Source organism: Chengkuizengella axinellae (assembly GCF_030730905.1).
Lineage (GTDB): Bacteria > Bacillota > Bacilli > Paenibacillales > KCTC-33759 > Chengkuizengella > Chengkuizengella axinellae.
This window is the reverse complement of sequence record NZ_JAVAMP010000003.1, coordinates 114,337-229,679: the sequence shown is the minus strand read 5'-3', so window position 1 is coordinate 229,679 and position 115,343 is coordinate 114,337. Positions and strand designations below refer to the sequence as shown.

Sequence of the window (115,343 nt, the reverse complement as noted above, 5' to 3'; positions counted from 1 at the left end):
CCTGCTTTAAGATGAGATTTTAAAGAAGAAAGTGCCTCATCCCCAAAGGTCTGGAGTTGATCCATATCATTTGATAAATGTTGCGAAATACGGATTAAATCACTCAAATAATGAGATTCATTCATAAATTGTTCCTTGGAAATATCAGGACTTGTATTGATTTTCAAACTCTCAATCCACGTAAAAGTTTGTTCATCATTTAACCATTGCAAGGTGTTTTCATTGTATTCTAACAATAGTTCCTTAACGTTGATTTCTTCATTTAACAAGTAATGCAAAGGACCTCGACCTTCAAATGTAAATCGAACAACGGATGCTCTATCACCCATTTCTTCCTCGATCTCTTTCAACCCAAGCTCTATGGCATCTTTCAGTTCTTGCTCATTTATTAAATGACTAATATTTATTCTTTTATGAAACCATCGTACTGCATCCAAAGCATAAAATGTAAGCTGTGTTGATTTGGTTTCATCTACTTCGACAAGATAACAACCCCTCTCTCCTAACTCTCGAATGCTTCTTCCTTGTATATTCCCTGGGTAAACAATATGTGGATATTCATGTACGATTTGTCTAGTATGAATGTGACCTAATGCCCAATAATTCACATTTAACTTCAACATATCTTCTTTTCGAGAGGGGGCATAATTGTCATGCGATGGATTGCTGTCTAAATTTGTATGTAATAAAGCAATGTTATATTGATTTGAATCTATGATTTTAAATTTAGGGATCAAACTATTTTTTACTGATTTTGTTGGATAAGATATTCCATATATATGTGCAAGCTCATTTCCATTTGAATCATAAACAGGGATCATATCTGCTTGTTTAGAGGAAAAGAAGTGAACATGGGCAGGCCATTTCAGATCTGCTCTGTTGCCATCCTCTGGGTCATGATTGCCATGAATGATAAATACTTGAATGTTATATTGCCCCAACCTTAACATTTCTCTCTGGAAACGAATTTGTGCGCGTAATGACCGATCTGATAAGTCGTATATATCCCCACTCAAAACTACAAACTGGACTTCTTCTCTAATCGCTAAATCTACTAAAGAACGAAACGCTGTAAAAGTAGACTCTTTAATACAGGATGTAATTTCGGCAGATGGGATAGACATGTACCCTCGAAATGGACTGTCCAAATGTAAATCTGCCGCATGTATAAAACGAAATGACCTCAAATTAATCCTCCGCCTTTAGTACTGAACATTGTTTTGATAAATCATTTTTAACTGATTGATTACTCTGGATATAGAATATTCACTTTTTGCTTTCTCCCAAGCATTTCTTGCTAATTCAACTCTATAGTTTGGTGAGACGACCAACTCTTCCAAAGCATTTGTTAATGCTGGCACATCATCTACAGGTACTAATAATCCATTTTTCCCATGATCTATCTGTTCTGCAATTCCGCCAATATTTGTTCCTACTAATGCAAGCTGAGACAGCGCTGCTTCTGCAAAAACAGAACCAAAAGCTTCTGCTCTGGAGGGAAGAACAAAAATATCATAAAACGGAATAAATTCTTCTGGATGAAGCATATAACCGTAAAAAATAATTTCTTCGTAAACGTCTTTTTCTTTTGCTTTTTGCTCTAACTCTTCTCTTATGGGTCCATCGCCAATAATATGCAATACAAAGTTGTGACCTCTTTTTTTCAACTCCGCACAAGCCGATAGTAAAATATCTAACCCTTTTGCAGGAACTAAACGACATAATGATATGATTTGTGGTATGTGATTATCATGTGTAATGGGTCGAAAACGGTCAAAATCGTAACCATTATATATAACTTGAATACTTTCTTCATTTTCAACATATTTTGATAAATAAGCTTTAAATGATTTAGATACTGTAATAATGCCATCTAAATGAAATTCCAATTCACGATATATAGATGTTAAAAACGCATGAGATAAATCACTGGCTTTAATTTTATGATTTAATAAAAGTTCATTTTCATAACTTGAATGTATCGTTATAATTACAGGTGTATCAGGAAATAATTTCTTCATTACTAAACCTGCAATCGGATGGTGTGCATGTATGACATCATAGGTCTGTTGCAACCTTAATTTCGTCCACCAAGTATAATCTTTTATCGTCTGAATGTATTTTTCTACAATTTCATTTTCTTTATATTTTTCCCAATCAAATGTAGCAAATTCTATCTCTTCAGATCCCTTACATCGAATTCGCTTTGGCAAATAAAAAATCTCCATGTCCCAGCCTATTTTTTTGAAATTCTCTTGAATGTAAGGAACCATCGATGAAACTCCGCCAGGTTGTTCTGGAGGAAAAAACATCGCTTGCAATATTTTCATCAAATGATCCTCCCGTTATGTTTTCAGCAGTTTTCAAATAACAAAAATTTAAAAACTGACCTTCTTTATATTATATTGTAAAAAATGGAAACCGTTCTTACTGCATTCTCTTTCCTATCTCATTTTAACACAAATAAAGAATATATGTTCTTACATCATTTATTTTCACTTTACATTTTTTATAAAATCAACTAAAATAATTTAAAGGTTACTTAGAAAGCGTTTACATATGTGTCGTAACTAAGGAGGCTGATTCTTTATGTTATTCGAGTCGAAATACAGGAGACAGGCTTTAACCTCACTTCAAAAAGAAAACAAACAGATGCAGCAGTCAACCCTAAAAAACCTAAGTAAAAACAAATATGTATTAAAATTCAAAAAATGGTTCCAGTTCACAAAAACTCATAATAGAGAAATGAAATATTAAAGGTTACTTATCTTAAAATCAGATGGAGGCGATGCTCCACCTGTATGAAAGCCTACTATATTCATTCAAAGATTTTTTGTTGCAATGTCTATGGTTTTTTTCGCTAGCAGCAATGTAGGATCTATTAATTCTACACTCGTTTTTAAAAATGGAAAAATCAAAGGAATTTCAGTACAAGCACCAATAATCGAATTCATACCTTCCAACTCGTAACGCTCTATTATCTTGCCAATATCGTTTAAATATTTATTATTGGACATACACCCTTTTTTACATTCCAATATCAATTTGTTAATGTTTTTTTGCTCTGTTGATCGTTGAGGCAAAATTAACTTAATCCTATTGTTATGAAATGATCTTTGATACATTCTACTATCAATTGTTGTTTCTGTGGCAAGCAATAAAACCTTCTCCCCTTCTTTTTTCACCATATATCGATCCATATATTCAATCACTGTTTGTATCATGTTGTAAAAAGGAATGTGAATGGCTGAGCTAATTTCATGAATCCAGTAATGAGCTGAATGGCATGGCATGACAATAAAATCAGCACCAGCATTTTGCAAAGTGACAGCAGATTGGATGAGTTCTGGTAAAGGACTTTCTCCATTTGGACGTAAAGCTTCCATTCTAGAAGGGATTTTTGGATTATTATATATAATAATTTGTAAATGATCTTGATCTTTTTGAACTGGAGTATTCATCACTATTTTTTTATATAAATCAATGGTAGCTAGTGGTCCCATTCCTCCCAATATCCCTATCGTTTTGCTCATTATAACGATTCTCGCTTATGATTAAACCCTGCTAAGGTTTTTGCATAGGTTAGCGGTGTTGAAAGAATAAACGGAAGGACTGCACGTTCCCCTTTTGACCTATTTATCTTCTTTTCTGCGGCATAATCTATTTGCAATTCCAAAATCCAGATTTTGAGGTCTCCATCCAAAATAATATCCATTGCAACATCACCAAGATGATAATTTGAATTTGAATTTTCCATTCGTGATAGCACTTTTTTTCCTACTTTAAAAATTTCATTTAATTTGGCAGCTGCTTCATTCTTTGTTAAGTTATATCTTTCCAGTAATGCTTGCTCTCCTGTTTCCATGACCTTACGATTTTTAGAATTTGTTATAATACTTCCCTTTTTTGCGATTTTAGCTTCTACCCCAGATAATTTCCATTGAGTAGATTCATCTTTTTGGAAATAAGCTCGAAAATCCACCTTACGTTTTCCAGACTTAAAATAAATCGTCTGCTGTAAAATATATGTTTTATTTTCTATCATATTTTGTCTAATAAGAAAATCTAATTCTTTAATCGATTGAATTTCCCAACGTTCGTTTTCTCTTGTTTCTAATATATGTTTATTAGTTGCTTTAGTTACTTTCAGAATACCTTTACCACCCGCCAAACTAATAGGTTTAATATAAATAGAACCATAATCATTTAACATCTTTAATACATTACTGATTCCCGTATCAGATCGAGTGTCGGGTAAATATTGTTTTATATCGGAGTCTTTACTCATTTCCTTCCAGAATTTAAGTTTATTAGATCGATACGGATAATTAAAAATTTTATCCCCGATTTTCTCTTTAAGAAATTGATATTTTTCCAAACTTACATAGGACCGGTTGTACACTGCATCCGGGTAAGGAAAAACACCCTTCTCAAAAGTTTTTGTGTCAGGATTATAGTAATAGCCTGTTATGGTTAGATTTTCTTGATCCATTGTGTTACTAGTAAAAAGATAAATTACCCCCTTGATTTGATCATAATTAGTGAAACGAGATAATTTTGTTTGATTATGACTTAAGTTTTCATAAGACCTTTCTAAAATCATGTGCCCAATTACTGGCCCTAAACGTAATATATTATGACTCAGTTGATATTCATACGTTAAATCTGGTATAGAGAATTGGTTTGATATTTGTTGTGGAATGGATATGGTTCCATTCTTTAATCTATTATTTATTTTAATCGTTATTTTTGAATGATGTTGTCCAAAGTGCAAATACATCCATCTATTTCCGAAATTACTTTTTTTAAATGTAGATAAATTCATATATGCTTTACCCATTGTCTGATGAGGATTCATTATAATAGTATATTTATCATCTTTCGATAATACTCTTATGCTGCTCATTTATAGCTCTCCTCTCATTTAGTATCATTACTTTCACCAAAACCTGCTAACGCCTTTGCATAAAAAAAAGGAGTTTGGAGGATATATGGGAATATTTTACTTTCAGATATATGCCCTCCTCTTTTTACTTCTGCACCATAGTTCATTTGCACTTCTAGAATCCAGATCTTAAGATCAGAGTCCACAACTAAATCTATCGCTGCATCACCAAGGTGATAATTACGGTTTGAATTTTCTATTTCGTTTAAAATTTTTGCTCCGATTTGCAAAATCTTATTTTTAATTTGAATAATTTCATCTTGTGTTAATTGAAAGTGTTTTTTAAAAGCATGATCCCCCATCTCTACCATCATTCGATGAGTCATATTTGTAATTATGCTTCCTTTTTTTGCGATTCTGGCTTCCATACCTGACAGATTCCACTTTAAGGATTCATCTTTTTGTATATATGCTCGAAAGTCAATCCTGTTCAATCCGGATTTAAATTCCACTGTCTGTTGTATAATATAAGACTTATCTTGAATCATATGTTTTGTAACCATTGAATTTAATTTTTCTATAGATCTAGTTTCAAATCGCTCATTTTTTCTTGTCATTAAAATATATCGCTCATTTTCTTTTATGATTTGAAATATGCCTTTGCCTCGATTTAAATTAATTGGTTTAAGATAAACAGAACCATACTCTTTTAACATTTGTAACACACTATCAATTCCCATATAAGGTTGAGTAAAAGGCAGATGTTGTTTTATATTTGGATCCGCACTCATTTTTTTCCAAAACTTTCGTTTGTTATCAGCTCGATATGGATAATTAAAAATTCTATCCCCTATTTTTTCTCTCAGGTGTTTATAATTTTCAAATTTAACATTTGATCGAGTATAAATGGCATCTGGATATGGGAAAACCCCCTCCATAAACCTTTTTCTTACCGGGTCATAATAATAACCTGGAAGGTTGAAACTTTCTTTATCCATATTCGTGCTAGTAAAAAGAAAAACAACTCCTTTAAATTGATCATAGTGTACAAAACGTGGCACCCTATTTTGAGGAGAAGCAAAGGTTCTTTTTAAAACCATATAACCAATAACAGGTCCTAAACGTAATTCATTCTGATTTATTTGATAGTCATAGGGTACTCTAGGAATGATAATTTGCTCTGAAATTTGCTGTGGAATGGAGATGTGTCCATCTTTCAAATGATTATTTATGTTAATCATCAGCTTGGAACGATGTTGTCCGTAACAAAATTGGATCGAATGATGTTTTATGTTCAATTTGTTCATTGTAAATGAATTCATATAAACTTCATCCATCTTCTGACGAGAATTGATTTGAATGGAATACGTATAACCCATGTTACAAACCTCCTGTATTAATTAAGGGAAGAATACACATTGACACCTTCCATATTCTATACTATGGTGTGCTACAAATTCTTGATTGGACGAATGTAATTATTATAAATGCACATTTTATTTGAGATTATTTTATCAACTTTTACAACCTATTTATCATGAAAACCAGCTAAAGACTTCGCATATGTGAAAGGAGTTGGAAAAATTTGAGGGATTACCCTGCGATCGTCTTTGTCACCACTTAATTTTCTTTCAGCACCATAGTTAATTTGTACTTCTAAAACCCATATATTAAGGTTTACGTCTACTACTAAATCAATCGCTACATCACCAAGATGATAATTAGGATGATCTGTTTCCATCTTATTTAAAAATGCCCTTCCAATTTTTAAAATTTCATTTTTTTTCAATGAGACTTTTTCACTTGTAATTTTAAATCTTTTAAGAAGGGCTTCATCTCCCCCCTCGACTTTCTCACGACCATGGTAATTCGTGATTATGCTATCTCTTTTTGCTATCCTAGCTTCTAATCCGGTTAAATTCCATCTGCCAAATCCATTTTTTTGTAAATAAGCACGAAAATCAACTTTGCAGTTCTCTGAATTAAATTCAATAGCTTGTTGTAGAATATAAGCATTATTTTCTATCTTTTGTTTATCAATGATAGATTTTAACTTTTTATGTGAACTCGTTTCCGCACGTATATTTTCACCTGTGATTAATATAAACCTACCCTCCTCTTTTTTCATATAGATTATACCTTTCCCGCCATATAAATCGGTTGGTTTCATATAGATAGCGCTATACTTATCTAACATTTTTATCACACTAACAATCCCAGTATAGGATTGGGTTACAGGTAAATGCTTTTGCAGGTTCTTGTCAGAACGCATCTCGTTCCAAAATTTCAATTTACTACCTGTTTTGTAAGGATAGTTAAACACTCGATTTCCTATTTCTTCTTTTAATATATTATATTTATTTAAACTGATATGGGATCGATTAAAAATCACATCTGGATAAGGGAAGAAGCCTTTAACGAAGCTATTTGTTTTTGGATTATAATAGTATCCTGAAATCACACTATTTTTATGATCCATTTGACTATACGTAAACAAAAAAATTAAACCTTTTATTTTGTTGTAATTTGAAAACCTTTGTATTTGCGAATGTGGATTTTTATAATATTTTTTTAAAATCATACAGCCGATAATAGGACCTAATCTTAATTTATTTTGACTATATTGATATTCATAGGGTAAATCTGGAATTATAATTTGGTCTGAAATCTGCTGTGGAATAGATATGATTCCATCCTTCAATACATCATTTATTTTTATCATCAATTTCGAATAAAACTGTCCATAATGAAAATCTAACCAATTATTTTTTAATTTCATATTTCTCAACGTTGTCTGATTCATATAAACTCCATCCCTCTTCTGATCGGGATCGATGTATATTATATATTTAGAATACATACTATGCGCCTCCTAGTAGTGACATAGGAAAGAATAATATATCATCCCTCTTTCGTAATCTATAATATGATCATTAACATATTGTTGCTTGGACGAATGTAATTGATAAAATAGCACATTTATAGAAGTCAACTTCCATTGAGCTCATCTATGAATTTTATTTGACTATAATTTGAAATTTATGGTAAAGACATTAGGGATTATGTATAATTAGACCATCAAATAAAAAAGGTGACATTATTTATGTTTAATAAAATTATGCTAGCTATCGATGGTTCAGAGCATGCTCAACGTGCCGCAGACAAAGCGATTGATTTAGTGAAAGAGCTTTCAAATGCATCCGTTACTATTTTGCATGTAGTCTCTAAGGCACCCTCACGAGCAAAATTACTTCAGTCCAATTTTGATGTGAAATCTATTTTAAAGGAAGAAGCACATCATATTCTCCATTCAGTAGAGGAAAAGTTTAAAGGAAAAGGAGTAGATTATCAATTTGAGGTCGCTTTGGGTGATGCTTCTCATGAAATTGTTGAATATGCTGAAAAGAAGAATTATGATCTCATCATCATCGGAAGTCGTGGTTTAAATGCACTAGGAGAAATGTTATTAGGTAGTGTTAGTCATCAAGTTGCACATGATGCTCATTGTCCAGTGATGATTGTAAAATAATTTGGACAACCACAAGATGAAATTTGCTTCATGAGAATAAAAAAACAACCATAATCCAATGATATGGTTGTTTTTTAAGTTTCAAAGTTATTATTTATTTTTAATGGCCTGATGTTACACCAAGTCCAATCTGTTCAATTAGCGCCTTACTCTCTTCATTTAATCCTTCAATCGAAACCTTTTTGTCTAATTGCTGATATTTTATAATCACTTTTGAGATCGCTGTTACTGCTGAATGATCCCAAACATGAGACTGACTAAAGTCAATCACAATGTGATCTGGATCATTGTTCACATCAAACAAATCAATAAAGTGAGTCATCGTTCCAAAAAACAACTGTCCACTCACTGTATATCTTTTTGTATTGCCTTGGACGGCTTCTCTAGTTTTGATCTTGCTCATACGCCAGCCGAAGTTCAGTGCACTTAAAATGACCCCTGCAATAACTCCTTTGGCAAGATCATGAGTAGCTACAACAATAGCCACAGTTGCTACCATCACTACTGCGTCACTGCGAGGAATTTTATTTAATTCCCTCAATGACTGCCAATCAAATGTACCAATGGAAACCATGATCATGACACCTACCAATGCTGCCATTGGGATCATTGCAACTACATCACCAAGTACCAAAATTAAAAACAATAAGAAAACACCTGCTACCAATGCGGACAATCTACCTCTTCCTCCAGATTTAACATTGATGACAGACTGACCAATCATTGCGCAACCAGCCATACCACCAAAAAAACCTGTGATAAAGTTAGCCATACCTTGCCCTCTAATTTCTTTATTTTTATCACTTTTTGTTTCCGTCATTTCATCAACTATCGTTGCAGTTAATAATGATTCCAAGACTCCAACAAGCGCTAATGTAAAAGAATAAGGAAGAATAATCATTAATGTTTCTATGTTAAATGGAATTTGAGGAATTAGGAAAAATGGCAGTGCAGATGTAATTTCCCCCATATCACCGACTGTTCTCATTTCTAATCCACTGAATATGACTACAATGGACATCGCAATAATTGCCACTAACGCGGATGGTATAGCTTTTGTAAATCTCGGCAAAATATAAATAATAGCTAAAGTACCTGCTACAATAGCGTACATTTGCCATGATTCTCCATCAAAATGTGTAAGTTGAGCCATAAATATTAATATCGCCAAAGCATTCACAAAACCAATGACTACTGATTGGGGAATAAAGGTAATAAAACGACCTAACTTAAACACTCCCATTAGAAATTGAATGATTCCGGTTAATACCGTTGCCGCTAATAAATACTGTAGTCCATGTTCTGCAACTAAAGTAACCATTAATAAAGCCATAGCACCTGTTGCAGCTGAAATCATACCAGGTCTTCCACCTACGAATGCAATAACTACTGCAATACAAAATGATGCATATAATCCTACCATCGGATCAACACCAGCAATAATAGAAAAGGCAATCGCCTCAGGTATTAATGCTAAAGCTACTGTTATGCCCGATAAAACGTCTCCTCGGACATTGCCAAACCAAGAGTCTCTCCATGTTTGTTGTAAGTTCAAATATCTCCCTCTTTTCTGCTTATATTTGTTAGTTTCTGACTTTCGCCAAACGAATGTCACCCGATTTTCACAAGTACAAATTATACACACATTTCTTATAATGATCTATTCTATGAAACTACCATGTAAGCGGATTATTCCCTCATTTTGTTCATATAACTTTCATATTCTCTTAAATGCTTACTTGTTTGAAAAAATAGAGTCATTATTTATAAGAACTATTTAAAATAAGGGAAATTGATGGTCGTAATACAACAATGTATTATGTAAATCAAAAAATAGAGGAAATTGTTAGTCTTATTCAGTTGATTTTTAAGATTTCTACGTAAAATCAACGAAATAAGACCTTCATTTTCCTCCATTTGGTAAATTCCGTATAATTGTGTAAAAAGAAATGGAGTCAATAAGGCTAATTTTTACCCTTATTTTCTTTTTAACTCTAAATTAATCAATATTAAACTGAATACACGATCGGATCTTTAGATCCTGCTTCTTCAAATCCTTTTAAACGTAATCGACAGCTATCACATGTACCGCAAGCTTCTTCTTCTCCATTATAACAAGAAGTTGTTAAATGATAAGGAACATCGATATTTAAACCCTCTTTTATAATCTCCGCTTTACTCCAATGAATAAGTGGAGTTTCAATTTTAACCGTTTCACCTTCTACACCAATTTTTGTTCCTAAAGAAATGACCTCTTCCATTTTGCCTATGAATTCAGGTCTGCAATCAGGATATCCGCTATAATCCAGTGCATTTACGCCTATAAATATTGCATCAGCTTTTAAAACCTCGGCATACGAGGTTGCTATAGATAAAAACAGTAAATTCCGTCCTGGAACATAAGTAATAGGGATATCAGAAGGTTCCTCATTTTCTGCATTTGATGACACAACATCAGGTACTTCTAAATTATCATCTGTTAATGCACTTCCTCCAAATTCTCTTAAAAACGATAGGGATATGATTTTCTGTCTGTCTTTTACACCATAATAATCTGCTACTTCTATGGATTTCTCTATTTCAATGCGGTGTCTTTGTCCATAATCAAAAGTGATGGGATACAAGTCATATCCCTGATCCTTTGCAATTCCCATACAAGTCGTGCTGTCTAAACCACCACTTAAAATAATAACCGCTTTTTTCTTCATTATTACACCTCGTCATTTTCATCAATTCTTTTCACCGTTGAATCCTAAACTCCTCTGGCTGCAGGATCCCATATGATTTTATGCAATTGCAAATTAAGTTTAATATGAGAACATTGATGTTCCAACATCATCTCCACCAATTTTTGTGGAGGCATCGTTTCCCAAACGGGACTGAACAGTGGTAATGCTTCTGTTTCATTCGTTTCCAGTAATTGCTTGGCTGTAAAAAAATCCTTCTCGTTTCCAATCACAAATTTTAATTCGTCTTGCTTACGAAGAAACTCAAGATTTTCTATAATCATTTTATCCATTTCCCCAGAATCAGGCAGTTTATAATCCATCACATATCTTACTTTTGGGGATGATATCTGATTAATAAATGGTTTTAAGTCAATTGCTCCATTTGTTTCAATATGAATATCTTTAATATGCTCAATTTCCACTAATTGTTCTATCAGTTTTAATGAATGATCTCCGTATAACAACGGCTCTCCACCTGTCAAACATATATGTTGTGAGGAATAGGAGCGTACTTCACTTACAATTTCTTCAATACTCATCACTTTCTCAGCCTTCTCAGGTGGATAGCTGTAAGGAGTATCACACCAAGTACATCTTAAATTACAACCAAAAAGACGGACAAATATGGTAGGAAAACCTGCTCCAGTTCCCTCTCCTTCGACCGTCTCAAAAATTTCAACCATTGGAAGTTTAATATCCTTCATGCTCATTCCTCCATCAGTGCTCGTGTTACAGATGCAAAGCTGGTTGGTGTTTCCCAAAGACGAATTTCTTCTAAGACCACTTTAGGTGACCATCCTTCACTAAGCAGTGCTTCTTTAATTTGATCATAAATCCATACGACCATATTTTCCGCTGTTGTATTCATAAGCGGCAGCACTTCATTTAAATATTTATGATCTAATTTATCTATTACTTTTTCTTTCGTTATTTTTTTAATATCTGTAAAATCTATGACAATACCTCTTTCATCTGTCTCACCTAACATGATGACCTGAAGTCGATATGTATGCCCGTGCAGACTTTGACACTTTCCTTCATAACAATGTAAATGATGAGCGCTATCAAAAGTAAACTCTTTAGAAACCAGTACTTTTTTAGTATGGTATTTTAAATGCTCTTTTTGAATGTCTGCTCCCAATTGCTGTACCTTTTTAGGTATCTCGTAACTCATGACTTTCATCCCTTATCATAAAAATTCAAACATATTATATCATAACATGATTTTAACAACCTGTAACTTTTTTATCATTTAATTCTTTTTAGAGAAAAATCTACTCGCTCTTCTTATTCTTTTTTGATCTATGATGAAAAGTATAATATAAAAAACAAATAAACTAAAAGAGATGTACATGGATAACTCAAAAGCATTTTTATACTTTTCAATGGACCAAGAGTTATCTCCAATAAAACCATAAGCTAATCTATTGGACATACCAATGCCACCGTCACTCCAATACATTGGATCTATAACTGTTGAATAGTTGTCCCATAATGCAAAACATACAATGATGGAGAATATGAATAGAGGCAATAAAGACGGCGCGTACTTATTTAGCTTCTTATCATCAGATGAAGATAATTTAACCAAAGCTGCGAAGATTCCTATGAAGCCAAAAATAAAAAACAATAATGTCGTTACTATCTCAAAATCAGAAAAATAAAATGCCAAGAGAACCAAAGGTAATAATATAACATAAATAAAAGAAAATTTCTTATCATAGAGTACACTAGTGCATAGAGATAAAATGATCATTACAACTAGAATCCATTCAATCATATATGTAATTTCTCCTTAAATAAAAGAAATTGTTGGTTTTTTTTAGAGTATCATATGAAATTAATGATGAATACCGGTAATAATTTCATCTTTAATTAATAAAATTTGAAAAAACTCACCTATGAGTGGACATAAGTGAGCTTCTGGGATTAATGTTTATTCTTAATGAATCTGGTCATTTTCCAGTCTAATTTCATCAACCGGTTTATTTTGATACATCATAGTGATGTTAAAGCTATAGTATTCGCAAACCTTTTCAATTTCCCTCATCAATGAAGCAGCGATTTGTTCCCTGTCTTCTGGAGCACCTGGATCATTTACATCAATTGAACCAACCACTTCTGGCTCACTAATGTCAATGGTCGCTCTTCCGAATGGCAACTCCCCTTGATGAATTGACTTGTATATGTCATACGTTAATATTTCATCATCATCTCTTGCCAATACAATGTTAAAATCACCATTGCTTGAATCCAATACATAATCATCCTCTTGAAGCAGTTCCTCATGTGTTAATTCAATCGTCTCCAGAAGTTGATCACGATAAGTCATGTCAATCACAAATGTATCCATTTCATCCTCGTCAAAATCAGAAACAATCAATTCTGTCACTATATTGATCTGCATTTCATCTGGATCAATCAACCAGTTTACTTCGCCTTCTACATCTGTTCCAAATATACTCATAAACGCTTCAGCGACCCATTCATGACGTTCGTTATAAATATGGTATTCTACTTCATTTTTTCTTTCTCCTACAATCATCAATTCATATTCTTGTGAATCCTCAATCTCTTCTTCTTGAAAGTTCATGGTTGGATCTTGCTCATTTCCATATTCATACTCTTCATCTACATCCATGAACTCTTCAATTTCGCCAACATTACCTTCTGTTGCTATGACATGATCATAACCGCTATAAGTAACAATGACATCACACTCATTTACATTAAGAGCGTCAATTAAGGATTGGATATAACCTTTCACATAATTCATTACTCTATTTTTTTCAAATCGATCCAATGATTGTTCTTCTAGCTGAATTGCTCCTGCAATTCGCTCTCCTTCACGAAATACTATCGAACATGTTCCAACATACTTGTTATGCAGCAAGATATCACTAACTTCTCCACTAGCTGTTCTCATGTCAGGTCTAATCATCACATCGACCATACGAATCGCCTCCAACTAAAATATACATCATAACAATCATAGATTATCCAATTTATTCACGTACTATCCCTATTTTATTAGATGTTTATCCTTTTTAGTCATTATGAGAATATTATGGAACTCGTTCACTCCGCAGCAATTTTATATTATAATAAAGAGAATCTTGGTTTCAGGGGTAGTTTTATAACTCTCATTGAAAGTTAGATGACCTTATCAGGGAGATTATGCTGTAATCTTCCCCTTGAAGAAGAGGGAGTCTACAGCATATTCATCGTGGTAACTTTACGAAACTAAAATAGAGGTGTTTTATGAAGAAATTAATTATTTATTCATCTATTGCAATAGCTTTAATAGTAGCATTTGTTATTGTAAATCAACTATCTGAAAGCCAGGCGAATGCAAAGTACGAAGAAGATGCGGAAAGACTGTACCAAACTGCTGCTAAAAATTTAGACTCAGAAACAAAAAAACAATTAAAAGATGAGAATTATCAAAACATCATTCTACCTGATGAATTTGAACAAAAAAAGGATAGTGGCGAAGGATTCTTTGTATATTTCTTTTCACCTACATGTCCACATTGCCAATATACTACACCTTTATTAAACCCTATAGCTGAAGAGGTTGGTGTAGAGTTATTCCAGTACAATGTGTTGGAGTTTGAACAAGGCTGGGATTACATTGATTCTACACCAACTGTAGTTTATTTTGAAAATGGGCAACAAAAAGATTTAATCCATGGCGGAATTGCTGATGATGTAGTTGCAAATATGTATACACAGTTTTTAACTGAATACAAATAAAGCTAAGTCTCCCTTCCAATGAAACTAATGTGAGGGAGACTTTATTTATTCTTTGAACAAAAGCCCGGATTGTTTTCAAATCCTTATAAAAAAACCGTCCGAATAAAAATTCAGACAGTCCTTTAATATAAACTTATGTATGCAGTTTAACTTCAATCCATGTCCTCTTCATCATGCTTGGAAGGTGGATTCTGAATAAGATCATTTACCTCCTCAGCCAAAACAGCATCTATGATTCTGATATCCAAATCGTAAAATGGAAATGGATGATCTTTATATCGCTTCAGTTTGTTTAAATAAACTGTACTATCATAAATTAACTTATCTAAATCGATCCCAAGATCATCAGCAAGATTTCTATTCGCTTCCAGCTTTTCTAATGCGAGAGTAAACAACTTAACTCCACCGGTAATATTATTGTTGCTGAAATGATGCAAAGCTACAGCAACTTGTAATAGTCCTTGATATATTGGAGACCTGCCTTCATTTAACCACAGTTCTTCTAAAACTTCATGACATTCAAAATAATCACGATCAATATTAAAATAGTATACATACTCAACATATAAAGAATCGTAAATACTCACTATTAAGGATGATCTCCTTTCGCTAAGGACAGAGCTTGTTGAATTTCTTCAGAAAGCAGCCACATGCTTTGGTAATCCTCTTCTTCCCAAATCTCATTGAAACGCAGTTGATAAGATGCAGCTTCTTTCACTCTTCTATAGAAAAATAAGACTTGTATATCACTTAGCACTTTATAAACAAGATCTGATTTAGTAGCAAAATCTTTTTGTGCATCCACAATTTCATCCCGAATGCTGGACATTTCTTCATCTAGTTTAAAAGCAGCTTCAGCCGCTTTTTTCAGTCTTGATAGAACCTCTCTCGGAAGTTTTTCTTTATACTTATAATTTAGAGAATGCTCTATCGTAGCCCAGAAGTTCATAGCCAGCGTTCGAATCTGAATTTCTGCTAAAACCCGTTTTACACCTAAAGCTGTTTGTACAGGATATTCTACAATAACATGATAACTTCGATATCCGCTAGGTTTATTATTATTTACATAGTCTTTTTCGTAGACAACTTCCATATCTTGTCGTTCACGAATCAACTCTACAACCCTCTCAATATCTTCTACAAATTGACACATAATGCGAATACCAGCAATATCCTCAATTCCCGTTTCTAAGTGATCCATAGAAACATTCAGCTTTTTAGCTTTTTCTAAAATGCTAGAAACTTTTTTCACTCTGCCTGTAACAAATTCTATTGGTGAAAACTCATCTAATTGTTTCAATTCTGTTCGTAAAGATTTAAATTTAACTTTTAGTTCATCCACAGATTGTTCATAAGGGTATAAAAACTTTCTCCAATCTCTTCCATCCATATGATACCTCCATTTATCCCATATTAACAGTCTGAACAATAAAGAGAATCTAATTTTCAGTAGGTTTTCACAACTGAAAATTAGACTAGTACAGGAAGTACTGATGCATCGTTAGTCACAGGAAGTGACTTTTTTTAGACTAGTGCCGGATGCACTGATCCTGCTATTACCACATGGACATGGTAGTTTAAGCAGGGATGTAATTCTTATTCGCAGGCTGTTATCTCCCTCTTAAAGAAGAGGAGGTTTTCATCATGTATATCTTGATAAATATTTATTATTATTTATGTTCTGCGCCTACTGCTTCAGATATATGCTTGTATCCATCTCTTTTCAATAAATTTAATAAACCGGCATTTATTTCACGAACAACAGAAGGCCCTTTGTATATTAAAGACGTGTAAATTTCAACCAAACTTGCACCCGCTCGTATTTTCTCATACGCATCTTCTGCTGTGAAGATACCTCCAGATCCAATGATTGGAATTTTACCCTCAGATATTTTATAAATTTTACGAATAATTTCAGTAGAAGGATGTAGTAAATTTTTTCCACTTAATCCCCCAGTTTCTTTTGCATGAGGGTGAGATAAACCTTCACGAGACACCGTAGTATTTGTTGCGATCACACCAGAAATATGATGATTCACAATACTTTTAATTGTCATTTCAAGTTCTTGGTCACTTAAATCTGGAGCAATTTTTACTAAAACTGGCTTTGAATCTTTCCCATATTTTTCGTGTTGTGCTTTCATCTCATCCATCACAGCTTGTAACAATTGATTTAATTCATCACCATGCTGCAGTTCTCTTAAGTTTGGGGTATTTGGGGAACTGATATTTACAACGAAAAAATCTCCATAGGTATACAAACGCTTAATACAGGCTTGATAATCCCTTACAGCATCTTCATTTGGTGTTATTTTGTTTTTCCCAATATTCACCGCAATAGGTACTTTTTTAGTATACACTTTTTGTAAGTGATGTGCCATTGAATCTGCACCTTCATTATTGAAACCCATTCGATTAATCAAAGCTTCGTCTTGCGGCAATCTAAATAATCTTGGCTGTTCATTTCCAGGTTGTGCTTTAGGGGTTACTGTACCTACCTCCATAAAGCCAAAACCTATAGATGAAAACCCTTGAACTGCTATTGCATTTTTATCTAAACCTGCAGCTAGTCCAACTGGATTTGAGAATTTTATATTCCATAACCTTTGAGAAAGTTCTTCCTTTTCAGGAACGCCATATAAAGCATTTAATATAGAAAGAGCACCAGGAATTTTATTTGCCATCCTCATTCCGTCCATCGTCACATGATGCGCTTTTTCTGGATCCATTTTAAAAAATACAGGCTTGACTATTTTTTGATACAACATAATTTCCCTCCACCCTTTATGTGATCTTGAATATACTATAAAGTGAACCTTTCTTTCAATGGGAATTTCATATTCGAAACATATTGTGAATTATTTCACAATTTATTTATTCAATAAAAAACCCCTTCTTTTGAAGAGGTTTTTATTCATTAATTATTAAATGGATCGTCAGCAATTTGAATGGAATCTGTTGGACAACCATCCGCTGCATCTTGCATATCATCATGAAGGTCTTCTGGAATTTCTTTTACACCTTTGTTGTTGTCTTCTTCATAAATTACTTCTGCTAAACCCTCATCATCATAATCATAAATATCAGGCGCAGTCGCACCGCAAGCTCCACATGCTATACATGTTTCTTTATCGACATAAGTAAATTTTGCCATGATTTCATCTCCCTTTATATAAAAAGTCCAAGATATTGCTTTCCATTACAAATATAATATAATTTTATGGAAAGTTCAATTCATTTCCCATAAATTATTGTGCCCTTATTATAATAATTCATAATAACGTTAATAAAGAAAAGTTTCTAGTTCATATTTATTCATCATCCTGCTCATGATCTGAAGCATCTAAAAAATCAGTTTGTAGTGAAGTACCTCGATGTTTATGATCTCGAATGGCAGAAGATGGATCCTGTCCCAACATACCCGCAGTCAACAAAGAATCTTCCCCATATTTATTTCGAATTTGATCCATTGTTTTGATAAGTTCTTCTTTAGTAGGTGCAGTATCATATTCAAACAAATCTAATTGTTGTGGAGATTCTTCCTTAGAGGATAAGTTTTGCAAAGTAATACCCAGCAATCGAACAGGAGCACTTTCTTTCCAATGATTTTGGAAAAGTCGAAAAGCTTCTTTAAACACAGTTTCTAATTGATCTGTTGATTGCGCAAGTGTACTGGAGCGTGTAATGGTTTTCATCTTAGGATCACGTATCGTGATTTGAACCGTGTTGGAAATAAGCTCTTTTTTTCGCAGCCTTCTAGTTACTTGGTCTGCTAAATTTAAAAATACACGTTTAATGTCTTCTTCCTTAGTATAGTCAAATGGGAGTGTTGTTGTATGCCCCACTGATTTATTTTGCCCTCGTTCTGGATTTACAGGCGACTCATCCAATCCATTTGCTGCTTTGATTAAAAGAGGACCTTGAATGCCAAAGGTCCTAGACAATTTATCTTTATTTGATACAGCTAATTGTCCTATCGTATATATGTTTATTTTTTCAAGTTTTTTTGCAGTTTTTTCGCCAATTCCATATAATTCTACGCATGGTTTACCCCATAATATTTGAGGAACATCTCTTAATCTCAGGACTGTTATTCCATTTGGCTTCTTCATATCTGATGCCATTTTGGCTAACAATTTATTAGGTGCAATACCTATAGAACAAGGAAGGCCTAATTCAGATTGAATTCTCTTTTGCAAGGTATTTGCAATTTCTAGAGGTGTTCCAAACTTTTTTGAGCCTGTAATATCTACAAAACATTCATCTATGGACATAACCTGGACCAAAGGTGAATAGTTCCGAGCCATATCCATAAACTGAAGAGAATACGTTCGATATAAATTGAAATTGGGACGAATCAAAATTAACTCAGGACAAATCCTTAGTGCTTCTCGTACATTCATCCCTGTTTTTATGCCTCTTTTACGGGCTGGATAAGAAGAAGTAACAATAATTCCTTTTCTCATTTCAGTACTACCTGAAACAGCAATCGGCTTTCCTTTATACAAATCAGGTTCCTCTGCTTCATGCACCGAACAATAAAAAGCATTCATATCCACATGGAGGATCACCCTCCCTTGTTTAGGATAATAATTATTTACCTTCTTCATAATCCGCTTTTACGGTTGTATAAATGCCTCCGCGTACACCAAATTCTCCAATTACTTCAAGTTTTCTTGGCTGAATCATTTTTACAAAGTCTTTTAACATTGTATTTGTTACATCTTCATGAAAATGACCTTCATCACGAAAGCTCCAAATATATAACTTCAAAGATTTTAATTCTACAATGGATGGTCCAGGGACATATTTAAATGTAATCGTAGCAAAGTCAGGTTGACCTGTTACTGGACATAATGCTGTGAATTCTGGACATTTAATTTCTACCACATACTCTCGATCAGGATGCGGGTTAGGTACTGGGTCTAAAGTTCTTGATGGTTTTGTTGACATCTTTATAATCCTCCACTATGTTATTTAAATTTATTTAAGTTTTATTAACATTACAATTTTACATAATACGTCCCAAAAAGTGAAGTCCTACCTTTAAAGAAGATAAATTATCAATTTTAGAGTGCATTTTTTGGGGAAAACAAAGAAAAAAAGTGTTATAATTATGTAATTATGAACGTAAAACAGAGGAGGACTCCGATGACAAACGTAGTTAAACTTTTTGATACTACTCTTCGTGATGGTACTCAAGGAGAAGGAATCAGCTTATCTGTAGAGGATAAAATTAAAATTGCCGGAAAGTTAGACACGTTAGGTGTTCACTATATAGAAGGCGGATGGCCAGGTAGCAATCACAAGGATATTGAGTTTTTCAACAGGGTCAAAGAACTAGATTTAAAAAACGCAAAGGTTACAGCTTTTGGAAGTACACGCCGTAAAGGAATCAAAGCAGAAGAAGATATCAATTTAAATCGTATTTTGGAAACGCAAGTTTCTGTTGCTACTATATTCGGTAAATCTTGGGATTTTCATGTGCATAAAGCAATTCAAACTACATTAGAAGAAAATCTAGAGATGATATATGATTCTATTAAGTATTTAAAAAGCAAAGGTCTTGAAGTCATTTATGATGCAGAGCATTTCTTTGATGGATATAAAAACAATCCTGAATATGCGCTTGCTACAATTCAAAAAGCAGAAGATGCAGGGGCAGATTGGATCGTTTTATGCGATACAAACGGTGGTTCAATGCCAAGTGAGATTTTTGAAATCGTTAGAAAAGTATGTACTGCGGTATCTACTTCTGTAGGGATTCATACACATAACGATTGTGAGTTGGCTGTTGCTAATTCCTTAGCTGCTGTAAAAGCAGGTGCTAGACAGGTTCAAGGAACAATGAATGGTTTGGGGGAACGATGTGGCAATGCCAATCTAATTTCAATCATTCCTAACTTGCAATTAAAACTAAACTATCAATGTATTACAGATGAACAATTGTCGCAGCTCACTAATGTATCTCGATATGTCAGTGAAATTGCCAATATAAATATGCCCGTGAATCAACCTTATGTGGGTGCCGCAGCTTTTGCACATAAAGGGGGAATTCATGTTTCTGCCATTATGAAACACCCAAAAACATATGAGCATATCGTTCCTGAGCTTGTAGGCAATAAACAAAGAGTATTGGTATCTGAATTAGCTGGTCAAAGCAACGTTATCTTTAAAGCAGAAGAATTGAATCTTGATTTTGACAAAGAGTCTGCACAAGCGAAAAAAATCATTGATGATATAAAAACATTGGAGCATCAAGGATATCAATTTGAAGGTGCTGACGCATCATTGGAATTATTGTTACGCAAAGCTTTTGGAGAGTTAGAGGAAATTTTTACATTAGAATCATTTAAAATATTAGTAGCTAAATCTAAAGATCGTCCTGTGGCATCAGAGGCAATTGTAAAACTGAATGTACACGGAGAACTCGTTTATATGGCAGCAGAAGGAACAGGTCCTGTAAATGCATTAGACAATGCACTCAGAAGAGCACTTGAGAAATTTTATCCTGAAATAAAAAACATGCACTTATCTGATTACAAGGTAAGAGTTATTGATGAAAAAGACGCTACAGCAGCAAAAGTGCGTGTGCTTATTGAATCATCTGATTTTGAGAATACTTGGAGTACAGTTGGGGTTTCTGAAAATATTATAGAAGCTAGCTGGCAAGCTTTAGTCGACAGCATCCGTTATGGTTTAATTGGAAAAAATAGAACAACTTCTGAAGAAAACAACCAACAAAAAAAATTAGGACTGATCAACCATTAAATTACTTACAAAGGTGATTCAAATACTATCAGGTTAGCTTCAAATTTACATGGATCTATACACTTTATACAAATAGAGAAGTGAAACGTTAATGTTGAGAAGCTGAAGAGAGTATTAGTACTTTCTTCAGCTTCTTTTTATTCGAATTATATAGATTCTAATTTCATGTAAGATCTTAATGATTTAAACAGTTCTTTTGGTTGAAACAACTCCTCAATATGAAAGATTCCTTGTGGATATTTGTTCATATACAGTTCCTTTGCGACAAATCCAGCTACTTTTCCTGTAATGAAGGATTCCTTATGTCCATGTAGAGAAGTTTCTATAATTGCTTTCTTACTATTTATATACCCTTCTGCTTTCACTTTAATGACCCAAATATCACCACCAAAACTCAGCTTTTCGAACAGAGCAAGTGTAATTTGATGTAAAAAACGTATCTTAAGTAAACGGAAGACCCCCACTTTTTTAAACAATGCTATAAGATTTGTCAAGACAATGGAATCAAAGCAAAGTCTAGTAGATACTGATCCAATGCCTAACGTATGTGGTAATACATGTTGATCTGTAAAGTTAAAACGAAAAGCTTTTCTATGTCCTAAATGATTAGGGAATTCAGTTTTTAATCCATTTTCAAAACTTCTCACCTGTTTTTCCACTCCATTTTCAATTACAGGGAATTCAGAATCCAAGTTATTGATCATCCATTTAATCCCTGCTTTCCCATGCTGATCTCCCACACCCATCATAATGTAAATATCAGCGGAGTTCACTTCATCCATTTGCTCAATAGTATGCTTGACTAGCATATTCGTCAGTCCTGGCGCTAATCCAACACTTAAAACTGCACTAGATTGCAATGGACTTCTTTCTAACTTAATGTTTCTTACTTTTGTTAAAAATTCATAAGAAGCTGTGATGTCCACATAATGAATATGATGTTGAAAGCACCTTTCCATAAATTGCGTGTTTTGTTGATCTAAGCACATAACAACTACTAATGTTTCTTTCAACATATGATCTGATAAAAAATTTTCATTCACATTAACTTGAAGTGGCTGCACATTTCCTTTACTCAAATCGCAAAACTCTTTAGCTTTCCTATAACTTCTTCCGGCTGCAAAAACCTTTCCAGGGAAAAGCTCCCCAAGATCCTTGCTAATAATCTGACCCACTTGTCCATATCCGCCTATTACTATAATTTTATCTTTCACAATTCAAACCTCCGAAAATTAATTTATTTAGTTACTAAACTATATGTTTTAAAAAAATCTTTGTCCTAAGTAGTGAATAAATGCAATACATAAATATATGAAATACTTGTAATTAAAATAATCCCAATGTACCCTCCATTCCATCGTAATCCTATCGTAGTTCCCTTTTCCTTGACAGTCCCGCTTACTAACATATTAAAAGAAGTAACAGGACTTAATAATACTGCCATGGACCAACCGACCATCAGTAATAACGCAAAAATTTCTTTTTTCATAAGGAAAACCGTAGGATCAAACTGAGTGACTAGCACCATAACCATAATTAAAGGGTGTATCCCAATAAATGTTGTAATGATGATAGATAGCAATATGATGAAAACAAATAATAGAAATGAAAGGTCAAATAAAGAGGACATCCATAATTCCATTTGTTTCGCAAATCCACTGCCAATTAATGATTCTGCTAAAAACCCAACACTCAAAAACAAAATAATTTCATTATTCATGCTTGGTACTGATTTTTTTTGAAACTTTTTAAAGTATGACTTCAACTTTAATCCCTCCTCTCCCTTTGATCCAATTTCAGCAAAGTAATTTAGATTCTAAACTAAATAATCAAAAAAATTTCATATCTCACCCCCGCTTTAAGTTGCAAAATTTTTATATTATATCAAACATCGGTATACCTCAAACTAGTATAGATACTAAACTAAAATTTCAAAAAAATTTATCACTTTCTTATGCTATAAGACTCCCTCTTCTTCAAGGGGGAAATAAACAGCATAATTTCACCTGATAAGGTCATCTAACTTTCAGCGGGAGATATAAAAACTCCCTCTGAAAGCAAGGTTTTCTTTATTATTCTTTTTTTAATAGCTCAGTCAACTTCTGAATGCATTTCTCAAATATTTGAATTTCATCTTGGTTTAATTGATCACTAAGTTCTTTATAAAAATTTTGATGTAATTCGCGATGCGCTTGGAATGCAATTATTCCTTTTTCAGTCAAAGAAATCATTACTGCCCTAGAATCCTCTGGATGAGGGGTCCTTTGAACAAGCTGTTTGGATTCAAGCTTTTTCACAATTTGTGATACAGCGCCTTTTGTCACACTAAGTCTAGCAGCCAACTCACTCATAAGAATGCCACTTTCACAGCTAATCGCATCTATAGTATGAATTTCACTTGGTGTTAACGGACCAGCCTCACCAAATACACGAGGATGTCGTTCAAGTTGTTTAAATTGCATAAATAAACGTCCTAAATGACGACTTCCCATTTCTATATTTCTGTTTGATGGTTCCATGTTTTTTCTATTCATAAAATTAGTTTAGTATATAAACTAATTTGTTGTCAACATTTTTATAACGTATGTTGATGACTTATGCGGGAACATTAATAAGTGTCCATAATAAACATCCATGACAAGGAGGCATCAAATGTTTAAAACAAAAAAAAAGAAACTACAGATTTTTTTCGAGAGTGATATAGATTCTTTCCCTATTCATAAAAAAAGTGCTAAGACTGATAGAAAACACGCTGAACGTAACAAAGGAAATTTGCTTTTATATATGACATTATCTTCTGTTCCCATTGTTTTAGTTTTAGGTAATTCTATGATTATTCCTGTTCTTCCTGATATGCAGCGTATTATGAACATAAGTCAATTTCAAACTAGTCTAACTATCACCTTATTTTCTATATCTGCTGGATTATTCATCCCTGTATTAGGTTACTTATCTGATCGTTTTAATAGAAAATCAATCATCATTCCTTCTTTGATTGTATACGGGTTAGGAGGTGTTTTAGCAGGTTTTGCAGCTGTGTGGCATTCCTTTGGTTTAATTTTAATTGCACGTATTATTCAAGGTTTAGGGGCAGCAGGAACCGCTCCTATCGCTATGGCATTAGTGGGTGATTTATTTAAAGGAGGAATGGAAAGCAAAGCTTTAGGACTGATTGAAGCTGCCAATGGTACTGGTAAAGTCCTTAGTCCGATCATTGGATCATTACTAGCATTTATTATATGGTATGCGGCCTTTTTTGCTTTTCCTGTTTTTTGTCTCATTTCTTTATTAGCGGTCATATTTTTCATAAAAGAACCGAAAAAGAAAAAGAAACCTATGAAATTAAAACCTTACTTAAAAAAAATTGTTGTCATACTAAAAAAGAAAGGCCGTTGGTTAGTCACATCTTTCTTTGTTGGTTCCTTAGCTTTATTCATTTTATTTGGAGTTCTGTTTTATTTATCAGATTTATTAGAGAATAAACCGTATTCTATAGATGGGGTGTTAAAAGGATTTATTTTAGCAATCCCTTTATTAGGAATGGTTTTCACTTCGTATATTACTGGAAGTAAAATTAAAAAAAATGGAGTTGTCATACGATGGTTATTGAATATTGGACTTATGATCTCTGTAATTTCACTATCATTTACCATCTTCTATTATAAAAATATTTACTTGTTTATTACCCTCATTACATTAAGCAGTATTGGTACTGGTCTAGTTTTACCTTGTATCAACACATTAATCACAGGCTCTGTTTCTAGAAAAGAACGTGGCATGATAACCTCGTTATACAGCAGCTTACGATTTTTTGGCGTTGCATTCGGTCCACCTTTATTTAGTTGGTTAATGAGTGTATCTCACCAGCTTGTATTTATCACAGTAACTAGTCTATCCTCAATTACTTTGATTCTTGTGTTCTTTTTAATTAGACCAGAGAAAACGATCAGTTGAAGTTTATTTACTTAAATAAGCATATAAATCACCTAAAGTAAAAATATTTTTTTTCAAAATTTTCTCTAAAAAATTTGTCCACAATTGAGCTGTCATTAATGAATCCTCTAAAGCATGATGTCTATTTGAAATGGGAATATCGTAAATATTCAACAATGTATCTAAATCGTAATTTTGAACTTCAGGATGCAGCCACTTCCCAATGATCATCGTATCCAGGACTCGATGTGAGAGTCTGATTCTTGAGGTTTTCCAAAGTGCAGAATTTAAAAATTGTTTATCATGACCTGTTCCATGAGCTAGAAGTACTCTTTTATTCACAAAACCTAAAAAATTATGCAGTGCTTCGATAAGCTCCGCACCTTTTAATGCCATTTCATTTGTTATCCCAGTTAATTTAACAATATTTTCAGGGATCTCTCTTTTTGGATTCGTGACGGTGTAGAACTTTTTTTTCTTTATCACTTCTGTTCCTTCCACTAATACTGCACCTATAGAAATGATCTCATCACCTTGATTCGGGGAAAAACCAGTAGTTTCCAAGTCAAAAACAACGACTTCCAATTGGTTTAAAGGCATTTCAGAAATCGCTTTTTTGCGTTGATTTTTCATGACAGAACGAATAAATGCCATCTGCTGCGCATTTTGATTGTTGAACATTGAAGACACAGCTGGTGTAATCCCACCTTTTTTATATAAGCTCCACATTCTGCCTAATCCAGGTTTATTCTCCTTCATATTTCTATCCCCCAGTTATCTTGATGAATCAATTTTCTTCTTTATATATTTCTGTAATTTATTTGCGATCTTCAAACTGCTTTTTAATTCCTCACGCTGTTCTTTTGTCAATTGTTTCGCTTTCAAAATACCATTGGAGGTATACATTCCATTTTCCTTTTTATATAACGTTCTATATCTTAACTTAAAGATGTTCGAGAATGCTTTTTCATATTCAGCTGCATAACGCTCAGGAATTAGATTCATAAGCTTTAGTTTATGGATACGTTCTAAAGTGGAAGTTTCAAATAATCCAGCTTCAATAGATAATAACCGAATCCCATTCACCATTGGAATATAAGCACCATATTTAATATCTAGACCTCCCGCTTCTTCCCCATATTGTTCTTTAATTAAATGCCCAAATACACCAAGCAAGATTTTATGACGTAAGGTATTGTGCAGCATTTTTTCTAAAATACGTGGTGATAAAGAAGCTACTTCGCTGAAATAACGTGTTTTAATTTTGTTAATTAATATACCTTGCCCGTAAACACTTCTGCTATCTGCTAAAATCAACAAATATCTTACATGTTCCCAATGAGGATCCTCAAACCATTCATTCATTTTAAAATACCAATCATCAAGCGGTTTATTCCATAGAGGGTTTGTACTAATCACATTCCCTTCACACGGTGGATAACCTGCTCTCTCAAGCCCATGTTCAATAGTAATTGCTAGTTCTTTAAAATAGGACTTTACTTTCTCTTTGTGCTCATTGTTTGGATTTTCATATACGATTCCATTGTCTTGATCACTCCAAAGTGTTTGCTCTTGTCTTCCCCCGCTTCCAAATAAAATAAAATCATATGAAACAGGAGGAGGACCAAAGCCTCTGCCCCTTAATGTTGTTTCAGACAAGGTTATGGTCCTCTGGATAAATAAATCATGAATCTGGTTGATCTCTTTAATCTGCTCAATAGAGGTGTGGAGATCCTGAATCATTTCATTGAATTTATCTCTTTCTTCACCTAACTGTTTAAAGCTTTCAGCATTAGATATTTTTTTATTAAATTCATCCAATGAAAAATTCATGTCTCCATCCCCCTGGTTTCTTACAATTACATATTATTAATCAAGTCAGTGCTTCATCTTTTCTTACTATTTCAACAAATTATTTCGTTTGTTTTTAGTTGTTTGTTTGTTTGATTTGCTCTGGGTAACCATAGCTGCCATGTTCACTTAAGTCTAAACCGATAATTTCTTGCTCTTCAGTAACACGTAATCCCATAACAGCTTTCATAATTGCTAGGATGATGAAAGAAGCTACGAAAGCGAATAGTCCAGATGTTACAACACCCATCACTTGAACTCCTAATTGCTCAAATCCACCACCATAGAATAAACCAGGTTTACCCCAATCTAATGTTTGAACAGCAAGTGTTTCTGTAGCAAATAATCCTGTGGAAATGGTTCCCCATACTCCAGCTACACCATGCACTGATAATGCAAAGATTGGATCATCAATTTTTAACTTTTCAAAGAACTTCATGCTTCCAAAGACTAATAAACCAGCAATGATACCAATGACTACTGCTGCCCATGGATCTACGAACGCACAAGACGCAGTAATGGCAACTAAACCTGCTAATGCTCCATTTAACATTGTTGGAACATCTGCTTTTCCAGTAATAGCCCATGCAATTAATAATGCAGCTATTGCACCAGCACCCGCAGCTAATTGAGTATTTAAAGCAACGTATCCGAAGAACGCTTTTCCAACTTCTAAAGTACTACCAGCATTAAAACCGAACCAACCTACCCATAGGATTAAAACACCTAATGCAGTAAATACTTGGTTATGTCCATGAATTTCATTTGCAGAACCGTCTTTATTAAATTTACCAATTCTTGGTTTTAAAAGAATCGTTGCTGCTAAAGCTGCCATAGCACCTGTTAAATGAACTACCGTTGATCCTGCAAAATCTTGTTTTCCGTGCTCGGATAACCATCCGCCACCCCAGATCCAGTGAGCGACAACAGGATATACTAAAGCAATAAATAATACAGAGAAAATTAAGTATGCTGCAAGCTTACCTCTTTCAGCAAAACCTCCCCAAGCAATTGTTAAAGCAATACCTGCAAAAGCAAGTTGGAACATAAAGTCAATTGTTTGAGGGTATGCATCGCCATCAACTGCTTCAGGATTTGGATTTAAGAAGAAATCTCCCCATCCAATAAATGCATTTCCATCTCCGCCATATATCAAACCATAACCCACTGCCCAAAATACTAGTGTTGCAATTCCGAATGTAAAGATCGTTTTACCTGCAACATGTCCCGCATTTTTCATTCTTGTTGAACCTGCTTCTAACAGGATAAATCCACCCTGCATAAAAATGACTAAGATCGTTGCTAACATTAGCCAGATTGAATTCAAACCGATCGTTGTTAAATCCATTAATCATCACTCCTCATTTTTGATGTAAGTATTGTTAACATCTTCTGATAACCTTAATGTCATTATAGAGGCATAACAGATTTTTGACAATACTTTTTTTTATTTTTTTAATCTAATTGCGAAAGTTAATTGCATTGCACTTTATAATAGTTCGTGTTTTTTAGTTATTTTTTTATATACCTAACACATTGAGTTAGGTATATTTTCCATTCATCAGTCATGTGAAATAACTTTTTATTTTCTTCTCTCCACATACTTAGAGCATAACGTTTGACTGTATCGTTTCTATTTATTATCATAAAGATATACACAAAAAGTGAATCTTATCATATTGTGATGGGATGTTGCAGCTTAGTATTTGTTTAAAACAATATCATTATAAAACTTTAATTAAACAACCCGTAATTTGATTATTTAATTTCATCATTTATATATGAAATGCGCTACAATACCTCAGGTAAAATTAGGAAATAATCATAAGATTCACTTTAAAAAGAAGTTTTTTATATGTGAGGTGATATAACATGGGGATATGAAACTTTATAAAATCGGAGAATTGTCCAATATAGCTGGTGTTAGTTCACGAACAATAGATTATTATACAAAAATTGGTCTTTTACATCCCATTAAAAGATTAGAAAAAAGCAATTATCGATTATATAATGATGAAACTTTAGATCGTTTGAAACGTATTGAAGAGTTAAAGAAAGAAAAGTATACATTAGAAGAAATAAAGGAAAAACTTGATCAACTTGATAAAATCACTGAAGACAAGTTGATCAAGGAAAAACTAACTTTACTACAAGATCACCTAAAACTGGTTGAGAAAGATGTAAAAGAATTAAGCCCTGTAATAGAAAATTTAAAACCAAATCAAGCAAAAAGTATATATCAGCATCTTACACCACAAACTGCAGCATGTATGGAAGCATTATTATTTCTTCTAAACAAAGGTCCATTAATGTAAAGTTATGTCAAAAAAACTACCACAGATATGTGGTAAAATTATACACCCACTGTTCATAGCGCGTGTTAAGACTAATTTTCTTTTTTGGGAATGTACTTATTCTTTACTTTAGGGATACGTATTTACAACAATGGAGGGAAGCTTAAATTATGTTTTTTTCATTAACTTATTGGTATATGGACGTACTCATTTTAATTGCATTTGGAGTTACGATTTGGGCTCAATTTAGAGTAAAAGGAACTTTTAAAAAGTGGAGCAAAGTAGCAAATTCCTCTGGTTTAACTGGATACGAAGCTGCAAGGAAAATGTTGGATGCAAACGGGTTATACGATGTACCTGTTGAAGCTGTAAGAGGTGTTTTGTCAGATCACTATGATCCAATCAAACGAGTTGTTCGACTTTCAGAACCTGTTTATCATGAAAGATCCATCTCTGCAGTATCAGTAGCTTGTCACGAAGTAGGTCACGCGATACAGCATAGTGTTAATTATCCAATGCTTGTACTCCGTCATAAAATGTTCCCAGCAGTAAACTTTACCTCTGGGGCTGCACCATTTTTATTAATTGGTGGATTTTTGTTTGAAGCTACAGGATTAATTTTAGCAGGTGTAATATTCTTTTCATTAGCTGTTGCCTTTCAATTAGTCACATTGCCTGTAGAATTTAATGCTAGTAATAGAGCAAGAGAAATTATGGTCTCTGAAGGTTACATTGGTAACCAAGAAGAGCGCGGCGTTGCAAAAGTGTTAAATGCAGCAGCTTTAACTTATGTCGCAGCTGCGGCAATGGCCGTATTGGAATTGCTTAAGTATATTTTAATTTTAGTTAACAGCAGAGATGAATAATAAATTATAAAAAAGATTATAAAAAACCGCTCAATTTGAGCGGTCTTTTTTATGAGATAATCAATAATGTACTTTTCGAGAATTTAGATGGAGCTTTTAAAATTTTCTATAATAAACCGTTTAAAAAAGTCCGCAACAAGAGGAAGTTTCTCACCCTTTCGGTGAATAATTCCAATGGAACGATTCACCACTGGATCAGTAACTTTAATTTTAGCAGGTTGCAAGGAAGTTAAACAGCTTTTTAAAGCCATGTCAGGTAACAAGCTTACACCCATTCCTGCTGCAACTAGTCCTCTAATCGTATCCGTTTCCTCTCCTTCAAATCCAATGGTAGGTGTAAATCCAGCCTTCTCACAAGCATCCCATACTATCGTACGCAACGAATATTCTTCATTAAACAGAACAAAAGACTCATCCTTTAATTTACTTAAACTAATCTCTTTTTCATTCGATAAGGCATGGTCTTGTGGAAGTATCGCAAATAACTCCTCAATTAATAATATCTCTCCTGTAACAAATTCATCATGTTCTGGAAAAGGAGAAATTAATGCTAAATCAATATCTCCTATTTTTAAGGATTTAATTAATGTATTGTATTTTCCTTGCTTAAATCTAAATTTTACATTTGGATGACTTTTTTTGAATTTTGATACTAAAAGAGGGACAAAATCCACACCTAAACTATGTGGAAATCCTAACCTTATCTCACCTAGCTCAGGATCCATAAATTCATGGACCTCTTGTACAGCTTTATCAAACTGACTGATGATGGATTCAATTCTCCTTAAAAAAAGTTTTCCTGCGGGAGTTAACTGTAAATTTCGTCCTTTTGGAATGAAAAGCTTAACACCTAACTCTTCTTCCAATTGATGTATTTGCCGACTGACAGCAGATTGAGCAACGTGAAGTTCTTCAGCAGCTTTTGTTACATGTTGTTTTTTTGCGACTTTTACAAAATATATTAATTGTCTTAATTCCAATGTAATCTCTCCAAAATATAATTCAATTATAGTTAGTTTAATTAATAAAATTTAATAATTTTTTACTGAGATTTTCTCCTAATCATCAAGGAAAAAATAATAAATCCTGCGAATAATCCTCCTAAATGAGCAGAAATATTGATCCCTGGGCTTATAAAAGAATAAATAATCCCTATCGTTAAAATGACAATGATCGTTGTTCTTGATTGAGGATCTATTCTATGACCAAGGTACAGAACCATAAATAAATATGCACCTAACAACCCATAAATGGCTCCTGAAGCCCCTACTGAATTAACCTTAGAACCATATACAGCAATACTGATGATATTCCCAAAAACACCGCTAGCTAAATAAATAATAATATATTTAACCTTACCCAGCATTCTTTCTAGTGGAGGACCAAATAAAAACAAGGAAAAAGCATTGAACAAAAAGTGATCAAACCCACCATGAAGGAACATTGAAGTAAATATTCGCCATATTTCAAACCCCTCTGCACTATAACTTAAAGATCCTAACAAATATAATACTAAACCATAAGAATAATATAAAGATAGGAATACAGTAATTAGATAAACGATAAAGTTTAACCCTAATATAGTTACCGTTATGGGATAAAATTTCAAATATTGTCGAAAGCTTTCATATCGCAAAAAAATCATTTTTTTGCTCCTTTTATATATTTTTTAAAGAATCGTGTATTGAATTGATTTAATATTGTAATTCATTGGACAAACCTAATTTAGAATGTTTATAATTAAGAAGATGTATACTATACATATTATAAGGAGGAATTGATTGTGACGCAAGAACGTACAGGAGTTGCAACAGTAAAAGGCAATCCACTTACCTTGATTGGACCAGAATTAAAGGTTGGAGATAAAGCACCAGATTTCAAAGTAAATAAAGATTTATTTACAGAGGTTTCACTTTCAGACTTTGCAGGGAAGGTGAAATTAATTAGTGTTGTGCCATCCCTTGATACAGGAGTATGTGATGCTCAAACACGCCGTTTTAATGAGGAAGCTGCTAACTTAGGGGAGAACGTAGCTATCTTAACAATCAGTGCTGATCTTCCGATGGCGCAAGCTCGTTGGTGTGGTGCTGCAGGTGTTGATAAAGTAGATACTTTGTCAGACTATAAGACTAATTCATTTGGTCAAGCATTTGGTGTTCTAATCAAGGAGATTCGTTTAGACATGAGATCTATCTTTGTAGTTGATGAAAACGATACGATTCAATATGTAGAGTATTTAAAAGAAATGACTGATCATCCAGATTATGAAACAGCAATTGAAGCAGTAAAGAAACTAGTTTAAATTTATAAACTAAGTACACTAGATAATACTGTAATTTAAATAGCTATTGTTGATGAGTTTATTTTTCAAAATAGGGGAAATATTTTTGGTCTTATTTGTAGTGTTTTAGTCCAGGTTGCATAAAAACAGAGAAATAAGACCCTCATTTCCCCTTATTTTCATACAAAAAAAAGCTAGAAGTTAATCACCTCTAGCTGTGCGCTCTATTCTTTATATTCCGCAAATTTCTGGTCAATTAGTTTGAAAATTTCTAATATCGTACGATAGTTCGAACCTAAATCCCCGATACTTCCTCTAGATGCTGAATAAATATCTATTGCTGTTTTGATAGGATTTATATCATATAAAGTAATTGTAACGTCTTGCACCCTACCTGTTACTGTTCTTTTTTCTATAATTATTTCTCCAACACTTTTTACTTCATGGACAATTTTATATTTTTCCTTATTTAAAACATAAATAAGTTCTTCCCATAATTTATCTTTTGGTTGTTTAAAAATTCTAGTTTCAAGCCCCGGATATTTAGCCTTATCCCCAGATTGTTCGAAACTTCTAAACAAACCTATTAAATTCCTTTTGAGCATCTATTTCTTCCTCCGTTCCTTGTTTCTATTATCTTATCAAAATTCAGAACGAAGAAAAAGCTTTAAATTATATAGCAAATATGTGATTTCCTATCTTAATCACTTGTTCACGACTCCAGATCCAGTCGCTAGTAGCTGTTTCAGGATTAAAATAGTAGATAGCTTCATTCGTTGGATCCGAGCCATTAATCGCATCATATACAGCTTGATAAGCTTCTGCATCTGGGCTCAGCCACATTTGCCCGTCATCTACGGCAGTAAATGCACCTGACTCAAAAATAACTTCTGAAACAGTATCAGGAAAATCAGAGTGCTCTACACGATTTAAAATAACTGCAGCAACAGCAACCTTCCCTTCGTATGACTCCCCTCTAGCCTCGCCATATACAGCTTGCGCCATATATTGAATATCTTGCGAGCTAAATGATGTATCTAATTCAGGACCGCTTACTTGTGTACTATCAGCACTTTCCTCTGTTGCTTTTAACAGCATTTCTTTTGTTTTTACTCCAGTTATACCATCAACAAGCTCTAATCCAAATTCTTTCTGAAAATAAATAACTGAGTTTTTCAACTCCCAATCATAAATCCCATCAATTTCACCTTTATAAAAGCCAATATAACTTAAACGTTCTTGTAACTCAATCACATCTTCACCTTTGGCTCCTAAATCCATTACTTGTTCAGAAAAAGCACTTGAATAAGATGATAATAATGGACTGAACAAAAGAGTAAAACTTAGACATACTACGAAGCTAATTCTACGAATGTTATACATATATAGTACCTCCAATTGGTTTTGTTTTATTCAGCAACATAGAGAAAGTGATTAAACTATATATGATTCAGTATTATATTTTTTGTTATTTATGGGATTTAATTACAACCATTCCCTAAAAAAAACCCGCTTATGCCGTTCGATTCTTGTGTTTCATGAACCCGCTCTCGCAGGTGGGTTTCCTCAACAATATTTTTGAAGTCCCCAGGATTGGGGCATGACAGCCATACTATTTATTGGAGTCCCGTGAAACAGTCATTGGTTCAAAACAACTTAGAATCAAAACGTACATCGCAGGATTTTGTTGTATCCTTATTATATCATTTCAAAAGAGAATGTAAACCTAAAGGAATCAATTACTAGTTCATGGATGAACTTGTTCATATATCATTCAAACTAATTACTCACTGGCATCCTCTAAATTTTGTATTTTTTTAAAAAGTACATTGAAATAAAAATAAGAACAAAATGCCATTAAACTTCCAGTGAAAATAAAAATAAGAAATGTGAAATATTCAAAGCTTATGTAAAAAATGAGAAAATTTGTCACTGCTACTCCCAAAGAATTGAAAGGTTTTCCAATTGTTAAGAGAAATGCGTTTTTAATTAGTATTCTAAATTTCAAATGAAGGTGAACCATTAATGAAAAATAATTAAAAATTGAAATAATCGTCAAGACTAGAAGAATTAGAATAACTACTGCTAAATATTGCGATAAATTCTCCATTTGATCATAAAAATTAATATTCACAATCATCACTGTAATTAAAATATTATATAAAATACCACCTAACATACTTTGTACATAATTTTCTTTAAATCCTTTAAAATAAGTTTTAAATAGTGGGGTATCTTCATCACCCGTTAGCCATTTTCGTACCACAACAAACATAGCTGCCGTAGCAGGAAATAATGTGAATGGAGAAACAATGCCTATAATAATCAGATTCAAAATAATTTGACTCAATTCTTCCATAAGAAATGAAATTAGTACTAAGAACATAACAGGAATAGAACAAATCAACCAGAGAATATTAATAACTGCAAACCTCATGATCCATTCAGATATTCTATATAAACCACCCATAACACCATTAAATTCCATAATATGACCCCCCTCACATAAAATCAATTAACCTTACTGATTGAAAAGTAATAAAAGTAAAGATATGATAGCTGCTGGACAATTAGTTTAATCAAAAAATCCGTAAATTGTTAATAAGGCTATTGAGAAAGATCTCAACAGCCATTATAAAGAAAATTTTGCATTCTTGTAGATCGTATTAACTATTAAACATGTTTTCCTGCTTTTTGATATTGCTTCTTATCGCCTTTTTCATTAAATCGTGCAGAACGTGAGCTTTTAGAATTTGAATTGCTGTTTTTATACCCACTGCCACCTTTGTAACTATTCCCTTTGTAACTATTGCTTTTATATCCACCTTTAGATCCGCTGCCACTGTTAGATCCTGACGTACGTCTTCTAAACGGTTGTCTTTTTTTCTTACCACGTATTGGTTCTTCAGGAGTTAATTGAATTCTTACTTCCTGTTTATCATCACCTGTAAGCAATTTAAATGCTGCAGCCAATATATCTACGGAATCATACTCCTCCAATAACTGTATTGAAATCCCTTTATATTGAGCAAACTCATTTGATTGAAGTACATTTAGTAATCTCTCAGCCATTACCTTCTGTTTACCTTCTAAAGCTTCTGAAATACTTGGAAGTGGCTTTTTAAAGATTTTATGTCTTGTAACCTTTTCAATAAAGTGAAGATGATCCGTTTCTCTAGGTGTAACAAAAGTCCAAGCTGACCCTTCCTTACCTGCTCGACCCGTACGACCAATTCTGTGAACATAACTTTCAGGATCCTGTGGCAAATCAAAATTAATAACATGTGTAACACCGGAGACGTCTAATCCACGAGCTGCTACATCTGTGGCTACTAATACATCGATGCTTCCATCTCTAAATTTTCTCATCACTTGATCGCGTTGGTTTTGTGATAGATCTCCATGTAAACCTTCAGCTGGATATCCTCTCTTTTTGAGAGCTTCAGATAATTCATCAACACGACGTTTTGTACGGCCAAATACAATTGCTAAATCAGGTGACTCCATATCAAGCAATCTACCTAGTGCATCGAACTTTTGTCTTTCATGAAGCTCTATATAATATTGCGAGATATTTGGTGAGCTTACTTTTTTGGGAGCAACTGAGATGTGTTTTGGATCTTGTAAAAACTGTTGCGCCAATTTTTTAATGTTTGGTGGCATTGTTGCAGAAAACAGCATCGTTTGACGTTGTTCAGGCACCAATTTTAATATAGACTGTATATCCTCCATAAAACCCATATCCAACATTTCATCTGCTTCATCTAAAATAACCGTATGGACATCACTTAATTTAATCGTCTTACGTCGAATATGGTCTAACAACCTTCCAGGTGTACCGATAATGATTTGTGGTTTTTTCTTTAAAGCACGAATCTGTTTTACGATATCCTGTCCACCATAAATGGGTAACGAACGAATACCTTTAAATTTAGATAACTTATTGATTTCTTCAGCAACTTGTATAGCAAGCTCTCTGGTTGGAGCCATAATTAATGATACAATTTTCTGCTCTTCTTTTTGAATTTTTTGAATTAATGGGATGGAAAATGCAGCTGTTTTCCCAGTTCCAGTTTGCGCTTGGCCAATTAAATCGGTCCCACTTAAAGCCTCAGGTATGGTACTGGCTTGAATCGGTGTTGCTTCCTCAAACCCTAAATCTTGAATAGCTTGAATGACTGATCGTTCAAGCTGGAAATCATTAAATGTTGTCAAAACTAGTTCAAACTCCTTTGTAATAAAATAACAAATAACTTAAGCAAATAAAGTGTCCCAAAAATTGATAATAACATCAACAATTTATGAGAAACAAATCAAACTACTTGTAGTTTTGTTTTTGGTTCATTTTTTTAATCAATTGGATAGCAAATAACTTTTCTACCCTAAAAAAAAAGCATTTCCTTTAAGCAAAGAAACACTTGCCTCATCTATAGATATGTACAATCATATCACAATTGTATAAAACATTACAAATGAACAACCAAGATACATTTATATAAATAGAACATCTCCAAAAATTATATCTTTAAGTCCTTTCAGTTTCTTGGGTTTAAATAATTATAGATGTAAAAATCTGACTTTTTAGAAACATAAATAATTTCAAAATATGATATGTGGATATTATTGGTATTTTTGTCGAATACCATTAAAAAAAATGTAAAGAAACGAAAAATTTTCTCTGTTCGATTACCCTGAAATATCATATAATAATACTATTACATCAATGAATTGGGGGAACGTAATGGAATTAATATTCGCACTTTTATTCACATTATTGGGAAACGCAAACGAAGCAAATAATCAGTCAGTAGAACAATTATTGGAGAATGCCGTACAATTTAGAAATTCTGTTGTAGCAGAAGACACAGTCACTTATCCTATGGATGAGAACATAGGTACAGATGAATGGATTAAAAGGGACCCTCAGCCTGAAGGTATTCCTGCTGTTAAAGGTGTCTATTCAACAGCATACACTGCAAACGGTGGAGACAAATTCGACACTATTTTAAAGTTAATTGATGAAACTGAACTCAATTCTATTGTTGTAGATATTAAAGATGATTATGGATATGTTACATATAAAGCAGAAAATCCAGAAATCGAAAAATATGGGAACACAAAACCATTCATAAAAGACGTGTCAGAACTTATGAATACCTTAGAAGCTCATGATGTATATCCAATTGCAAGAATTGTTATTTTTAAAGACTCAGTCCTTGCTAAACAGCGTCCAGATTTATCTTTTGTGAATTCAAATGGGACCGTCTGGGTCAATGGACGTGGTGACAGTTTTGTTAATCCATATGTAAAGGAAGTATGGGAATACAATGTTGAAGTTGCTAAAGAAGCTGCCAAATTAGGTTTTAAAGAAATCCAATTTGATTATGTTCGTTTTCCTGAAGGTTTTGAAAAAAGAGCAGATATACTAACATATGAGCAGCAAGCGGATATTTCTCGAACAGATATCGTCGCAGATTTTGTAAAATATGCTCGTGAACAATTAAATCCACTAGGTGTTCGCGTTTCTGTTGACATCTTTGGTTACGCTGCATCTGTTCCAGCCGCTGAGGGAATTGGACAGGATTTTAATAAAATCTCACAATATGTGGATGTCATTAGTCCTATGGTTTACCCAAGTCACTATTCAACAGGTTGGTTTGGTTCTACTGTTCCTGATGCTGCTCCTTATACTACCATTTATGGTTCTATGATGGATACACATAAAAAGTTAGAAGCCATTCAGGAAAATAAACCTATCATTCGTCCTTGGATTCAAGATTTTACTGCATCGTGGGTTCCAGGGTATATCACTTACGGTAAAAAAGAGGTTGAAGAACAGATTAGAGCCCTAATTGATACAGGTATAGATGAATTTCTGCTTTGGAATGCAGGTAATCGATTTACACCAGATGTTAATTATGATTTACAATGATAACCAATTTTATTCAAATAAAAATGATTTATAAACCATCCTTTTGGATGGTTTTTTTTATTAAATGAATATAGTCATCCCTTCATTGGAATTATATTCAAGAGAATTCATTCTGATATCATCGGAATAAAACTTTAGATTTCAATTTCAAGGAGGCAGCAATGACAAAAAAACGATCAGTCGTATTATGTATTATTATCATAGCATCAATGTTATTGTTTTCGTGTGCTACACCTGAGGAAAACAACGAAGTTACTGAAGAAAATGAAGGAACTGAATCAATTGATTTGTTATCATTCATTCAAGAAAGTGGGGTTATTAAGGTGGGGACAGAAGGTACTTACCCGCCCTTTACGTTTCATGATGAAAAGGATCAATTAACAGGATTTGATGTAGAAATTGCTCGTGAAGTAGCTGCTCGTTTAAATGTAGAGGCAGAGTTTATGGAAACACAATGGGATGGTATGATGGCGGGGTTAGACGCAAAACGGTTCGATATGATTGTCAATCAGGTGGGAATAACTCCTGACCGACAAGAAAAATATGACTTTTCTATCCCATATATTACGTCATCTGCTGTGATTGTAACCGGAGCAGATAATGAAAATGTGAATAGTGTTGAAGATATTAAAGGCCTGACATCTGCTCAATCTTTAACGAGCAATTATGAAAGTATAGCACTGCAATATGGTGCTGAAATTGAACCCGTAGAAGGATTTGCACAGGCTATTTCGCTTATTCAATCAAAACGAGTAGACATCACCATCAATGATCGATTGACCGTTTTGGATTATGTTAAACAAAAAGGAGAAGAAAACATCAAAGTTCTTCCTACACCTGAGGAGAAATCTTCTAATGGTATTTTATTTAGAAAAGGAAATGAAACATTAGTTGAAGCCATTAACCAAGCAATCGAAGATATGATGGAGGATGGCACTTATTTAGAAATCTCAATGGAATGGTTTGGCGAAGATGTATCAAAGTAATTCTTCCTTTATAGATGAAAAAATGATTAGATTTTTCGATATTGCACAGAGCTCCCTACTCCCGTTATTGGAGGGAGCTTTGTATTACACAATCCCTTTAACATTCATATCATTTTGTATTGGATTAATATTAGCCGTCCTATCAGCTATAGCTAGAATTTCAACCATTAAAATTTTTCAAAAAATTTCGAGAGTATATGTTTCTATTATTAGAGGTACACCTTTACTTGTACAATTGTTTATTATTTTTTATGGTTTACCAAATATCGGAATCATTCTTGACCCATTCCCTTCTGCTATTATTGGTTTTTCTTTAAATGTAGGAGCATATGGTTCCGAAATTATTCGTGCAGCTATATTATCCATTCCCAAAGGTCAATGGGAAGCGAGTTTTTCTATAGGAATGTCATATAGACAAGCCTTAAAAAGAATCATTTTACCTCAGGCTTCCAGAGTCTCTGTACCTCCTCTATCCAATACATTTATTAGTTTGGTTAAAGATACCTCCTTAGCTTCACTAGTACTTGTAACGGAAATGTTTCGAAAAGCACAGCAAATAGCAGCTAGAGAAAATGAGTTTTTGTTATTATACGCTGAAGCTGGACTCATATATTGGGTCATTTGTTTTCTATTGTCTATTATTCAGATGAAAATTGAAAATAGATTAGAGCGTTATATTGCTAAGTAAAAATAGCTTTTTATCAAGGAGTTAAAATAATGGTTAGAGTAACAAATTTGATTAAACAATTTGGAGAATTAGAAGTACTAAAAGGAATGGAACTGAACATTGAAAAAGGTAAAATTGTAGTTTTAATCGGACCATCAGGATCAGGTAAAACAACCTTTCTAAGATGTTTAAACGTTTTAGAAACGCCTACCTCTGGAATTGTAGAAATAGATCAAAAAGTATTAGATTTTTCAAACTCTGTTTCAAAAAAAGCAGTGATACAATTTCGCTCTTTAACAGGAATGGTATTTCAAAATTATAATTTGTTTCCACACATGACTGCTTTAGGAAATGTTATGGAAGGTCCTGTCACTGTCAAAAAAATCCCAAAACAGCTAGCACAAAAAAAAGCAGAGGAATTACTTCAAAAAGTAGGACTTGCTAATAAAATGAATGACTACCCTTTTCAATTATCTGGGGGGCAACAGCAAAGAGTTGGGATTGCTAGGGCCTTAGCCATGGAACCGAAAGTCATGTTGTTTGATGAGCCTACTTCTGCACTAGATCCAGAACTCGTAGGGGAAGTTCTGAAAGTGATGGAGGATTTAGCTAAAGATGGGATGACTATGATTGTAGTGACTCATGAAATGCGTTTTGCCAAAGATGTAGCTGATGAAGTAATCTTTATGGATGGAGGCCACATTGTGGAACAAGGCCCTCCAGAGCAAATATTCAATCGCCCTCAAGAAGCACGTACGAGGCAGTTTTTGAGAGTGTTGGAATAGAGAAGAGACCTTTGACATAAAAGGTCAAGGTCTCTTCTTAAGTGAATTTTATTTTTTACTGAACACTTATGTCCTCTGCTCCATCAAATACATTACCGAAAATATCTTCAATCTCTTCCCAATCAATTGAAATTTGCAACTCTTCACTCGAATCTAAGCTTTCCTCATCAATTCGTACATATATCATATTGCTATTTTCTTTATTTCCAGACTCTGTACTAGATGTTGGCCCCTCGATAGAAGCATAGGCATCCAGCACTTGTTCCCCAGGCACATCAAAATAAACTTTATTAATGGAACTTACATCCATTACTTCCGTAAACTCAATTGAAATATGATCAACTATACTATTCTCATCTACGTCCATTGCAAATACTTTATATTGCCCATCCTCGGTTGCTATTTCTGGAGAAATCCCATCGATAACATTAACATTTTCAAATGGGTAAGGAGGCATTCCATATCTGCCTATAGTATCATTCTCTGGATCAAAATCATCATTAAATGAAATTTTAATTAATTCTGTAGTTGTTCCTTCAAGATTGCTGTCTAAAGTTAGTATGACTAGTATTCCAATATTGTTATATTCAATTTCAATATGATCAATATTTTTATTAATTCCGTCTTCAGTTACTTGAAAATCACCTAAATAAATATCAATTAATTCTTGATCAAATTGCAAGGTGATTTCATTTCGACTAATTGCTTTTACTCCATCTTCAGTTAAATTTACATATGGGATTAGATTTATAAATTCTATAAATTCATTATAACTTTCATTCGAATTTTCCATAAAATCTTTAACTTCATCTATTATTAAGTTATATACTTTGCCATGATCTATTATGGATGAGAGCGAAATGTTAACTTTTTTATTATTTTCAGAATCGATATTTACCTCTTCAACGGGTATGTTCTCACCCTTTTCATTACTTACAATATAATGATTGATATCAGTTTCTTTTATTGGCTCGCTAAAATAAACATTAAATTTCCTTGGATCATTTGTAAATTCAATATCAACTACTTCCGGTGATATTCCATCTAATGCCACTGCGTTAAATGGATGCGGTGCAACGTTATATTCATTTGTTGTGTTCTTAAGAAATAAATCATTTTCATCATGAAACGAAACAATAACATTATGTGTTTCAGTTCCAGATAAAGGTACAGAAAGAACTAGAGTTATCAAAGAACCTACATCATTATCTTCAATATCTAGATCATCTATCAACACAAGTTCTCCATCTTCTTTCACTTTAAAATCATTTTGTGAAGCCCCAGCCAAATTTTGATCAAATTGAATTTGAATTTCACTTCTACTAATTGCTTTAACACCATCTCCAACTAAATTCGCAGGTAAGAAATCTCCACTCTCATTAAATGACCATGACCCACTATAAACTTCATTTGAAGCCCCTGAGTAATCTTTAACACCATCAATGACCAACTCATACTCCCCATCTACAAAATGGTTCCCAAATAAGAGCAGCACTTCTCTTCCATCAATTTCATTTATTAAAACTTCAGATACTGGTAAGAGGACAGGCATACCCTCATTATCTAAAGTTAAACTAAAATCATTGTTTGTGGCTTCTTTTATTGTTTCATTAAAAGTAACAAGTAAGGATTTTGAATCTTTAATCTCAACCTTAGTTACTTCAGGTAAACCCGATTCAAAATCAACAAATTTAGAATTTACAACATCCCCTGCTGTCACCCCAGCAAATTCATTACCTGATAAATCCTCTAATAACATCGACTCTATTGTAATGATTGGATGAGATCTTAAATCATTAATCACGCTAGGTATCTCATTCTCTACTTGAAGTATGATAAATTCTCCATCGCCAGCATCACCAAGTTCATTAGGACTCGTTATTGATCTATAATCAAAAGTAGTATATGCATCAATTACATTAAATCCACCAACTCGAAAACCCTTATAATAAACAGAACTAACATCTATTTCCTCACTGAATTGAATCACAATATGATCGATTAATTGGTCTTCTTCAGGATTGGTATTTAGTGAAAATACAGTTTCAACGGGCCCCTTCTCAGGATGTACAAACTTACTTTTATCTATTTCTGGAGCAATTCCATCCTCAGCTGATAAAGTAAATCCTTCCAGAGCTTCTGTTCCTTCATATGAAACCAAAACATTTTCTGCTGTTGTCCCTGATAATTCTTCTTCTAAATTTAGAGTTACGATCGTGCAGCTATTTAAATGATAAACTTCATGATTCAATATATTTTTATCCAATTCGTCTTCCGTGATAGTAAAATCTTCTTTTACTGCTTGAAGATCCACTTCATTGAATTTAATACTAATCATGTTTTTACTATTCGCAATTACCTCTACATCTGATGTTTCTTCAGAAACATCAGATGTATTTGGGTTATTTGAGACTCCACCTCCACCAGAGTTATTATTATTTTCACTACAAGTATAGTCACCAATTTGTTCTGGGTTTTCTTCATCTTCAGGATTATCTTGAGGGTCAGAATCGTCATCATCTGAAGTACCCCCACCTGAAGGACTCCCTCCACTAAACCCTCCAGAAGGTTTCTCCTCTTCCTCTTCTTCTAAGGCTTCCTCACTTGCTTCATTTTCTTCGCTTTCATTTTCATCATTAGATTTATTTTCTTCCTTAACCTTTTCATCAGTATAATATGCACTATCTACAAGAAAAGCACGATCAGCAGATACAGTATAATTATCCTGCGATTCAATCAGTCCCCAGCTTAAAGCAGTAGCTACATATTGTAGTGCCCAATCACTCACTTCCCCAGTTTCCACTATGCTATCTTGTGAAATAGTTGCCCCTGTTTTATAAGCAAATCCTAATACAAACATCTTTATAAATTGTTCATATGTAACTTGATCATTAGGTGCAAATTTGTGATCACCGATTCCATTCACAATTTCTGCTCTGTATACTGCTTCTACATACGGATAAGACCAATGATTTTCATCCACATCAGTAAAAGAAGTAGTTTCCGGGTTATTCGATATATCCAACTCAAATACTAACGCAATGATCTTAACAGCCTGTGCGCGCGTCATATTGTCTTCTAAATGAGACAATCCATCCTCATATCCTGAAAAAATCCCTTTTTCTTTCAATTCTTCGAATCTTTCTTCAGATGTCATCTCTTCTGCTGATGTTATGGATGAAAACATAGATACTATCATTGCCATAATCAATAATAAAGATAATTTCTTTTTCATACTTTGTCTCCTTTAAAGAACTTCCTATATTATATATACAATCTATCAAGATATTTACTATTCTATCATCATTTTCATTTCGTTAATATTTAAATTTTTTCCAAATAAGATGTGGGAAAATGAGTACAAAAAGAACTATCGATCATGATCAATCGATAGCTCTGACATATGCTTTAAACAAATTATTCAAAATACATTATTTAAGCATCCTCCGCACTGATTACTTCAATATTGTCAGAGGACTTAATACCTTCAAACAGATTCCCTTCAGTATCTTCAATTTCATTTGCATCAATTGTGATTTCAGGAGTTTCATCTAAATCATATTTATTCTTTTCTTTTACTCTCAATACTACGTAACGGCTGTCTTCAACTACTCCACCACGAGAGTTATGAGAATTGATCTTAGTATAATCTCTTACGGTATAAGCATCTTTGACTTCATAATGATCAACAGTAAACTGATTTTTATAAACGGAACCTGCATCTATTTTTTCTGTAAACACAATCACAATATGATCGATTTGATCAGAATCTCCACCTTCACTAATTGCAAAAATATGCTCCACTTCATCATCACCTATCATTTTCATCTCCACTTCTGGAGAAATACCATCTATGGCAGATTTAGATGAAAATTCTTGAGGCGATACACCAAATACATTATATGTACCTGGATCATGAATATCCTCTATATCAAATGTTACTTTAACATCAAGGTTTCCTGTGTATGCTATTTCATTTTCAAGTGTAAACGTAATGATTGTACCATCCTCGTTATATTCAACATCCAATCCATCAATTATCATTTCTCCTGTTTTTAAATTACCTTTATCATTGATATATGTACCACGTATGAGAAAATCATCTGTATCGATTTCTATAAGTTCTTGGTCAAACTGAATGGCTACTTCATTTCTACTTATAGCTTCAATTCCATCATTGTGCACAAAAGGTGGATAGTCCCCTAGTTCGTGAATAAGTACTTCTATTTGAAATGCATCGAATGTATTATCATTTACATCCTCAATATCAGATACAAGAAGCTTTGTAGCTCCCAAATGAATCTCGTCTGTCTCATCTTCACTTAACTCAATTTTTACAATTTTGTCATTCTCATAAAAATCAAAATCACCATTAAGTTTTGTAATTGAACCACCATTTTTGAGTCGATAATGATCTGAGTCAAGTGCCGTTTCATTCACTTCTTCATTATAAACAACGTATAGATAATAATCATCATCTCCGTCATCATGAAATTCCACTCTATTAATACCTGCAAATGTTAGATCGTCAATATCCAATTCAATAGCATATTTATCCATTTCATTTTCATACAATGTATCGTCTACAAGATCACTGATTTCTAAGATGATTGTTTTTCCCTCTAAACTTTCATCTAACTCTAAGGTGACAGATTCATAATCTCCAGAAGGTATTAAATCAATATCAACATCAATTTCATCATCATTTTCATCTAAAATGACAAAGCTACCTTCTTTAAAGCTTTTTATTCTTTCACTAAACGCAATTTTTATTTCTGTACCAGATACAATTTCAACATCTGTAACTGTAGGCTCTTCACGATCAGACTCTATTTTCACAATATAAGTTTCTTCATCAAAAACGTTACCCCAATTATCTACTATTTCTATATCGTTCTCTTTATCCTTTATCGTAAATTCAACCTTTCCAGAAGGTAGTGCATGAGCTTCATCAAAAACAACATACACCGTGGTTACTTTGTCATCTTTATCTATTTCATTTTCACTTGTAAATTCAGAACTTCTGTAAATATCATCAGCTTCCCATGAGGAATAAGTATGATAGAAGTGGTCCGGAGTTAAACCCTTCACAGGTTTATTAAATTCTACTTCTACCACCATTGCAGTTGCATCTATAATTTTTGCTATAGGTTCATCATACTCATCTTCATAATCATAAGAATCTTTATAACTAATATTTGTATATCCAGCATAATCTTCAACACCAGAAATGGTTATTTCATATTCTTCTCCATCATCTAACTCTGTATAAAGAATAACCTCAACTTCACGTTCATTATTTCCATTAATATTTACTTCCTTTTTCGATAATTTTTTAGAGCCTGTTTTTACAGTAAAGTTATCTTTGTCTGCTTCTTTTATTGGTTCATTAAATGTAACGACAAAAGATTTTGGACCTGTAAATTCAATTTTTTCAATCTCTGGTAAATCTCCATCAAATGGCTCAAAATCATGCTCATCATCTTCAAGTATATATCCTCGTTCGCTCATTACACCATCAATTTCTATTTCATATTCTTCTTGATTATCCATATCTGATACGATTAAAATCACAGTATTTCTATTCTTTTGCAATTCTGCACGATCAACGTCTACTGAACCAGATATATCATAATTTTTTTTGTTTTCTGCTGAATCTTTGTCGACATCCATATTAAATTTCAGTACAACTTCTCTTAAATTATCTGCTTGAATGGATTTCACTTTCAGTTTACTGCCAGATCCAGTATATTTTTTTACTTTTGCAAAAGTTGAATATGCTGATTCAACTAAAAAATCACGTTTGGCTAATTTTTGATAGTTGTTTTGCTTTTCAATTAAATCCCAATCTAAAGCAGCAGTTACGTATGGCTGTGCCCAAGCACTTAAATGTTTACTATTAGTAGTATCATCCATATCAATTTGTTTATTTGTAACATACTCGTATCCTACTGCAAGCATTTTTGCAAATTCTTCAATGGATACCGAATCTTTAGGAGCAAACTCTTTCCTTCCAATCCCATTAATAATATCTGCAGCTGCGACCGCTTCGATATATTCATAAGACCAAAGGTCTTTCCCTACATCAGTAAATGTTGGTTTATTTGGTATATCTGATAAATCGAGATCAAAAATTAAAGCAATGATTTTTGCAGCTTGCTCTCGTGTCATCTTGTCTTCCAAATGAGGAAGACCGTCACTATATCCACTAAATATTCCTCTATCTTTCAAATATTCAAACTTTTCTTCTGTTGTATTGTCAGCTGAAATTACAACAGAAGTAAACATCGAAAAAAGCATAACTAAAGCAATCAATAAAGAAAAGCTTTTTTTAAACAATTTCTTGCCTCCTCTCAATGTATATCGAAATCGAAAATTGTTCTTTTATTAAATAAACCCTTACCCCCTTCACACTTTCTATAGATAAAACGTGCAGTTTATGCACATTTATAACATCTTATGTTGAATCAGCTTGTATCAGAATGTAGAAAGTTAATAAAGAGAATTTTGCTTTCAACTCTAAGCTAATATGAGGAGGAAAGTTGTACTACTTTCCTCCTCGTAAAAAAACACCAGCCTAAGTTTGGCTGATGTTTTTTTAATTTATATACTGTTTTATAACTTTGCTGCTTCAGTCAGTTATATTGGTTTCGATTACATACCCAGACCCTTTAGTTAAACGTTTCTTTTCAACAATACAACTTTCTAAGACTTCTGGCATCTTTACAAAGTGTACTGCTACAGAAGATTCTGCATAATCAAAAGCTTTCTCATCTGATTCAGCAATAACAACTAAGTATATGATCTGATCTTTTAATTGGATTTCCAACTTATATAAAAACATAAAATACCTTCTTTCGTTTTATTGAGACAAACGCAAGGCTAATTCGAAAAGATCATGATTAAATTCTTTTTTCGTTGCTACTACGGTATCGATATCTGTTGCCACTAATTCATTTTTAATTATTCCACATGCTTTTCCAGAGTCTCCTGCCATTAACTGTCTAACAGCAAAATCTCCCAAACGACTGGCTAGAATTCGATCGTTGTGTGTTGGTGTTCCACCTCTTTGAATATGTCCTAATACCGTCACTCTTGGTTCCATGCCACAATATTCACCTATTTTTTTCGAGACATCTTCACCTTTACCTACACCTTCTGCCAATACTATGATGCTGTGCCTTTTTCCATGTGCAAAGTTGTCCTTCATACGTCTGGCAACTTTCTCTAATTCAAATGGAATTTCAGGAACTAAAATGGTCTCAGCTCCACTTGCTAATCCAGCATATAAAGCTATATCTCCTGAGTGACGTCCCATAACTTCAACAAGTGAAGAACGTTGGTGGGAAGTCATCGTATCCCTTAACTTATTAATTGCATCAACAACGATACTTACTGCAGTATCAAATCCAATAGTGAAATCAGTAAATGGAATATCATTGTCAATTGTTCCTGGCAATCCCATCGTTTTAATTCCTAGATGACTTAGTTTTTGTGCTCCCTGATAAGATCCATCTCCACCAATAACAACTAATCCATCTATTCCTCTTTTTCTTAAATTTTCCGCTCCAAGTTTTTGACCTTCTAATGTTTTGAATTCTAAACATCTAGCTGTTTGTAAAATGGTGCCTCCACGATGAATGATATCTCCAACACTTCTCAAATCCATTTTTCTAATATCATCATTTATTAAACCAGCGTACCCTTTTTGTACACCATAAACTTCCAAACCATTGTATATAGCACTTCGAACAACGGCGCGAACCGCTGCATTCATTCCTTGAGAATCTCCACCACTTGTTAATACTGCTATTGATTTTACTGCTGTCATGTTTCTTCCTCCTTGTGCATTCCTTACTTTAATTTTCTAATCCACACACTGTTCATCCAAAAAAACAAACGTGTAAACGGACTTTTTTTCATTAATTTTTTTGAAATCAATTTCACTTCTGTTTGGTTCTTTACTTTAGGATCAGATAAATATAAAGCTAATAACCCTTCAATGATCATTTGATGAAAGGATGGGTTAGGTAAATGATGAAGATCTCGATTTGCTTGTTCAAAAATAAATTCAATCCTTCTGAACGTCATTTCATTATTTTCATAATAACTGCAAAAGTTCAAGTCCCCGCCTTGTTCGTCCTCTTCTTGATCAATCAAATAATCTAATAATATATGTAAACCACATATATGTGGAAAATAACTTTTTCGAATATTTCCAACCGTTTCAACGCTTAAATTTTCGTCTGTTGCGGCAAGAAACAACATAAAGACTCCTAAGGTAGAACCCGTTGCGGCGGCAAATTCATTCCAATGCAGCTCTGGATAAGACTCACTATAAGTTTCCCACCAAGTTAATAATTGATTCTCTCTTAAATCATGTTTGATATGTTTGTAAACTTGCAAATCACAATAATAGGAAACTAATTCCTTTACATACGGCTTTACCAAATCGTATTTTGGCAATAAACATATACACGATTGGCAAGTTTTCACTAATTGGTGCAAATAGTCACCATCGTCCTGATCTGTCCTTTTCGCATAATAATTTTGTAATGAAGCAGATGGATCTACTGCATCTAACATCGATTGATGCAAAAGACGAAAATCATCTGCATCCATAGAGACACTACGATCACAAAGATTGTCCAAATAATCACTAATCGTTTGAAAAGCTACGATTAAAGGTATCAATACATGTCGTTGCGGCAAGTTAGCCACTGCATAAACTGATCCCCCTTGACAGTGAAACTGCTTAGTTGTCATACTGTCAATCGCTTGTTTTCTTAACTCATCGTTTGGAATCTGATCCGCAATTTTTCTCCAATCGTTTAGCTGTGCCTTCACTTCAGGTAAGACATAACGATATACCCTATACATTAAACTTAAAGGATAATTAGGAACTATCGCTTGTTTGGTTTTTAATTGGTTCAAGGCTTACCTCCAAATAAATATATCTGAAATTCATTTCCTATTATTATAATACAAAATGAGAATCGATGCGATTGATTCTCATGAAATTCATAGATCGTACTTAATTATGAAACAATTTAATGATAAAAACCTACAGCATGGGAACATGATAAAAACATTGTCATTCTACATCCATGTGTCAGAATAACAACTTGTAATTAAAAGACAATAAAAGGTACTATAAAAAGATAGTACTTTTCCTATTATGAAATTTATTTAGAATAATAAATATACAATGACAAGCTTTATGAACGTTTTTTTTAAAATACAGTAATTAGTGGAGGTGTAGATCTTGACACAATCTTCAGTTCTTGAAGTTAAAAATGTGACTAAAAAGATAAATAACAAAACCATTATTGATCAAATATCCTTTAGTGTAAATAGAGGAGAAATATATGGGTTTTTGGGTCCAAACGGTGCTGGAAAAACCACAACGATTCGTATGATCGTAGGACTCATGTCACTAGGCGAAGGTGATATTATAATTAATGGTACAAGCATCTCAAAAAACTTTGAAAAGGCAATGCACTCCGTTGGAGCCATTGTTGAAAATCCTGAGATGTATAAGTTTTTATCAGGTTATCAAAATTTAGTTCATTATGCTCGTATGATACCAGGCATTTCAAAAGCGCGTATTTTAGAAGTTACAAAGCTCATTGGTTTAGAAGATCGGATTCATGATAAGGTAAAAAGATATTCATTAGGGATGCGTCAACGATTAGGCATAGCACAAGCTTTACTCCATAAACCATCTTTACTAATTTTAGATGAACCAACAAATGGTTTAGATCCAGCAGGAATTAGGGAATTAAGAGATTATTTGAGACAACTGGCAAATGAAGGCATTTCTACACTAGTGTCCAGTCATTTGCTCTCAGAAATGGAGTTAATGTGTGATCGTGTAGCTATTATTAAAGAAGGAAAAATTATTGATGTAAAATCATTAAAAGATTCTTCTGAACATAGAGAGCTGCAAAATAAAGTTATCTTTGAGGTCAATCAGCCTAAAAAAGGTTTCGATATCATTAAAGAAAAGTTTGAATATAAAGAAATGAAATTATTGGAAAATGGTTTTGTTTTATTATTAAAACGTGAGGAGATTCCGAAAGTTAATCAATCACTTGTGAAAGAAGAAATTTTAATTTACAGCATAAATTCAACCTCTAAATCTCTAGAGGATCAATTTTTAGAATTGACAAACTAATCCTATAAGGAGGTTAATCTTAATGCTTAATCTTGTACAGAACGAAAATATGAAACTATATTTAAGAATCCGAACCTGGATTATGGTAGGTTTATTAGTACTTATCCAGATCATCTTTGCATTTTTCTTAGAAAATACAGTGTTTAGTTGGTTGGCCTTTGCAGACGTTAGCAGTTATCTTACTTCTATTATTGCTATATACGCTATCGTTACCGCTTCAAGCATCGTTGCTTCTGAATTTTCATCAGGAACAATTAAGATGTTATTAATAAGACCTGTCAGCAGAACTAAGATCTTAATGTCTAAATATATATCCGTATTATTATATATTTCATTTTTATTAATTTTAAATCTACTCACTTCCTTTATTATTGGATTTATTTTTTTCGGCTCAGCTTCAGCCTCAAATGATATTACTTTAGGAACAGTCTTACAAAATTATGGATTTACCAGCATTGAATTACTAATGACAGCAACTTTCGCTTTTATGATTTCATCTTTATTTAGAAGCAGTGTATTATCAATCATTTTATCATTCATCATTCACTTTTTTAGTTCCACAGTAGTATTGGTTTTAAGTCAATTTAATTATACTTATGGAAAATTTTTTCTTTATTCTAACACTGATTTAAGACAATATTTCTATGGGAATCAAACTAATTTTGAAGGAATGACACTTACTTTTTCTATCTTTATCTTGATAGTATATTTTGTTCTATTTCATTTCGTATCGTTGTATGCATTTAAAAAGCGAGATGTTGTCGTGTAAACAAAATTAAATTGGTTTTAAAAAACAAAAAAACAGCCCTGATGAAACATTCAGAGCTGTTTTTTCGCTATGACATTGTATTATAAGCATGGCTTCGACTTATGTTCTCTTTACGAGTTACATTGGCTTTTCATTCTTCCATACTTTTATTAAGCAGGCAATATATGTTCACTTAAAGCAACTAGCGGAATAAAACGCCTTCCCCGAAGCTCCTAACACTTATAGCTTAACAACGTTAGCTGCTTGAGGTCCACGGTCACCTTCAGTAATTTCGAATTCAACTTCTTGACCTTCATCTAAAGTTTTGAAACCATCACCTTGAATTGCTGAGAAATGTACAAATACATCGTCTCCATCTTCAACTTGAATGAACCCATAACCTTTTTCTGCGTTAAACCATTTAACTGAACCTTTCAAATTGCATAACCTCCATAAAGCGTAAAAAGTGTTTCGTCGTATTGACGATTAAGTCAATTATACAGATAATATATCCAGTTTTCAAGATATATTTCACCTTAAACCCTTTTCTTCAGCCTTAAAAAATAGGGTGAATTTGGAATAAAAGGTAAGTTAGATTTCACCTTTTCAATTTTTATCCCTTCCATTTTCTCCAGTTTTTTCATAACCATTTCAAGGTGTGGATACTGGTCAAAAGTTAGTGTAACAAGTGGATATATTCTTATTTCACCATCAGGTTTACAAACACGAATGAATTCCTGTATTGAGTGTAAATGAAATTGAAAGTCAAATTGTTCATGATATAGAAATAAAAAATGACTGCATAATACCATTGAAAATGTATTATCTTCAAAAGGAAGCAAAGGCAGGGTTCCCTTCACATATTTAGAAGGACGATCTATAGTATCATAATCATTTTTAAATATCTCAAAACTATCTTCCCTTAACTTTTGATGATGCTCTACACTTAAGTAATAACTCCAGTCAAAGATATGCTCAATGTTTGATAGTTTTTCTGGAATACTGCTTAACTCTTTTTCTCCGTAAATAGAAATATCTTTATATGTAAGTTCATATAGTGGGTCAACAGAAATACAATGATATCCTCTGCGATTTGCTTCTGCAGTAAATGATGATGCTCCTGAAGCTACATCCAATATGCTTCCTTGATTTAATGTTTCTGATTGCAGTGAAAACATTTTTAAGTATTCCTCAAACGATCTAGAAGTCATTGCAACACCAATTTGTTCATAACGGGGCTGATTATTCTTATTCATTACTTATCTCTCCTCAACTTAACTCATCTAATCTAAACTTTCTAATTACCTGCGCATTAGAACAGCATGATCATAATTTAGCACATATGCATTTGAAAAACAATCATGATATAATAAGGCTCTAGCTTATTTAGAATGGAGATATACCTATGATTAAAAAATATCAAATTTATAAAAAAGATAAATGGAATATGATGAATGTTGAAGTGAACGGAAGACATATTATTTTGCGGGAAATCTCAGATCAATGGGGAGAGGATACTCATGACTTTTTAAGCAGACCTGCTTTAATGGATTGGGTTAATAAACGATTTTCTGCAGAGCAATTTGAAGGTACAGAGTCAGAGAGATTAGAAATCATTGAGAAATTCCAGCAGATATAAAAGTGGTAAAGGGCTGATTCTCAGCCCCTCCTTATCAAACTAACCGATTCAGCTTCCTTCCCTTGATGAGTTTGAAAAAGTGTATTACATGATAAATTGCGTGTGTATTTTAAAGAAGATTCCTTTAATATTTCTTCTTTTTTATCCTCATCTACCTGTTCTACTCGCAAATATTGTTTATGAGTTTGAAAAATAAATAGCTCTTCATACGCTATCTCACGTTCTCCATTAAGTGTGACGTTAATGTAATCTGAATCAAAATAATATTGAGTACCAATAAGGTAAAGTTCATCTTTAATTATAACTTGTTCTAATAACAACATGGGACCTTTGTTCGTTCGAAAACTACGTTCTAATTCTACTATTTTTGAAAGTGAAGCTACACCACCAATAGAAAGCTGACCAGTATTGATACTATAAGTCCATTGTCTATCCGATAAAGGGTTACTGCTTTCTGGTTCAAGTAATATCTCTACATTAGAATAAGGATATTCCTCCACCAATTCTTGATAAATTTGAAGCTTTGAGTAGCCTCTAAAACCTATATACGAAGTAACTAATGTGATAACAAGAATGATTGCAATTAATTCAAGTTGTTTCCGCTGATCTTGATGCAAAAACAGCAAGGATGGAAGTAACAAAAGAAAAGGAACGATGATAAGAATATCATTTCCTGTTAATATATTTATCCCAATCTCCCGTGATTCAATAATAGGGTAAAACAATGGCAAACCATTATCGAGAAAATCCATTAAAAAATGCCCTATCATTAAAGATAAAAATAGACTGCTCCAAAGTAAACTAAATTTGATTTCATTCAAAAACAATCGGGCTGCAAAGGCAAGTCCTAAACTTAATATTGGTGCCACAAAAAGAGAATGCATAAACTCATAAAGGATTACATTATTGATCAAAGGAATAGATACAACTACTGGAATGTCAGATATGACTGCTGCCAATATACCAAATAATAAAACAAACCAGACTTTATGACTTGTGACTTTCTTACGGAGAAAAAGGTATGAAACCGAGGCGCCTACTGCACCATGGTAACCGACCTCACTTATTACAGTTAAAATAAACCAAGTTAAATATTCCACTCCAACATCACTCCCGAGGGCCTTCATACAGTTCTTCGTAAATTAATTGATTATCACTTGAAAATCCTTTAATCATAAAGGGTTCCTCAATTGATGTAGAAGAATAAACAAATGAATAGCCTTTATAATTAAAGTACTGTAAGTTTTCATTCGAATCATTCAATGTTACTGTTTCTATTTTCCCATTTGCAATCATGCCGATGAACAATTTGTCTTCGTTGTTATCCAAATTGTTTTGAATGTTAATTCCATAAAATTCAGCACCCAAATCATTTAGATTAGCCAGACTACCATAAAAATTAACTTCTTTGCCTATAAATCTAAAATAATATATATTGTCAGCAGTATCAGTAACAAAATGTAGCGTATAATCATCACCTAAATGGTGTGATTCGATTGAGTCTTTTATAAATGGATAGGGATGACTGACTCTTTGATCCATTGTGGTATATACATTGTCAGGCATGTTGTACTTTAAAATTATGGATATCATCAAAAGCAAAACTGATACCGCAATTAGAGTTGTAATTTTATTCATACTTCATTCCCCCAAATTCTTTTTAAAGTTCTTAATTATCTTGTCTGTTTCTCTTTTGATTAGTTTCAGCATAATAAATATTTTTTAAAAAAAGAGTAGGGTAAAGTTTAAATTTTTCTTAAAGAAAACTCGCCGATTGGCAAGCCTTTATGCAAAGACAGAGGGGGAATTGTCAATTCATGAATGAATTGATGCCGGTGTTCACCAGTGTAAAAAAAAGATCGGGAAATTCCCGATCTTCAAACTTGCTTTCAGAGGGGGGAGTCTAACAGCATGAGAAAGTGATAAAATTTAATTTTTCATTCATTTTCATGTTCAGCATTAGACGTATACCTCTATAGGTGATGATTCCTAATCATGGAGTAGACAATCTCCATCTAATTTGCCGATGTTAAGCTTTGGTTAGCTCATCATGTTCTTTTTCGAGTGGCAAACGAACTTCAAATATTGTATGAATCACGCTGCTTTCGACAGTAATGGATCCATCATGCTGCTCTACTATATTTTTGGCTATAAACAATCCAAGTCCTGTGCTCCCTTCTTGTTCCGTTCGTGCTTTGTCTCCAGAATAAAACATATCGAAAATATGTGGCAGTTCTTCGGGAGGAATTCGATCTCCATAATTTACAATTTGAATGACTACTTTTTCAGACTCAACATAACCGTTTATATCAACAAACTGACCATCTCGTCCATATCTGCATGCATTCATTAATAGATTTTCAAACACACGAGCCAGTAACTCTCCATCTCCCAATATATGTAACTGAGATGTGATAGTTATTCTTGCAGTCAGTTGGTTCTTTTCAAGAGCTGGGTACATTTCTTCATTTAATTGATTTAGCAAGCCACTTAAGTTGATTGATTGTTTATTTAGCTTTAACATCCCATAGTTCATTCGAGTAATTTCAAATAATTCATCAATTAATTTTTCAAGACGTTGTGATTTAGTTAAAGCAATCGTTAAAAAATGCTTCGTTTGTTCCTCTGTCATCTGCTCATCTTTGAGAATTAAATCTAAATAACCTAAGACTGAAGTTAGGGGTGTACGTAAATCATGTGCTAAATTTATTACTAGTTGATCCTTGCTGCTTTCTGAAAATTCTCCCTTTTCTATAGCTTCTTTCAATTTTTCACTTGCTAAATTTATATCTTGTGCAATAGCTTTAAATTCATCATTCGTTTGTATTCGTACACGGTGCTGAAAGTCCCCCTGTGCTAGATAACGTATGCCTGTTGAAATTTCTTGGAAATAGGTTGAATACGACTTAGTAAGTAAAAAGAAAATCAAGATAGAAAGAATAATAAAGAAGAATAAAAATGGAGTAATGATTCCAATTTCATCGAGGATATCACGTAATAAAGTCAATGAACCCGAGAAAGGCATAAAAGAGCGGTAAATAAATTGAAGACTAATATAAAAAAAATAGGATATGACACTAGAGAGAAACATACTTAATCCGAGTAAAGCAACCATTTTCATACGAAAACTTTGCAATAATTTAACCATTGAATGCATATCCTACTCCCCAAATTGTTTTAATTAATTTGTCTTTCCTTTTATCATCTGCTAGCTTCTTTCTCAGGGTACGAATATGGACCATGACAGTATTCGCACCATCAAAGTAAACTTCTCCCCACACTTGCTGAAAAATATTTTCCACACTGAACACTTTATTGGGATGTCTGGCTAATAAATATAAAATGTCAAATTCTTTTGGTGTTAGTTCGATACTTTCATTAAACAACGTAACCTTTCTATAATCAGCAGAAATAACTAAACCACCAAATTCTATAATAGAGTTGTCTTTTGTGGTTTTAGTGGGTTGATTCAAGCTTTTATAACGTCTTAGCTGAGCATTAACCCTAGCAACCAACTCAATGGGAGTAAACGGTTTTGTCATGTAATCATCTGCTCCAATCACTAAGCCTTGTACCTTGTCGAAGTCGGAATCCTTTGCACTTAAGAAGATAATAGGCATATTATGATGCTCACGTATGTGACGGGTTACTTCATATCCATCCATCTTAGGCATCATAATGTCAAGTATAATGAGATCGATGTGTTGAGCTTCGACGACTTGAACGGCTTCTTGTCCATCAGAAGCTTTGATTATACTGTAACCTTCTTTTTCCATATGGATAGCGATTAAATCAGCAATTTCTTTTTCATCTTCCGCGATTAAAATCGTGATATTGTTCAACTTTCTCACTCCTGAAAATTAAAGTGATGTTTTTGCATGTATAGATATTGTTTTCATATATTTTATATTACATCAAAAAGTGAAAAGAACGAAATGGATAATAAAAACACACTCTAGTGATGAAATCTTGTTCCAAATAAATGGAAGATATTTGAAACATTGTAGAATTGAATCAGACAGGGAATAGCTGATCTTAGTTACAATGATAACTAATATGTTAAGCAATAAATTAATAAATCTCCTGTATTTTTATAATTATACAAACATTGACGATCATTACCATCAAATTTGGTAAATGATCGTTTTTTATTTGGATAAACTATTTTAACAGACAAAGAAAACAAAGAATAACGACTTAAAGTAATTATAGAAATAACTACTCAAGGAGTGTTTTATAATGGAACTCTTTACTGCTGATTTTTGGACGGTACTGTTAAGTATCATTATTATTGATTTAGTACTTGCGGGTGATAATGCTATTGTTATCGGACTAGCTGCAAGAAATGTCCCAAAAGAACATCAAAAAAAGGTCATATTATGGGGTACCGCAGGAGCTATTATTGTAAGAGCCATTGGAACGTTATTAGTTGTTTGGTTGTTAAAAATACCTGGACTCCTGTTGATTGGTGGACTTCTCCTCATTTGGATTGCTTATAAATTATTAGTACAAAAAAAATCACATGACAACATAAAATCAAGTACAAGTTTATGGTCTGCAATTCAAACTATTGTCATTGCTGATGCAGTGATGGGATTAGATAATGTATTAGCTATTGCAGGGGCATCACATGGTAGTTTTTTTATGGTCATCATGGGGTTAATGATCAGTGTTCCTTTTGTTGTTTGGGGAAGCACAATCATCTTAAAATTTATTGAACGATACCCAGTAATTATATATATCGGTTCAGGTGTTCTTGCCTTTACTGCAGGTAAAATGATTACGGATGAAACTTGGTTTAAAGCCTTTTTTGACGAAAATGTATGGATCAAATGGGCTTTCATCGCAGTGATTGTTGTGGGTGTGATTATGGCTGGAAGGATGAAAAATCGAGCTAGAAGAGAACTGGCCACATGAAGAAACCTTAAATTTAACTATTTTGCTAATAAAATCTGCAAATTGAGAGCAGGTTTTTTTATAACTTAAAACATCTGTACTTCAATTAACAATATAAACTTTAATCCTTCCCTACCATAGTCTTTCCTAAGGTCCAATAACTTCATAAAGGAGCTTTGGTCAATTTAATAGGCACTTTTATCATTTTCCATAAAATAGACCTTTGTTCATGTCAAAAGATTCTCCTGAATAATACCTTATATAGAATGGTCCTATATAATTATATTAAAGGAGTTGTATTTAAAATGGGATTAATTAAAAACCCTTTTATTGTGTGCCAACAATTTATGGAAGATACTGATATTATTACGATTAATGATGACATGAGAAATGAATTTATTGAAGTCCTTACTGTAACGGTATGTGTAAAAGATCCAAAAAGTACTCGAATAAAGTTAGATTCAACAGTAGAACTTGTTAGAGATTTAAGAGGTGTTGCAAACAATGAAGTTGAATCTCAAATTGATTATCGACTAACAAAAAATGGAACACCTTTAGCAACTCAATCTGATATTGTAACCCTGTTAAGAGCTGATACAAATAGAATTAACACTATTGATGGATTAACATGGTGTGATGAGAATCCTTCTGCAGGAGATAACGTTTATACTATTGAGATTAATCGTGTAGATGGTGGAGATACACCGGAAGATCTTGTAAATTTCGTAGAAGTACAAACTAGAGCGTTAAATGCTACTGTGTTTCCTAAATAAAAACGTGAAAAAAATAATCACGTACTCCATAATCCATACTCCGCCGTACTTCATCATACGGCGGTATTGGACTTCAACCAACAGCCTACTTTTCACGACAAGGTTATAAAGTTCGGTTCAAATATAAACAGATCTCGTCAAGTAATAATACAATCATTCCTTCTATCTATCTGCCTTTTGATAAATCGTCTCATATTTTCGTTCGTATAAACCCAAAATGAAGATGCTTTCTTTCCTGTTAGTCTTTTTCTATTCTTTTTTTGTTATAATAATACTGATTTTAATAATATAATCCTTTACAAAAGATTTATAAGCTTAAAAAGAAAGGCGGTTTTACGTATGGAAAATACAGAATCCTTGGTCATATTTATGATCGTTTCCTTTGCTCTAGCATTAGTATTAATCCTAAAAAAAGATTCTATTTCCCAACCTTTTCGCAAATATTTAGCTATCTTTGCTTTGTTTATGGTCTTATGTTCATTTGTTTTATTAATCATTTCATTCTTTGGATAAACATATTATGATTCTGAGAAGGCCATACTAAGCAAAACTTTGGAAACAACCGTTCATTTCCAAAAGGTTGCTGAGGTGGATAAAATTGAGACATTTGACCTTCTTACTAATGATTGTTATCTTAACATTAGTACCATTATTTTCATCTATTAATTTTGCAGAGAAAAAAAATCTTATGAATGAAGAGTTGAGGAGGAATCCCATGAGTGAAGTATTAAAAAGAATTGATGTACCTGAAGATAGTAAGTGGAATTTAGAGGACATTTTTAAAGATCAAAAAGCTTGGGATCAAGAATATAAAGATGTACAAAAGAAAGTTGAAGATATTAAAAAATTTCAAGGTAAACTTACAGACGCTGAAAACATAAAAAAATGCTTTGCTTTAGAGGATGACATTTCCCTACATACTGAAAGACTTTATGTTTATGCCAATATGAAACATCATGAAGATACAACTGAACCAACTTATCAGTCCTTATCAGATAAAGCTCAAAAATTAAGTGTAGAGATTAACAGTGCGCTGTCCTTTATTACCCCGGAAATATTAAGCTTATCTGATGAGCAGCTTAAAGCATTCATTGATAACCCTGATTTAAGTGATTATAAACGTACTTTAGAGGAAATGCTGCGTCAAAAAGCTCACATTCTTACTCTAGCTGAAGAGGCAATACTAGCACAAGTAGGAAGCTTATCACAAGCACCTCAAACTATATTTGGCATGTTGAACAATGCGGATATGACCTTCCCTAAAATTAAAAATGATAAAGGGGAGGAAGTTGAACTTACCCATGGAAATTACATTCAATTTCTTGAAAGTGATAATCAAGAAGTCCGTAAAAATGCTTTTAAAGCGATGTATGAAACATACAGTAATCATAAAAATACAATTGGTGCAACTTTAAATGCCAATATTAATAAAAATAACTTTTATTCGAAAACAAGAAAATATCCATCCATTTTAGAAATGGCACTTTATGGTGATAACATGCCAAAAGAAGTATATACAAATCTCATCGACACTATTCACGAACATCTACCTTTAATGCATCGATATATGGAGCTGCGAAAAAAACTGCTAAAGGTTGATGAGCTTCACATGTATGATTTATTTTCACCGTTGGTAGATGAATTTAGAATGGAAATCTCCTTTGAAGATGCTAAGAAAACTGTTGCAGAGAGCCTAAAGCCATTAGGTGAAGATTATTTGGCTATTTTAGATGATGGATTCAATAATGGTTGGATTGATGTTTATGAAAACAAAGGAAAAAGAAGTGGTGCATACAGCTGGGGTGCTTACGGTACTCACCCTTATGTGTTATTAAATCATAAAGACAACTTAAACAGCATGTTTACACTAACACATGAAATGGGTCATGCCATTCATTCTTATTTATCAGACGAGACCCAAAAATATCGTGATGCACAATATACAATCTTCTTAGCAGAGGTTGCATCTACTTTAAATGAAGCCTTACTGATGGATCATTTATTGAAAAATACAAAAGATGAAAAGGAAAAGTTGTATTTACTTACCTATTATGCAGACCAATTTAGAACAACCGTGTTTAGACAAACCATGTTTGCTGAATTTGAAAAGATTATTCACGAAAAAGTAGAAGCAGGCGAATCACTTACACCACAAGATTTAAGTGAAATTTATTATGAACTTAATGTAAAATACCATGGTGATGGTATGACTGTTGATAAAGATATTGAAATGGAATGGGCACGTATTCCTCACTTTTATTCCAGTTTTTATGTATTTAAATATGCAACTGGATTTTCAGCGGCTACAAGCTTTTCCAAACAAATTTTAGAAGAAGGCCAATCTGCTGTTGATCGATATAAAGGTTTCTTAAAAAGCGGAGGAAGCGATTATTCCATCAACATACTGAAACGAGCGGGGGTGGATATGTCTTCTCCTGAGCCAATTCGTCAAGCGATGAGTGTGTTTGAAGAAGTGATTTCAGAGATGGAAAAGCTAACTCAATAAAAATGGCTAAAATATAATATAAAACTATAGGTGTCCCCTTGAGTATTTGGCCTTCCATTTACTTCAAGGGGATTTTGTATATTTTTCACTTATTCACTTTGCTTTTGAAGTGCTGCCTCATGTGCTACAATTATAGTGAAACTTTCAATCTTACAACATAATTATGGGGGAGAAATATGTTTGAAGTAAGCATAGATTCATTTAAAGATCTTTTAAGTTGGGATTCATGGGAGAGTCAACTTATTGAATTGTCTCAACGTTCGCTCATGATATTACTTATTATTGGACTGACTTGGTTAGCCTTAAAGGTAAGAAAAGCAATTATAACTCGTGTATTTGACCTTAATATCTCACGAATGCAAGAAAAACAAAAAGATACGTTAGAAACATTATTACTTTCGTTAACAAAATATATCATTTTCATCATTTCTATTTTAATGATTTTAAGCAATGCTGGTTTAGATGTCGCACCTATAATAGCTGGAGCTGGAGTATTGGGATTAGCCGTTGGTTTTGGGGCACAAACTTTAGTAAAAGATTTAATTACAGGATTCTTCATCATATTTGAAGATCAATTCTCAGTTGGTGATTATGTATCCATAAATAATGGCGAAATTAATGGAACTGTTGTAGATGTAGGACTTCGTGCTACCAAGATAAGAACTTGGGGACAGCATTCTGTTGTTATTCAAAACTCTGAAATCAGAACAAGTCAAAACTATAATCGAGAAAGAATGCGGGCGATCATAAACATCACTGTACCTTATGAAGTAGATCCGTCAGAAATTGAACAAGCTATCAACGAGGTATCCATTGAACTTGTTTCAAATCAAAAACAACTGTTTTTGTTGGATGATAAAGGGGAAGTCATGGAAGCCCCTCAGTTATATGGAATTACAGATGTAGAAAATAATGCATTAGGTGCAAAATATACTGTCATCAGCATGGTCAGAGATGAGCACTATTGGACAGCGGCTAAAGAAATCAGAAAAGGACTATTAAAACAATTGAATAAAAACGGAATTCAAATTTCATATCCACGCCGTATTGAAAGACAAGAATTTGATGCTGATGGCTTCAACAATGTTTAAACTACAATAAAATAATCATCTAACCCCATTCTCTTTAAGGATGGGGTTAGATGATTATTACGATAGGTTTGGTTAATGAAAAGTGTTGTTCACACTTGATTATAGCGAACTCTTGTTCTATAATCTGAATAATGGACGATAAAGTACGGACTAGAATACACTAGAGGTGAAGATTATAATGCCTAAGCAAAAAGTTAGTAAAATCGTAACACCTAATATTCCAAGTGCATTAACAACTTTGGACTTAAATCATGAAATTGAGGAAGGACAATATTACAGTATAAATATTGTCGAAAACAACTTAATAAAAAACATATCTGGAGATAAGGTTTCTTTTGAAAAATGTGTATTTAAAAATGTATCTTTTGAAAATGTATCCTTCAGAAATATCGAACTAACTGATGTTTGTTTTGAAAAATGCGAACTTATCAATGTTGATTTTAGTCACGCTATTATTCACAGAGTTATGATAAAAGAGTGTAAATTACTTGGTATAGACCTTTCAGCATCTTCTTTTCGTAACGTCATTTTTGACCACTGCCTTACAGATTATAGCTCCTTTAATTTCTCGAACTTTAAACAAGTACAATTCAAAAATTGCTCTCTTTGCAATGCAGACTTTTATGAGTCTGTATTTAAAAACCTTACATTCACCAATTGCAATATCAATCAAGCAAATTTAGGAAAAACAAACTTAAAAGAAATCGATTTAAGCAGTTGTTTTTTTGAAGATCTAACTGTTTCCACCCAAGAATTGCAAGGATGTATCATATCTCCAGAACAAGCTATTGCATTTGTAAAAGCACTGGGGTTAACTGTAAAAGAAGAAGATAAGATTTAAAATCATCTCTAGATAGAACAAAAACTCCTATCGAAGTCTCTCGGAGAAGTCGTCGAATCTTTCATTAGAGGTTGTTATTGTTGAAACTTTGAATTTGTAAAAAAACTTATAAATTCTTAAGTTATAAAAGAGCCAGCAATGAAAACAAATCCATTGCCGACTCTTTTTAAGTTCGGTATCACTGTCAGTAAATATGGAGTTATATTATTTCAAAAGTCCTTCTTTGAATAACTCAAACTCTTTTAGGAGTAAAGCATAATCCATTTCTGCATTCACTAAATCTAATTTTGCATCTAATAAATTGGTTCGGCTTTTCTCTAAATCGGTCGCTGTGATTAGACCTTCATTGTAACGTACTTCTTGCATATCATATAACTGCTGTTGAGTTTCAATATTCTCTTCTAGCATATCTAATTGTAAATGTGCAAGTTCAATTTGATCAGCATAACCATATGCAGCTAACTCAATCTTATCCATTTGGTCAAACAAATCTGCCTGGGCTTTTTCTTTTTCTTGTTCATAATATTCTTGTAAATCTTCTTCAGCATTTCTTCGATCACTGCTTGCTTGACTTTCTAATTGACTCTTCTGATCCATTAAATATTGCTTTTCAACTTCTTTTTCGTCAATTATAGTTTGTTCTGCACCATTTGCTATTAATTCATCTATTTCTGCTTGCAAAGCTGTAATTTGAGTTTCTAGACTGTCAATCTGCCCAGAATAACTACCTGCACCTGATAAATCCTCAGACTCCTCAATAATTTCTTCATAGGTATCCATTACAAATCGATAATAAATAAGTGATTCATGCTCAAGTGTCATATCATAAGCTACATCTTCTGCATCATATTCCGATGCTGACAACCTAGAAATCTCTCCAATATCATTGATGTTTATTGTTGTATTTAGTTCATTATCAAGTTGTTGATTTAATTGATATTTCATTTGATTCAATCTTTGTTCAGAGGATTGTAGCGCGAATTCTGCATTTGAAACACTCATCTCAGCTTGTATCAAATCTTGTTCTGAAGCTAAACCTTCATCATATTTCACACCTACAATATCCAATTCTTTTTTCGTTATTTCCAAATTTTCTTCTTGTAATTGCAATGATTCTTCAGCTTTTAAATACTCATATATAGCTGCATAGGCACTATATTCTGCAGACCATAACTTTGATTTTTCATTATACTCTTGCTGTACTTCTTGCAGCTCCTCCAATTCATCCGTAAATTCATCCAAATAGTTTCTTGCTGCATTTGATAATTCAATTTCATCTTCTGAAGATTGTATACTAGAATCATTACTTAGGATTTCATTCACAGCCTCATCAAGAGAATAGTTCACTTTTTCACTAGCAATTACAGTCATCGTTGGTATCATAACGACTAAACACAATGAAATTATCTTTTTTTTCATAAATAACACAGCTCCTTATCCTGTTATCGTTGTTGTAGTTCCCATTTGCTGCTGTGAATCTATATCATCTTCCTCATCTTCTTCATCTTCACTGATTCTGAATAACTTCCTCATTTTTTGACCAGCATCATCAATAATGGTATACATTACTGGAACAAATAAAAGAGTGAAAAACATAGAGACTAATAATCCAAAGATGACAACAACTCCAATCGGTTGTTGCATTTCAGTTCCTTCTCCAATCCCTATTGCCATTGGCACCATCCCTAGTACAGTTGTTAAAGTCGTCATTAAGATCGGTCTTAACCTACTTTTACCTGCTAGAACTATGGAATGATTTCGACTTTCTCCGCTTCTCTTCAATTGGTTAATATAATCAACTAAAACGATGGCATTATTTACAACAATTCCTGCAAGCACAATCACACCTATCATAGCAGAAAAACTAAGATCTGTACCTGTAATAAGCAATCCAAATATTACACCTACAGTTGTAGTTGGCAATGAAAACATAATAATAAATGGATATATAAAGGACTCAAATTGTACTGCCATCACTGTGTATACCAGGAATATCGCTAATGCAACAGTCAGTAATAAAGGTATGATTGTTTCGTCAAACTCTTCCTGCGTTCCTCCAACAGAGATATCAGCACCTGATGGAACAGAAATAGATTCAACAGCTTCTTCCACTTCTGCTGTGACTTCAGCCAAATTAGCTCCATCCACTATATCTGCTGTTACAGATAGTTCATTTTTTTGATCTACTCTCGTTATAGCAGTAGGACCTATGGTTGAGTCTATCGATGCAACGGATAATAAAGGCACATAATTTCCAGATTGTGTTGATAATTGAAAAGAAGATAGTGCAGCAATGCTTTCCGTTTGATAATCTGGAAGGCCAATAGAAATATTGTACTCATATCCACCTTCTCTGAGCTGTGTTACTCTAGTCTCATTGAAGTTGTCGGATATTTGGCTAATGATTTGATTTTGACTCAATCCATACATTTGAGCTAATTCATCATCTACAGTGATTGTTAGCTGAGGTTCTCCACTTGTTTGAGGAACTTCAACATTTTCTAAATTTAAATTAGACGATAATACTATTTCCACTTCTTCAGCTAAATTAGTTAATGATTTTTGATCAGAACCAGATAAAGTAATATTGATATCACCAGTAGATGTGCTAACTCCCCTCCTAGATCGTTGTGCAGAAGAGTCGCTTGCTCCAGGGATTTCTTTCATTTTCTCCTGTATTTCACTTTGAAGCGCCGCATTTGTAAGCTCCCTTTCGTCCTGATCAATTAAATCTAAATTAACTGTAATTCTTGAAGATCTAATGCTGAGCTCTTGCAATTCTATATCATCTTCATATTCTTTTAACATCTCTTCTACTTGAACTGCATACTCTTCGACAATTGAAATATCTGTATCCTCTTCAAAACCGGCAGAAATTGTAATGGAATCTTCTTCAGAGGTCGGAAAAGTAGTCATATTCAAACTAGTTATAAAAAATATACTGCTTACCGTTAATACGATAGTAAATATAGCGACAATCCATCTGAATTTCAGACTCCATTTTAGTAACTTTGAATACTGATGACTTAAAAAGCTCATCCAACGAGGTTCATTCATTAGTTTATTATGATCTTTTGATTTTAAAAGTTTTGATGCAACCATCGGCACTAAAGTCATTGCAACAATTAGAGCAGCTATTAAAGAAAAAGCAACCATAATAGCTAGTGGTAAGAATAAATCTGTTATCGTCCCGCTATCGATGAACATCATTGGAATGAACACTACTAATGTCGTAGTTGTGGAGGCAATTACTGCCGATATTAATTCTCCCCCACCTTTAATTGCAGCTTGTTTAGGTCCTAATCCTTCTTTTCGATATTTTACTATATTTTCCAAAATAACAATGGAGCTGTCTACCATCATCCCAAGACCTAAAGCTAATCCAGACAAAGTAATAATATTAAAGGTCTGATTAGTATATCGAACAAAAATAAATGTTGTAATAATTGCTATAGGAATGGAAACAGCAATGACTGCTGTTGCACGTATGCTTTTTAAGAATATCAGCAATACTATAATGGCAAAAAAAGCACCTGCCACTAAACTAATCAACACACTATTGATAGATGTTCTAATAAACTCAGATTCATCTGAAACAACTATGAGTTCGAAGTCCTCACCTATCTCTTCTTGCAGTTTCTCAACTTCTTCTTGCACTGCATCAGAGATTTCAATCGTATTGCTGTTAGACTGCTTTGAAACACTCAACAATACAGCTGGTGAACCATTCACTTTTGTTATGGAAGTCCTTTCAGTTAACACTTCCTCTACTACCGCGATATCTTTTACCTTAATAGAGTTACCATTTGAAAGTGGAATAAGCGTATTGCTTATATCTTCAATGGACTCATATTCACCATCAACACGTACTGAAACACTCACATCACCTTGAGGAACACTAGCAACTGTTGACGCATTATTTTTATTTCGAATCGCACTTTCAACATCTGATGATGAAATTCCATATAGTTCTAATTGAAGCGGATCAAGAGTTACCTTAATTTCCTTTTGCTCGCCTCCTTCGATGTCTACAGAAGCGACCCCTTCAATTCTTTGAAAATTAACCAAAATATCATTTGCTTCTTGTTCCAGTTCAACCAAGTCATCTCCCAGTAAACCTAATGTCATAATAGGTGCACTATTTGGATCATACTTTCTAACATTTGGATCACCAGCTTCATCAGGCAATCCCCTAATGGCTGCTACGGTGCTTTGTAATTCAGTGTATGCTTCATCTAGATCTACATCAGATTCATATTCTATCCGAATTGAGGTTGATCCTGTGCTTGTAGTTGAAGTCATCGTTTTTATTCCTGATAAGGATGCAATTTGATTTTCTAAAGGTTCTGTAACTAATGACTCCATCTCCTGAGGGGCTACCCCTGTATAATTGACACTTACGCTTAGCATAGGCATTTCCATTTCAGGGTATAAATCAACTGGGATATCTCGCATAGAAACCACACCCATGATCAAAACACATATCACAATCATGATGACACTAACGGGTCTTTTAACAGATGTTTTTAAAAGATTCATAATTAATTCCCTCCAACATCTGAATCGCCATTTCCTTCAGGTGCTTGACCACTAGAGTTTGCATCGGGATTCATTTCTTCAGGTCGAGGTCGCTCTCCATTACCAGCAGCATTTGGATCCATTCCTTCTGGTCGAGGTCGCTCTCCATTACCAGCAGCATCCGGATCCATTCCTTCTGGTCGAGGTCGCTCCCCATTACCAGCAGCATCCGGATCCATTCCTTCTGGTCGAGGTCGCTCCCCATTACCAGCAGCGTTTGGATCCATTCCCTCAGGCGGGGTTCTTTCACCATTACCGTCTGGATTTGGCATCATTCCTTCTGGTGGTTCTTCACCAGGCAATAAAACAGGCATTCCATCAGAAACTTGCGCTTGCCCGTCAACAATCAATTGTTCACCTTCTACAAGCTCTACTTTTATCGCTGTATAATCTGATTGTAAGTTGATTATTTCAACTTCTCGTTTCATTGCAGTTTTCATGTCAGAATTCGCATCTACTACGAATATATAATTGCTATCCTCTTTCAGAAAAACCGCATTAGTTGGAACGATATACTCGTTTTCTACTAATGTAGTTGACAGAATAATTTGTGCTATATCGCCATTTTGAATTGTATTTTCTGATTCATTATCTAAATGTATTTCCACATCAAAAAAACCGTCTGGGTTTCTAACTGAAGACACATAAGTAACCGTTGCTTTTACTGGTTTGTATTGTGATGTTGTAGTTACCTCTACTTCTGACCCAACAGGTAATAAAGACTTCTGTTCAGCTGTAATTTTAGATGTGATCATCATTTCAGATACATCTGTAATTGTCATTATCGAAGCCTGTGTAGAAACTTGATCACCTGCGTTTATATTCAAAGCTGTGATTTCTCCAGCAATAGGTGCGTAAATGACAGCATCATTGAAATTTTCTGTTGCTTGATCTAACTTCAATTGTGCCTGAGAAACAGAAATTTTAGCAGAATCAACAGAATTTTGCGCTTGCTGTAACGAAAGCTCAGCTGATTCAACATCATTTTCACTATTTAAAGTGTCTTTTTCATAAGCTAACTTAGCTTGTTCCTCTTGATCCTGAGCCTTTTCTAAATCATCTAAAGGCACAGCACCTTCTTCATATAAACGTTCCATACTTGCAACGTTTTCCTGTGCATCCTCCCATACAGATTTTAAATTTTCTGAATCCAGTTCATTAATCGTTCCTGATTGTGCATCCTCTAATTTTTGCTTTGCTTGATCATAAGAGAGCAGAGCATTATCCAATTGTTGATTAGCACTTGCTAAACTGTTTTGTTCCTGCAGCAAAGCATCTTCTAAGTTGGAAGAATCCAACTCAGCTATGACCTGTCCTTTTTCCACACTATCACCTTTGCTGACCAATAAATTAACGATCTCGCCGTTCATGTCTGAGATGACCTCAACTTCAGATGACTGGACTACAGTCCCTAATAAACGTTGAGTTACATCTAGACTTCCTTTTTCAATATCCTGAAGTTCAACGGTTGCGATTTGAGCAGATCTTTGGCCCATTCCACCTGGTGGCATTTGACCTCCGCCCATGCCACCCATTCCGCCCATACCCATGCCACCAGCGCCTTGAGCAGCACTAGGTGAACCGCCATTAGGCATATCCGAAGGCTGTCCTTCTGTTGATTCTTCACTTGAACATCCAACTACAAAAGCCAGCGCAATAATCGTAATGATCACTTTTTTCCATTTCATTTACATACTCTCCTCCTCGGTGAACAAGTCTTTATATATAAGAAATATCATATACAAGTTATGTGTCCATGAGATGTCAGGAACTGTATATATAACAGAAGTAAATCTCCCTTTTTGCAACACTAAATCTACTGTATTCTTTGCAAAAAAAATAGGCACTGGAAATATATCCAGTACCTATTTTCGAACGCCCTATATTATCTTAATTATCTAGGTAAAAATCCTTCTTTAAACAATTCATACTCTACTTTTAATAATGCATAATCAATCTCAGCATTTAATAAATCCATCTTCGCATTTAATACACCTACACGACTTTTTTCTAAATCTGTAGCTGTAATGAACCCTTCATCAAAACGGACTTGCATCATTTTATATAATTCTTCTTGAGTTTTTATATTATCTTCTAAAGTGTTTAATTTCATATGAGAGACTTCAAACTCATCAGCAAAACGATAAGCATTTAATTCTAATAAATCCATTTGATCAAATAAATCCATTTGTGCTTTTTCTTTTTCTTGTCCATAATAATCTTGAATGTCATCTTCTGCTTTTCTTTTATCTTTATTCGCTTGGGTTTCCAGATCATTTAGAGTTTCTATATAATATAATTTCTCAGCTTCTTTTTTAGCTATTTCAGTTTCATCCGGTTCTGGAACATTCTTTAACTCTTCAATTTCTGCTTCCACAACTTTAATTTGAGCCTCTATACCACTGATCTGACCAGCATAACTCCCATAACCTTTAAGATCCTCAGACTCTTCAATGATCTCCTCATATGTCTCCATCACAAAGCGATAGAATGTAAGAGATTCATGCCCAAGTTTCATTTCATCTGCTACTTTTTCAGCTTTATATTCAGAGGACTTAAGGCGCTTAATATCTCCTATATCTTCAATTTCTAAAGAAGTTAACAGATCCAGATCAAGCATTTGATTCAATTCATATTCTAGTGATTTTAAACTTTGTTTAGCAGTTTCTAAAGAAAGTTTTGCATTTGAAACACTCATCTCAGCTTGAATAAAATCTTGTTTAGATGCCAAACCTTCATCATATTTGATTCCTACTATACTTGCATCACCTTTTGTGACTTCTAAATTTTCTTCCTGCAATTTTACGGCTTCTTCTAATTTTAAATAATTATAGAGCAAGGAATAAGCCTTAAACTCTACTCCCCACTGAGTTGCTTGTTCAGTATACTCCTGTTGAACATCCTGCAGTTCTTCCAGTTCTTCTGAGAAAGTGCCCATAAATGCATTTGCAGCACTAGTAAGTTTAAACTCATCTAATTCAAATTTTTCTAAACTCGTGTCTTTTAAAAGTATCTCATCTACCGCTTCATTAACTGATAGTTTCACTCTTTCAGCTGCCAAAACGGTCATTGTTGGAATTGCTAACGCTAAACATGCGACTAATATTCGTTTTTTCATTCGTTTCACCTCTCCTTAACTACTAACTACTGTTGGATCTTTTGGTTCAGTATTTTTATTTTTTCTGCTAAATATGCTAGTAAATTTACGGCTTACATCATCAACGATGGTATATATAACTGGTATCAATAATAATGTAAATGCCATTGAAAACAATAAACCGAATATGACTACAACCCCGATTGGCTGCTGTGTTTCACTACCTTCACCAATCCCCATTGCGATTGGCAGCATCCCAAGTGCTGTAGTAAAACTTGTCATAAGAATTGGCCTTAAACGACTTTTACCTGCTTCAATAATCGCTTCATTCCGTTCAGTACCTTTACGTTTTAATTGATTCACATAATCAATTAATACAATTGCATTGTTAACTACAATCCCAGCAAGGACAATTAATCCAATTAATGCTGGAAAGCTTAACTCTGTCCCAGTTACTAATAATCCAAATATAACACCCACAACAGTCGTTGGCAATGAAAACATCACAATAAATGGATATGAAAATGATTCAAATTGTACTGCCATCACTGTATAAACTAAGAATATAGCTAATGCTAATATAAGCAATAAATCAACGGCCGATTCGTTAAAGTCCATTTGAATTCCGCCTGTAGTTACCTCATATCCTTTAGGTACTGGAATTTGAGATAATACTTGATCTACTTCAGCTGTAGCTTGACGTACATCAGCACCTTCTACCATATCAGCTGTAACAGAATATTCTTGCTTCTGATCTACACGTTGAATTGAGACAGGTCCTAATGTTTGCTCCACTGTTGCTACTGATATTAATGGCACATGTCCACCAGTAGGAGTTGTTAATAAGAATGCGTTCAATGATTCAATTGTTTCTCTCTCTGATTCTGGAAGCTGAACAACTACATCGAACTCATCTCCGTTTTCACGGAATTTAGTAGCTGTTGAGCCCTTAAATGTTTCATTTAATTGGGCCATGATTTGACCTTGACTTAAGTTATACTGCCCTGCCAACTCATCGTCCACTGTAACTGTAAGCTGTGGCTGACCGCTTAATCCAGGTACCTCAACATTTTCTAATGCAGGAATACCTGATAATAGAAGGTCTACTTGATCCGTTAATGTTTCAAGTACATCCTGCTCTGGACCAGATATCGTTACAGTAATATCTGAATCTGTTCCCCCAACAGTACTAGTTTGTTGGACAGCCTTCACTTCGATACCTACAATTGAAGCATCTAAGTCATCTTGTATAGCTTTGGAAATATCCTCATTGTTTATTTCTCTATCACCTTCATCATACAATAATAAAAATGTAGTGATATTTGTAGCACTTATTTCCGTATATTGCATTTCAATATTATCTTCATACTTCCTCAATATACCATCAATTTGATTCCCATAATCTTGAACTACATCAAATTCAACACCATCATCAAAATTAGCAGATAATTGAATTTGATTTTGACCAGATGTTGGGAACGTTGTTATATTGAGCAGTGAAATTGAAAACAAACTTCCGATAATAATGACAAATGTTAATAAAACAACAATCCATCTACGTCTCAAGCTCCATCTTAGCAGCTTATTATAAACGTTATTTATGAACTGCAGCCATCTAGCTTCTTTTGCTAATTTCTCATGAACATTCGTTTTAAGGAACCCAGCTGCCAGCATTGGTACTAAGGTTAGTGAAACAAGCAATGCGGCAAGCAATGCAAAGGCCACAACCATTGCTAAAGGCAAGAATATTTGTGACAAAATACCAGCATCTATAATCATCATTGGTACAAAGACAACAACTGTCGTAGTTGTAGATGCTATTACCGCTGATATTAATTCGCTACCACCCTTAATGGCTGCTTCTTTTGCATCCATCCCATTTTGCCTGTATTTTACGATATTTTCTAGTATAACAATGGAGCTATCTACCATCATTCCAATCCCTAAAGCTAAACCAGATAAAGTAATAATGTTTAGGGTTTGATCAAAACGATCTACTAATATAAACGTAGAAATAATAGCAAACGGAATAGATAAGGCTATAACTGCGGTTGCTCTAATACTTCTTAAGAAGAACAATAGTACGAGGATGGCAAAAAATCCACCAGCCAATAAACTGAGTACAACACCGCTGATTGAATCTCTAATAAATGTAGAGGTATCAAATACAACTTCTAATTCTACCCCTTCGCCTAAATCCTTCTGAATGTTTGCAATTTCTTCATGTATTAAATCCGTAATTGCTATTGTATTTGTTCCAGATTGTTTAGAAATAGATAGTATAACTGCGGGTTCTGAATTTATATTAGATTGTGATTGAACATCACTAACTGTATCCTCTAAATCACCTACATCTTCCACTGTTATAGTTGTTCCATCTTGCAGTGAAATGGCTGTATTTCTAATTTCATCTAGAGTATCATATTCACCATCCACTCTAACTTGTACTTCAGTATCACCCTGCAATACTTCTCCAACTGTTGAAGCCGTGTTTTTATTTCTTATTGCATTCACTACGTCTGTTGCTGTTAGATTATATTGCTCAAGCAGAATTGGATTCAATGTAACTTGAATTTCACGATCTGTTCCACCTGTAATATCAACGGATGCTACACCTTCAAGCTTTTCAAAGTTTGCTGATATATCATCTGCAATACTTTCCAAAGTAGTCGTATCCTTACCTGTTAACCCTAAATAAATAATAGGCTGACTGTTGATATCAAATTTTAGAACATTAGGAGTATCTACATCATCTGGTAAATTCGCTTTATTTATTTTTTCCTGCAAATCTGTAACGGCTTGATCAAGTTCAATATCTGTACCAAACTCAATTAGAATAAATGAAACTCCTGAACTTGACTGTGAATTAATGGATTCAACTCCATTTAAAGAAGCAATTTGCTCCTCTAATGGTCTTGTAACAAGCTTCTCCATTTCTTGTGGAGATACCCCACTATATGAAGCTTGAACTGTGACTACATTGACTTCAACCTCAGGAAAAAGATCAATTGGTATATTTCTTAAAGATATCGTCCCAATAATTAAAACACAGATGACCAGCATAATTACACTAACTGGACGCTGTACCGCTGTTTTTATAAGATGCATTAATTGCCACCTCCAGCGGCTGCATTATCATCAGATTTTTCTTGCTCAGAGTTAGTTTCTTCGTCTACTTTTTCATCCGGCTGAGTCTCGTCTTCTGATGTTTGTTGCTCACTTGGAAGCAATATCAGCATTCCGTCAGAAACTAGCTTATGACCATTGATAATAAGATCATCCCCAGCTTCAAGATCACCTTTAACTGCTGTTAAATTAGATTGCATATTTAGGATCTCAACTTCTTTTTTTACTGCTTTACCTTCATTTGCTAAAAATACGTATGCTTCATTTCCTTTTTGAATGATGGCATGTGTAGGAACTAACACTTCATCTTCCACTAATGTGCTGCTGAACACTAATTGTACAACTTCACCTGTAGTTAATTGATCATCTGTTTCAGTAAATCGCAGCTCTGCATCAAATAAACCAATATCATTTCTTGTAGGTGAAATATATATCACTTCTGCTTTATATCCATCCTTCACAGATGAATGCACTTCAACTTCTGTTCCAAGGGGAACCAGTCTTTTTTGCTCAGCTGTAATTTGTGTAGTAATGATAAATTCTGATACATTTGTAATTGTCAGTAAAGGCTGCTGAGTAGATGCATTTTCTCCTACTTCTATATCCAGGCCTTTAATTACACCAGAAATAGGTGCATACACTGTTGTATCATTTACATTTCGTTGAGCTTGAGACAACCTTAATTGAGCCTGATCCAAAGAGGTTTGGCTCTGTTGAACTCCAACTTGTGCTTTCTCTAAGTCTAATTGTAATTGTTCAAGATTGCTTCCTGTATTCAACTGAGCTTTTTCAAGTGAGATTTGAGCTTGTGTTTCTTGCTGCTGTGCACGTTCTAAATCCTGCAACGAAACAGCGCCCTCTTCATATAAACGCTCTAGTCTTTCACGATTTGTTTGTGCATCTTCAAGTGCTATTGTTAAATTTTCCAAATCTAAATCAGTTGAAGAAGTACCTTCTTCACTAGTTTGTGCGTCTTTTAGTCTTTGTTCTGCCTGCTCTCTAGTAAGAATTGCATTATTCAATTGCTGCCTTGCACTCTCAACCGTTTTTTGCTCTAACTGCAAACTATCCATTTGATTTTCCCCATCCAAGATAGCTAAAACTTGACCCGCTTCTACTTGGTCTCCATTTTCAACTTGGAGATCTACTAATTCTCCTGTGAGATCAGGAAAAACCTGAATTTCGGATGCAGCTTCGATATTTCCTATTAATTTTTTACTTTCTTGTATATCCCCATTTTTGATGGTTTCAATCTCAACTGCTACTTTTGGTAAATTCGCCATTTCTTGAGAGGAACCACTTTGTGGACCACCTGCTGCTGAACAACCAGCAACCACCAATAATGCTAATAAAATCACAATGCTTTTTTTCATTTTTCTATACATTCCCTTCGTGAACAAAAGATTATGCAATGAATCTCCACTCCCACTGCAAATTATTTCTAAGCTTAGTCATTATGATAAATATATTAACTAGGCTATGTAGAATTGACTAACCCTTAAACATTTTAGTATAGAAATATGAACTGTATATGAACTACTATGAATTAAATCATAGTTCACAAAATCTGTGATTGTCGTTTTTTGTTAATATGAAGGAGCAGAACATGAAGGATGGACATACTTTGTAGTTGATGAAGATGACAATCCTTTGATCGTTTACAAAAAAGATGCTGATGGTGAGGTTGGTTTTCTACTGATAAATAATTGAATCAATTGTTGAATTTTTTTAAAAAAATGCCACCAACCTAGGTTGGTGGCTTGAATATTGTTTAAAAAGAAAGACTAAGACTTCTATCTGAGTCTCTCAGAGATTTTATATACTTTTTTTTGGAATGTAAGTGCAATATGGTTCACTCTCAAGGTAATCCCCTGTAAGAGCATAAGCTCTTGATCTAGAACCTCCACACACAAAACGGTATTCACAAACTCCGCATTTTCCTTTATACAAATTTGGATTTCGTAATTGCTTGAATATCTCTGATTCACGATAAATGTTTGATAATGGTGTCTCTCTAACATTTCCGGCTTTGACAGGTAATAATCCACTCGGATACACATCTCCAACATGAGAAATAAAAACAAATCCATTTCCGTCATTTACACCTTTTGGTGCACGACCTAATCCATCTATTGTACCTGTCTGACCATTTCTTAGTGATTGAGCATAGTTGATCTTATCCGCATGATTATTTTTTTCATCCCGTTTATTTTGAATTACAACTCTGCGATAATGCTGTGCTGCTGTTGTTTTAATATCAAATGACACTTTTTTACTCAATTCATATAACCACTGAAAAACTTCTTCATGCTGATCAGGAGTAATCATATCAGATATTTTTCCTCGTCCTGTTGGAACTAAGAAAAAAACGCTCCACAAAACACAATTTAAATCCTCTACTAATTGAGCCATCTCCTCCAATACTTCAATATTATAGTTAGAAACTACGGTGTTGATTTGAAGAGGAAGGTTTAATTCGTTAATGTATTTAATTGCTTTCATTGTTAAATCAAATGAACCACTCGTTCCTCTGAAATGATCATGAATTAAATCTGTAGGTCCATCTAAGCTAAATGCCCAACGAGACAATCCAACTTCCTTCGCTTTTTTGATCGCTTCTTGTGTTACATTTGGAGTTGCGCTTGGGGTCATGGACACTCTAACCCCTTTTTGAACAGCGTATTCTGCTATATCATATACATCTTCACGTTCTAATGGATCTCCTCCTGTAAAAACTAATAATGGATTGTCCATATCATAAATTTGATCGATTAGATTCTTACCCTCTTCAAATGAAAGTTCTCTAGGATCTCTCTTATACTGTGCTTCTGCTCGACAATGTAAACAATTTAATTCACAAGCCCTAGTTAATTCCCAAATGACGATAAATGGATTTAAATGATAATCACGATTGAACATATATATCCCTCCTTATGGATTCACTACAGGAATAAACCCTTTTTGTTTTAGCATTGTTGCAATATCATTTACACTTCTTTCATCGGAAATATCAAATTGATAATTAGTGTTCTCCATCGACTCTTGTTTAACATACCCTCCTACAGCTGTAGAAGAAGCTGCAGACATATTAGTAACGCCAAATGAAATTAATTGATCTCTTAATGTCGGGTTTTCTCTTGTCGATATGTTCATAGGACTCTTAGGCAAGAACAAACGAGTAGCTAACATGATTTGAATTAAATTTTCATCTGTTACATTTACTGCGGGTTCAAATTCACCTATATGAGGTCTTATTCTAGGAAAGGATATACCAATTTGTGTTTTAGGATATTTTGTTTGTAAGTATTTTACATGCATTGCTGTAAAAAAAGCTTCTTTTCTCCATTCTCCCAATCCTAATAGAGCACCAATATTCACATTAGATACTCCAGCTTTACAAGCTCTTTCAGCTGTATCTAATCGATATAAATAGTTTCTTTTGGGACCTTTAATATGAACTTTCTTGTATATTTCCTCATCATATACTTCTTGATAAACAGTAAGTCCATCTACACCATTAACCCTTAGTTCTTCATATTGATGTGATTCTAAAGGCTGGATTTCTATTGAAACAGATTCAAATTTATCTTTTAATATTTCAATGACTTTTTTAAAAAAAGAATACGAAACATGAGCTTTAGATTCTCCTGTTAAAACAACCACATGTTGAATCCCTTTTTCCTTTAAAACATTTGCTTCTAACTCAATTTCAGGAATGGATAATCTTTTCCTCTCAAATGTATGAATCACACTAAAGCTGCAGTAATCACAGTGATTCACACAATGATCAGATATATAAAGCGGAGCATAAAGCACTATTTTTTTGTTAAAATGTTCTGCAGTAGTTTCTCCAGCTCTTTTTGCTAATACATCTAAGAATGGTATTGCTGCAGGTGATAATAAAGTTAAAAAATCAGCATCATTTACATATTTCTTCTGTAAAATCCTTTCTATTTCAGCTGAAGAAATAGACGAAAAAATAGATTCAAAAGGAGTATACTCTAATTCCTTTAAAGTCTCATAAAACCCCATCAAAAACCCTCCCAATTCATAAAAAAAACAATACATAAATTATTTAATGACAAAAAAAGCTCATTATAGAGCTTCACTATTAATAAAAATATAATTCAAACGCATTGGTTGTACTATGAAGTTTGTCACATGACAATATATAAATTCAGAAAAAAACTCGCCCTTTTTGGCGAGTTTTAATTTAATAACTTATTTTATTTAATCTTTTTCTTCTAATTGACGATCCATATATCCTTCTAATATTTCAGTTACTGCGAATACGGTATGAGCTAAATCTGTATTTTCAACTGCATGCTTGCATTCATCCTTGTAAGCCATATCTTCATCATAATGTTTAAAATGAAAATCTATAATTTCTTGACTAACCCCTAAAGCTTTTTGCCTTTCAATGATAATATCACGATCCACATAAATATAAATACGACTGACTTTCTCTCCAAAAAGCTTTTTTAAGGTTCTAGCTCCAGATGAATTTAATATGAGATAAATGAAATCGTTGTTTTTAAACTCTTGTTCAATATCATATCCTTTTATTCCATAAAAATTCCCATCAATTTCAGTCACTTCAACAAATTCTTTGTTGTTTATGCCTTCTTCAAATTGCTCACGTGAAATAAAATGATAATCCTGACCATCTACTTCACTCGGACGTTTTGCTCTTGAGGTATAGGAGATTACTTTCTTTATCCCCAATGTCGTACCAACCATATCTGCCACAGTTTTTCTTCCAGAACCATCTGGACCTGTGAAAACAAAAATCATTTCTTTTTCCTTCAATTGATACATAAAATCCCTCCTTTTAATATAACACCCACAAAAGTGAGGAGAACTGCACTCGCACTCCGTCCTCAAAATAGAAACATCTCTTTTATTAGGGACTACATCCATCCCTTTTGCGGAGCCCTAAGCCATATGATCATGGAAATTTCCAATACATAAATTAATCAACAGTGTCAATACATCTATGTAATCGAAAGCAATATATGAAATAAAATGAAATTAAAGAACCTTAATTATTTAATAATCTCTTGATACGTAGATTGATCTGTAGTTTTCACTAATTTAACTAACAATTCTTTTGCTGCTTCGTAATCATCCACATGCAGTATGGAGGATGAAGTATGTATATATCTTGAACACAAACCGATGACAGCTGAAGGGACACCGATACCATGAAGATGAACATTTTGCGTGTCTGTACCACCTGCAGATACAAAATATTGATAAGGAATATGATTGGATTCCGCTGTATCCAATATAAAATCCTTCATTCCTTGAAGAGTAACCATTCCTTTATCTAATATACGTAATAATACACCTTTACCAAGCTGACCGAATTCATTCTTGTCTCCTGTTGTATCATTGGCAGGGCTTGCATCAAGTGCATAAAAAATATCAGGTTTCACCAAATTCGCAGCTGTAATAGCTCCTCTAGCGCCAACTTCTTCTTGTACTGTCGCACCTGTAAATAGAATATTAGGCAGTTGTTCTTTATTTATTTCTTTAAGCAATTCAATCGCCAAGCCAACACCATAACGATTATCCCATGCTTTAGCTAATATCTTTTTAGGATTGGACATCACTGTAAAAGGGCAAATCGGAACAATTTGCAATCCTGGACGTATCCCCATGTTTTCTGCATCCTGACGATCATCAGCTCCAACATCAATAAACATTTGACTCATATCAGCCGGTTTAATTCGCTGTGCTTCACTTAAAAGATGTGGTGGTGTTGAACCGATGACACCAATCACAGGACCATTTTGAGTGATAATTTGTACACGTTGAGCTAATAGTACTTGGCTCCACCAACCACCTAAAGGTTGAAAACGAATCATGCCGTTATCTGTAATCTTGGTCACCATAAAACCAACTTCATCTAAATGACCAGCTACCATAACTCTTGGACCATGTTCATTTCCTCGAACCACCCCAAAAATACTACCTAATCGATCTTGGATAATCTCATCTGTATACTTTTCAAGCTCTGATCTAACAAACCCTCGAATATCTTTTTCAAACCCTGATGCCCCCGGCATTTCAGTTAATGTTTTAAATAGTTTTAATGTTTCCGCATTCATTGCTATCACTTCCATATATTTGTATTTATTATTTTACCAAAATTTTGGACAAATTAGAATCACATTTTAAAAATTATATAAATAAGATTCCCATTAACATTGCTACTAATCCGCCAACAACTGAACTAATCATGTTTACTCTGTCATTATTCATCCACTTCCAACCACGTACTCTTCGGGCGTGGTGCGAACAATGTTCAAAGCTTTCAACTTCTTTTTTGCATTTTTCACAGTAATACATCACTTGCAACTTTGCACCGATGAAAGAATCTGTCAGCGCTCCAATAAAACCGCTAATCATCCCCATAAGGATATAGAAAAAGATCATTTCCATTTCCAATTTTGCTGAAAATAACGAAGCGGCTAAACCTATAAATCCTCCACCTAACATACTTGAAAATAACCCTAATGCAGATACACCACCTGATATTCCTGGCGTTACTTTTTTAAATGTTAGAATTGAACGAGGGGGTTTTTTACTCAAGCTCCCAATTTCTGTAGCCCATGTGTCCGCATTCACCGTAGCCATTACACCAATAAAAAACCACCAGAATATCGACACAGGCCAAATATAATAGGTTATACTTAATATAAGTGCTATTCCACCATTAGCCCATACTTGTCCTGCATCTCTTTTTCCTGATTTCTCATAACCTTCCTCTATTGATTTTTTGGTATTATGCTTCCATTTGGTAAGAAGAGATGAAGATACAAAAAATGCAATAACCGTTCCATACCAAGCTGGGCTAACAAGTGCATACATTACAGTACCAAGACAAATGGCCATCAAAGCACCAGAAATAGATAAGGATTTTTTCCAAAAAGCTGCACCAGCTATTAGAAAACTTCCTAAAAAACCAATGATCCACTGTATCATAATCATTCAAATCTCCTAAACATTCATATTAACAACCATTTGATAGGAAGCTGCATACATATCATTATACACAATAAATAAAAGATATTCCTTCACAAATGGTTCAAACGTTTGGAGGTTTCAAAAGATAGTAATTAGGGCACTTTCATCCATTTGAAAATACCCATTATATCTTTTCACTAAAGTTGTTTATTGAGGTGCGATCTGTTGCACAGGCTGATAACTGTGAAGGTAAGTTTTTGCTGTATGGTCCTCCATTGTTGGCACTTGATAGGAACCTTGCTGGTTCATGAATAAAAATACTTCGTAAGCTTGATTTGCACATGTTACTGCACCATTGGTCAGCATTTCTCTCACATTAGGATCAGCACATTCAAGAGAAGCTGCGATGTGATTTTTTGCAGAGCCTTTATGAAGACACAACATTCCTGCTATAATTTGCTGATCATTAAGCTGACCCTGGGTTTGTGGAATATGAGCTTGAGGTTGATGCAAACCATATTGAATCTGTCCAGGTTGAATATTGGGCTGTGAATAAGGTTGCATTGACCTATTTGCTGCATTATAGTCATGTGTATAAGCAACTAATTGATCGTAACCTTGTATTGCTGTCTGCATATGTGTGTGTATCATTTGTCGTAAATTATGATCTTGACATTGTTCTGCATAAAGAGAAAAATGATTTATCATATTGATGTTTCCATTTAATATTTCATGAACTTCCATTGTTTCATGAGCTCCAAACGGCATACTGTCATCTCCTTGAAATATATGGTCTATGTCATACAAATATAATGTAACCATTATAGAAACTTGTATACATACAATACATACCTCAAATAATAATGACAATAACCTTTGCAAAATCAGTGGGTACTACTGATGCAACTATTTAATCAACCTTTGTTCGAAATTTATTTGCAGTAATTTATATCATTGAAAGAAGGAAACTATTTTGCCCCGATGGAAAACGAATCTAATTGTTTTATGGTTTGGTCAATTCATGGCTACGTCAGGCATGAGTATGATCATCCCATTTTTACCGTTGTACATTCAAGAGTTAGGAATCACAGATAAGAGTGAACTTGCCATGTGGACAAGTATAATTTTTGCTGGCAATTTTTTAACCTCATTTCTTTTTCAACCTTTATGGGGAAAGTTAGGGGATCGATACGGCAGAAAAATCATGATCCTACGTTCAGGTTTTGGCATGTCCATTGTTGTTGCATTAATGGGGTTTGCTACAAATACATGGCAATTATTATTTCTTCGATTGCTCAATGGAACGATTTCTGGATATATTCCCGCTTCTACCTCATTAGTATCTACAAATACACCACGAGAGCATATTGGTTATGCAATGGGGATCATGCAGTCTGGAGCTGTTGCTGGAACAATACTAGGTCCATTAATAGGAGGCGGACTCGCAAACTTTGTCCCATATCAAACGGTATTTTTTATTACTGGATTTTTATTATTTATTGCATCTTTGTTAGCTTTATTTTTTGTTAAAGAACAATTTGATAAGAAAAAAGCTGCAAAAAAACCGAACATTTCTGTACTTCAAGGATTTAATGATTTGAGAAAAATCCCTCAGATTCCTGCACTTTTCTCTGTAACATTTATGATTCAATTTTCATTTTTAAGCGTAATGCCCCTAATGGCTATTTATGTTCAAGGCATGCATGAAAATTCACAATGGTTAGCTTTATTTGTTGGACTAGTTGGATCTATTACAGGGTTTTCCAATATGATCGCAGCTCCTATACTAGGAAGACTAAGCGATCGCATCGGCTCTGAACAAATACTATGGATAGCATTATTAGGTGCAGCAATTACGTCTATCCCACAGGCTTTTGTAAGTAATGTTTGGCAGTTGTTGATCTTAAGGTTTTTTATGGGAATTTTTATAGGCGGGTTACTTCCATCCGTAAACTCTTTACTTCGAAAATACATACCCGAAGGGATGGAAAGTCGTGCTTACGGCTTCAATACTAGTTCACTTGCATTGGGAAATATGCTGGGTCCAATTACAGGAGGATTTATATCAGGATTAATTACTATTCCAGGTTTATTCATTATGTCTGGCATTTTATTATTTATAAATATGATCTGGGTTAGAAAAACGTTGTTTGTCTCAAAAAATGTAGATCAGTTTAAAGTATGATTAAAAGATTTTGCCTTCTTTAACGACCTGCAAGCATAAATTAAAACACCTGTGAGTTTTAACGAACTAAAAACTCACAGGTGTTTTTCTTAAAGTATTTTTCATGAATTTTAACATATTCTGCATCATGTTTTGTAATTTCTCCGCCGTAGTCTACAGTTACCCCATATTGTTTAACCACAACTCTAAGATTGTTTATGATTGCATAATCGAACTCATTTTCTTTGGATAGAATCTGTTTCTCCTTTATCACTTGTTCTTCCCTCCTAAATTTTATTTAATTATATTGATTTATACCTTTTTTTCATATCATATACTAAAGCATTTAAGGAGAAAAATCTAATACATAAATGATATGATAGCTTTCTCTTTTAGATATGAATTGAATATTGATGCCATTCTTGGTATTGAAAGGCCTTGCAATAAAGAGAATCTAACTTTCAGTGGGAGTTTTAATACCTCCCACTGAAGCAAGATGATCTAATCAGATGTAATATGATATGATAAATAGACTTAAACAAAAGGAGTGTCATAATTTGATCAATCAACCTGCAGGATTAGGAGTTCGAATTATTGCTAGCATTTTGGATTCTATATTCCTATTGACTATTTCTTTTCTTTTACTCAGATTTATAATTGGGGACCTATATCAAATTTTTGATCTGTTATATTTAATTGTTCTTCCAATAATATGGTATGGATACACTGTTGGTAAAAAAATATGCGGAATTCGAATTGTAAAAATAAATGGGGATAATGTTGGAGTAATAACGATGTTACTTCGTCATTTTGGTGCTTTTATTGTTTATGGTTTAACTTTGGGAATTGCTGCAATTATCAGTGCTATCATGGTTGCAATGCGAGAAGACAAACGCTCTATTCATGACTTTATAGCAGGAACATATGTTACTTATGATGAACCATAATCGTTTTAATCCTATGGGAAATTTATCTGTTATTATATTTAATATAATCAAAATTATACTATAAGATGCTTATGCTCCTCTATTTCTTTCATAAAGATTAGAAAAACAACCTGATAGATTTGCTATCAGGTTGTTTTTTATAGTGGTGATGTTCTCGTTAACTATATATTTTTTTCCCTTTATCCGTGAACTCCTGTGCTTTTTCTTTCATTCCCTTTTCAATTGCTTTCTCATCTGTTAATCCTTTTTCCTTGGCATATTCACGAATATCTTGTGTAATTCTCATGCTGCAGAATTTAGGACCACACATTGAGCAGAAATGCGCTGTTTTTGCTCCTTCAGCAGGAAGCGTTTCATCATGAAAAGAAAGAGCTCTCTCAGGATCAAGTGATAGATGAAACTGGTCACGCCAACGGAATTCAAAACGAGCTTTAGATAAAGCATCATCTCTAATTTGAGCACCAGGATGGCCTTTTGCTAGATCTGCTGCGTGCGCAGCTATTTTATATGTGATAACTCCCTCTCTAACATCATCTTTATTCGGCAATCCTAGATGTTCTTTAGGTGTCACATAACACAACATAGCTGTTCCATACCAACCAATCAATGCTGCTCCAATGGCAGATGTAATATGATCGTACCCTGGAGCTATATCTGTTGTTAATGGACCTAATGTGTAGAATGGTGCTTCATGACAAATTTCCAGCTGCTTATCCATGTTTTCTTTTATTTTATGCATCGGTACATGACCAGGTCCTTCAATCATTACCTGAACATCATGTTTCCATGCAATTTTCGTAAGCTCACCCAATGTTTCCAACTCTGCAAACTGAGCTTCATCATTTGCGTCAGCAATAGATCCTGGTCTTAACCCGTCACCTAATGAAATGGAAATATCATAAGTTCTAAGGATTTCACAAATTTCTTCAAAATGCGTATATAAGAAACTTTCTTCGTGATGAGCCAAGCACCATGCTGCCATTATTGAACCACCACGAGAAACAATACCCGTTACCCTTTTAGCAGTCATCGGTACATATCTCAAAAGTACACCTGCATGAATAGTGAAATAGTCTACTCCTTGCTCTGCTTGCTCAATTAAAGTGTCTCTATAGACTTCCCAGGTTAGATCTTGTGCTTCTCCGTTTACTTTTTCCAATGCTTGATAAATCGGAACCGTCCCAATAGGAACTGGAGAATTACGAATGATCCATTCACGTGTAGTATGAATGTCTTTACCTGTAGATAAGTCCATGATGTTGTCAGCACCCCAACGAGTTGCCCAAGTCATTTTCTCTACTTCCTCTTCTATAGAAGAAGTGACCGCTGAATTCCCAATGTTAGCATTGATTTTGACATGAAAATTGCGACCTATGATCATTGGTTCGCTTTCAGGATGATTTATGTTTGACGGAATAATGGCTCGACCACTAGCCACCTCATCACGTACAAACTCAGGAGAAACATTTTCACGAATAGCTATGAACTCCATTTCTGGTGTAACGATTCCTTTTTTAGCATAATGCATTTGAGTTACATTGCTACCCTTTTTAGCACGTAGTGGCTTTCTTTTTAATCCAGGGAAAACATCTACATTTTTTATGGATTCTTCATTTATGTAACCATTATCTTCGGGTTTAATATCTCTTCCCTCATACTCTTCCACATCATTTCTCTCTAAGATCCAATTTCTACGGTGTGCAGAAAGACCTTTTCGAATGTCTGTCTCATATGCTGGGTCCGTATAAGGTCCACTTGTATCATAAACTCTTATTGGCTCATTAATTTCTTCACCATAATCTGAAGTTGTTGCACTTAATTGAATTTCTCTCATTGGAACTTTTATATCTTCTCTAGAGCCGGTTACGTACACTTTCTTGCTTCCTGGGAATGAGGAAACAGAAATTTGTTCTGATTGATTGGACATTAAGAAACCTCCTAATAGAAATGGATTCATTAAAAAGTGATCATTCATGAATTCAGTAAGCTTCGTTAACACTTATTCATGAAAAGACAGCTTTATGCACGGGAATTCAAAAGGTCGACAATCCTTTAGAGAGTTGAAATATAGATAGGTAATTAGCCAAAAAGTGTAGGTACGTATTAATGAAAAGATGATGTGAAAATTACTATATCGGGGAATCTTTCTTCAATGGTTATTAAGATATAATAATGTAATTTATTGAGTGTACAAGTACATAGGATCTATACATTGTTTTCAATAAAAAATGACTACTCAAGGAAATAAGTAGTCATGAATAGATCATTCAAGAATAGACATCTTTCCTACGCTGGCATTACCCAGATCAGGTTCAACAGTCGACAGCAGAACAGCCATCCTCTCAGCCTGGTCTTCCAAGCTCCCTGCAATAATATGAAATTATTGAATCTTACTATACGTTACCATGAACTAAACATTTTGTGAAGTCCCAATCTACAGAATGCTTTAAAATTAATTTTGAAAAAATATTTCCATGATCTAAATCATATAAAAGTTTGTTTCTTAATGTAGTTAATAGAGTGTTGTTCACCTCATAAAAAATGAGTTAAATGCTCTTCAGGAGATATGAGATGATACATATTTTTTTTGGAGTCTAATTATTATGAAGGGATGTATAGGTATCTATCTATTTTTATAGTAAAAATGGGTGTTTGCTATAAAAAAACAGACGTTTGCATTATTTCGAATCCTGTACCAGTAGAATAAAATATCATATCTTACAAGAAAGGAGTTAAAGATATGAGTAAATGTTGCGATAACTTTGATCCCAACTATTTATTATGGAATGAAGTGCCGTATGCTGGAGAAGAATTTCCGCCTACAAACCCCGAAGATCCCTACTCTGACTCATGGCCTATGTATTATTATCAACGTTGTGGTAGTAAATTTGAAGTGAAACAAACTGGTGAGCTTGTGTACTTCACTATCAAACATCCTAATTATATAGATTGGGGAGGTTCAGAGCTCGAAGCTGTATTAGAAACTGCGAATCACCTCGATGAAGATATGAAAAAGATTGCAAAATATTGGGGAACTGGAGTCGCTACCAAACAATGGTTACCTGTTTTAGATATCTTAGTTGATACTTATGGGGTAACAGCTCCATATGCAGCTCGACTAGAATCTGCTGTATTAGCTGCAGCAAACGATGCTTTTATCATTACTTGGTATTATAAATTTTTGTGGTTAGTCGCAAGACCGGATCAATATGATCAAGAATTGGCTACTTGCCTATGTACACCTCGTCACCCAACATATCCTTCTGGTCATGCAGCTGTAGCAGGATGTGTAGCTAATATGTTAAAATATTTCTTCCCTGGAGAAGCAGCTAAATTAGACGAATTAGCTAAACAATGTGCTTTGTCACGTTTGTATGCACTTGTTCATTTTCCGATTGATAATGATGAAGGATTGAAACTAGGGTATCAGGTAGCAGATCATATTATTCCGATATTAGCTAGTCAAAGAGATTCTACTGGAAAGCCAATTGATGTCCCTTATACTGATAATTTAGATGCTGCATTACCACCGTTTCCACCGGAGTATGATCAGGTCATCCCATTTGATTTTCCAGATAACTGCACTTCACTAACGCGTCCTGATTGCTGTAATTAGAATAATTCATGTGAAATAAATATACAAGGTCAAGGAGAAAGGGGCTCCAACTTCGATTTTCGACGATTGGATGCCCCTTTCAATTTTCAAAAGAAACGATATCATACAACCTATTTTCAAATCAGATATCACTTTTATGAGCTAACCTCCAAAGACCTCAAAGAAACCAATCAAAACAGGCCCCAGGAGTACAATAAATAAACATGGAAAAATAAAAAATATAAGAGGGAACAACATTTTTATCGGAGCTTTCATTGCCATTTCCTCCGCACGTTGTTTTCTCTGCCCACGAACTTCTTGAGATATTACCCTCATGACCTTTACCATACCAATACCTAATTTTTCAGCTTGAAGTATATTACTAATCATCGTTTTTATTTCTTTTAAATCTAACCTTTCTTTAATGCCCAATAACGCTTCACGTCTTACTTTCCCTAAACGAATTTCTTCCAAGCAATGCTTAAATTCATTTGCCAAAACCCCATCATTTTTCGAAACCATTTTTTTTAATGCAGCATCAAATCCTAACCCCGCCTCCAAACTTACCGTTAATAAATCCAAAACGTCTGGAAGCTCACGCAAAGCCTTGTTGTTACGTTTTTTTATTCGGCTTTTTAATAATAAATGAGGTAATATCAGACCGTTCACAAAAGCAGTAAATACAGCCAGTACTTTTAAGTTTGCGGATACTCCATAAAAAGTGAAATTTATAAATGAAATCGTTGGAAGTAATAATACACAGGCAACTTGAAATAAACGAAAATCAATGGGAGTCATATTAAATGGCCTCCCAGCTTGTATTAATTTCATTTCTATCTTAGCTATTTTTTTCTCTTTCATTCTGCGTTTAAATATATTTTTCATTTTAAACACTAAGAAGTTTATCCATCTTTTCAGGAAAAAGTTTGATTGTTTTTTATCCTCATTATCTTCATTAATAATTTCATTATCAGCTTGCTTCTTTTCTTCACCCTTAATTAAAGAGATTCTTTTCTCTATTTTTTCTTTCCTTTCTCTACGTAACATAAAAAAACTATAAATAACTAAGGTAATTGTGAAAAAAAAAGCTACATAAAGAATCATGATTACACCTCAATCGTAGTTATCTTTTTAATTAATATAAACCCGATTGTCCCTGAAATAACTCCTGCAACAATAAGCATAATGCCAATAGGGTGTTTAAAAAAATCTTTAAAGTATTCAGGTTCAATCAAAAAAATAATGAACCCTACAGCAATAGGCATACTGCCTATAACCCATCCAGATAATCTCCCTTGTGCTGTTAATGTTGAAATCTGACCCTGGATTTTATTTCTGTCTCGTATCGTTTGCTCAATCGTTTCCAATATCACTGACAAATTGCCTCCAATCTGTCGTTGAATTAAAATAGATTGAATCATCAAGTCTAGATCTTCACTTGGCATTCTTTCTTTCAGTTCATTTAACGCTTCTTCTAATGAAAGTCCGTACTGCATTTCTTTTATCATAAGCCCTATTTCTTCTTTCAAAGGAGATTCACATTCTTCTATAACAGATTGAAAGGACTGCACTAAACTAAAACCCGCTCGAAGTGAACTTATTAAAGTAGTAATCATATCTGATAAACCGTCATTAAACATTTTAATGCGTTTTTTTTGTTTCATTTTAATCCAAATGTTAGAACCAAAATATATAAAACAAAATCCAAATAGAATCATGAACCAATTGTTGAAAATCAAATATGCTGTCAACCCTGAGATAATGGAAAGTATCATTCTAAACATGACAAACTCTTCTGGTCTAATAGAAATTCCTGCGCTGATCAATTTTTGTTCCAGTTTTTTAGTGTTTCTTCGTTTTTTCAGCTTTTCCTGGACAGATTGTTGGAATAATTTCGTTTGGACTAAAAAATGAAAAGAACGCTTGTCCAGTTCTTTCTGATCATTTTCTTTTAGGAAAGACTTCATTCTCCTTTCCATTTTTTTATCTGATTTAAAGAACATTTGGAACAAGCTAAAAAATAAAAATATTGAGGTCATCATGAAAAGGACAAAGATTAAAATTTTCAAAATTCCATCCTCCTAATTTAAGCATATTCATCCTCAATAAACACTGTAGGTGGGATATAAACGCCAGAGACTTCCAGTCTTTCATAAAATTTCGGACGGATTCCTGTTGGTTTCAGCTCTCCTATGATTTTACCTTCTTCATTAATCCCATATTGTTCAAACACAAAAATATCTTGTAAGACAATTACGTCTCCTTCCATCCCTTGCACTTCAGTAATATGTGTAATTCTCCGAGTTCCATCCTTCATTCTAGATTGTTGAATAATGATATCTATCGCACCCGCGATTTGTTCTCTAATCGCTTTTACCGGCAAATCTATACCAACCATTAATACCATCGTCTCCAAACGAGAGATCATATCACGTGGACTATTAGAGTGACCTGTTGCAAGAGAACCATCATGTCCCGTATTCATTGCTTGCAACATGTCTAAAGCTTCTCCTGAACGTACTTCCCCTATAATAATTCTTTCGGGTCTCATACGCAGTGCATTTTTAACAAGATCACGAATGCTGATTTCACCTTTTCCTTCTAAGTTGGATGGTCTGGATTCAAGTGAAACTACATGCTCTTGCCAAAGCTGAAGCTCCGCAGCATCTTCAATCGTAATGATTCTTTCATCACTTGGTATACAGGAAGATAAAACATTTAGTGTGGTCGTTTTTCCTGAACCCGTACCACCACTTACAAAAATGTTTAATTTCGCTTTTACACAGGCATCAATAAATACAGCCATATCCTCTGTTAAAGTTCCAAACTTGATGAGATCCTCCATTTTAAAAGGATCCTTTGAGAACTTTCTGATCGTTAAAGTTGGACCTTTTAAAGCAAGTGGAGGAATAATAGCATTTACCCTTGAACCGTCCGGCAATCTAGCATCAACCATTGGACTGCTTTCATCTATTCTTCTACCAATAGGTGCTACGATTTTTTCAATAATGCTCATGATATGTTCGTCATCACGGAATTGAACCTCTGTTTTAATGATCTTACCGTTTTTTTCTACATAAACCTGTTCTGGTCCGTTAATCATCACCTCAGTAATAGTAGGATCTAATAATAGAGGATTAATGGGACCATAACCTGTTAAATCGTTAATAAGTTCATCCACAACTAGTTTTCGGTTAATCACACCTCTGAATTTTTCATTCTCTTTCATAATTTCTACTGCCATGGCATCAATTTGAGGAATGATTTTTTTCACATCATCATCCTTCATTTGATCCATTATTTTCTTATGCAATAATTTTTTCAGGTCTTGATGTAACACCATTTTTGGATCTTTTGCATTTTTTTTGTCCACATGGTTATCCGTTTTTCGATAGGAAGATAGTAAATCTATTTTAGGGGTTGATAATGTTTCAATAGAATCAGTTTGTTTCAACTTTGATTTTTCTTCTTTTTTAGCTTGGATTTTATTTAATAAACTCATAGCATTCACTCCTGTCTAAAATATAGATCTTGCTGCTTTCCCTTTTTGAAAAATAGACTGCAATATTGAATTTGATGGCGGTTTTTTCTCTTCGGTTACAATGACATCCTCTCGTTTAGACAACAATTGTTCTGCTATTTTAAAGTAAGCTTTAGCTAAATCTGTTTTTCCGTGATTTGATACAAAAGGAACACCTACATTCATAGATTGTGTTACGAGTTGAGGCTGATTGGGAATATGAAAGATATTTTCTGTCTCAAGAATACCTGGAACGTCTGCGGTTTTTATCACACTATCAACAGAGGATTTATTCACCAATACACGCACCTTCTCTTTCTGACCTAATATATCAAAGGTTTCCAGCATCATTTTCGTATTTCTCATCACAACCATATCTAAAGTAGTCAATAAAAATATTTCATCTGACTTTTCAATAAAAAAGAGACTCAGATCCTGCAACCCTGCTTCCGTATCAACAATTAAATAATCAAATTGATTAACAAGCAGCTTATAGACTTTTTCTAACACGCTGGTTGTAACCAACTCTGCATATTCTGGTCTTTCAGGCGAAGCTAATATCTTGACTCCGCTGCTATGACTCACAAGGAAATTGGCTAATGTATATTCATCCATCTGGTCCAATTCTTCCACAGTATCTTTTATTGTAAAGGTTGGTCTTACATCCATAGATAAACAAAGATCACCGAACTGAAAATTTCCATCAATGTTGCAGACCCTCATATCATTTTTTGCCAGCGCAACAGCTAGATTTGTAGACATAACCGTTCTGCCAATTCCTCCATTTGCACTGCAAATGGCAATCATGTCACCCTTTTTATTTTTGCTGGCTTCCTTAGCCTCTCTGGCTTGTCTTATTTCATTCTTCATCATTTTTCACATCCTCTTTATCTAATCGACCATGCAGAATCAGTTGGATCGAACCTGCATTTGAAGCTTTGACTAGTTTTACCGCGTCATTCGCGGATAATTCTAACGTACTTGATTTGTATTCAACATATTCCGTATCGGTGGTAGACTCGATCATTCTTCTTCCTACCGCTAAAACACGAACCTCCTCTAATAGAAGCTCAGACATTATTTCTTTTGTGTCTTTGACCTCATACGTCCAAATCACATCTACAATATCTTCTGGTTCAATTAAGTTGGATACCGATGTAACAAAATTGACACCAATAGATACTGCACGGAACCCTTCTGTTACTTTTCTTGATACAAACAAAGATTCATCAGCTTCACTTCCTATACGATGTTCTAAAATAACCTCATTAGCTGCAAAATCAGCAAGAGCAATCTTACCTATAACCTTTTCAGGATCTTTTATCGCTTTAGAATGCACCCCATCTTCTGGCACTTGTATCACTTTTAGTGAACTTTTGTTTATCACTTGATTTTCAAAAATAATTTTATTCACAGCAACTACATCAACTAGTTTCACATTTACATCCGTATTTGTACTCATTCCATCCATATATTTATAAAAGAGTAAGGTTGTTACTAACCCCATTACAATTGCTAATATTAATGTCACTTTAGACTTCATTGCATTTCACCTTTTCGTTGAATTAATCCGTTAACCTTATCCCATAGGCACCAAAACTTACGACATCATCTCCATCATTAGTAGATCCTGTACCAGCATATGCAATAAATTGACCAGTAACATAGGCCTTTCCATTGCCGTTTCCATTATTTCCATTTCCATTGCCGTTATTTCCATTTCCATTTCCATTTCCATTGCCGTTATTTCCACTGTTATCGCTATCATCACTTTCATCCACTGTTCCTACATATGCCAGATAAAAATATGCAAACCCTACAACCTCTACTTCTTTTAATTGATTGCCAGTTTGATTGTATGGACGATACACAGGCACTAAAACAATTCTTGAGCAATCTCGAGGTATTTCGCTAAAACGAGTTAAAGTAAAATCACAGTTATTAATTCGTTCTTCAATTGGCCGAAGTGTTGGTTGCGCCATATTCCCAGTTTTCGTTTCTAATATGTCTCCAATCTCAACTACTCCATCATAACCTTCCCTTAAATTTTCCTCATAATTACTTGCTCCACGACCTCCTAAATCCAAAGCTCCAAAAAACCCGTTGCCAAAGTTACTATCATCACTTCCTGCTAAATCACTTCCCGCTCCTACTTTTAAAATATATTCTTTTTCAAATTCTAATTCTTGCTCATCGATGCCCAGAGGAACAATCCCAGTTATACTTCCAATTGGTTTTATCTCTGCTTTGGCATCTACTGGAACATCTATACTTGTAACTCCAAATATCTTCGCGAAAGAAAGAGGTACTTCTTCATTTAATGAAACGGTCACATCTTGTTCAATATTAATATCAAGAGATTCTAAGTTATCCTGTTCATCATGTTTCATTAAAATGGTATCTACAATTCCTTCAACATTAGATTCATTAGTTAACAATTCTTGCGCTCCAGATAATACAGCTGCATTGGCTGCCTTTTGCAAGTCCGTTTTTATAACATATATCTTCGAAAAATCCACAACTAACCCAACAAAAGCTAATAATGTTACCATTGAAATCGAAACTAACACAAGGGAATTTCCATTTTGATCTATTATGAATCTTTTAAATTTAAACATTTGATCACCTTACACCTTACTCAACTCGAATCGTAGAGTTTGTAGTTATTTCCATAGAATCAGGGAAAAATATATCAATTAATGGAGTGGCTGCTTCAAAAGGAGCTGTAAGAGTCACAGTCACATAATCTCCAGACTTTCTCAAAGAATCATCAGGGGAAATGGATACTTGTAGACTTGTATTATCATCAATTTTGATATAATCGATTGCGAATCCAGTAATTTCTTCATCCGTTTTCCCCAATCCTCCCAACCTTACTGCTTCTTGAGTTGTAAGGTGTTGATTCATGTAACTGAAGCCCAGTCTGCCAAAATCAATAATTCCGCATAACATAATTAATAATAATGGGAACACCAATGCAAATTCAGTTAGAGATTGACCTTTTTCATTTTTAAGCATCAGTTAAATTCCTCCATTAATCCAATTCCATACCACACCACCTGCTATTGCCACACCATAAGGAACTGTTCCTGAAAAGGATTGTTTTTGAATATTTAACGGAATTCTGATTCCACTCTTCAGTCCGTATAAAAAATAAAAAATGAGCTTTATTTTCTGTTTTCCTCCTTTTTTAAATAAAAGAACAAACAGTGATAACAAGCCGCCTATAATGCCCATATATATCGCTGTATAAACTACGAATGAAATACCTTTAAATGCGCCAATTAATGCAAGCAGTTTCACATCACCTGCTCCCATCCCTCCCATAAAGTATGGGAGTAACAGGATGAACAGCCCTACAAAACAGCTTAATACTGAATATAGAAAGGGTTGTATTCCACCCGTAATTAAATGAGTAACTAGAGCTAAAAGTATCCCTGGAAAAATAACAGCATTGTATATTTTTCGATTGTGTAAATCCGTAATGACACAAATAACTAAAATAACGAATAAACTAATATTTAAAAACATCATTTATCCTCTTTCAAAAATGAATATGTTTAATCCATAAATACATTTGAATTTTGTATTATGAGAAGAGGTCAACGTTTTTCGTTGACCTCTTAATTAAATTCTTTGTTTAATTAATTACCACCAGTATTATCATTAGTATCAGGAATTTCAGTACCGGTAATTCCTGTATTGCTGATACTAGTCTGTGCATTTGTAAATAACGCTAGAATTTGACCACGTAGTGCAACAATAACCCCAACTACAGCAACAGCAATAATTCCTAAAACCAAACCATACTCCGTTAAACCTTGTCCTTTTTCTTCTTTCACTAATCCTACTAATTTATTTTTCAACATATTAAAAACTCCCTCTTTTTTTATTTAAATTTGATTGAATCTCCTATTTTTAATCCTGTTTTTACAACAGCACCAGATGAAAGTTCAATGATGGATTTTACCTGTTTGAACTTCCCGCCAATTTTCCATGGAGATAGATTCTCCTCAATTCCAACTACTTCATAATCAGAATTAAGATAAACAACATCAATTGGAAATTTCATGAAGAAAGTATGTATTTGCGAACAGGGCAGGATATGAAGAGCACCATCACGAAAAATATGTTTTTTGAACATGAGTCCTATAAACCGAGAAAAAAAAGTATGTGCAAAACGGACTTGTTCAGCAATGACAACATCGTTTCCTTGATTGATTACCTTCAAAGTCAGTCACCTCCCTAAAATAAAAATTACCCTGCGTTCTCCGAAAGCAGGGTAACAAAAAGAAATCCCTAATCTTTCGGCAGCTGGCAAGCATGGTGTCACCACTTTAGCCCCTATAGCTTTGCGTCACTGATTTTCATCAGTTTTGCCTTTGTCGTATTTTCTAGAAGATTTCACTCTCAATCGATGTGTTGTTGTATATAATCATAGCTTGATAGAATCCAGTTTGAATATCCAACAAAATGACCAAAATTTTCGAGCAATTACCCTGCCATTCGTCATACCACTCCCCCTGTAATTCGACATAGACTACCTAAATTTTACCTATAATGGAATAGTTCGATAGAATTAAACACATTTCGATTTAATGCTACTATAGTAATAAATGCATCATACAAATGAATTAAAGGCATGATTATTAGTACCTACACATAAACTGATGATAGGAATGTGAACAAAATGTGAAAAATATGTGAAAAAAGTCATTGACACTAGGTGTTAACTATGAAAAAATTAAATAAATTTATAAAGGAGGAATTTGTACATGGAAAATCGTGAGCAATGGGGATCGCGCGTTGGTTTTATATTAGCAGCGATCGGTTCTGCCATTGGATTAGGAAACATTTGGCGTTTCCCTTATGTGGCATATGAAAATGGAGGTGGAGCATTTTTAATCCCTTACTTCTTTGCTCTTCTAACAGCGGGTATTCCAATCTTGATATTAGAATTTGGTGTTGGTAGATCAAAACGTGGTTCAGCCCCACTATCATTTAGTAGACTTTCAAAACGTTTTGAATGGTTAGGTTGGTTCCAAACATTCTTATCCTTTGGTATTATTACTTTTTATTCCGTTATTATCGCATGGTCAATCAACTATATGATCTTCTCATTTAATTTGAAATGGGGCGATGAACCAGAAGCATTCTTTTATGGAGACCAATTTTTAAATCTATCTGATATTAATGGATTTAATTTTGGTGGTATTCAGTGGCATATTTTCATCCCATTGATTATTGTATGGGCTGCACTCTTTTTAATCATTTCCAGAGGAATTAAAAAAGGGATAGAAAAATTAAGTCTTATATTCATGCCAATCCTACTTATATTAATGGTTATTATTGTACTTAGAGCTATCTTTTTACCTGGTGCATTAGAAGGCCTTAATCATTTATTTACCCCTAATTTTGATTATATTGTACCTTGGGGAAGCAACCCAGAATGGGGACAGGTTTGGATAGCAGCTTATGGGCAAATTTTCTTTAGTTTATCTATAGCATTTGCAATTATGATTACATATTCTAGTTACTTACCAAAAGACAAAGATGTAAACAACAGTGCTTTCATTACAGCATTTTCTAACAGTGGATTCTCATTTTTAGCTGCGATTGGAGTTTTTGCAGCAATTGGTTTCATGGCAAATCAAGCTGGCTCAGATGTAAGTGAAGTAGCAACTGCAGGACTTGGCTTAGCTTTTGTGGCATTTCCACAAATTATTTCTGAATTCCCTGCATTTAATGAATTTTTCGGTGTACTATTTTTCTTAACATTGGTAGTGGCTGGATTTACATCCGCTATCTCTATCATTGAAGTTGTAGTATCTTCAATCATGGATAAGTTAAAAGTTTCACGTGCAAAAGCTACTGCATGGATTTGTTTAATCGGATTTTTAATCAGTTTAATATTTATTACAGGTACAGGATTATACTTCTTCGATATTTTGGATAATTTTATTAACAGCTTCGGGATCGTGATCTCTGGATTTTTAGAATTAATTTTATTAGGCTGGTTCATTAAATTAGCAACTATAAGAGAAGAAAATAACTTGGTTTCCGATTTTAAAATTGGTTACTGGTGGGATATCATGATCAAAGTAGTTACACCAATCATGTTATTGATCATGATCATCTTGAACTTCAGAAATGAATTCAGTGAATCATATGGAGGTTATCCTCTATCAACCATCTTAATATTTGGTTGGGGTGCTTTAGCCATAATGGTAGTTGTATCTGCTATTATGAGTGTAATAAAGTGGAAAGATAGTCAGGAGGGGATTCGCTAATGAGCGGAGGAGCTATTGCGATGATGATTTTCGGAGCTGTGTTGCTTTGGGGCGGAGCTGCCGTAACCATCTCCATTGCTATGAGAAAGCAAAAAAAATAATTTTTTGATATATCTTATTCAAACCCTTCGATAATGATCTTGTCGAAGGGTTTTTCACTTCCCTTCTCTCCATACATCTCTCCTTTTAAAAAAAATAATCAGATTATTTCTTACCTTCTATGTATGAAGCTTTTAATAAATTGGATAAAATACACTTACAATACAATTACTACTTGATTTAAAATCCACTTTATAATATATTGATATATGAGCAGATGCTCATATATCAATATTAGGAAGGGATGTGCTTCTTATGCATTCACATCATGATCAGAATCATAGTCATGGTCATGGTCATAATCATTATGCTTCGAATAATAAAAGAGGATTAACAATTGCATTACTTATTACAACATCAATCATGTTTTTAGAATTTTTTGGAGGACTCATTACAAATAGTCTCGCATTACTTTCTGACTCTGGACATATGTTAAGTGATGCCACTTCACTGTTCTTAAGTCTTGTTGCCATGTGGATCGCAACGAAACCCATGCGTTCAACAAAAACATATGGATTTCATCGTTTTGAAATTTTAGCTGCATTATTCAATGGTGTTACATTATTCGTCATAGCAGGATTCATTGTAAAAGAAGCTTATGAACGTTTTTGGGACCCTCCTACCGTTGCAAGTGGTTCTATGATGTTAATCGCTTCTATAGGTTTGTTTGCGAATTTATTAAGTGCTTGGGTTCTAATGAGGAAAGGTGATGTTAAAGACAACATCAATGTTAGAAGTGCTTATTTACACATCATTGGAGATGCATTAGGTTCAGTCGGAGCCATTCTAGCTGGTTTTCTTATGTTGTTATTTGAATGGTACGTAGCTGATCCCATTATTAGTGTGATTGTAGCCATTCTTATCCTAAAAAGCGCATGGGGTATTATTAAACATGCTGTTCATATTTTAATGGAAGGAACACCCGTATCCATTGATTATGAAAAAGTCAAAAATACGTTATTGAAAATAGATGGAGTGAAAGACGTTCATGATCTGCACATTTGGACAATTACATCTAATATGCACTCACTAACTTGTCATGTTGTCATTGAAGATACAATGAACGAGCAAGACATTTTACAAAAAGCTATACTTATCCTTGGAGATAAATTCCATATGAATCATGTGACAATTCAAATTGAAAAATCAAATACTCATCATCCTGAGTTAGAGGTTTAACCATCCCCAAAAGTGAAGTTAAGTAGTGGCATAAAATCAAAATCTTATATCAAAAATAAAAGCCCTTGATGTATCACATCATAGGGCTTCACTTTTTCAATCTATTTCATATAGATTTAACTACTTAACATATTTTTTAGCTTTTTCAATCGCTTGATCCTCATCTTTACCAGTAACATATCTGCCATTGATAAAAATAAAAGCGTTTCGTGTACATGGACCGCAATATGATTTGCAACCTACTTTTATCGTTGCATCCGGTGCTATTTTTTTTAACTTAGGCATGACTGTCTTCATCTTCATGTGTTTACATTTATCACAAACTTGTATTGTATTAGGCATGTTATGAAAAAATCCTTTCAATAAGTTCAGCTATTAACCTGTACTTATTGTAATGAAAGGTTCACCAGAAATCAATGATTATGCTAAGATATCCTCAATTTCTTGTAAATCTTCTACAGATAATTCTACTCCTGAGGCTTTTACATTTTCATTCACTTGATCTGGGCGAGAAGCACCAACGATACAACTGGAAATGTTATCTAATCTTAAAATCCACGCTAGTGCCAATTGAGCTACACTTATTTCATTTCTTTCAGCAATGACCTTTAATTTTTCAACCTTTTGAAGCTGCTCTTCTCTTAATACATACTCCATCCACATATTAGATTTAGGATCCGTAGCTCTTGAGCCCTCTGGCAATGGAGCTCCAGGTTTATATTTTCCAGTTAAAGCTCCCTGAGCTAGTGGGGAGAACACCACTTGACCGATACCTTCTTGTTCAGATAAAGGAATAATCTCTTTTTCAATGTCACGATGGAACATGTTATAAAGTGGTTGATTCGATGCAATTTGATCTAAATTATATTTTTGAGAAAGACGAACAGCATCGTTTAATTGAACTGCACTCCATTCACTTACTCCTGCATATAAAATTTTCCCTTGAGATACTAGATCATCAAGAGCACGTAAAGTTTCTTCTAGTGGTGTTTCAGGATCATATCGATGACATTGATACATATCTATGTAATCTACACCTAATCTTTTTAAACTTGCATCACACTGCTCCATAATATGTTTTCGAGATAATCCATTATCATTAGGACCTTCTCCCATTGGGAAAAATACTTTTGTAGCTAAAACATAGGAATGACGAGGGTATTTACTTAATGCTTTTCCAACAACCTCTTCGGCCGCACCGTTATAATATGCGTTAGCAGTATCAAAAAAATTAATTCCCAACTCATATGCACGATCTACAATGGCTTCAGCATTGCTATTTTCCACTGAACCTCCGTAGGTTAACCAGCTCCCTAAACCAATTTCACTGACTTTAATTCCTGCTTTTCCTAAACGACGATATTTCATTAAATTTTCCTCCTTATGAATAAAAACATCTTAAATCCAATAATTAAGCACAGTAAGTATTTTAGACCACTCATTGCTATTTTAGTCCTAATTCTTTAATATGGAAAGTAGTGAAATTTTATTTATATTATTACTTATTTTATATAAACTATCTTTTTGATAGTAAAAGAATTAGAAGTAATTTTAGGAGGAGAAGAACTTGAACTCAAATGAAGATTTACATGACTCACAACAAAATTATATCCCTAAAAATCCTGTTCATATTGAATGCTCAATAGAAAAAACAATAGATGTAGTTGGCGGAAAGTGGTCTTTCTTAGTGTTAAGAGAATTATTTTGTGGAAAAAAAAGATTCGGTGAATTGCAAAAAAGTATTCATGGAATTAGTCCAAAATCTTTAACAAATACTTTAAGACATCTAGAAAAGCAAGGTGTATTAGAACGTCATGCCATAGCTACAGTCCCAGTAACAGTTGAATATTCTCTTACTCCTAAGGGGGACGATTTACATCCGATTATCAAACAAATGAAGTTATGGGCAGCCAAATGGACTTAATCTTCAACTAATTGTACTTGTTCAAAAAGTTCAGATGAACTTTTTGAACAAACATTCATATTACTTTCAAGCCCTCGATCATAATGCCTACGGCTTCATTATAAATCCTTGGAAAATCAGAAATAGGCAGTGGGTTAACTCCTCTTCCAGCCTCAACAGTAAAACCAGGTCTTCTAAAATCTTGAATAAACCAATCCTTGTAACCTGCATCACTCCCTGTTAATTTAACAGGTTTATATCCACTTACGGATTGAAAATGATTGGCAATTTGTTCAGATACTGGGGGCTCCAAGTCACGATAGTTCCAATATATCTCCTCGCCCTGTGTATGAAAAGCAATTACCATGTCAAAATTATTATTTGAAGTAAAATTAGCTATAGTCCTAGCTTCTGGCTCGCTTAAAGGACTTGGGCCTACCCAATCTCTTGGTCCTGGACCTGATACTGCACGTCGATCTCTTTCTACCTCCCAGTTTGCTGGAAATTGATCATTTAAATCAACACCTCTAATATTCGATTTCCATCCACTAAAATTAAAGGAACCATTATTCCATTCTAACAACTGTTTATAATAAGGGTGTGCCTCTGTAATACCCTCTTGTACAAGTTCAACTCCATCAGGATTAACCATAGGCACAACCCATAGAGTCGTATTTTCATACCATCTTTTCATATCCGAACCTCTTAAAGTTCCATCTGAACTATACGCTTTTGCATAATCCTCAATAAACTTCATAAGCAATGGAGTTGTAATCCATTCATTTGCATGGAAAGAGCCATTATAATGTACTTTTTTGGGTCCACCACCAATTTTAATAGCCCAAATATCCTTTCCCATTACACTTTTCCCAAGACTAACTACTTCTAAAAAAGGATACTCTTTTTTTAAAGCATTCATGTCCTCCACCATTTCTTGATAACCATATTCTGATGTTGTATCTACTATACTATTACCAGAACTATTTGGTAATATGATCATTTGTCCTACGTATAACTGGCTTGGATCCACATTTGGATTAGCTGCGAGTAAAGAATCCAATTGAATATTAAATTTCTGTGATATCCCATAAAATGTATCTCCCGCCTGAATCACATAATAGTTTAACTGTGCATTTGGAATTTGTAACACTTGACCTGGAATTATATAATCCATATTTGTTAACTGTGGATTTGCATTTAAAATGGCATTGATGCTAACTCCAAATCGTTTTGCTATTCTATTTAAAGTATCTCCAGATCGGACAACGTAAGTTCTCATGTAAAAACCTCCTAGAAAATGAAATAAAAAGCTTCGTTCGTCTTTTTTCTCCTCTAGAAATATTATGTATTCATAACTTGTCACATGAGACAAAGAACAAAACTCTTATTGGAGTCTCTTAAAGATATATCTCTTTACTTGAACCTCAATGATGAAAAGGCGTTACAAAAAAACTGACCATATTGATCAAAAGATCAAACATGAGCAGTTTTTAAAAATCTCATATATCGATTTATAAAGTCAACTATAATAAACTTTTCATTAGTGGACTAAGGTAGTATGTTTCACATCTACTGTTTCATCCAACCATTGATAAGCAATTTTCTGAAAAATCACCTTATCCCCACTGCAAAAAAATCCATGCAGAGGTGTTGAGTTCATACTCGCGTTTAATTGTCCTCTATCAAATAAAATCGCACTAACTTCTCTTGCTGTCTCCTCTGCAGAATTAATCAATTTCACCTCAGAACCCATTACTTCAGATATCAAATGAGTTAGAAATGGATAATGTGTGCAGCCTAAAATTAAACAATCTAATTTCTCATGCATGATTGGTTCAAGTGATCTTCTAACTATATCCAAAGACTCCTCATTTTGAAATCTTCCTTTTTCAACTAATGGAACAAATTCTGGACAGGCTTGACTTATTACTTGAATATTTGAAGAAATCATATGAATTGCATCCTGATAAGCTTTACTCCTAATTGTCCCAGATGTTCCTATTACCCCTATAGAACCTGTTTTCGTATATTTAATGGATGTCCTCACACCAGGATGAATTACTCCAACTACTGGGATAGGTAAAATCGCTTTTATATCATCCAATGCAACAGCTGTTGCTGTATTGCATGCTATGATCATCATTTTAGGATTAAATTTAATCAAATAACTAACAATTTGAAGTGCAAATGAACGCACTTCTTCGGATGTTCGAGGACCATAAGGTGTTCTCGCTGTATCTCCAAAATAAATAATCTTTTCATTAGGCAGTTGACGTTTTACTTCCTTCACAACAGTCAAACCGCCTACACCCGAATCAAATATGGCAATCGCTTGCTGCACATGAACCGCTTCCTTCACAATAATAAAATGATGTTATACAATGTTTAAGATATGTATATTTGTAGGGAAGCGTACCAAATTATTTTATTTCTTGTTTTTCATTAGGTGCAAATTTCCAAATAAGTATTAAAATCATAGATATCAACGTGAACGCGATGAAAGAAAGAAACGGGATTGTAATAAAATTCAACCAGTTAATATAACTTGCGTTACATGGAACTATTCCGCAGCTGCTGCCCGTATCTTGAAACAAAGAAGTTTTTTGAATGATATAGTGATACCCTGATATCATCACACCAAGGATTGTTATAGGTAAAGTGTAAACAACGATTTTTACATCTTTTCGCAATGCTGCAATTCCTAGTATAATTACTAGTGGATACATTAAAATACGTTGATACCAGCAATATGTACAAGGAATGTACCCTCTTATTTCTGAGAAGTATAAACTTCCCAACGTAGCAATCAGGGAAATTGCCCAACTCATATATAATCCATCCGTTTGAATCATTTTTTTTAGTTTCATAGAATCACCTTTTTTATTCAAATAACAATTATTTTACCATATGTGATTCAGAATATCACTAAATGACACTCTTTTGAAGATGTGGAGAATTATTCTTTAGAAAAAGAAAAATATTTATTATGAATTATATTATAGAAAGTGAGTGTTTGAATTATTATGAAAAAAATATCATTGATTTATGAGATTTCATTGCTCATATTAGCCATTGTTTCTGTATCATTAACCTTTGTAACTAATAATGAAACTTTCGAGCTAGTAGATTGGTTAATATGGGGAGTATTTGCTGTTGATGTTTCTGTTCGTTTTATAACAGCGGATAAAAAGTGGGAGTATGTGAAAAAGAATCCTTTTGATATTATTGCTGCTATTCCATTCGATGCTATTTTCCAGTTCGCAAGAATTGTTCGTTTATTCAGAGTGATTAGAGCTATTGCTATTGCCTCAAGATTATTTAAACCTACAATACTAGAAATTTTTCAAATCAATGGGCTTAATAAAGTTGTAGCATCAGTATTTGCTTTAATTTTTATCCTCTCCATTCCAATTGCATTTGTGGAACCTTCAATTGATAGTTATAATGATGCCATTTGGTGGAGCATTGTGACTGCCACAACAGTTGGATATGGGGACTTCTCACCTGAAACACCATGGGGAAGAATGATTGCAGTCGTGCTCATGGTATTCGGGATTGGATTGATCGGTATGGTAACAGGGTCTATCGCTACTTACTTTATGGAAGGTAAAAAAGAAGAAAATCCTAAGATTGAATATTTAAAAAAAGAATTGGATCGATTTGACGAATTAACAAATGAAGAAATTGATACGATGATTGATATGTTAAATAAACAGAAAAAAAATCTAAATAATCAACAACAATGATGATATTGAAAAGAAATGTGCAACCCCAAAAAAGGTTATAGAACTCTAACCTATAATTTTTTTGGGGTTATTTTTTTGCTTATTTATTTGTAGCATGCTGCTTATTCGGTAATTTTCGATTCGGCTGTCCTTTGCCATAATGTTTTTTATTTTTTTCATTTTTTTCTTGAGTTTCATTAATCTCATCCACAAATTGACTTAAGTCATCCACATGTATCACCTCCACCTATCTTCAAGCTTGGTATCTTAACGTGAACCAAAATAACAATTTACTTAAAATAAAAAGGTCCCAATAAAGGGACCTTCTCTGACGGTGTTAGTTAAGAAAACTCATTCTTAAAATTACGAGAAGAAACTTGTCTAATTATTGTTATACAATAACTTTACATTTTTACTTGCAGTTAAGGTTTTTAAGCTTAAATTACAAGGATGGCTTCTTACATCGAATCAGAAAGAATCACTTTGGCTGATTCGTTGAATTGGTTGTCCAACGGAACCACACCTCTCTTTCACCGTCAAATATAGTATGAGCAGTACTTAACTTTATTATTCATCTTAAATTAAAAAAAGAAAAAACCTACAGTTTTTAACCTGCAGGGTAAAAATTTTATATTAAAAAAGGGGGTAATTTCATTATAGTTGTTTAATATTAAAATCAGATGAAGACCATGTTAAGGTTTGATTACAAAACTTAACGACAACTCACTTCCATCTTTATAACATTTAAAAAGGTCCCAATAAAGGGACCTTCTTTGACGGTGTTAGTTAAGAAAACTCATTCTTAATTATATGAGAAGAAACTTGTTTAATTATTGTTGTTATACAATAACTTTACATTTTTACTTGTGTTTAAGATTTTAAACTTAATTCACAAGGATGGCTTCTAACATCGAATCAGAAAGAATCACTTTGGCTGATTCGTTGAATTGGTTGTCCAACGGAACCACACCTCTCTTTCACCGTCAAAAATAGTATGGGCAGTACTTAACTTTATTATTCATCTTAAGTTTAAAAAAAGAAAAAACCTACAGATCTTTGCCGTAGGCTGAAAAATTTCTATATTAAAAAGGGGTAATTTCATTATAAATGTTCATTGTTAAAATAAGATGAAAGTAATGTTAAGGTTTGATTACAATTACAAAACAAAATTTTAATACAATACCTCATTTTATTTTTGTTTAATTTTGTTTAATCTTCTTTTTTGCATAATAATTCCGAGGGATTACTTGAGCGATACAACTTTGTCTGGTGAAGAAAGATTAAAGCAAAAATTCGGAACAGGAGGTATCTTAACTGGAACAAAAATCACAGATCTAACACGAAGATATATGGAATCTTTAGAATTCTTTTTTATGGCTACAGCAGATCAAAAAGGAAATTGCGATTGCAGCTTTCGCGGGGGATTCCACTTATAAAAGTATTGGATGAATCAACCCATATTCCCTGATTATGCTGGAAATGGTGCCTTTCAAAGTTTAGGAATGGCAAACTGCCGAAGAAAACTTTGATATCAATAATGGAAGACTACATCATTTAGCCTTACACGTACAATCGAAAATGATTTTAGAGCAAATTGAAAGTAGATTGAAACAATCAAAATATAGGATTCAATTTGATGGTATTGGGGTTAGAGGCGAAGAAACAGGAGATATTACATTGTTTTTCTTTGGTCCAAGTGTAATTCGATTTGAATTAGCGACTAATGAAAAGGATACGACAGGAAAGGTTCCTATCATTGGAGGATGTGGTGTAACTGATTAAAAGTTGTCAAAATATTGTGGGTATTTAGTATCCATGTTATGCTTCTTTCATTCCTTTTTTTTGTCACCATGCTATTAATTTAGTAAAATATATATTGCTATAGAAAGGTGGTGAATCTAATGTCTTCATCAAATAGAGAAATGGCAAAAGAAATTCTCTTTAAAGCAATGGAAGAAGGATATGTTAAAAAACACCATTCCGAGGATTCTAATGAGGATAGAGCTATTGAAATTTTAAAATTTTATAACATTATACTTAATGGGTTAAAAAGTTCGGATCCCAGCATGAAACCTTCTAAAGATAATTAGTCAAAATACAATAACGTTTCTTATTACTAACCTCATTAAGTAAAGTTTATTATTTTCTTATTGAGGTTTTTATTATTTAAAGATGGAATGAAAAAATAGAAGAACACTTCTATTTATATGTGCCCTTCCTATCATTCATTTTTAAACTTCTTTCGTAACAATATACTATTCTTTTTTATTGATAATCGTTGTCATCAGATCACTCATTTTATTAATGAGATGTTTTCTAATGACTTCTTCTAATTCAACTTCAATCATGCTCTTATTCATTAGGTTCAACCAAGTTTTAGCATTTTCTGGAGTTGTGCCAAACGAATGACGTGATTTTACTTGTTGATGTTCTTCATGACTCGTTTCATTTTCATTACTTAATAAATTCCGAATGAAAGTTCTTTGTCTTGCTTTTAAAACATCGATATCTACATTTCGATCTTTGAACATTTTAGTATAATACTGATCTTGTAATAAATGACTATAAAACACATCGATAAGTTCTTTTATTTTGTGAGATTCAACAGTAAATGAATGATTCATTGTCATTACAATCCAACTCCTAATCATGAATGTGGTTTTTTTGTTAAAGAGTCGTTATTTGTAAATCATCTGCTTGTACAATCATTATATGGGGTTAAAAAAGTTCAAATTGTGATTTAGATCACACTCAATTTAAATGTCTAGATTCAAGACACTAAAATCAACCTGTTTGATTTGTTCACTTTCTAAAAAAAGAATGATCATTAGTGGATATTTCTATATACAGTACACGCGCTCCAAGATCATTAACAATCTTCTCTCTTATACTTATCTGCATATCCTCCTATGATTCAAGCATTATGCCACTTGCCATGTCTTACTTTAATATTGTCTAGTAGTTGGTTTTAGATCCTTCACATTCATTAGGAGATTATTATCCGGCTTATCATAATAAGATTGCATTGATACAGCAGAGTTTAACCATCAAAGACAATATACATGTTGTTTTACAAATGTTTTCTTTCCTGCGAGTGGTGGACCATATACCAGGTATACTTTCTTTTCTGCTTTATATCCAAAACGATGGTGTTCCTGGTTGTGGCAATTAAAGCATACCAAATCTACTAGATCAGGACACATCACCTTATTGTGTTTCTGGTTCCTCTATCTCCTCATTGGTATAACCTTTTAAATGACCTAAACTAATTGTTATAAGTTTTTCTTCTTCTTCACTTGTTTCAACAACACTACACATGTGATTTCTTTTAACCCTGCTTCTTTGGCTGCTCACCATCGCTTTTTTTCTCCTTTAATGATAGTCATAACGATACGAATTAAGATGGGTTACAGAACTCCATGTTTTTTGTATGTTTCTAACAAGTGATTAAATAAATAAAAAAGGAAACACATTATCTTCGATTCCAAAATTATCTTGAGTATCATCTTTTATATCAGCATCGATTGTATTTGTTGTGCTCACAAAATTATTCGTTCTTGGTAAATCGCCTCTATTAAAACAACCACTACCAGCATATGCTTTTGTGTATTCTACAGGTGTGATCTGAATTGAATCTCCTGCGCGCACCTTTGCTCCACCACTAACATTAATTATTTTAGCTATACCTAAAACTGATGGCATATCACTCACCTCATTAAAATAATATATATTTAATTTGTATATGCTAAGTTTAAAGAAGTGTGTAAAACGCTCACCGATGCGCTCCCGATCTGTTCCTCATCCGATAACCCCATCGCCAGAGAGGCACTTAACACTAAGGGGAGGGAAACCTCCCCACCTAATATAGGTATATCACAACCGCCTAAAATTATGAAAAAATTCAATTCTATTGATGTATTGTTCTTTATCTTGTTTATCACCGTATTAAGCAACATAGACTTCAAGAGTTGGTTAGATTACGTCTTGGTAACAACTATAGGTTTATGGATCATCACATCAGGGTATAAACTGTATTTAATGAGGGAGTGACATAATGAAATACGAATTTAATTCATAGGAAGAACTACTCAATTTTGTTCGAGATAACTTTCTATATGTAAATGAAGCAGCAGAGTTTTTGGAATGTACTAACCAAGCCATTAATCAATCAGTGAAGAATGGTAAACTTAACCCGGTCAAATCGAGTAGATCGGGTTCCTTATTCTTTATGAAACACTTGGAGGAACGAAAAAAAGAACTAGAGGAAATAAGGAAGAAATACCATCCTCATTCATAAGGACGGTATTTCTATGTTAATCAACCACTAAGGGGTACATAGAATAATCCTGAAATTATTATCGCAAATAATATGGCTCCCCAAAAAGTATTATAGAATGTATCTTCCCCTTTATGAATTTTCTTAACTATAGAAACAAAATTAGTAAAAAACACAATAGCTACAAAGGGTAGAAAATAAATATAAAGAACAGCAATAACATTAAACATAGTAATCCCTCCTGATAAATAATTATACCTATTATCTTCCTTACGGTGAATCATAATCCCAAGTCATAATAATCTTTATATCTTGTGTATCTCCATCAGGACATTCAATATACCCGCCTTTAACAAGTCCGTTTAATACTTGACGGACTGTTTTCTCATCTTTGCCTGTTTTGATTTCTAACCCAGGAATAGTCGGCATTCTTCTTCTAGTAGCTGAGTAATTGTATAGGATTCTTAACACTTTTCTTTGTAGGTCTGTAAGCATGAAATCACCTCACACTTAGTATTTCACTAAACTTGATCCATTCATAATCATCTTTTGACTCAAGCTTAATTTGTCTAAGCTGAATATCGAATTTAGTTACTGTACCAGTTTTTAAGGTATTCTCTCCAAAAGCAGTAAACAATTCTATTGTGATCTTAGTTTGTTCCATCATTGATTGAGATAGTTGTTCAGATATAATATTAACTTCTTCCTCTGCTAACTCAGGTTTTGTTTTTCTATGTCTTTCCTTTTGGAAATGGTTCATCAATTCTTTATGTTCGGGTAGCATCATTCTGCTTGCCTCCCACATCATATTAGATCCTGGTGTTATTTTATTTTCTTTCATTCCATCCACCTCTTATAGAACATTTGTTCTTATTATATTAGAGGTACAGAGATATATGCAAGAGTACATTTTTGGAATGCAGTACACGCGTCCAATCAAAACATCTTTTTAACTCATACAATACATTAACAAATAATGAAATGGAGATGATTATATGGGTGTTTTTGATAAGTCAATATGTGATTGTTGTGTTTGCCCAATGCAAAGTGTGATGAAGGGATTAGTTGAAACGAGTGGTATTTCTGTGGCTTTTTTCACTCCTAATAATACTTTTTTTGCCACACTTAATTCTGCTGAGAATTTCGTAGCAAATACTAATAATGGTATGCTTCCAATCTGTAATGTCACCGCTGTAGCAGACGATTCTTTAGACAGAAGCACTCCTCTAAAGCCAATTCAAAATGACTCCAAGGGAGAATGCAGTTGTTGTGAAGACCCAAGTACAAATGAATTAGTTTCTTTGGGTGTAGGTTCAAGAGCTTTAATTGAATTTGTAAAAGGTGGTTTTTCGTTCACTTTACCTTTAGAAGGAAATATAACTAATATTGGAGAAGGAATTGTTATTTTAGATAACGTTATTGATGCTGATGGTTCAAATACTCCTAATTTTGCAATATCAACTTGTCAAATTACAAGAGTAGAGGGGACACAATAAAAATGATAAACATTAAGAAAGCTTCTCCCTATAAAAAAAGGAGAAGCTTTTTCATGGGAGTCTATAATAAGCGCTTAGATATCCGTAACCTTGCTTTTATTATATTAAAACCACTTACATACTGATACTGGCATTAGCGGATATTCCTTTACACAGTACACACGTCCAGTCAAAATAATAATTTAATTCATACAATGTAAAAAACTTATAAGGACGTGATTTCATGGGGGTTTTTGATGAGTCTAAGTGTGATTGTTGTGTGTGTCCTATGCAGTGTGTAATAGAGCAGTTGGTTGGCCTGGGGGATGTTATAGGGATTGCAACTCCTACATTTGTTATATCCAATGTTACAATTAACAAAGTTAAAGATTTCATAGTATTTACTGATATAGGTGATATTCCAATATGTCAAATTAGCTAATTAAACATCAGGAATCCTTCAAATATGATAATTGCGACGGTATTCTCGACTTTAAAACCTATAAAGAAAAGTAAAGGAGAGTGTGTTTGCTGTGAAGACCCTATGACAAATTTACTGAAATCTGAGATCAGGAAAAATTTTAGAATTGAGTTTATTGGTCCACCAACCTTTATAAGCCTTACAACTGAAATTTTAAATGTTGGGGAAGGAATTGTCGTAGGATTTGATCGTGTATCGAATTTCTTAGATATTTTTCCTACATGTGCAATAACAAGGGTTACACCAATTACTCAACAGCAAATTAATGATCCAGATAGAGCCTCTAGAAGAATCACTCCCCCACCTGCTACCTAAAGCCAGTGGGGATTAAACTTACTTCTGCACTATATTCTTAGCACCACTCCACAAACCACTAGCAGCTGATCCCAAAAATAAAACCTTCTCCTTTGTAATGGGAAAAGGTTTTTCATGGGGGTCTGCAAATAAACGCTTAAGCACGGAACATGACGTTACTTACATTATATTAAAACCATTTACATATTGACACTGGCATTAGCGGATTTTCCTTTATACAATACACACGTCCAATCAATTCAATACCACCATGAATACACTAATAAAAAACTATAAGGATGTGATTTTATGGGTGTTTTTGATAAATCCTTGTGCGATTGCTGCGTCTGTCCGATGCAGTGTGTTTTGGAGCAGTTAATAGATATTCCTGTCTTAATTTTTAGACGTATCGGTTCGTCAATATTAACAACAATATCTGAAGTAGATAATTTCATTGCTTTTACTGATCAAGGAAAATTTCCAATTTGTAATATCACTGCCATAACTATACCTGATGGAGCCACACTAAATTTAAAACCTATTAAAAAAAATACAGGGGAGTGTTTTTGTTGTGAAGACCCAATAACTAATTTAGCAAGCACACTTATTGATCAGGTAGTAGAAATGAATGTTATAGGGATTGCCAGCAGTTTTGAAATTTCAATTGTTGATGTTGGTGAAGGAATTATACTTACTGGTAATCCAGTTGGAACTGAAGTGCTTCCTATCTCTAGTTGTGCTATAACTAGAATTAATTCAATTAATCAACAACAAATTAACTCTCAAAATTAAACTTCCAATTTCCCAACAACTTAAGAAATCCCCACCAACTACCTAAATCAGTGGGGAATGAACTCACTTCTGTACTATATTCTTTGCACCACTCCATAATCCACTAGCAGCTAATCCCAAGAGAAATAAACAAAATAAAGTTTCTCCTTTGTATGGGGAGAAGCTTTTTCATGGGGTAACCATTAGCGGATATTCCTTTATACAGTACACACGTCCAGTCAAAAGAATACTTACTTGAATACATTAATAAAAAATAAAGGACGTGATTTCATGGGTGTTTTTGATGAGTCTAAGTGTGATTGTTGTGTGTGTCCGATGCAGTGTGTTTTGGAACAAATGGTAAATATAGGGGAAGTAGGGATTGCAAGTACTACATTTAATGATAGTTTTACTATAAATCAAGTTAAAGATTTCATTGCTTTTACTGATCAAGGCGAAATTCCTATTAGTCAAATTACTGCAGCTGCAACGCTTGATCCAACAATTCCAGTAAGCTTAAAACCTATAAAGAAAAGCAAGGGAGAATGCGCATGTTGTGAAGATCCTATAACAAATGTAGCAAAATTATTGATTGGTCAATTTATTGATATTGAATTTATCTTTCCTGGAGATGCAGCAGTAATAGAAATTATAGATGTTGGTGAAGGAATTATTGTTGGGACACCACCTCAATCTTCTATTGAAACTGACTTTATCTCTTCATGTGCAATTACTAGGATTAATCCATTAAGTCAACAAGAAATTAACAACATATCTAAATTATCAATTTTCCAACAACCTAAAATATCCCCACCAACTACCTAAAAAACTCACTTCTGTACTATATTCTTTGTACCACTCCACAACCCACTAGCAGCTAATCCCAAGTAGAAATAAACACAAATAAAGCTTCTCCTTAGTATGGGAGAAGCTTTATTCATGGGTTTCTTAAACAATTCTTAAGTGACTGTGTCCTTACCTTCATTATACAAATATAACTTATATTCTAATAGTAGCCATTAGCGGATATTCCTTTATACAGTACACACATCCAGTCAAAGAAACATTTCAAATCATACAATGTAAAAAACTAAAGAGGACGTGATTTAATGGGTGTTTTCGATGAGAGTAAGTGTAATTGTTGTGTGTGTCCGATGCAGTGTGTTTTGGAGCAGTTAGTAGGAAATCAAATTGTAATAGCCACTACATCTGGCTCTGGGGGTGTAACTTTATTTAATGTAGATAATTTTATTGCATTTACCTCAGAAGGTGATTTTCCCATATGCAACATTTCTGCTGTTGATTTGCTTGATGTTAATATAAACATTAAATTAAAACCGATACGAAACAACAAAGGAAGATGTTCGTGCTGCGAGGATCCTATTACAAATTTAGCAAAAACTTTGATTAGACAGCAAGTAGGTATTGAATTCATACCTACTTTTGGTGCTGGTACTATTGTTAATGTTGGTGAGGGTATTATTGACTTTAAAAGTTTTGTTGTTTCTTCTTGTTTTACGACTAGAATCATACCAAATAATCAACAACAAACTTTCGAAGCATCAAGTGGCTCAATTTTTGGTCGTCCATTGCATAAGATCACTCCCCCACTAATTAACTAAAGTCAGTGGGGACGCATACTTATTTCACTTTAGAATTATAATCTAGCACTGCTTTTTCAATCGTTGCTTTGATTTCATCTCTTGTAAATTTAATTCCTAAATCACTTAGTTTTGAACTCACATAAGCATAAGCAGCATCTAACTTTTGTGGTCCTTTTGATTGGTAAAACACTTTCTCAGCATAAGAAAAAGCTTCCTCAGAAATTTTTTGAAGAAGCTCTCTTTGTTCTTTGTTTGTTTTTGACTGTATCCAGGATAAGACTTTATCCCTTAACTCAATTAATGCAGCTACTACTAATGTTGATATAACTGAAATAAGAGCAAACACGATCGTTTCTAAATATGGTTGTATAAGTTCATTCATTTTAATTTCCACCTTCCAATTTTATATTTTCACTTAAACGGTCTAACATAACGAAAAATAACCAAGGGATATCATCCAAAACCTCTTGGGGCTTGTCCTCAACTTTTTTCTTCCAATCATCTACATCATCAATCAAGTCTCTCTCATTTAAAGTTTTCAATAGACTGGTGAGCCATTTCTATCTGCCATTGTTTTAATTTCATGACTACTTCCTCCTTCGGTAAACAATCATAGTATTCTTTGACTACATCTTGTAATAACTGGTCATATGATTTTCCCATTTTTGAAAGTGCGTTTTGTGGGTCTGTTTTCCTTTGAGGGTCTAAAATATGGTGTCCTATTATACTAGTAGTAGGATCTAATCCAAATTTGTTGCAAATATAAGCTAATACCCACACATAGCGTTTGTATGACTCTTCATTTTTTATACCCCCTCTTAGATGTGAGTAACAAAGTTCAACACCTGCAGCTATATCATTTGCATCATCACCAAACTTTTGATTATCTAATGTTTTCTCGTATAACACATGCCAAGCTTTTTCGGGTGTTCCAGTTAACAACGGAATACATTCATAAATCCCTGTATCATCTACAAAAATATGTGCAGAAGCACTCATGACGTTGTTGGTGTTCTCGTAATAAGTTATATTTTGTAATGCTGTTGATCCGTCATTCCCTGTATCGTGTGCAACAATAAACCCCACTTTTGGCATTTTGATCCCTGACCGTCTTTTTGTTCCTTTAGTGAGATATTTCTTAGTGATTGGATTTTGCCTTCTATTCGATTTAATTTTTTATCAAGAGAACCATACCTTTTGCTTAATTCGTCCAGTGTGTCATATAGTCTATTTTCTCGGTTGTTGTTATTCTTCATCACGTAAATAAGTAGTACCACAAAAAGAACCGCAAACGGTCCCTGAGTAATAAAG

117 protein-coding genes, 1 other RNA gene, 1 pseudogene and 2 riboswitches (2 of these 121 only partly in view) are annotated in these 115,343 nt (G+C 33.7%); of the genes and pseudogenes, 37 read left to right on the top strand and 82 right to left on the bottom strand.

Annotated features, from left to right (window positions below; genetic code table 11):
- The 6 genes from Q5Y73_RS10675 to Q5Y73_RS10650 form a co-directional block, all read right to left on the bottom strand.
- A protein-coding gene (locus tag Q5Y73_RS10675; protein WP_305991879.1) for a metallophosphoesterase family protein crosses the window boundary here: on the bottom strand, positions 1–1,187 show its 5' portion. It extends 100 nt beyond the left edge of the window; only the first 1,187 of its 1,287 coding nucleotides appear in the window; it begins with the start codon at positions 1,185–1,187; its stop codon lies beyond the left edge, outside the window.
- A 15-nt stretch (positions 1,188–1,202) separates the two neighbouring features.
- A complete protein-coding gene (locus Q5Y73_RS10670) occupies positions 1,203–2,330 on the bottom strand; it encodes a glycosyltransferase family 4 protein (RefSeq protein WP_305991878.1) in 1,128 nt (375 codons plus the stop codon).
- A gap of 492 nt (positions 2,331–2,822) precedes the next feature.
- The gene (gene cuyB, locus Q5Y73_RS10665; protein WP_305991877.1) at positions 2,823–3,533 is read right to left on the bottom strand and encodes a cysteate racemase; all 711 of its coding nucleotides are present in this window, start codon (positions 3,531–3,533) and stop codon (positions 2,823–2,825) included.
- Positions 3,533–4,906 carry a YheC/YheD family protein gene (locus Q5Y73_RS10660; protein WP_305991876.1) on the bottom strand — a complete coding sequence of 458 codons (1,374 nt, stop codon included), beginning with the start codon at positions 4,904–4,906 and terminating at the stop codon, positions 3,533–3,535. Before Q5Y73_RS10660 ends, cuyB begins: the two co-directional genes overlap by 1 nt.
- Before the next feature lie 14 nt (positions 4,907–4,920).
- Entirely contained in the window at positions 4,921–6,264 is a 1,344-nt protein-coding gene (locus Q5Y73_RS10655) for a YheC/YheD family protein (protein WP_305991875.1), read from the bottom strand.
- A 149-nt stretch (positions 6,265–6,413) separates the two neighbouring features.
- Positions 6,414–7,745 carry a YheC/YheD family endospore coat-associated protein gene (locus Q5Y73_RS10650; protein WP_305991874.1) on the bottom strand — a complete coding sequence of 444 codons (1,332 nt, stop codon included), beginning with the start codon at positions 7,743–7,745 and terminating at the stop codon, positions 6,414–6,416.
- 243 nt (positions 7,746–7,988) lie between these two features.
- Between Q5Y73_RS10650 and Q5Y73_RS10645 the strand changes: the two genes are divergently transcribed.
- Positions 7,989–8,414, top strand: a complete 426-nt coding sequence (locus tag Q5Y73_RS10645) for a universal stress protein (RefSeq protein ID WP_305991873.1) — start codon at positions 7,989–7,991, stop codon at positions 8,412–8,414.
- Positions 8,415–8,514: 100 nt separating this feature from the next.
- On the opposite strand, the gene Q5Y73_RS10640 is transcribed toward Q5Y73_RS10645, so the two are convergent.
- From Q5Y73_RS10640 to Q5Y73_RS10615, 6 genes are all read right to left on the bottom strand, one after another.
- Positions 8,515–9,969, bottom strand: a complete 1,455-nt coding sequence (locus Q5Y73_RS10640) for a SulP family inorganic anion transporter (RefSeq protein WP_305991872.1) — start codon at positions 9,967–9,969, stop codon at positions 8,515–8,517.
- Positions 9,970–10,423: 454 nt separating this feature from the next.
- Positions 10,424–11,122, bottom strand: coding sequence for a 7-cyano-7-deazaguanine synthase QueC (gene queC, locus Q5Y73_RS10635; protein ID WP_305991871.1), 699 nt, complete (start codon positions 11,120–11,122; stop codon positions 10,424–10,426).
- Between the two features lie 44 nt (positions 11,123–11,166).
- Entirely contained in the window at positions 11,167–11,847 is a 681-nt protein-coding gene (locus Q5Y73_RS10630; protein ID WP_371320188.1) for a 7-carboxy-7-deazaguanine synthase QueE, read from the bottom strand.
- A 2-nt stretch (positions 11,848–11,849) separates the two neighbouring features.
- On the bottom strand, positions 11,850–12,317 hold the full coding sequence (gene queD / locus Q5Y73_RS10625) for a 6-carboxytetrahydropterin synthase QueD (RefSeq protein ID WP_305991869.1): 468 nt from the start codon (positions 12,315–12,317) through the stop codon (positions 11,850–11,852).
- 78 nt (positions 12,318–12,395) lie between these two features.
- Positions 12,396–12,923 (bottom strand): hypothetical protein, encoded by a 528-nt coding sequence (locus Q5Y73_RS10620; RefSeq protein WP_305991868.1) that lies wholly within the window; start codon positions 12,921–12,923, stop codon positions 12,396–12,398.
- 162 nt (positions 12,924–13,085) lie between these two features.
- Positions 13,086–14,096 carry a hypothetical protein gene (locus tag Q5Y73_RS10615; protein WP_305991867.1) on the bottom strand — a complete coding sequence of 337 codons (1,011 nt, stop codon included), beginning with the start codon at positions 14,094–14,096 and terminating at the stop codon, positions 13,086–13,088.
- 308 nt (positions 14,097–14,404) lie between these two features.
- Between Q5Y73_RS10615 and Q5Y73_RS10610 the strand changes: the two genes are divergently transcribed.
- Positions 14,405–14,899 carry a thioredoxin family protein gene (locus tag Q5Y73_RS10610; RefSeq protein WP_305991866.1) on the top strand — a complete coding sequence of 165 codons (495 nt, stop codon included), beginning with the start codon at positions 14,405–14,407 and terminating at the stop codon, positions 14,897–14,899.
- A 152-nt stretch (positions 14,900–15,051) separates the two neighbouring features.
- Here Q5Y73_RS10610 and Q5Y73_RS10605 read toward each other — a convergent pair whose 3' ends face one another.
- The 6 genes from Q5Y73_RS10605 to queF form a co-directional block, all read right to left on the bottom strand.
- The gene (locus Q5Y73_RS10605; protein WP_305991865.1) at positions 15,052–15,486 is read right to left on the bottom strand and encodes a DUF309 domain-containing protein; all 435 of its coding nucleotides are present in this window, start codon (positions 15,484–15,486) and stop codon (positions 15,052–15,054) included.
- A gap of 2 nt (positions 15,487–15,488) precedes the next feature.
- Positions 15,489–16,289, bottom strand: coding sequence for a GTP diphosphokinase (gene yjbM, locus Q5Y73_RS10600; RefSeq protein ID WP_305991864.1), 801 nt, complete (start codon positions 16,287–16,289; stop codon positions 15,489–15,491).
- Positions 16,290–16,569: 280 nt separating this feature from the next.
- Positions 16,570–17,667, bottom strand: a complete 1,098-nt coding sequence (locus Q5Y73_RS10595) for a quinone-dependent dihydroorotate dehydrogenase (protein ID WP_305991863.1) — start codon at positions 17,665–17,667, stop codon at positions 16,570–16,572.
- A gap of 149 nt (positions 17,668–17,816) precedes the next feature.
- Positions 17,817–18,053, bottom strand: a complete 237-nt coding sequence (locus Q5Y73_RS10590; protein WP_305991862.1) for a ferredoxin — start codon at positions 18,051–18,053, stop codon at positions 17,817–17,819.
- A gap of 157 nt (positions 18,054–18,210) precedes the next feature.
- Complete coding sequence (locus tag Q5Y73_RS10585) at positions 18,211–19,509, bottom strand: DNA polymerase IV (RefSeq protein WP_305991861.1); 1,299 nt, start codon at positions 19,507–19,509, stop codon at positions 18,211–18,213.
- Positions 19,493–19,852, bottom strand: a complete 360-nt coding sequence (queF, locus tag Q5Y73_RS10580) for a preQ(1) synthase (RefSeq protein WP_305991860.1) — start codon at positions 19,850–19,852, stop codon at positions 19,493–19,495. The genes Q5Y73_RS10585 and queF overlap by 17 nt, the downstream gene beginning before the upstream one ends.
- Positions 19,853–20,050: 198 nt before the next feature.
- On the opposite strand from queF, the gene cimA reads away from it, so the two are divergent.
- A complete protein-coding gene (gene cimA, locus Q5Y73_RS10575) occupies positions 20,051–21,670 on the top strand; it encodes a citramalate synthase (protein WP_305991859.1) in 1,620 nt (539 codons plus the stop codon).
- A 146-nt stretch (positions 21,671–21,816) separates the two neighbouring features.
- Here the strand turns inward: cimA and Q5Y73_RS10570 are convergent, their stop codons facing one another.
- From Q5Y73_RS10570 to Q5Y73_RS10560, 3 genes are all read right to left on the bottom strand, one after another.
- Positions 21,817–22,884, bottom strand: a complete 1,068-nt coding sequence (locus tag Q5Y73_RS10570; protein ID WP_305991858.1) for a saccharopine dehydrogenase family protein — start codon at positions 22,882–22,884, stop codon at positions 21,817–21,819.
- A 65-nt stretch (positions 22,885–22,949) separates the two neighbouring features.
- Positions 22,950–23,435, bottom strand: a complete 486-nt coding sequence (locus Q5Y73_RS10565) for a hypothetical protein (RefSeq protein WP_305991857.1) — start codon at positions 23,433–23,435, stop codon at positions 22,950–22,952.
- Positions 23,436–23,742: 307 nt separating this feature from the next.
- Positions 23,743–24,189, bottom strand: coding sequence for a MarR family winged helix-turn-helix transcriptional regulator (locus Q5Y73_RS10560; protein ID WP_305991856.1), 447 nt, complete (start codon positions 24,187–24,189; stop codon positions 23,743–23,745).
- Between the two features lie 133 nt (positions 24,190–24,322).
- On the opposite strand from Q5Y73_RS10560, the gene Q5Y73_RS10555 reads away from it, so the two are divergent.
- On the top strand, positions 24,323–25,624 hold the full coding sequence (locus tag Q5Y73_RS10555) for an MFS transporter (protein WP_305991855.1): 1,302 nt from the start codon (positions 24,323–24,325) through the stop codon (positions 25,622–25,624).
- A gap of 3 nt (positions 25,625–25,627) precedes the next feature.
- Here the strand turns inward: Q5Y73_RS10555 and Q5Y73_RS10550 are convergent, their stop codons facing one another.
- The 3 genes from Q5Y73_RS10550 to Q5Y73_RS10540 form a co-directional block, all read right to left on the bottom strand.
- The gene (locus Q5Y73_RS10550) at positions 25,628–26,362 is read right to left on the bottom strand and encodes an exonuclease domain-containing protein (protein ID WP_305991854.1); all 735 of its coding nucleotides are present in this window, start codon (positions 26,360–26,362) and stop codon (positions 25,628–25,630) included.
- Between the two features lie 15 nt (positions 26,363–26,377).
- Positions 26,378–27,436, bottom strand: coding sequence for a DUF294 nucleotidyltransferase-like domain-containing protein (locus Q5Y73_RS10545; protein ID WP_305991853.1), 1,059 nt, complete (start codon positions 27,434–27,436; stop codon positions 26,378–26,380).
- 94 nt (positions 27,437–27,530) lie between these two features.
- The gene (locus Q5Y73_RS10540) at positions 27,531–28,802 is read right to left on the bottom strand and encodes an ammonium transporter (protein ID WP_305991852.1); all 1,272 of its coding nucleotides are present in this window, start codon (positions 28,800–28,802) and stop codon (positions 27,531–27,533) included.
- A 532-nt stretch (positions 28,803–29,334) separates the two neighbouring features.
- On the opposite strand from Q5Y73_RS10540, the gene Q5Y73_RS10535 reads away from it, so the two are divergent.
- Positions 29,335–29,769, top strand: a complete 435-nt coding sequence (locus Q5Y73_RS10535; RefSeq protein WP_305991851.1) for a MerR family transcriptional regulator — start codon at positions 29,335–29,337, stop codon at positions 29,767–29,769.
- A gap of 149 nt (positions 29,770–29,918) precedes the next feature.
- The gene (locus Q5Y73_RS10530) at positions 29,919–30,614 is read left to right on the top strand and encodes a zinc metallopeptidase (RefSeq protein WP_305991850.1); all 696 of its coding nucleotides are present in this window, start codon (positions 29,919–29,921) and stop codon (positions 30,612–30,614) included.
- An 83-nt stretch (positions 30,615–30,697) separates the two neighbouring features.
- Here the strand turns inward: Q5Y73_RS10530 and gltC are convergent, their stop codons facing one another.
- Both gltC and Q5Y73_RS10520 read right to left on the bottom strand, forming a co-directional pair.
- Complete coding sequence (gene gltC / locus Q5Y73_RS10525) at positions 30,698–31,594, bottom strand: glutamate biosynthesis transcriptional regulator GltC (RefSeq protein WP_305991849.1); 897 nt, start codon at positions 31,592–31,594, stop codon at positions 30,698–30,700.
- 62 nt (positions 31,595–31,656) lie between these two features.
- Positions 31,657–32,259, bottom strand: coding sequence for a rhomboid family intramembrane serine protease (locus Q5Y73_RS10520; protein ID WP_305991848.1), 603 nt, complete (start codon positions 32,257–32,259; stop codon positions 31,657–31,659).
- 138 nt (positions 32,260–32,397) lie between these two features.
- On the opposite strand from Q5Y73_RS10520, the gene tpx reads away from it, so the two are divergent.
- Positions 32,398–32,916, top strand: coding sequence for a thiol peroxidase (tpx, locus tag Q5Y73_RS10515; RefSeq protein ID WP_305991847.1), 519 nt, complete (start codon positions 32,398–32,400; stop codon positions 32,914–32,916).
- A 203-nt stretch (positions 32,917–33,119) separates the two neighbouring features.
- Here tpx and Q5Y73_RS10510 read toward each other — a convergent pair whose 3' ends face one another.
- The 5 genes from Q5Y73_RS10510 to cshA all read right to left on the bottom strand — a co-directional run bounded on the left by Q5Y73_RS10510 (position 33,120) and on the right by cshA (position 37,110).
- Positions 33,120–33,500 carry a DUF1499 domain-containing protein gene (locus Q5Y73_RS10510; protein ID WP_305991846.1) on the bottom strand — a complete coding sequence of 127 codons (381 nt, stop codon included), beginning with the start codon at positions 33,498–33,500 and terminating at the stop codon, positions 33,120–33,122.
- A 67-nt stretch (positions 33,501–33,567) separates the two neighbouring features.
- Positions 33,568–34,278, bottom strand: coding sequence for a spore cortex-lytic enzyme (gene sleB, locus Q5Y73_RS10505; RefSeq protein WP_305991845.1), 711 nt, complete (start codon positions 34,276–34,278; stop codon positions 33,568–33,570).
- Between the two features lie 119 nt (positions 34,279–34,397).
- A non-coding RNA gene (gene ssrS / locus Q5Y73_RS10500) (6S RNA) lies at positions 34,398–34,581 on the bottom strand.
- Positions 34,582–34,678: 97 nt separating this feature from the next.
- Entirely contained in the window at positions 34,679–35,383 is a 705-nt protein-coding gene (locus tag Q5Y73_RS10495; RefSeq protein WP_305991844.1) for a YesL family protein, read from the bottom strand.
- A gap of 185 nt (positions 35,384–35,568) precedes the next feature.
- Positions 35,569–37,110 (bottom strand): degradosome RNA helicase CshA, encoded by a 1,542-nt coding sequence (gene cshA / locus Q5Y73_RS10490; protein ID WP_305991843.1) that lies wholly within the window; start codon positions 37,108–37,110, stop codon positions 35,569–35,571.
- 526 nt (positions 37,111–37,636) lie between these two features.
- On the opposite strand from cshA, the gene Q5Y73_RS10485 reads away from it, so the two are divergent.
- The 4 genes from Q5Y73_RS10485 (at position 37,637) to Q5Y73_RS10470 (ending at position 41,265) form a co-directional block, all read left to right on the top strand.
- The gene (locus tag Q5Y73_RS10485; RefSeq protein WP_305991842.1) at positions 37,637–38,827 is read left to right on the top strand and encodes a putative glycoside hydrolase; all 1,191 of its coding nucleotides are present in this window, start codon (positions 37,637–37,639) and stop codon (positions 38,825–38,827) included.
- 161 nt (positions 38,828–38,988) lie between these two features.
- Positions 38,989–39,813: an amino acid ABC transporter substrate-binding protein gene (locus tag Q5Y73_RS10480; protein WP_305991841.1), complete on the top strand. Its 825-nt coding sequence runs from the start codon at positions 38,989–38,991 to the stop codon at positions 39,811–39,813.
- Complete coding sequence (locus tag Q5Y73_RS10475; protein ID WP_305991840.1) at positions 39,800–40,501, top strand: amino acid ABC transporter permease; 702 nt, start codon at positions 39,800–39,802, stop codon at positions 40,499–40,501. Before Q5Y73_RS10480 ends, Q5Y73_RS10475 begins: the two co-directional genes overlap by 14 nt.
- Positions 40,502–40,530: 29 nt before the next feature.
- Positions 40,531–41,265, top strand: coding sequence for an amino acid ABC transporter ATP-binding protein (locus Q5Y73_RS10470; protein WP_305991839.1), 735 nt, complete (start codon positions 40,531–40,533; stop codon positions 41,263–41,265).
- A gap of 55 nt (positions 41,266–41,320) precedes the next feature.
- On the opposite strand, the gene Q5Y73_RS10465 is transcribed toward Q5Y73_RS10470, so the two are convergent.
- The 5 genes from Q5Y73_RS10465 to Q5Y73_RS10445 form a co-directional block, all read right to left on the bottom strand.
- The gene (locus tag Q5Y73_RS10465) at positions 41,321–44,500 is read right to left on the bottom strand and encodes an S-layer homology domain-containing protein (protein WP_305991838.1); all 3,180 of its coding nucleotides are present in this window, start codon (positions 44,498–44,500) and stop codon (positions 41,321–41,323) included.
- A 200-nt stretch (positions 44,501–44,700) separates the two neighbouring features.
- Positions 44,701–47,604, bottom strand: a complete 2,904-nt coding sequence (locus Q5Y73_RS10460) for an Ig-like domain-containing protein (RefSeq protein ID WP_305991837.1) — start codon at positions 47,602–47,604, stop codon at positions 44,701–44,703.
- Between the two features lie 292 nt (positions 47,605–47,896).
- A complete protein-coding gene (locus Q5Y73_RS10455; protein WP_305991836.1) occupies positions 47,897–48,109 on the bottom strand; it encodes a DUF3906 family protein in 213 nt (70 codons plus the stop codon).
- An 18-nt stretch (positions 48,110–48,127) separates the two neighbouring features.
- A complete protein-coding gene (pfkA, locus tag Q5Y73_RS10450; RefSeq protein ID WP_305991835.1) occupies positions 48,128–49,096 on the bottom strand; it encodes a 6-phosphofructokinase in 969 nt (322 codons plus the stop codon).
- 23 nt (positions 49,097–49,119) lie between these two features.
- The gene (locus Q5Y73_RS10445; RefSeq protein WP_371320187.1) at positions 49,120–50,199 is read right to left on the bottom strand and encodes a tetraprenyl-beta-curcumene synthase family protein; all 1,080 of its coding nucleotides are present in this window, start codon (positions 50,197–50,199) and stop codon (positions 49,120–49,122) included.
- Between the two features lie 331 nt (positions 50,200–50,530).
- Here Q5Y73_RS10445 and Q5Y73_RS10440 point away from each other — a divergent pair, with 331 nt between their 5' ends.
- Positions 50,531–51,442 (top strand): ABC transporter ATP-binding protein, encoded by a 912-nt coding sequence (locus Q5Y73_RS10440; RefSeq protein WP_305991834.1) that lies wholly within the window; start codon positions 50,531–50,533, stop codon positions 51,440–51,442.
- Between the two features lie 22 nt (positions 51,443–51,464).
- Entirely contained in the window at positions 51,465–52,211 is a 747-nt protein-coding gene (locus Q5Y73_RS10435) for an ABC transporter permease (protein ID WP_305991833.1), read from the top strand.
- Positions 52,212–52,430: 219 nt separating this feature from the next.
- Here Q5Y73_RS10435 and Q5Y73_RS10430 read toward each other — a convergent pair whose 3' ends face one another.
- Both Q5Y73_RS10430 and Q5Y73_RS10425 read right to left on the bottom strand, forming a co-directional pair.
- Positions 52,431–52,628 carry a cold shock domain-containing protein gene (locus Q5Y73_RS10430; RefSeq protein ID WP_305991832.1) on the bottom strand — a complete coding sequence of 66 codons (198 nt, stop codon included), beginning with the start codon at positions 52,626–52,628 and terminating at the stop codon, positions 52,431–52,433.
- Between the two features lie 98 nt (positions 52,629–52,726).
- The gene (locus Q5Y73_RS10425) at positions 52,727–53,446 is read right to left on the bottom strand and encodes a class I SAM-dependent methyltransferase (protein ID WP_305991831.1); all 720 of its coding nucleotides are present in this window, start codon (positions 53,444–53,446) and stop codon (positions 52,727–52,729) included.
- Positions 53,447–53,595: 149 nt separating this feature from the next.
- On the opposite strand from Q5Y73_RS10425, the gene Q5Y73_RS10420 reads away from it, so the two are divergent.
- Entirely contained in the window at positions 53,596–53,829 is a 234-nt protein-coding gene (locus Q5Y73_RS10420) for a hypothetical protein (RefSeq protein ID WP_305991830.1), read from the top strand.
- A gap of 20 nt (positions 53,830–53,849) precedes the next feature.
- Here Q5Y73_RS10420 and Q5Y73_RS10415 read toward each other — a convergent pair whose 3' ends face one another.
- The 4 genes from Q5Y73_RS10415 to Q5Y73_RS10400 all read right to left on the bottom strand — a co-directional run bounded on the left by Q5Y73_RS10415 (position 53,850) and on the right by Q5Y73_RS10400 (position 57,671).
- A complete protein-coding gene (locus tag Q5Y73_RS10415) occupies positions 53,850–54,929 on the bottom strand; it encodes a metal-dependent hydrolase (RefSeq protein ID WP_305991829.1) in 1,080 nt (359 codons plus the stop codon).
- 7 nt (positions 54,930–54,936) lie between these two features.
- Entirely contained in the window at positions 54,937–55,467 is a 531-nt protein-coding gene (locus Q5Y73_RS10410; protein WP_305991828.1) for a hypothetical protein, read from the bottom strand.
- A 391-nt stretch (positions 55,468–55,858) separates the two neighbouring features.
- A complete protein-coding gene (locus tag Q5Y73_RS10405) occupies positions 55,859–56,977 on the bottom strand; it encodes a sensor histidine kinase (RefSeq protein WP_305991939.1) in 1,119 nt (372 codons plus the stop codon).
- Positions 56,970–57,671 (bottom strand): response regulator transcription factor, encoded by a 702-nt coding sequence (locus tag Q5Y73_RS10400; RefSeq protein ID WP_305991827.1) that lies wholly within the window; start codon positions 57,669–57,671, stop codon positions 56,970–56,972. Before Q5Y73_RS10400 ends, Q5Y73_RS10405 begins: the two co-directional genes overlap by 8 nt.
- Positions 57,672–58,068: 397 nt before the next feature.
- On the opposite strand from Q5Y73_RS10400, the gene Q5Y73_RS10395 reads away from it, so the two are divergent.
- The 6 genes from Q5Y73_RS10395 to Q5Y73_RS10370 all read left to right on the top strand — a co-directional run bounded on the left by Q5Y73_RS10395 (position 58,069) and on the right by Q5Y73_RS10370 (position 63,936).
- Positions 58,069–58,746 carry a TerC family protein gene (locus Q5Y73_RS10395; RefSeq protein ID WP_305991826.1) on the top strand — a complete coding sequence of 226 codons (678 nt, stop codon included), beginning with the start codon at positions 58,069–58,071 and terminating at the stop codon, positions 58,744–58,746.
- Positions 58,747–59,030: 284 nt separating this feature from the next.
- Complete coding sequence (locus tag Q5Y73_RS10390; protein WP_305991825.1) at positions 59,031–59,498, top strand: hypothetical protein; 468 nt, start codon at positions 59,031–59,033, stop codon at positions 59,496–59,498.
- Positions 59,499–59,837: 339 nt separating this feature from the next.
- A complete protein-coding gene (locus Q5Y73_RS10385; protein WP_305991824.1) occupies positions 59,838–60,011 on the top strand; it encodes a hypothetical protein in 174 nt (57 codons plus the stop codon).
- 202 nt (positions 60,012–60,213) lie between these two features.
- Positions 60,214–62,004 (top strand): oligoendopeptidase F, encoded by a 1,791-nt coding sequence (gene pepF / locus Q5Y73_RS10380; protein ID WP_305991823.1) that lies wholly within the window; start codon positions 60,214–60,216, stop codon positions 62,002–62,004.
- Positions 62,005–62,180: 176 nt separating this feature from the next.
- Entirely contained in the window at positions 62,181–63,095 is a 915-nt protein-coding gene (locus Q5Y73_RS10375) for a mechanosensitive ion channel family protein (RefSeq protein WP_305991822.1), read from the top strand.
- 178 nt (positions 63,096–63,273) lie between these two features.
- A complete protein-coding gene (locus Q5Y73_RS10370; RefSeq protein ID WP_305991821.1) occupies positions 63,274–63,936 on the top strand; it encodes a pentapeptide repeat-containing protein in 663 nt (220 codons plus the stop codon).
- Between the two features lie 204 nt (positions 63,937–64,140).
- Here the strand turns inward: Q5Y73_RS10370 and Q5Y73_RS10365 are convergent, their stop codons facing one another.
- The 12 genes from Q5Y73_RS10365 to Q5Y73_RS10310 all read right to left on the bottom strand — a co-directional run bounded on the left by Q5Y73_RS10365 (position 64,141) and on the right by Q5Y73_RS10310 (position 82,477).
- A complete protein-coding gene (locus Q5Y73_RS10365; protein WP_305991820.1) occupies positions 64,141–65,355 on the bottom strand; it encodes a TolC family protein in 1,215 nt (404 codons plus the stop codon).
- Between the two features lie 15 nt (positions 65,356–65,370).
- Positions 65,371–68,475: an efflux RND transporter permease subunit gene (locus Q5Y73_RS10360; RefSeq protein WP_305991819.1), complete on the bottom strand. Its 3,105-nt coding sequence runs from the start codon at positions 68,473–68,475 to the stop codon at positions 65,371–65,373.
- A 2-nt stretch (positions 68,476–68,477) separates the two neighbouring features.
- Positions 68,478–70,202, bottom strand: a complete 1,725-nt coding sequence (locus Q5Y73_RS10355; protein WP_305991818.1) for an efflux RND transporter periplasmic adaptor subunit — start codon at positions 70,200–70,202, stop codon at positions 68,478–68,480.
- 206 nt (positions 70,203–70,408) lie between these two features.
- Complete coding sequence (locus Q5Y73_RS10350) at positions 70,409–71,632, bottom strand: TolC family protein (protein ID WP_305991817.1); 1,224 nt, start codon at positions 71,630–71,632, stop codon at positions 70,409–70,411.
- A gap of 15 nt (positions 71,633–71,647) precedes the next feature.
- Positions 71,648–74,719, bottom strand: a complete 3,072-nt coding sequence (locus Q5Y73_RS10345) for an efflux RND transporter permease subunit (protein ID WP_305991816.1) — start codon at positions 74,717–74,719, stop codon at positions 71,648–71,650.
- A complete protein-coding gene (locus Q5Y73_RS10340; RefSeq protein WP_305991815.1) occupies positions 74,719–76,110 on the bottom strand; it encodes an efflux RND transporter periplasmic adaptor subunit in 1,392 nt (463 codons plus the stop codon). The genes Q5Y73_RS10345 and Q5Y73_RS10340 overlap by 1 nt, the downstream gene beginning before the upstream one ends.
- A gap of 442 nt (positions 76,111–76,552) precedes the next feature.
- The gene (locus tag Q5Y73_RS10335) at positions 76,553–77,656 is read right to left on the bottom strand and encodes a TIGR04053 family radical SAM/SPASM domain-containing protein (protein ID WP_305991814.1); all 1,104 of its coding nucleotides are present in this window, start codon (positions 77,654–77,656) and stop codon (positions 76,553–76,555) included.
- A 12-nt stretch (positions 77,657–77,668) separates the two neighbouring features.
- Entirely contained in the window at positions 77,669–78,769 is a 1,101-nt protein-coding gene (gene thiH / locus Q5Y73_RS10330) for a 2-iminoacetate synthase ThiH (protein ID WP_305991813.1), read from the bottom strand.
- A gap of 198 nt (positions 78,770–78,967) precedes the next feature.
- A complete protein-coding gene (locus Q5Y73_RS10325) occupies positions 78,968–79,555 on the bottom strand; it encodes a guanylate kinase (RefSeq protein WP_305991812.1) in 588 nt (195 codons plus the stop codon).
- Positions 79,556–79,782: 227 nt separating this feature from the next.
- A complete protein-coding gene (locus Q5Y73_RS10320) occupies positions 79,783–80,850 on the bottom strand; it encodes a M42 family metallopeptidase (protein WP_305991811.1) in 1,068 nt (355 codons plus the stop codon).
- A 73-nt stretch (positions 80,851–80,923) separates the two neighbouring features.
- Positions 80,924–81,733 carry a DUF92 domain-containing protein gene (locus tag Q5Y73_RS10315; protein WP_371320186.1) on the bottom strand — a complete coding sequence of 270 codons (810 nt, stop codon included), beginning with the start codon at positions 81,731–81,733 and terminating at the stop codon, positions 80,924–80,926.
- Positions 81,734–81,916: 183 nt separating this feature from the next.
- Positions 81,917–82,477 carry a spore coat protein gene (locus Q5Y73_RS10310; RefSeq protein WP_305991810.1) on the bottom strand — a complete coding sequence of 187 codons (561 nt, stop codon included), beginning with the start codon at positions 82,475–82,477 and terminating at the stop codon, positions 81,917–81,919.
- Positions 82,478–82,682: 205 nt separating this feature from the next.
- Between Q5Y73_RS10310 and Q5Y73_RS10305 the strand changes: the two genes are divergently transcribed.
- The gene (locus tag Q5Y73_RS10305) at positions 82,683–83,894 is read left to right on the top strand and encodes an MFS transporter (protein WP_305991809.1); all 1,212 of its coding nucleotides are present in this window, start codon (positions 82,683–82,685) and stop codon (positions 83,892–83,894) included.
- A gap of 58 nt (positions 83,895–83,952) precedes the next feature.
- Here Q5Y73_RS10305 and Q5Y73_RS10300 read toward each other — a convergent pair whose 3' ends face one another.
- A complete protein-coding gene (locus Q5Y73_RS10300; protein ID WP_305991808.1) occupies positions 83,953–84,147 on the bottom strand; it encodes a hypothetical protein in 195 nt (64 codons plus the stop codon).
- Positions 84,148–84,394: 247 nt separating this feature from the next.
- On the opposite strand from Q5Y73_RS10300, the gene Q5Y73_RS10295 reads away from it, so the two are divergent.
- Positions 84,395–84,820 (top strand): RDD family protein, encoded by a 426-nt coding sequence (locus Q5Y73_RS10295; protein ID WP_305991807.1) that lies wholly within the window; start codon positions 84,395–84,397, stop codon positions 84,818–84,820.
- 157 nt (positions 84,821–84,977) lie between these two features.
- Here the strand turns inward: Q5Y73_RS10295 and thiC are convergent, their stop codons facing one another.
- Positions 84,978–86,747 (bottom strand): phosphomethylpyrimidine synthase ThiC, encoded by a 1,770-nt coding sequence (thiC, locus tag Q5Y73_RS10290; RefSeq protein WP_305991806.1) that lies wholly within the window; start codon positions 86,745–86,747, stop codon positions 84,978–84,980.
- Between the two features lie 339 nt (positions 86,748–87,086).
- Positions 87,087–87,197, bottom strand: a riboswitch (TPP riboswitch).
- A gap of 363 nt (positions 87,198–87,560) precedes the next feature.
- Between thiC and Q5Y73_RS10285 the strand changes: the two genes are divergently transcribed.
- Positions 87,561–88,436, top strand: a complete 876-nt coding sequence (locus tag Q5Y73_RS10285; protein ID WP_305991805.1) for a vanadium-dependent haloperoxidase — start codon at positions 87,561–87,563, stop codon at positions 88,434–88,436.
- Between the two features lie 141 nt (positions 88,437–88,577).
- Here the strand turns inward: Q5Y73_RS10285 and Q5Y73_RS10280 are convergent, their stop codons facing one another.
- The 10 genes from Q5Y73_RS10280 to Q5Y73_RS10235 form a co-directional block, all read right to left on the bottom strand.
- Entirely contained in the window at positions 88,578–89,519 is a 942-nt protein-coding gene (locus tag Q5Y73_RS10280; protein ID WP_305991804.1) for a type II secretion system F family protein, read from the bottom strand.
- Positions 89,520–89,521: 2 nt separating this feature from the next.
- Entirely contained in the window at positions 89,522–90,484 is a 963-nt protein-coding gene (locus tag Q5Y73_RS10275; RefSeq protein WP_305991803.1) for a type II secretion system F family protein, read from the bottom strand.
- Between the two features lie 17 nt (positions 90,485–90,501).
- A complete protein-coding gene (locus Q5Y73_RS10270; protein WP_305991802.1) occupies positions 90,502–91,917 on the bottom strand; it encodes a TadA family conjugal transfer-associated ATPase in 1,416 nt (471 codons plus the stop codon).
- 15 nt (positions 91,918–91,932) lie between these two features.
- Positions 91,933–92,805, bottom strand: coding sequence for a CpaE/TadZ family protein (locus tag Q5Y73_RS10265; RefSeq protein WP_305991801.1), 873 nt, complete (start codon positions 92,803–92,805; stop codon positions 91,933–91,935).
- Positions 92,795–93,478 carry a Flp pilus assembly protein CpaB gene (gene cpaB / locus Q5Y73_RS10260; RefSeq protein WP_305991800.1) on the bottom strand — a complete coding sequence of 228 codons (684 nt, stop codon included), beginning with the start codon at positions 93,476–93,478 and terminating at the stop codon, positions 92,795–92,797. Before cpaB ends, Q5Y73_RS10265 begins: the two co-directional genes overlap by 11 nt.
- Positions 93,479–93,500: 22 nt before the next feature.
- Positions 93,501–94,553, bottom strand: coding sequence for a Tad domain-containing protein (locus Q5Y73_RS10255; RefSeq protein ID WP_305991799.1), 1,053 nt, complete (start codon positions 94,551–94,553; stop codon positions 93,501–93,503).
- 16 nt (positions 94,554–94,569) lie between these two features.
- Positions 94,570–94,953, bottom strand: a complete 384-nt coding sequence (locus tag Q5Y73_RS10250) for a TadE/TadG family type IV pilus assembly protein (protein WP_305991798.1) — start codon at positions 94,951–94,953, stop codon at positions 94,570–94,572.
- A gap of 3 nt (positions 94,954–94,956) precedes the next feature.
- Entirely contained in the window at positions 94,957–95,466 is a 510-nt protein-coding gene (locus Q5Y73_RS10245) for an A24 family peptidase (protein ID WP_305991797.1), read from the bottom strand.
- A gap of 113 nt (positions 95,467–95,579) precedes the next feature.
- Positions 95,580–95,804, bottom strand: a complete 225-nt coding sequence (locus Q5Y73_RS10240) for a Flp family type IVb pilin (protein ID WP_371320185.1) — start codon at positions 95,802–95,804, stop codon at positions 95,580–95,582.
- A 20-nt stretch (positions 95,805–95,824) separates the two neighbouring features.
- Complete coding sequence (locus tag Q5Y73_RS10235; protein ID WP_305991796.1) at positions 95,825–96,166, bottom strand: DUF192 domain-containing protein; 342 nt, start codon at positions 96,164–96,166, stop codon at positions 95,825–95,827.
- 75 nt (positions 96,167–96,241) lie between these two features.
- Positions 96,242–96,326: riboswitch (cyclic di-GMP riboswitch) on the bottom strand.
- Positions 96,327–96,710: 384 nt separating this feature from the next.
- Between Q5Y73_RS10235 and Q5Y73_RS10230 the strand changes: the two genes are divergently transcribed.
- The 3 genes from Q5Y73_RS10230 (at position 96,711) to Q5Y73_RS10220 (ending at position 99,503) form a co-directional block, all read left to right on the top strand.
- Positions 96,711–98,225: a sodium-dependent transporter gene (locus Q5Y73_RS10230; RefSeq protein WP_305991795.1), complete on the top strand. Its 1,515-nt coding sequence runs from the start codon at positions 96,711–96,713 to the stop codon at positions 98,223–98,225.
- Positions 98,225–98,326, top strand: coding sequence for a MetS family NSS transporter small subunit (locus Q5Y73_RS10225; RefSeq protein WP_305991794.1), 102 nt, complete (start codon positions 98,225–98,227; stop codon positions 98,324–98,326). The genes Q5Y73_RS10230 and Q5Y73_RS10225 overlap by 1 nt, the downstream gene beginning before the upstream one ends.
- Before the next feature lie 253 nt (positions 98,327–98,579).
- Positions 98,580–99,503, top strand: coding sequence for a cation diffusion facilitator family transporter (locus Q5Y73_RS10220; RefSeq protein WP_305991793.1), 924 nt, complete (start codon positions 98,580–98,582; stop codon positions 99,501–99,503).
- Between the two features lie 120 nt (positions 99,504–99,623).
- On the opposite strand, the gene Q5Y73_RS10215 is transcribed toward Q5Y73_RS10220, so the two are convergent.
- Complete coding sequence (locus Q5Y73_RS10215) at positions 99,624–99,845, bottom strand: YuzB family protein (protein WP_305991792.1); 222 nt, start codon at positions 99,843–99,845, stop codon at positions 99,624–99,626.
- Positions 99,846–99,923: 78 nt separating this feature from the next.
- Positions 99,924–100,871 (bottom strand): aldo/keto reductase family protein, encoded by a 948-nt coding sequence (locus tag Q5Y73_RS10210; protein ID WP_305991791.1) that lies wholly within the window; start codon positions 100,869–100,871, stop codon positions 99,924–99,926.
- A 199-nt stretch (positions 100,872–101,070) separates the two neighbouring features.
- Here Q5Y73_RS10210 and Q5Y73_RS10205 point away from each other — a divergent pair, with 199 nt between their 5' ends.
- Positions 101,071–101,427, top strand: coding sequence for a winged helix-turn-helix transcriptional regulator (locus Q5Y73_RS10205; protein ID WP_305991790.1), 357 nt, complete (start codon positions 101,071–101,073; stop codon positions 101,425–101,427).
- Between the two features lie 55 nt (positions 101,428–101,482).
- On the opposite strand, the gene Q5Y73_RS10200 is transcribed toward Q5Y73_RS10205, so the two are convergent.
- The 3 genes from Q5Y73_RS10200 to Q5Y73_RS10190 all read right to left on the bottom strand — a co-directional run bounded on the left by Q5Y73_RS10200 (position 101,483) and on the right by Q5Y73_RS10190 (position 104,273).
- Complete coding sequence (locus Q5Y73_RS10200; RefSeq protein WP_305991789.1) at positions 101,483–102,685, bottom strand: M14 family metallopeptidase; 1,203 nt, start codon at positions 102,683–102,685, stop codon at positions 101,483–101,485.
- Positions 102,686–102,946: 261 nt separating this feature from the next.
- Entirely contained in the window at positions 102,947–103,747 is an 801-nt protein-coding gene (gene racE / locus Q5Y73_RS10195; RefSeq protein WP_305991788.1) for a glutamate racemase, read from the bottom strand.
- Positions 103,748–103,826: 79 nt separating this feature from the next.
- Positions 103,827–104,273, bottom strand: coding sequence for a disulfide oxidoreductase (locus Q5Y73_RS10190; protein WP_305991787.1), 447 nt, complete (start codon positions 104,271–104,273; stop codon positions 103,827–103,829).
- 156 nt (positions 104,274–104,429) lie between these two features.
- On the opposite strand from Q5Y73_RS10190, the gene Q5Y73_RS10185 reads away from it, so the two are divergent.
- Entirely contained in the window at positions 104,430–105,152 is a 723-nt protein-coding gene (locus Q5Y73_RS10185; protein WP_305991786.1) for a potassium channel family protein, read from the top strand.
- A 79-nt stretch (positions 105,153–105,231) separates the two neighbouring features.
- Here Q5Y73_RS10185 and Q5Y73_RS10180 read toward each other — a convergent pair whose 3' ends face one another.
- A complete protein-coding gene (locus tag Q5Y73_RS10180; protein ID WP_305991785.1) occupies positions 105,232–105,363 on the bottom strand; it encodes a DUF4023 family protein in 132 nt (43 codons plus the stop codon).
- Between the two features lie 1,015 nt (positions 105,364–106,378).
- Between Q5Y73_RS10180 and Q5Y73_RS10175 the strand changes: the two genes are divergently transcribed.
- From Q5Y73_RS10175 to Q5Y73_RS10165, 3 genes are all read left to right on the top strand, one after another.
- A complete protein-coding gene (locus Q5Y73_RS10175; protein ID WP_305991784.1) occupies positions 106,379–106,567 on the top strand; it encodes a hypothetical protein in 189 nt (62 codons plus the stop codon).
- A 142-nt stretch (positions 106,568–106,709) separates the two neighbouring features.
- Complete coding sequence (locus tag Q5Y73_RS10170) at positions 106,710–106,913, top strand: hypothetical protein (protein ID WP_305991783.1); 204 nt, start codon at positions 106,710–106,712, stop codon at positions 106,911–106,913.
- A 119-nt stretch (positions 106,914–107,032) separates the two neighbouring features.
- Positions 107,033–107,221 (top strand): hypothetical protein, encoded by a 189-nt coding sequence (locus Q5Y73_RS10165; protein ID WP_305991782.1) that lies wholly within the window; start codon positions 107,033–107,035, stop codon positions 107,219–107,221.
- Between the two features lie 165 nt (positions 107,222–107,386).
- Here the strand turns inward: Q5Y73_RS10165 and Q5Y73_RS10160 are convergent, their stop codons facing one another.
- From Q5Y73_RS10160 to Q5Y73_RS10135, 6 genes are all read right to left on the bottom strand, one after another.
- Entirely contained in the window at positions 107,387–107,761 is a 375-nt protein-coding gene (locus Q5Y73_RS10160; RefSeq protein WP_305991781.1) for a globin domain-containing protein, read from the bottom strand.
- Between the two features lie 577 nt (positions 107,762–108,338).
- The gene (locus Q5Y73_RS10155; protein ID WP_305991780.1) at positions 108,339–108,488 is read right to left on the bottom strand and encodes a hypothetical protein; all 150 of its coding nucleotides are present in this window, start codon (positions 108,486–108,488) and stop codon (positions 108,339–108,341) included.
- Positions 108,489–108,578: 90 nt separating this feature from the next.
- The gene (locus Q5Y73_RS10150) at positions 108,579–108,833 is read right to left on the bottom strand and encodes a spore germination protein (RefSeq protein WP_305991779.1); all 255 of its coding nucleotides are present in this window, start codon (positions 108,831–108,833) and stop codon (positions 108,579–108,581) included.
- Positions 108,834–109,448: 615 nt separating this feature from the next.
- Positions 109,449–109,637 carry a hypothetical protein gene (locus tag Q5Y73_RS10145; RefSeq protein ID WP_305991778.1) on the bottom strand — a complete coding sequence of 63 codons (189 nt, stop codon included), beginning with the start codon at positions 109,635–109,637 and terminating at the stop codon, positions 109,449–109,451.
- Between the two features lie 40 nt (positions 109,638–109,677).
- The gene (locus Q5Y73_RS10140; RefSeq protein WP_305991777.1) at positions 109,678–109,902 is read right to left on the bottom strand and encodes a LexA family transcriptional regulator; all 225 of its coding nucleotides are present in this window, start codon (positions 109,900–109,902) and stop codon (positions 109,678–109,680) included.
- 4 nt (positions 109,903–109,906) lie between these two features.
- Positions 109,907–110,248, bottom strand: coding sequence for a YolD-like family protein (locus Q5Y73_RS10135; protein WP_305991776.1), 342 nt, complete (start codon positions 110,246–110,248; stop codon positions 109,907–109,909).
- Between the two features lie 154 nt (positions 110,249–110,402).
- Between Q5Y73_RS10135 and Q5Y73_RS10130 the strand changes: the two genes are divergently transcribed.
- The 6 genes from Q5Y73_RS10130 (at position 110,403) to Q5Y73_RS10105 (ending at position 114,050) form a co-directional block, all read left to right on the top strand.
- On the top strand, positions 110,403–110,903 hold the full coding sequence (locus tag Q5Y73_RS10130; protein WP_305991775.1) for a hypothetical protein: 501 nt from the start codon (positions 110,403–110,405) through the stop codon (positions 110,901–110,903).
- 223 nt (positions 110,904–111,126) lie between these two features.
- Positions 111,127–111,324: a hypothetical protein gene (locus Q5Y73_RS10125; protein ID WP_305991774.1), complete on the top strand. Its 198-nt coding sequence runs from the start codon at positions 111,127–111,129 to the stop codon at positions 111,322–111,324.
- 24 nt (positions 111,325–111,348) lie between these two features.
- Entirely contained in the window at positions 111,349–111,678 is a 330-nt protein-coding gene (locus Q5Y73_RS10120) for a hypothetical protein (RefSeq protein WP_305991773.1), read from the top strand.
- A gap of 288 nt (positions 111,679–111,966) precedes the next feature.
- Positions 111,967–112,449, top strand: coding sequence for a hypothetical protein (locus tag Q5Y73_RS10115; protein ID WP_305991772.1), 483 nt, complete (start codon positions 111,967–111,969; stop codon positions 112,447–112,449).
- A 270-nt stretch (positions 112,450–112,719) separates the two neighbouring features.
- Complete coding sequence (locus Q5Y73_RS10110) at positions 112,720–113,253, top strand: hypothetical protein (RefSeq protein ID WP_305991771.1); 534 nt, start codon at positions 112,720–112,722, stop codon at positions 113,251–113,253.
- A 284-nt stretch (positions 113,254–113,537) separates the two neighbouring features.
- Positions 113,538–114,050, top strand: a complete 513-nt coding sequence (locus Q5Y73_RS10105) for a hypothetical protein (protein ID WP_305991770.1) — start codon at positions 113,538–113,540, stop codon at positions 114,048–114,050.
- A 19-nt stretch (positions 114,051–114,069) separates the two neighbouring features.
- Here Q5Y73_RS10105 and Q5Y73_RS10100 read toward each other — a convergent pair whose 3' ends face one another.
- The 4 genes and pseudogenes from Q5Y73_RS10100 to Q5Y73_RS24830 form a co-directional block, all read right to left on the bottom strand.
- Entirely contained in the window at positions 114,070–114,414 is a 345-nt protein-coding gene (locus tag Q5Y73_RS10100) for a phage holin (protein ID WP_305991769.1), read from the bottom strand.
- A 1-nt stretch (position 114,415) separates the two neighbouring features.
- A complete protein-coding gene (locus Q5Y73_RS10095; protein WP_305991768.1) occupies positions 114,416–114,550 on the bottom strand; it encodes a hypothetical protein in 135 nt (44 codons plus the stop codon).
- Between the two features lie 7 nt (positions 114,551–114,557).
- The gene (locus tag Q5Y73_RS10090) at positions 114,558–115,127 is read right to left on the bottom strand and encodes a peptidoglycan recognition protein family protein (RefSeq protein WP_305991767.1); all 570 of its coding nucleotides are present in this window, start codon (positions 115,125–115,127) and stop codon (positions 114,558–114,560) included.
- A gap of 62 nt (positions 115,128–115,189) precedes the next feature.
- A pseudogene (locus Q5Y73_RS24830) lies at positions 115,190–115,343 on the bottom strand (BhlA/UviB family holin-like peptide) (its annotated part continues 23 nt past the right edge of the window); the annotation flags it as partial.

What these genes read in the sequence shown, in the direction of transcription:
- Q5Y73_RS10370 (WP_305991821.1), top strand. Translation starts at nt 63,274, where the DNA reads ATGCCTAAGCAAAAAGTTAGTAAAATCGTAACACCTAATATTCCAAGT.
- Q5Y73_RS10320 (WP_305991811.1), bottom strand. Translation starts at nt 80,850, where the DNA reads ATGAATGCGGAAACATTAAAACTATTTAAAACATTAACTGAAATGCCG.
- Q5Y73_RS10485 (WP_305991842.1), top strand. Translation starts at nt 37,637, where the DNA reads ATGGAATTAATATTCGCACTTTTATTCACATTATTGGGAAACGCAAAC.
- Q5Y73_RS10250 (WP_305991798.1), bottom strand. Translation starts at nt 94,953, where the DNA reads ATGCTTAAAAATGAAAAAGGTCAATCTCTAACTGAATTTGCATTGGTG.
- Q5Y73_RS10555 (WP_305991855.1), top strand. Translation starts at nt 24,323, where the DNA reads ATGTTTAAAACAAAAAAAAAGAAACTACAGATTTTTTTCGAGAGTGAT.
- cuyB (WP_305991877.1), bottom strand. Translation starts at nt 3,533, where the DNA reads ATGAGCAAAACGATAGGGATATTGGGAGGAATGGGACCACTAGCTACC.
- Q5Y73_RS10455 (WP_305991836.1), bottom strand. Translation starts at nt 48,109, where the DNA reads ATGTTTTTATATAAGTTGGAAATCCAATTAAAAGATCAGATCATATAC.
- Q5Y73_RS10425 (WP_305991831.1), bottom strand. Translation starts at nt 53,446, where the DNA reads ATGAATAAGAATAATCAGCCCCGTTATGAACAAATTGGTGTTGCAATG.
- Q5Y73_RS10135 (WP_305991776.1), bottom strand. Translation starts at nt 110,248, where the DNA reads ATGAAAGAAAATAAAATAACACCAGGATCTAATATGATGTGGGAGGCA.
- Q5Y73_RS10585 (WP_305991861.1), bottom strand. Translation starts at nt 19,509, where the DNA reads ATGAAGAAGGTAAATAATTATTATCCTAAACAAGGGAGGGTGATCCTC.
- Q5Y73_RS10335 (WP_305991814.1), bottom strand. Translation starts at nt 77,656, where the DNA reads ATGTTCAATCGTGATTATCATTTAAATCCATTTATCGTCATTTGGGAA.
- sleB (WP_305991845.1), bottom strand. Translation starts at nt 34,278, where the DNA reads ATGTATAACATTCGTAGAATTAGCTTCGTAGTATGTCTAAGTTTTACT.
- Q5Y73_RS10090 (WP_305991767.1), bottom strand. Translation starts at nt 115,127, where the DNA reads ATGCCAAAAGTGGGGTTTATTGTTGCACACGATACAGGGAATGACGGA.
- Q5Y73_RS10610 (WP_305991866.1), top strand. Translation starts at nt 14,405, where the DNA reads ATGAAGAAATTAATTATTTATTCATCTATTGCAATAGCTTTAATAGTA.
- Q5Y73_RS10645 (WP_305991873.1), top strand. Translation starts at nt 7,989, where the DNA reads ATGTTTAATAAAATTATGCTAGCTATCGATGGTTCAGAGCATGCTCAA.
- queC (WP_305991871.1), bottom strand. Translation starts at nt 11,122, where the DNA reads ATGAAGAAAAAAGCGGTTATTATTTTAAGTGGTGGTTTAGACAGCACG.
- yjbM (WP_305991864.1), bottom strand. Translation starts at nt 16,289, where the DNA reads ATGGATGGAAGAGATTGGAGAAAGTTTTTATACCCTTATGAACAATCT.
- Q5Y73_RS10160 (WP_305991781.1), bottom strand. Translation starts at nt 107,761, where the DNA reads ATGACAATGAATCATTCATTTACTGTTGAATCTCACAAAATAAAAGAA.
- Q5Y73_RS10545 (WP_305991853.1), bottom strand. Translation starts at nt 27,436, where the DNA reads ATGAATTTTTCATTGGATGAATTTAATAAAAAAATATCTAATGCTGAA.
- Q5Y73_RS10660 (WP_305991876.1), bottom strand. Translation starts at nt 4,906, where the DNA reads ATGAGCAGCATAAGAGTATTATCGAAAGATGATAAATATACTATTATA.
- Q5Y73_RS10595 (WP_305991863.1), bottom strand. Translation starts at nt 17,667, where the DNA reads ATGTTGTATCAAAAAATAGTCAAGCCTGTATTTTTTAAAATGGATCCA.
- Q5Y73_RS10315 (WP_371320186.1), bottom strand. Translation starts at nt 81,733, where the DNA reads ATGATTATGATACAGTGGATCATTGGTTTTTTAGGAAGTTTTCTAATA.
- Q5Y73_RS10255 (WP_305991799.1), bottom strand. Translation starts at nt 94,553, where the DNA reads ATGTTTAAATTTAAAAGATTCATAATAGATCAAAATGGAAATTCCCTT.
- Q5Y73_RS10245 (WP_305991797.1), bottom strand. Translation starts at nt 95,466, where the DNA reads ATGTTTTTAAATATTAGTTTATTCGTTATTTTAGTTATTTGTGTCATT.
- Q5Y73_RS10280 (WP_305991804.1), bottom strand. Translation starts at nt 89,519, where the DNA reads ATGATTCTTTATGTAGCTTTTTTTTTCACAATTACCTTAGTTATTTAT.
- Q5Y73_RS10355 (WP_305991818.1), bottom strand. Translation starts at nt 70,202, where the DNA reads ATGAAATGGAAAAAAGTGATCATTACGATTATTGCGCTGGCTTTTGTA.
- Q5Y73_RS10115 (WP_305991772.1), top strand. Translation starts at nt 111,967, where the DNA reads ATGGGTGTTTTTGATAAATCCTTGTGCGATTGCTGCGTCTGTCCGATG.
- Q5Y73_RS10535 (WP_305991851.1), top strand. Translation starts at nt 29,335, where the DNA reads ATGAAACTTTATAAAATCGGAGAATTGTCCAATATAGCTGGTGTTAGT.
- Q5Y73_RS10215 (WP_305991792.1), bottom strand. Translation starts at nt 99,845, where the DNA reads ATGCCTAATACAATACAAGTTTGTGATAAATGTAAACACATGAAGATG.
- Q5Y73_RS10520 (WP_305991848.1), bottom strand. Translation starts at nt 32,259, where the DNA reads ATGATTTTTTTGCGATATGAAAGCTTTCGACAATATTTGAAATTTTAT.
- Q5Y73_RS10530 (WP_305991850.1), top strand. Translation starts at nt 29,919, where the DNA reads ATGTTTTTTTCATTAACTTATTGGTATATGGACGTACTCATTTTAATT.
- queF (WP_305991860.1), bottom strand. Translation starts at nt 19,852, where the DNA reads ATGTCAACAAAACCATCAAGAACTTTAGACCCAGTACCTAACCCGCAT.
- Q5Y73_RS10310 (WP_305991810.1), bottom strand. Translation starts at nt 82,477, where the DNA reads ATGCCGTTTGGAGCTCATGAAACAATGGAAGTTCATGAAATATTAAAT.
- Q5Y73_RS10350 (WP_305991817.1), bottom strand. Translation starts at nt 71,632, where the DNA reads ATGAAAAAACGAATATTAGTCGCATGTTTAGCGTTAGCAATTCCAACA.
- Q5Y73_RS10630 (WP_371320188.1), bottom strand. Translation starts at nt 11,847, where the DNA reads ATGAAGGATATTAAACTTCCAATGGTTGAAATTTTTGAGACGGTCGAA.
- Q5Y73_RS10340 (WP_305991815.1), bottom strand. Translation starts at nt 76,110, where the DNA reads ATGAAAAAAAGCATTGTGATTTTATTAGCATTATTGGTGGTTGCTGGT.
- Q5Y73_RS10155 (WP_305991780.1), bottom strand. Translation starts at nt 108,488, where the DNA reads ATGGTGAGCAGCCAAAGAAGCAGGGTTAAAAGAAATCACATGTGTAGT.
- Q5Y73_RS10390 (WP_305991825.1), top strand. Translation starts at nt 59,031, where the DNA reads ATGGGATTAATTAAAAACCCTTTTATTGTGTGCCAACAATTTATGGAA.
- Q5Y73_RS10550 (WP_305991854.1), bottom strand. Translation starts at nt 26,362, where the DNA reads ATGAAGGAGAATAAACCTGGATTAGGCAGAATGTGGAGCTTATATAAA.
- Q5Y73_RS10360 (WP_305991819.1), bottom strand. Translation starts at nt 68,475, where the DNA reads ATGAATCTTTTAAAAACATCTGTTAAAAGACCCGTTAGTGTCATCATG.
- cpaB (WP_305991800.1), bottom strand. Translation starts at nt 93,478, where the DNA reads ATGAAGTCTAAAGTGACATTAATATTAGCAATTGTAATGGGGTTAGTA.
- Q5Y73_RS10220 (WP_305991793.1), top strand. Translation starts at nt 98,580, where the DNA reads ATGCATTCACATCATGATCAGAATCATAGTCATGGTCATGGTCATAAT.
- pepF (WP_305991823.1), top strand. Translation starts at nt 60,214, where the DNA reads ATGAGTGAAGTATTAAAAAGAATTGATGTACCTGAAGATAGTAAGTGG.
- Q5Y73_RS10435 (WP_305991833.1), top strand. Translation starts at nt 51,465, where the DNA reads ATGCTTAATCTTGTACAGAACGAAAATATGAAACTATATTTAAGAATC.
- Q5Y73_RS10240 (WP_371320185.1), bottom strand. Translation starts at nt 95,804, where the DNA reads ATGTTGAAAAATAAATTAGTAGGATTAGTGAAAGAAGAAAAAGGACAA.
- Q5Y73_RS10475 (WP_305991840.1), top strand. Translation starts at nt 39,800, where the DNA reads ATGTATCAAAGTAATTCTTCCTTTATAGATGAAAAAATGATTAGATTT.
- Q5Y73_RS10650 (WP_305991874.1), bottom strand. Translation starts at nt 7,745, where the DNA reads ATGTATTCTAAATATATAATATACATCGATCCCGATCAGAAGAGGGAT.
- Q5Y73_RS10140 (WP_305991777.1), bottom strand. Translation starts at nt 109,902, where the DNA reads ATGCTTACAGACCTACAAAGAAAAGTGTTAAGAATCCTATACAATTAC.
- Q5Y73_RS10120 (WP_305991773.1), top strand. Translation starts at nt 111,349, where the DNA reads ATGATAATTGCGACGGTATTCTCGACTTTAAAACCTATAAAGAAAAGT.
- Q5Y73_RS10345 (WP_305991816.1), bottom strand. Translation starts at nt 74,719, where the DNA reads ATGCATCTTATAAAAACAGCGGTACAGCGTCCAGTTAGTGTAATTATG.
- Q5Y73_RS10190 (WP_305991787.1), bottom strand. Translation starts at nt 104,273, where the DNA reads ATGAAACTAAAAAAAATGATTCAAACGGATGGATTATATATGAGTTGG.
- Q5Y73_RS10540 (WP_305991852.1), bottom strand. Translation starts at nt 28,802, where the DNA reads ATGGATTTAACAACGATCGGTTTGAATTCAATCTGGCTAATGTTAGCA.
- Q5Y73_RS10105 (WP_305991770.1), top strand. Translation starts at nt 113,538, where the DNA reads ATGGGTGTTTTCGATGAGAGTAAGTGTAATTGTTGTGTGTGTCCGATG.
- Q5Y73_RS10165 (WP_305991782.1), top strand. Translation starts at nt 107,033, where the DNA reads ATGTCTTCATCAAATAGAGAAATGGCAAAAGAAATTCTCTTTAAAGCA.
- Q5Y73_RS10285 (WP_305991805.1), top strand. Translation starts at nt 87,561, where the DNA reads ATGAGTAAATGTTGCGATAACTTTGATCCCAACTATTTATTATGGAAT.
- Q5Y73_RS10100 (WP_305991769.1), bottom strand. Translation starts at nt 114,414, where the DNA reads ATGAATGAACTTATACAACCATATTTAGAAACGATCGTGTTTGCTCTT.
- pfkA (WP_305991835.1), bottom strand. Translation starts at nt 49,096, where the DNA reads ATGACAGCAGTAAAATCAATAGCAGTATTAACAAGTGGTGGAGATTCT.
- Q5Y73_RS10670 (WP_305991878.1), bottom strand. Translation starts at nt 2,330, where the DNA reads ATGAAAATATTGCAAGCGATGTTTTTTCCTCCAGAACAACCTGGCGGA.
- Q5Y73_RS10230 (WP_305991795.1), top strand. Translation starts at nt 96,711, where the DNA reads ATGGAAAATCGTGAGCAATGGGGATCGCGCGTTGGTTTTATATTAGCA.
- Q5Y73_RS10365 (WP_305991820.1), bottom strand. Translation starts at nt 65,355, where the DNA reads ATGAAAAAAAAGATAATTTCATTGTGTTTAGTCGTTATGATACCAACG.
- Q5Y73_RS10615 (WP_305991867.1), bottom strand. Translation starts at nt 14,096, where the DNA reads ATGGTCGATGTGATGATTAGACCTGACATGAGAACAGCTAGTGGAGAA.
- Q5Y73_RS10620 (WP_305991868.1), bottom strand. Translation starts at nt 12,923, where the DNA reads ATGATTGAATGGATTCTAGTTGTAATGATCATTTTATCTCTATGCACT.
- Q5Y73_RS10125 (WP_305991774.1), top strand. Translation starts at nt 111,127, where the DNA reads ATGGGGGTTTTTGATGAGTCTAAGTGTGATTGTTGTGTGTGTCCTATG.
- Q5Y73_RS10130 (WP_305991775.1), top strand. Translation starts at nt 110,403, where the DNA reads ATGGGTGTTTTTGATAAGTCAATATGTGATTGTTGTGTTTGCCCAATG.
- Q5Y73_RS10420 (WP_305991830.1), top strand. Translation starts at nt 53,596, where the DNA reads ATGATTAAAAAATATCAAATTTATAAAAAAGATAAATGGAATATGATG.
- Q5Y73_RS10405 (WP_305991939.1), bottom strand. Translation starts at nt 56,977, where the DNA reads ATGGTTAAATTATTGCAAAGTTTTCGTATGAAAATGGTTGCTTTACTC.
- Q5Y73_RS10265 (WP_305991801.1), bottom strand. Translation starts at nt 92,805, where the DNA reads ATGAAGAATGAAATAAGACAAGCCAGAGAGGCTAAGGAAGCCAGCAAA.
- Q5Y73_RS10510 (WP_305991846.1), bottom strand. Translation starts at nt 33,500, where the DNA reads ATGCTCAAAAGGAATTTAATAGGTTTGTTTAGAAGTTTCGAACAATCT.
- Q5Y73_RS10210 (WP_305991791.1), bottom strand. Translation starts at nt 100,871, where the DNA reads ATGAAATATCGTCGTTTAGGAAAAGCAGGAATTAAAGTCAGTGAAATT.
- Q5Y73_RS10185 (WP_305991786.1), top strand. Translation starts at nt 104,430, where the DNA reads ATGAAAAAAATATCATTGATTTATGAGATTTCATTGCTCATATTAGCC.
- thiC (WP_305991806.1), bottom strand. Translation starts at nt 86,747, where the DNA reads ATGTCCAATCAATCAGAACAAATTTCTGTTTCCTCATTCCCAGGAAGC.
- Q5Y73_RS10495 (WP_305991844.1), bottom strand. Translation starts at nt 35,383, where the DNA reads ATGGAATTTAATGGTGTTATGGGTGGTTTATATAGAATATCTGAATGG.
- Q5Y73_RS10225 (WP_305991794.1), top strand. Translation starts at nt 98,225, where the DNA reads ATGAGCGGAGGAGCTATTGCGATGATGATTTTCGGAGCTGTGTTGCTT.
- thiH (WP_305991813.1), bottom strand. Translation starts at nt 78,769, where the DNA reads ATGGGGTTTTATGAGACTTTAAAGGAATTAGAGTATACTCCTTTTGAA.
- Q5Y73_RS10465 (WP_305991838.1), bottom strand. Translation starts at nt 44,500, where the DNA reads ATGAAAAAGAAATTATCTTTATTATTGATTATGGCAATGATAGTATCT.
- Q5Y73_RS10145 (WP_305991778.1), bottom strand. Translation starts at nt 109,637, where the DNA reads ATGTTTAATGTTATTGCTGTTCTTTATATTTATTTTCTACCCTTTGTA.
- Q5Y73_RS10295 (WP_305991807.1), top strand. Translation starts at nt 84,395, where the DNA reads ATGATAAATAGACTTAAACAAAAGGAGTGTCATAATTTGATCAATCAA.
- cimA (WP_305991859.1), top strand. Translation starts at nt 20,051, where the DNA reads ATGACAAACGTAGTTAAACTTTTTGATACTACTCTTCGTGATGGTACT.
- Q5Y73_RS10480 (WP_305991841.1), top strand. Translation starts at nt 38,989, where the DNA reads ATGACAAAAAAACGATCAGTCGTATTATGTATTATTATCATAGCATCA.
- Q5Y73_RS10410 (WP_305991828.1), bottom strand. Translation starts at nt 55,467, where the DNA reads ATGAATAAAATTACAACTCTAATTGCGGTATCAGTTTTGCTTTTGATG.
- Q5Y73_RS10150 (WP_305991779.1), bottom strand. Translation starts at nt 108,833, where the DNA reads ATGCCATCAGTTTTAGGTATAGCTAAAATAATTAATGTTAGTGGTGGA.
- Q5Y73_RS10560 (WP_305991856.1), bottom strand. Translation starts at nt 24,189, where the DNA reads ATGGAACCATCAAACAGAAATATAGAAATGGGAAGTCGTCATTTAGGA.
- Q5Y73_RS10270 (WP_305991802.1), bottom strand. Translation starts at nt 91,917, where the DNA reads ATGAGTTTATTAAATAAAATCCAAGCTAAAAAAGAAGAAAAATCAAAG.
- Q5Y73_RS10655 (WP_305991875.1), bottom strand. Translation starts at nt 6,264, where the DNA reads ATGGGTTATACGTATTCCATTCAAATCAATTCTCGTCAGAAGATGGAT.
- Q5Y73_RS10395 (WP_305991826.1), top strand. Translation starts at nt 58,069, where the DNA reads ATGGAACTCTTTACTGCTGATTTTTGGACGGTACTGTTAAGTATCATT.
- Q5Y73_RS10385 (WP_305991824.1), top strand. Translation starts at nt 59,838, where the DNA reads ATGGAAAATACAGAATCCTTGGTCATATTTATGATCGTTTCCTTTGCT.
- queD (WP_305991869.1), bottom strand. Translation starts at nt 12,317, where the DNA reads ATGAGTTACGAGATACCTAAAAAGGTACAGCAATTGGGAGCAGACATT.
- Q5Y73_RS10375 (WP_305991822.1), top strand. Translation starts at nt 62,181, where the DNA reads ATGTTTGAAGTAAGCATAGATTCATTTAAAGATCTTTTAAGTTGGGAT.
- Q5Y73_RS10200 (WP_305991789.1), bottom strand. Translation starts at nt 102,685, where the DNA reads ATGAGAACTTACGTTGTCCGATCTGGAGATACTTTAAATAGAATAGCA.
- Q5Y73_RS10470 (WP_305991839.1), top strand. Translation starts at nt 40,531, where the DNA reads ATGGTTAGAGTAACAAATTTGATTAAACAATTTGGAGAATTAGAAGTA.
- Q5Y73_RS10110 (WP_305991771.1), top strand. Translation starts at nt 112,720, where the DNA reads ATGGGTGTTTTTGATGAGTCTAAGTGTGATTGTTGTGTGTGTCCGATG.
- Q5Y73_RS10325 (WP_305991812.1), bottom strand. Translation starts at nt 79,555, where the DNA reads ATGTATCAATTGAAGGAAAAAGAAATGATTTTTGTTTTCACAGGTCCA.
- Q5Y73_RS10590 (WP_305991862.1), bottom strand. Translation starts at nt 18,053, where the DNA reads ATGGCAAAATTTACTTATGTCGATAAAGAAACATGTATAGCATGTGGA.
- Q5Y73_RS10170 (WP_305991783.1), top strand. Translation starts at nt 106,710, where the DNA reads ATGATTTTAGAGCAAATTGAAAGTAGATTGAAACAATCAAAATATAGG.